Origin of the sequence: Bradyrhizobium sp. TM239 (assembly GCF_036247985.1) — a bacterium.
In the GTDB taxonomy this organism is placed as follows: domain Bacteria; phylum Pseudomonadota; class Alphaproteobacteria; order Rhizobiales; family Xanthobacteraceae; genus Bradyrhizobium; species Bradyrhizobium ottawaense.
Window position 1 is genome coordinate 1 of the sequence record NZ_BTIR01000011.1, and the last position, 115,343, is coordinate 115,343.

General features: G+C 65.2%; 103 protein-coding genes (1 of these 103 running past the window's edge). 51 read left to right on the plus strand and 52 right to left on the minus strand.

Annotated elements, in window-relative coordinates:
- Positions 1–216: 216 nt before the first annotated feature.
- From AABA84_RS18515 to AABA84_RS18525, 3 genes are all read right to left on the minus strand, one after another.
- Complete coding sequence (locus AABA84_RS18515) at positions 217–1,224, minus strand: Hsp33 family molecular chaperone (RefSeq protein WP_212244004.1); 1,008 nt, start codon at positions 1,222–1,224, stop codon at positions 217–219.
- 311 nt (positions 1,225–1,535) lie between these two features.
- Positions 1,536–2,471: an ornithine carbamoyltransferase gene (gene argF / locus AABA84_RS18520; RefSeq protein WP_212244003.1), complete on the minus strand. Its 936-nt coding sequence runs from the start codon at positions 2,469–2,471 to the stop codon at positions 1,536–1,538.
- Complete coding sequence (locus AABA84_RS18525; RefSeq protein ID WP_338312687.1) at positions 2,471–3,679, minus strand: aspartate aminotransferase family protein; 1,209 nt, start codon at positions 3,677–3,679, stop codon at positions 2,471–2,473. Before AABA84_RS18525 ends, argF begins: the two co-directional genes overlap by 1 nt.
- Before the next feature lie 456 nt (positions 3,680–4,135).
- Here AABA84_RS18525 and AABA84_RS18530 point away from each other — a divergent pair, with 456 nt between their 5' ends.
- Complete coding sequence (locus AABA84_RS18530) at positions 4,136–4,648, plus strand: GcrA family cell cycle regulator (RefSeq protein ID WP_028139786.1); 513 nt, start codon at positions 4,136–4,138, stop codon at positions 4,646–4,648.
- 239 nt (positions 4,649–4,887) lie between these two features.
- Here the strand turns inward: AABA84_RS18530 and phoB are convergent, their stop codons facing one another.
- The 10 genes from phoB to AABA84_RS18580 all read right to left on the minus strand — a co-directional run bounded on the left by phoB (position 4,888) and on the right by AABA84_RS18580 (position 14,913).
- Positions 4,888–5,595: a phosphate regulon transcriptional regulator PhoB gene (gene phoB, locus AABA84_RS18535; RefSeq protein ID WP_094976360.1), complete on the minus strand. Its 708-nt coding sequence runs from the start codon at positions 5,593–5,595 to the stop codon at positions 4,888–4,890.
- Between the two features lie 22 nt (positions 5,596–5,617).
- The gene (gene phoU / locus AABA84_RS18540; RefSeq protein WP_212244001.1) at positions 5,618–6,334 is read right to left on the minus strand and encodes a phosphate signaling complex protein PhoU; all 717 of its coding nucleotides are present in this window, start codon (positions 6,332–6,334) and stop codon (positions 5,618–5,620) included.
- 11 nt (positions 6,335–6,345) lie between these two features.
- Entirely contained in the window at positions 6,346–7,164 is an 819-nt protein-coding gene (pstB, locus tag AABA84_RS18545) for a phosphate ABC transporter ATP-binding protein PstB (protein WP_212243999.1), read from the minus strand.
- Positions 7,161–8,012: a phosphate ABC transporter permease PstA gene (gene pstA, locus AABA84_RS18550; protein WP_212243997.1), complete on the minus strand. Its 852-nt coding sequence runs from the start codon at positions 8,010–8,012 to the stop codon at positions 7,161–7,163. Before pstA ends, pstB begins: the two co-directional genes overlap by 4 nt.
- A gap of 4 nt (positions 8,013–8,016) precedes the next feature.
- Positions 8,017–9,006, minus strand: a complete 990-nt coding sequence (gene pstC, locus AABA84_RS18555) for a phosphate ABC transporter permease subunit PstC (protein WP_026201750.1) — start codon at positions 9,004–9,006, stop codon at positions 8,017–8,019.
- Between the two features lie 140 nt (positions 9,007–9,146).
- Positions 9,147–10,160: a phosphate ABC transporter substrate-binding protein PstS gene (pstS, locus tag AABA84_RS18560; RefSeq protein ID WP_028139782.1), complete on the minus strand. Its 1,014-nt coding sequence runs from the start codon at positions 10,158–10,160 to the stop codon at positions 9,147–9,149.
- 144 nt (positions 10,161–10,304) lie between these two features.
- The gene (locus AABA84_RS18565; protein ID WP_338312688.1) at positions 10,305–11,606 is read right to left on the minus strand and encodes an ATP-binding protein; all 1,302 of its coding nucleotides are present in this window, start codon (positions 11,604–11,606) and stop codon (positions 10,305–10,307) included.
- A gap of 71 nt (positions 11,607–11,677) precedes the next feature.
- Positions 11,678–12,736, minus strand: coding sequence for a YbhN family protein (locus AABA84_RS18570; RefSeq protein WP_212243993.1), 1,059 nt, complete (start codon positions 12,734–12,736; stop codon positions 11,678–11,680).
- Between the two features lie 477 nt (positions 12,737–13,213).
- Complete coding sequence (locus AABA84_RS18575) at positions 13,214–13,516, minus strand: hypothetical protein (RefSeq protein ID WP_212243991.1); 303 nt, start codon at positions 13,514–13,516, stop codon at positions 13,214–13,216.
- Positions 13,517–13,518: 2 nt separating this feature from the next.
- Positions 13,519–14,913: an OmpA family protein gene (locus AABA84_RS18580; RefSeq protein WP_212243989.1), complete on the minus strand. Its 1,395-nt coding sequence runs from the start codon at positions 14,911–14,913 to the stop codon at positions 13,519–13,521.
- 164 nt (positions 14,914–15,077) lie between these two features.
- On the opposite strand from AABA84_RS18580, the gene AABA84_RS18585 reads away from it, so the two are divergent.
- Positions 15,078–16,136, plus strand: a complete 1,059-nt coding sequence (locus AABA84_RS18585; protein WP_338305938.1) for a polysaccharide deacetylase family protein — start codon at positions 15,078–15,080, stop codon at positions 16,134–16,136.
- 242 nt (positions 16,137–16,378) lie between these two features.
- Positions 16,379–17,179, plus strand: coding sequence for an SDR family oxidoreductase (locus AABA84_RS18590; protein WP_212243979.1), 801 nt, complete (start codon positions 16,379–16,381; stop codon positions 17,177–17,179).
- A gap of 182 nt (positions 17,180–17,361) precedes the next feature.
- Here the strand turns inward: AABA84_RS18590 and boxB are convergent, their stop codons facing one another.
- The 5 genes from boxB to AABA84_RS18615 all read right to left on the minus strand — a co-directional run bounded on the left by boxB (position 17,362) and on the right by AABA84_RS18615 (position 23,924).
- Positions 17,362–18,813 carry a benzoyl-CoA 2,3-epoxidase subunit BoxB gene (gene boxB / locus AABA84_RS18595; protein WP_212243978.1) on the minus strand — a complete coding sequence of 484 codons (1,452 nt, stop codon included), beginning with the start codon at positions 18,811–18,813 and terminating at the stop codon, positions 17,362–17,364.
- A 148-nt stretch (positions 18,814–18,961) separates the two neighbouring features.
- Positions 18,962–20,650, minus strand: coding sequence for a 2,3-epoxybenzoyl-CoA dihydrolase (boxC, locus tag AABA84_RS18600; protein ID WP_338312689.1), 1,689 nt, complete (start codon positions 20,648–20,650; stop codon positions 18,962–18,964).
- 110 nt (positions 20,651–20,760) lie between these two features.
- Positions 20,761–21,285, minus strand: coding sequence for a DUF309 domain-containing protein (locus tag AABA84_RS18605; protein WP_338312690.1), 525 nt, complete (start codon positions 21,283–21,285; stop codon positions 20,761–20,763).
- Between the two features lie 18 nt (positions 21,286–21,303).
- Positions 21,304–22,122 (minus strand): alpha/beta fold hydrolase, encoded by an 819-nt coding sequence (locus AABA84_RS18610; protein ID WP_338312691.1) that lies wholly within the window; start codon positions 22,120–22,122, stop codon positions 21,304–21,306.
- Positions 22,123–22,382: 260 nt separating this feature from the next.
- On the minus strand, positions 22,383–23,924 hold the full coding sequence (locus tag AABA84_RS18615) for a benzoate-CoA ligase family protein (RefSeq protein ID WP_338312692.1): 1,542 nt from the start codon (positions 23,922–23,924) through the stop codon (positions 22,383–22,385).
- A 137-nt stretch (positions 23,925–24,061) separates the two neighbouring features.
- Between AABA84_RS18615 and AABA84_RS18620 the strand changes: the two genes are divergently transcribed.
- Positions 24,062–24,970, plus strand: coding sequence for a helix-turn-helix transcriptional regulator (locus AABA84_RS18620; RefSeq protein ID WP_194404890.1), 909 nt, complete (start codon positions 24,062–24,064; stop codon positions 24,968–24,970).
- Between the two features lie 247 nt (positions 24,971–25,217).
- Positions 25,218–25,610 (plus strand): group II truncated hemoglobin, encoded by a 393-nt coding sequence (locus AABA84_RS18625; protein WP_338312693.1) that lies wholly within the window; start codon positions 25,218–25,220, stop codon positions 25,608–25,610.
- 38 nt (positions 25,611–25,648) lie between these two features.
- Here the strand turns inward: AABA84_RS18625 and AABA84_RS18630 are convergent, their stop codons facing one another.
- Positions 25,649–25,981, minus strand: coding sequence for a PRC-barrel domain-containing protein (locus tag AABA84_RS18630; protein WP_338305947.1), 333 nt, complete (start codon positions 25,979–25,981; stop codon positions 25,649–25,651).
- Positions 25,982–26,148: 167 nt separating this feature from the next.
- Entirely contained in the window at positions 26,149–26,934 is a 786-nt protein-coding gene (locus tag AABA84_RS18635) for an IclR family transcriptional regulator domain-containing protein (RefSeq protein WP_338312694.1), read from the minus strand.
- 111 nt (positions 26,935–27,045) lie between these two features.
- Between AABA84_RS18635 and AABA84_RS18640 the strand changes: the two genes are divergently transcribed.
- The 3 genes from AABA84_RS18640 (at position 27,046) to AABA84_RS18650 (ending at position 30,719) form a co-directional block, all read left to right on the plus strand.
- Positions 27,046–28,404: an aromatic ring-hydroxylating dioxygenase subunit alpha gene (locus tag AABA84_RS18640; RefSeq protein ID WP_212243964.1), complete on the plus strand. Its 1,359-nt coding sequence runs from the start codon at positions 27,046–27,048 to the stop codon at positions 28,402–28,404.
- 193 nt (positions 28,405–28,597) lie between these two features.
- A complete protein-coding gene (locus tag AABA84_RS18645) occupies positions 28,598–30,034 on the plus strand; it encodes a glutamine synthetase family protein (RefSeq protein WP_338312695.1) in 1,437 nt (478 codons plus the stop codon).
- Positions 30,035–30,359: 325 nt separating this feature from the next.
- Complete coding sequence (locus AABA84_RS18650; protein WP_212243962.1) at positions 30,360–30,719, plus strand: hypothetical protein; 360 nt, start codon at positions 30,360–30,362, stop codon at positions 30,717–30,719.
- Between the two features lie 37 nt (positions 30,720–30,756).
- On the opposite strand, the gene AABA84_RS18655 is transcribed toward AABA84_RS18650, so the two are convergent.
- From AABA84_RS18655 to AABA84_RS18695, 9 genes are all read right to left on the minus strand, one after another.
- Positions 30,757–33,009, minus strand: coding sequence for a TonB-dependent siderophore receptor (locus tag AABA84_RS18655; protein WP_246549966.1), 2,253 nt, complete (start codon positions 33,007–33,009; stop codon positions 30,757–30,759).
- A 148-nt stretch (positions 33,010–33,157) separates the two neighbouring features.
- A complete protein-coding gene (locus AABA84_RS18660; protein ID WP_338312696.1) occupies positions 33,158–33,937 on the minus strand; it encodes a helix-turn-helix transcriptional regulator in 780 nt (259 codons plus the stop codon).
- Positions 33,938–34,176: 239 nt separating this feature from the next.
- A complete protein-coding gene (locus tag AABA84_RS18665) occupies positions 34,177–34,890 on the minus strand; it encodes an ABC transporter ATP-binding protein (protein ID WP_212243960.1) in 714 nt (237 codons plus the stop codon).
- Positions 34,883–35,650, minus strand: a complete 768-nt coding sequence (locus AABA84_RS18670; RefSeq protein ID WP_212243959.1) for an ABC transporter ATP-binding protein — start codon at positions 35,648–35,650, stop codon at positions 34,883–34,885. The genes AABA84_RS18665 and AABA84_RS18670 overlap by 8 nt, the downstream gene beginning before the upstream one ends.
- Complete coding sequence (locus AABA84_RS18675; RefSeq protein WP_212243957.1) at positions 35,643–36,587, minus strand: branched-chain amino acid ABC transporter permease; 945 nt, start codon at positions 36,585–36,587, stop codon at positions 35,643–35,645. The genes AABA84_RS18670 and AABA84_RS18675 overlap by 8 nt, the downstream gene beginning before the upstream one ends.
- On the minus strand, positions 36,584–37,501 hold the full coding sequence (locus tag AABA84_RS18680) for a branched-chain amino acid ABC transporter permease (protein WP_028139755.1): 918 nt from the start codon (positions 37,499–37,501) through the stop codon (positions 36,584–36,586). Before AABA84_RS18680 ends, AABA84_RS18675 begins: the two co-directional genes overlap by 4 nt.
- Positions 37,502–37,799: 298 nt before the next feature.
- Complete coding sequence (locus tag AABA84_RS18685) at positions 37,800–38,018, minus strand: hypothetical protein (RefSeq protein ID WP_212243955.1); 219 nt, start codon at positions 38,016–38,018, stop codon at positions 37,800–37,802.
- A 1-nt stretch (position 38,019) separates the two neighbouring features.
- Entirely contained in the window at positions 38,020–38,679 is a 660-nt protein-coding gene (locus AABA84_RS18690) for an acyl-homoserine-lactone synthase (RefSeq protein ID WP_212243953.1), read from the minus strand.
- An 88-nt stretch (positions 38,680–38,767) separates the two neighbouring features.
- A complete protein-coding gene (locus AABA84_RS18695) occupies positions 38,768–39,496 on the minus strand; it encodes a LuxR family transcriptional regulator (protein WP_091965875.1) in 729 nt (242 codons plus the stop codon).
- 167 nt (positions 39,497–39,663) lie between these two features.
- On the opposite strand from AABA84_RS18695, the gene AABA84_RS18700 reads away from it, so the two are divergent.
- The 10 genes from AABA84_RS18700 (at position 39,664) to AABA84_RS18745 (ending at position 49,926) form a co-directional block, all read left to right on the plus strand.
- The gene (locus AABA84_RS18700) at positions 39,664–39,840 is read left to right on the plus strand and encodes a hypothetical protein (protein ID WP_338312697.1); all 177 of its coding nucleotides are present in this window, start codon (positions 39,664–39,666) and stop codon (positions 39,838–39,840) included.
- A gap of 390 nt (positions 39,841–40,230) precedes the next feature.
- Complete coding sequence (locus AABA84_RS18705) at positions 40,231–41,169, plus strand: LysR family transcriptional regulator (protein WP_338312698.1); 939 nt, start codon at positions 40,231–40,233, stop codon at positions 41,167–41,169.
- Positions 41,170–41,314: 145 nt separating this feature from the next.
- A complete protein-coding gene (locus AABA84_RS18710) occupies positions 41,315–42,193 on the plus strand; it encodes a shikimate dehydrogenase (protein ID WP_338312699.1) in 879 nt (292 codons plus the stop codon).
- A gap of 57 nt (positions 42,194–42,250) precedes the next feature.
- Positions 42,251–43,381: an ABC transporter substrate-binding protein gene (locus tag AABA84_RS18715; protein WP_338312700.1), complete on the plus strand. Its 1,131-nt coding sequence runs from the start codon at positions 42,251–42,253 to the stop codon at positions 43,379–43,381.
- A gap of 263 nt (positions 43,382–43,644) precedes the next feature.
- On the plus strand, positions 43,645–44,520 hold the full coding sequence (locus tag AABA84_RS18720; protein WP_338312701.1) for a branched-chain amino acid ABC transporter permease: 876 nt from the start codon (positions 43,645–43,647) through the stop codon (positions 44,518–44,520).
- The gene (locus AABA84_RS18725; protein WP_338312702.1) at positions 44,517–45,515 is read left to right on the plus strand and encodes a branched-chain amino acid ABC transporter permease; all 999 of its coding nucleotides are present in this window, start codon (positions 44,517–44,519) and stop codon (positions 45,513–45,515) included. Before AABA84_RS18720 ends, AABA84_RS18725 begins: the two co-directional genes overlap by 4 nt.
- Positions 45,512–46,255, plus strand: a complete 744-nt coding sequence (locus AABA84_RS18730) for an ABC transporter ATP-binding protein (protein ID WP_338312703.1) — start codon at positions 45,512–45,514, stop codon at positions 46,253–46,255. The genes AABA84_RS18725 and AABA84_RS18730 overlap by 4 nt, the downstream gene beginning before the upstream one ends.
- Positions 46,256–46,265: 10 nt before the next feature.
- Positions 46,266–47,003, plus strand: a complete 738-nt coding sequence (locus AABA84_RS18735; protein WP_338312704.1) for an ABC transporter ATP-binding protein — start codon at positions 46,266–46,268, stop codon at positions 47,001–47,003.
- Positions 47,000–48,058 carry a Gfo/Idh/MocA family protein gene (locus AABA84_RS18740; protein ID WP_338312705.1) on the plus strand — a complete coding sequence of 353 codons (1,059 nt, stop codon included), beginning with the start codon at positions 47,000–47,002 and terminating at the stop codon, positions 48,056–48,058. The genes AABA84_RS18735 and AABA84_RS18740 overlap by 4 nt, the downstream gene beginning before the upstream one ends.
- Positions 48,055–49,926 (plus strand): bifunctional sugar phosphate isomerase/epimerase/4-hydroxyphenylpyruvate dioxygenase family protein, encoded by a 1,872-nt coding sequence (locus AABA84_RS18745; protein WP_212243938.1) that lies wholly within the window; start codon positions 48,055–48,057, stop codon positions 49,924–49,926. Before AABA84_RS18740 ends, AABA84_RS18745 begins: the two co-directional genes overlap by 4 nt.
- A gap of 72 nt (positions 49,927–49,998) precedes the next feature.
- On the opposite strand, the gene AABA84_RS18750 is transcribed toward AABA84_RS18745, so the two are convergent.
- On the minus strand, positions 49,999–51,171 hold the full coding sequence (locus AABA84_RS18750) for an ABC transporter substrate-binding protein (protein ID WP_212243937.1): 1,173 nt from the start codon (positions 51,169–51,171) through the stop codon (positions 49,999–50,001).
- A 299-nt stretch (positions 51,172–51,470) separates the two neighbouring features.
- On the opposite strand from AABA84_RS18750, the gene AABA84_RS18755 reads away from it, so the two are divergent.
- A complete protein-coding gene (locus AABA84_RS18755) occupies positions 51,471–52,733 on the plus strand; it encodes an NAD(P)/FAD-dependent oxidoreductase (RefSeq protein ID WP_212243936.1) in 1,263 nt (420 codons plus the stop codon).
- A 124-nt stretch (positions 52,734–52,857) separates the two neighbouring features.
- On the opposite strand, the gene AABA84_RS18760 is transcribed toward AABA84_RS18755, so the two are convergent.
- From AABA84_RS18760 to AABA84_RS18770, 3 genes are read right to left on the minus strand one after another with little or no spacing between them, the layout of a single operon-like run.
- A complete protein-coding gene (locus AABA84_RS18760) occupies positions 52,858–54,069 on the minus strand; it encodes an ABC transporter substrate-binding protein (protein ID WP_338312706.1) in 1,212 nt (403 codons plus the stop codon).
- Positions 54,070–54,124: 55 nt separating this feature from the next.
- The gene (locus AABA84_RS18765; protein ID WP_338312707.1) at positions 54,125–54,448 is read right to left on the minus strand and encodes a 2Fe-2S iron-sulfur cluster-binding protein; all 324 of its coding nucleotides are present in this window, start codon (positions 54,446–54,448) and stop codon (positions 54,125–54,127) included.
- Between the two features lie 11 nt (positions 54,449–54,459).
- Positions 54,460–55,680: a cytochrome P450 gene (locus AABA84_RS18770; protein WP_338312708.1), complete on the minus strand. Its 1,221-nt coding sequence runs from the start codon at positions 55,678–55,680 to the stop codon at positions 54,460–54,462.
- An 83-nt stretch (positions 55,681–55,763) separates the two neighbouring features.
- On the opposite strand from AABA84_RS18770, the gene AABA84_RS18775 reads away from it, so the two are divergent.
- Positions 55,764–56,270, plus strand: coding sequence for a MarR family winged helix-turn-helix transcriptional regulator (locus AABA84_RS18775; protein ID WP_212243932.1), 507 nt, complete (start codon positions 55,764–55,766; stop codon positions 56,268–56,270).
- Positions 56,271–56,614: 344 nt separating this feature from the next.
- Here the strand turns inward: AABA84_RS18775 and AABA84_RS18780 are convergent, their stop codons facing one another.
- Positions 56,615–58,465, minus strand: a complete 1,851-nt coding sequence (locus tag AABA84_RS18780; protein WP_338312709.1) for a feruloyl-CoA synthase — start codon at positions 58,463–58,465, stop codon at positions 56,615–56,617.
- Between the two features lie 152 nt (positions 58,466–58,617).
- Between AABA84_RS18780 and AABA84_RS18785 the strand changes: the two genes are divergently transcribed.
- Together AABA84_RS18785 and atzF are read left to right on the plus strand one after the other, a co-directional pair.
- Positions 58,618–59,112: a MarR family winged helix-turn-helix transcriptional regulator gene (locus tag AABA84_RS18785; RefSeq protein WP_338312710.1), complete on the plus strand. Its 495-nt coding sequence runs from the start codon at positions 58,618–58,620 to the stop codon at positions 59,110–59,112.
- 207 nt (positions 59,113–59,319) lie between these two features.
- Positions 59,320–61,125 carry an allophanate hydrolase gene (gene atzF / locus AABA84_RS18790; protein WP_445083415.1) on the plus strand — a complete coding sequence of 602 codons (1,806 nt, stop codon included), beginning with the start codon at positions 59,320–59,322 and terminating at the stop codon, positions 61,123–61,125.
- 142 nt (positions 61,126–61,267) lie between these two features.
- Here atzF and AABA84_RS18795 read toward each other — a convergent pair whose 3' ends face one another.
- The 10 genes from AABA84_RS18795 to ugpB form a co-directional block, all read right to left on the minus strand.
- Complete coding sequence (locus tag AABA84_RS18795) at positions 61,268–61,990, minus strand: GntR family transcriptional regulator (RefSeq protein WP_212243927.1); 723 nt, start codon at positions 61,988–61,990, stop codon at positions 61,268–61,270.
- A gap of 4 nt (positions 61,991–61,994) precedes the next feature.
- Positions 61,995–62,387 (minus strand): oxalurate catabolism protein HpxZ, encoded by a 393-nt coding sequence (gene hpxZ, locus AABA84_RS18800; protein ID WP_338312712.1) that lies wholly within the window; start codon positions 62,385–62,387, stop codon positions 61,995–61,997.
- A gap of 1 nt (position 62,388) precedes the next feature.
- Entirely contained in the window at positions 62,389–63,783 is a 1,395-nt protein-coding gene (locus AABA84_RS18805) for an AtzE family amidohydrolase (protein ID WP_338305973.1), read from the minus strand.
- A 7-nt stretch (positions 63,784–63,790) separates the two neighbouring features.
- Complete coding sequence (locus AABA84_RS18810) at positions 63,791–63,970, minus strand: DUF4089 domain-containing protein (protein ID WP_338312713.1); 180 nt, start codon at positions 63,968–63,970, stop codon at positions 63,791–63,793.
- A gap of 81 nt (positions 63,971–64,051) precedes the next feature.
- Positions 64,052–65,770: a dipeptide ABC transporter ATP-binding protein gene (locus AABA84_RS18815; protein ID WP_338312714.1), complete on the minus strand. Its 1,719-nt coding sequence runs from the start codon at positions 65,768–65,770 to the stop codon at positions 64,052–64,054.
- 277 nt (positions 65,771–66,047) lie between these two features.
- Positions 66,048–66,947 (minus strand): ABC transporter permease, encoded by a 900-nt coding sequence (locus tag AABA84_RS18820; protein ID WP_338312715.1) that lies wholly within the window; start codon positions 66,945–66,947, stop codon positions 66,048–66,050.
- A gap of 215 nt (positions 66,948–67,162) precedes the next feature.
- Positions 67,163–68,176, minus strand: a complete 1,014-nt coding sequence (locus tag AABA84_RS18825) for an ABC transporter permease (protein ID WP_338312716.1) — start codon at positions 68,174–68,176, stop codon at positions 67,163–67,165.
- 194 nt (positions 68,177–68,370) lie between these two features.
- Entirely contained in the window at positions 68,371–69,993 is a 1,623-nt protein-coding gene (locus AABA84_RS18830; RefSeq protein WP_338312717.1) for an ABC transporter substrate-binding protein, read from the minus strand.
- 240 nt (positions 69,994–70,233) lie between these two features.
- Positions 70,234–71,193, minus strand: a complete 960-nt coding sequence (locus tag AABA84_RS18835) for an aminoglycoside phosphotransferase family protein (RefSeq protein ID WP_338312718.1) — start codon at positions 71,191–71,193, stop codon at positions 70,234–70,236.
- A gap of 228 nt (positions 71,194–71,421) precedes the next feature.
- On the minus strand, positions 71,422–72,747 hold the full coding sequence (ugpB, locus tag AABA84_RS18840; RefSeq protein ID WP_212243910.1) for a sn-glycerol-3-phosphate ABC transporter substrate-binding protein UgpB: 1,326 nt from the start codon (positions 72,745–72,747) through the stop codon (positions 71,422–71,424).
- Positions 72,748–72,947: 200 nt separating this feature from the next.
- On the opposite strand from ugpB, the gene AABA84_RS18845 reads away from it, so the two are divergent.
- From AABA84_RS18845 to AABA84_RS18895, 11 genes are all read left to right on the plus strand, one after another.
- Positions 72,948–73,943 (plus strand): TRAP transporter substrate-binding protein, encoded by a 996-nt coding sequence (locus tag AABA84_RS18845; protein WP_338305983.1) that lies wholly within the window; start codon positions 72,948–72,950, stop codon positions 73,941–73,943.
- 6 nt (positions 73,944–73,949) lie between these two features.
- Complete coding sequence (locus AABA84_RS18850; protein ID WP_246549927.1) at positions 73,950–76,028, plus strand: sensor histidine kinase; 2,079 nt, start codon at positions 73,950–73,952, stop codon at positions 76,026–76,028.
- Positions 75,998–77,743, plus strand: coding sequence for an ATP-binding response regulator (locus AABA84_RS18855; protein WP_338312719.1), 1,746 nt, complete (start codon positions 75,998–76,000; stop codon positions 77,741–77,743). Before AABA84_RS18850 ends, AABA84_RS18855 begins: the two co-directional genes overlap by 31 nt.
- Before the next feature lie 10 nt (positions 77,744–77,753).
- Positions 77,754–78,491 (plus strand): response regulator, encoded by a 738-nt coding sequence (locus AABA84_RS18860; RefSeq protein WP_212243905.1) that lies wholly within the window; start codon positions 77,754–77,756, stop codon positions 78,489–78,491.
- Between the two features lie 334 nt (positions 78,492–78,825).
- Positions 78,826–79,437, plus strand: a complete 612-nt coding sequence (locus tag AABA84_RS18865) for a sigma-70 family RNA polymerase sigma factor (RefSeq protein ID WP_212243903.1) — start codon at positions 78,826–78,828, stop codon at positions 79,435–79,437.
- A gap of 509 nt (positions 79,438–79,946) precedes the next feature.
- The gene (locus AABA84_RS18870) at positions 79,947–80,645 is read left to right on the plus strand and encodes a cytochrome c biogenesis CcdA family protein (RefSeq protein WP_338312720.1); all 699 of its coding nucleotides are present in this window, start codon (positions 79,947–79,949) and stop codon (positions 80,643–80,645) included.
- Positions 80,646–80,676: 31 nt separating this feature from the next.
- Positions 80,677–81,240, plus strand: a complete 564-nt coding sequence (locus AABA84_RS18875) for a thioredoxin family protein (protein ID WP_338312721.1) — start codon at positions 80,677–80,679, stop codon at positions 81,238–81,240.
- Between the two features lie 83 nt (positions 81,241–81,323).
- Positions 81,324–82,283, plus strand: a complete 960-nt coding sequence (locus tag AABA84_RS18880) for a hypothetical protein (protein WP_338305987.1) — start codon at positions 81,324–81,326, stop codon at positions 82,281–82,283.
- Between the two features lie 92 nt (positions 82,284–82,375).
- On the plus strand, positions 82,376–83,350 hold the full coding sequence (locus tag AABA84_RS18885; protein ID WP_338312722.1) for a hypothetical protein: 975 nt from the start codon (positions 82,376–82,378) through the stop codon (positions 83,348–83,350).
- Between the two features lie 364 nt (positions 83,351–83,714).
- The gene (locus AABA84_RS18890) at positions 83,715–84,308 is read left to right on the plus strand and encodes a L,D-transpeptidase (RefSeq protein ID WP_212243891.1); all 594 of its coding nucleotides are present in this window, start codon (positions 83,715–83,717) and stop codon (positions 84,306–84,308) included.
- A gap of 88 nt (positions 84,309–84,396) precedes the next feature.
- Positions 84,397–85,434, plus strand: coding sequence for an amino acid ABC transporter substrate-binding protein (locus AABA84_RS18895; RefSeq protein WP_212244129.1), 1,038 nt, complete (start codon positions 84,397–84,399; stop codon positions 85,432–85,434).
- 240 nt (positions 85,435–85,674) lie between these two features.
- On the opposite strand, the gene AABA84_RS18900 is transcribed toward AABA84_RS18895, so the two are convergent.
- Both AABA84_RS18900 and AABA84_RS18905 read right to left on the minus strand, forming a co-directional pair.
- Positions 85,675–86,814, minus strand: a complete 1,140-nt coding sequence (locus tag AABA84_RS18900; protein WP_338305989.1) for an acyl-CoA dehydrogenase family protein — start codon at positions 86,812–86,814, stop codon at positions 85,675–85,677.
- 170 nt (positions 86,815–86,984) lie between these two features.
- Positions 86,985–88,184 (minus strand): acyl-CoA dehydrogenase family protein, encoded by a 1,200-nt coding sequence (locus AABA84_RS18905; protein WP_212243889.1) that lies wholly within the window; start codon positions 88,182–88,184, stop codon positions 86,985–86,987.
- Positions 88,185–88,321: 137 nt separating this feature from the next.
- Here AABA84_RS18905 and AABA84_RS18910 point away from each other — a divergent pair, with 137 nt between their 5' ends.
- Positions 88,322–88,867 (plus strand): carboxymuconolactone decarboxylase family protein, encoded by a 546-nt coding sequence (locus AABA84_RS18910; RefSeq protein ID WP_338312723.1) that lies wholly within the window; start codon positions 88,322–88,324, stop codon positions 88,865–88,867.
- Between the two features lie 109 nt (positions 88,868–88,976).
- On the plus strand, positions 88,977–89,471 hold the full coding sequence (locus AABA84_RS18915; RefSeq protein WP_338312724.1) for a VOC family protein: 495 nt from the start codon (positions 88,977–88,979) through the stop codon (positions 89,469–89,471).
- Between the two features lie 43 nt (positions 89,472–89,514).
- On the opposite strand, the gene AABA84_RS18920 is transcribed toward AABA84_RS18915, so the two are convergent.
- Positions 89,515–90,753, minus strand: a complete 1,239-nt coding sequence (locus tag AABA84_RS18920) for an MFS transporter (protein ID WP_338312725.1) — start codon at positions 90,751–90,753, stop codon at positions 89,515–89,517.
- Positions 90,754–90,893: 140 nt separating this feature from the next.
- Complete coding sequence (locus AABA84_RS18925; protein WP_338312726.1) at positions 90,894–92,141, minus strand: MFS transporter; 1,248 nt, start codon at positions 92,139–92,141, stop codon at positions 90,894–90,896.
- Positions 92,142–92,336: 195 nt separating this feature from the next.
- Here AABA84_RS18925 and AABA84_RS18930 point away from each other — a divergent pair, with 195 nt between their 5' ends.
- Positions 92,337–94,406, plus strand: a complete 2,070-nt coding sequence (locus AABA84_RS18930; RefSeq protein ID WP_338312727.1) for a prolyl oligopeptidase family serine peptidase — start codon at positions 92,337–92,339, stop codon at positions 94,404–94,406.
- Between the two features lie 256 nt (positions 94,407–94,662).
- Here AABA84_RS18930 and AABA84_RS18935 read toward each other — a convergent pair whose 3' ends face one another.
- Positions 94,663–95,334, minus strand: coding sequence for a DUF938 domain-containing protein (locus AABA84_RS18935; protein ID WP_212243876.1), 672 nt, complete (start codon positions 95,332–95,334; stop codon positions 94,663–94,665).
- Between the two features lie 235 nt (positions 95,335–95,569).
- On the opposite strand from AABA84_RS18935, the gene soxX reads away from it, so the two are divergent.
- The 11 genes from soxX to AABA84_RS18990 all read left to right on the plus strand — a co-directional run bounded on the left by soxX (position 95,570) and on the right by AABA84_RS18990 (position 105,022).
- The gene (gene soxX, locus AABA84_RS18940) at positions 95,570–95,926 is read left to right on the plus strand and encodes a sulfur oxidation c-type cytochrome SoxX (RefSeq protein WP_445083413.1); all 357 of its coding nucleotides are present in this window, start codon (positions 95,570–95,572) and stop codon (positions 95,924–95,926) included.
- A 25-nt stretch (positions 95,927–95,951) separates the two neighbouring features.
- A complete protein-coding gene (gene soxY / locus AABA84_RS18945; protein WP_212243874.1) occupies positions 95,952–96,443 on the plus strand; it encodes a thiosulfate oxidation carrier protein SoxY in 492 nt (163 codons plus the stop codon).
- A 13-nt stretch (positions 96,444–96,456) separates the two neighbouring features.
- A complete protein-coding gene (soxZ, locus tag AABA84_RS18950; protein ID WP_028139707.1) occupies positions 96,457–96,768 on the plus strand; it encodes a thiosulfate oxidation carrier complex protein SoxZ in 312 nt (103 codons plus the stop codon).
- Positions 96,768–97,631, plus strand: coding sequence for a sulfur oxidation c-type cytochrome SoxA (gene soxA, locus AABA84_RS18955; RefSeq protein WP_338312728.1), 864 nt, complete (start codon positions 96,768–96,770; stop codon positions 97,629–97,631). Before soxZ ends, soxA begins: the two co-directional genes overlap by 1 nt.
- On the plus strand, positions 97,628–97,933 hold the full coding sequence (locus tag AABA84_RS18960; RefSeq protein WP_212243870.1) for a hypothetical protein: 306 nt from the start codon (positions 97,628–97,630) through the stop codon (positions 97,931–97,933). The genes soxA and AABA84_RS18960 overlap by 4 nt, the downstream gene beginning before the upstream one ends.
- A 53-nt stretch (positions 97,934–97,986) precedes the next feature.
- On the plus strand, positions 97,987–99,738 hold the full coding sequence (soxB, locus tag AABA84_RS18965; RefSeq protein WP_338312730.1) for a thiosulfohydrolase SoxB: 1,752 nt from the start codon (positions 97,987–97,989) through the stop codon (positions 99,736–99,738).
- A complete protein-coding gene (locus AABA84_RS18970) occupies positions 99,735–100,193 on the plus strand; it encodes a DsrE family protein (RefSeq protein ID WP_338312732.1) in 459 nt (152 codons plus the stop codon). Before soxB ends, AABA84_RS18970 begins: the two co-directional genes overlap by 4 nt.
- Positions 100,194–100,375: 182 nt before the next feature.
- Positions 100,376–101,413: an MBL fold metallo-hydrolase gene (locus AABA84_RS18975; RefSeq protein WP_212243864.1), complete on the plus strand. Its 1,038-nt coding sequence runs from the start codon at positions 100,376–100,378 to the stop codon at positions 101,411–101,413.
- 100 nt (positions 101,414–101,513) lie between these two features.
- The gene (locus tag AABA84_RS18980; protein ID WP_212243863.1) at positions 101,514–101,678 is read left to right on the plus strand and encodes a hypothetical protein; all 165 of its coding nucleotides are present in this window, start codon (positions 101,514–101,516) and stop codon (positions 101,676–101,678) included.
- A 199-nt stretch (positions 101,679–101,877) separates the two neighbouring features.
- A complete protein-coding gene (locus AABA84_RS18985) occupies positions 101,878–103,086 on the plus strand; it encodes an MFS transporter (protein ID WP_338312733.1) in 1,209 nt (402 codons plus the stop codon).
- Between the two features lie 220 nt (positions 103,087–103,306).
- Positions 103,307–105,022, plus strand: a complete 1,716-nt coding sequence (locus AABA84_RS18990; protein WP_338312734.1) for an N-acyl-D-amino-acid deacylase family protein — start codon at positions 103,307–103,309, stop codon at positions 105,020–105,022.
- 232 nt (positions 105,023–105,254) lie between these two features.
- Here the strand turns inward: AABA84_RS18990 and AABA84_RS18995 are convergent, their stop codons facing one another.
- Positions 105,255–106,589 carry an MFS transporter gene (locus AABA84_RS18995; protein ID WP_338312735.1) on the minus strand — a complete coding sequence of 445 codons (1,335 nt, stop codon included), beginning with the start codon at positions 106,587–106,589 and terminating at the stop codon, positions 105,255–105,257.
- 151 nt (positions 106,590–106,740) lie between these two features.
- Between AABA84_RS18995 and AABA84_RS19000 the strand changes: the two genes are divergently transcribed.
- From AABA84_RS19000 to AABA84_RS19015, 4 genes are read left to right on the plus strand one after another with little or no spacing between them, the layout of a single operon-like run.
- Entirely contained in the window at positions 106,741–107,394 is a 654-nt protein-coding gene (locus AABA84_RS19000) for an ABC transporter ATP-binding protein (RefSeq protein ID WP_212243858.1), read from the plus strand.
- Positions 107,391–109,853, plus strand: coding sequence for an ABC transporter permease (locus tag AABA84_RS19005; RefSeq protein WP_338312737.1), 2,463 nt, complete (start codon positions 107,391–107,393; stop codon positions 109,851–109,853). Before AABA84_RS19000 ends, AABA84_RS19005 begins: the two co-directional genes overlap by 4 nt.
- Positions 109,843–110,925 carry a lipocalin-like domain-containing protein gene (locus AABA84_RS19010; protein WP_338312738.1) on the plus strand — a complete coding sequence of 361 codons (1,083 nt, stop codon included), beginning with the start codon at positions 109,843–109,845 and terminating at the stop codon, positions 110,923–110,925. Before AABA84_RS19005 ends, AABA84_RS19010 begins: the two co-directional genes overlap by 11 nt.
- A gap of 28 nt (positions 110,926–110,953) precedes the next feature.
- Positions 110,954–111,340 carry an MAPEG family protein gene (locus AABA84_RS19015; protein ID WP_212243853.1) on the plus strand — a complete coding sequence of 129 codons (387 nt, stop codon included), beginning with the start codon at positions 110,954–110,956 and terminating at the stop codon, positions 111,338–111,340.
- 158 nt (positions 111,341–111,498) lie between these two features.
- On the opposite strand, the gene AABA84_RS19020 is transcribed toward AABA84_RS19015, so the two are convergent.
- Positions 111,499–112,692 carry an ABC transporter substrate-binding protein gene (locus AABA84_RS19020; RefSeq protein WP_212243852.1) on the minus strand — a complete coding sequence of 398 codons (1,194 nt, stop codon included), beginning with the start codon at positions 112,690–112,692 and terminating at the stop codon, positions 111,499–111,501.
- A 300-nt stretch (positions 112,693–112,992) separates the two neighbouring features.
- A protein-coding gene (locus tag AABA84_RS19025) for an efflux RND transporter permease subunit (protein ID WP_212243850.1) crosses the window boundary here: on the minus strand, positions 112,993–115,343 show its 3' portion. Its footprint extends 820 nt past the window's final position; the window shows 2,351 of its 3,171 coding nt (coding positions 821–3,171); the start codon falls outside the window, past its right edge; its stop codon occupies positions 112,993–112,995.

Sequence of the window (115,343 nt, forward strand, 5' to 3'; positions counted from 1 at the left end):
CCTCTTGGTGAGCCGGGATGCACGACACATACGCCAAAACCGAATTTCGGCAAAGCGGAATATTTTTGTGCTGGTGGATTGACAGAGGGCGACACAGCGGCTCCCCGCCAAGCTGTCGTCGGGTGGGCAAAGCGAAGCGTGCCCACGTCTTTCGCCGCCGTCGAGCGCTCGTGGGCACGGCGCAAGTGCGCCTTTACCCACCCTACGAGAGCTCGCTCACGCGTCCTCCACGCCCGCCTCGTCCGGCGTGAAATCGTACACCGAGGAGCAGAACTCGCAGGTGACGACGACCTTGTCGTCCTTAACCATGGCGGCGCGGTCGTCGGGCGAGAAGCTCTTGAGCATGGAGGCGACCGCGTCGCGCGAGCAGGAGCACTGCGCCTTGAGCACCATCGGATTGAACACGCGCACGCCGCGCTCGTGGAACAGGCGGAACAACAGCCGCTCGCCGGAGAGCTCGGGATCGATCAGCTCGACGTCCTCGACGGTCTCGATCAGCGAACGCGCCTCGACCCACGCATCATCTTCGGCAACGCTGTGCACTTCGACGCCATCGGGGGCATCGCCGGGATGCAGATCAGCCTGCCGCGCACGCTCCGGCGCCTTCGGCAGAAATTGCATCAGCATGCCGCCGGCGCGCCAGCGATGCTTGCCGCCGTCGTTCGAACGCCACTCCTCGCCGACCGCGAGGCGCACGCGCGTCGGGATCTGCTCGGAGCGCAGGAAATATTCGTGAGCGGCGTCTTCCAGACTGCCGCCATCGAGCGCGACCAGGCCCTGGTAGCGGCTCATGTCGGGTCCCTGGTCGATGGTCATGGCAAGATGACCGCGGCCGAGCAGCGTGCCGGAATCCTTGGTATCGCCGAGACGCGCGGCATCAAAACGCGCATAGGCGCGCAGGCGATCCGGCGCCATGTAGTCGACGACCAGGAACGACACCGGGCCGTCGGTCTGGGCCTGCAGGATGAAGCGACCCTCGAATTTCAGCGCGGTGCCGAGCAGCGTCGTCAGCACGATGGCCTCGCCGAGCAGCTTGCCGACCGGCGCCGGATAATCGTGCTTGGTCAGGATCTCGTCGAGCGCCGGGCCAAGCCGCACCAGGCGCCCGCGCACGTCGAGCGCGTCGACCTCGTAGGGCAACACGGCGTCATCGATCGGAACCGCTGATGGCGCGCGAACCGGGCCTTCGGGGCCGGCTTTCATCTCAGGGGATTGGGAAACCATGGGGCGTTATCTGGGGTCGGAGGGCGGAAATGGAAGGGGGTGCGGGCGGTGTGTTCCGGATACAAGTCGAACTGAACGAAGCAACCTCAAACTCGGTGTCGTCCCGGGGCGCGCGAAGCGCGAGCCCGGGATCCATAACCACAGGATGACGTGATGGCGCGAGCTGACAACTCCGAGTCCTCGCCAAACTCAGTCCTGTGGCTATGGGTCCCGGATCGGCGCTCCGTTCTGGACAACGCTACGCGTTGCCAGAAGCTGCGCTTGTCCGGGACGACACCGTATGTGAGGTGATCGCCGAGCCTCCAGCGCAGCTACTTCACCGCGTCAAAACACCAGGCCAGAATGCCCTTCTGCGCATGCAGGCGGTTTTCGGCCTCGTCGAACACGACCGATTGCGGACCGTCGATCACTTCATCGGTGACCTCCTCGCCGCGATGGGCGGGCAGGCAGTGCATGAACAGCGCGTCGGGCTTGGCCAGCGACATCAGCTTGCCGTTGACCTGATAGGGCTTGAGCACGTTGTGGCGGTGCTCGCCTTCCTTGTCGCCCATCGACACCCAGGTGTCGGTGACGACGCAGTCGGCGCCGCGCACGGCGGCCTCCGGATCGGTGCCGAGCATGATCGGCGCGCCGGTCGCCTTGATGAAGTCGCGCATCGCTTTTTTCGGCGCGAGCTCCGGCGGGGTTGCGACATTGAGCTGGAACTTGAAGCGCTCGGCGGCGTGAGCCCAGGACGCCAGCACGTTGTTGTCGTCGCCGGTCCAGGCCACCGTCTTGCCCTCGATCGGGCCGCGATGCTCCTCATAGGTCATGAGGTCGGCCATCACCTGGCAGGGATGCGAGCGCCGCGTCAGGCCGTTGATGACCGGCACGGTGGCGTTGGCCGCGAGCTCCAGCAACGCGTCGTGGTTGAGGATGCGGATCATGATGGCGTCGACATAGCGCGACAGCACGCGCGCGGTGTCGGCGATGGTTTCGCCGCGGCCGAGCTGCATCTCGGCACCGGTGAGCATGATGGGCTCGCCGCCGAGCTGACGCATCGCGACGTCGAACGACACGCGTGTCCGGGTCGACGGGCGCTCGAAGATCATCGCCAGCGTCTTGCCTTCGAGCGGCCTGACCGGCTGCTGCGCCTTCTGCTTCGCCTTCATGGCGGAGGACGCCGCGAGCATGTTCTTGAGCTCGGACAGCGGCAGCTCGTTGATATCGAGGAAGTGCTTTGGAGTTTTATTGGGGGACTTGCTCATCAGCTTGCCGCCCGCTTGGTCTGGCTGGACGAGATCGCGGCGCAGGCGCGCTCGAGCCGCCCGACGCTGTCCTCGATCTCGGCTTCGGTCACGATCAGCGGCGGCAGGAAACGCACGACATTGTCGCCGGCCCCGACGGTGAGCAGCTTTTCGTGACGCAGTGCCGCGACGAGATCGCCGGAGGGCACCACGGCCTTGATGCCGATCAGAAGTCCTTCGCCGCGCACTTCGCTGACGACATCGGGATGACGGTCGATCACGGAGGCAAGCTTCTGCTTCAGCAGCAGCGACATTCTCTGCACGTGGTCGAAGAAGCCGGGCTTGAGCATGACGTCGAGCACGGCATTGGCCGCGGCGACCGCCAGCGGATTGCCGCCGAAGGTCGAGCCGTGCGAGCCGGGCCCCATGCCGGCCGCCGCATCCGCGGTTGCCAGCACCGCGCCGATCGGGAAGCCGCCCCCGAGCGCCTTCGCCAGCGACATCACGTCCGGCGTGACGCCGGTGCGCCGATAGGCGAACAGATCACCACTGCGGCCCATGCCGGTCTGCACCTCGTCGAAGGCGAGCAGCAGGCCCTTCTCCTCGCAGAGCTGGCGCAACGCCTTGAGGAAGGTCGGCGTTGCCGAGCGCACGCCGCCCTCGCCCTGGATCGGCTCGATCAGGATGCCGGCGGTGTGCGGACCGATCGCCTTCTTGACGGCCTCGATGTCGCCGTGCGGCAGCTGGTCGAAGCCATCCATGGGCGGGCCAAAGCCTTCGAGATATTTTGCAGATCCGGTCGCGGCGAGCGTTGCCAGCGTACGGCCGTGAAAGGCGCCTTCGAAGGTGATGATGCGATAACGTTCCGGATGACCCTTGGAGAAGTGATGATGGCGGACCAGCTTGATCACACCCTCCAGCGCTTCGGCGCCCGAATTGCAGAAGAACACGAAGTCGGCAAAGCTCTCGTTGCAAAGCCGGTTGGCGAGCTTCTCGCCATCCGGGCTCTGGAACAGGTTCGACATGTGCCAGAGCTTCGTCGCCTGCTCCTGCAACGCCTTGATCAGATGCGGGTGGCAATGGCCGAGCGCATTCACAGCCACGCCCGAGGTGAAATCGAGATAGCGATCGCCATTGGTCGCGATCAGCCAGCAGCCTTCGCCGCGCTCGAAGCCGAGGTCGGCTCTGGCGAAAACGGGGAGCAAATGCGGCGCTGCGCTGTTAGTCATGATGTCACTTGAATGTTGCGGACGGTGTGACGCGTGCATTGCGCAACGCACCATCGACCGGCCCGGAAAACGAAACGTGCCGCCTTTTAAGGGCGGCACGCGCGACTATCTTATGCCTGGCAAGACGGGTGTCAATGCCGCCCGGAAAGCCTCGCGAAACGCTGAATCCGTAGTCTTGCGGTGCCGATTTTGCGGGTTTTCACCACGGAACATGTGGAAGCGAGTCGGCGGACTCTTGCGCGGGAGTCACGCCATATTGTAGCGTTTGGATTGTCAGATACGACATCTCGTGCAGCGGTTCTGATCCCAAGAGTCCTCATGTACCGGCGTAAACGTTCGGGCGTCAGTCACGCGCCCGGCGAGCCTTAAGGGATTCTGACGGCACGGGTTTTTGAAGGCTTAGGCAATCGCTGCGAGGCCCCAGCATGGCTGGCGCGTAGCGAGGGAAAGGGTGCAATGACGGTTTTGACCTGGTCCGACGATCGCGTCGAGCAGCTGAAAAAGCTCTGGGAGGCCGGACTTTCGGCCAGCCAGATCGCAGCTGAGCTCGGCAATGTGACCCGCAATGCCGTGATCGGCAAAGTGCACAGGCTCGGTCTGTCCGGCCGTGCCAAGAGCCCTTCATCGGCAGCGCCCCGGCCGCGCAAGGCGCGTCCCGCGCAGCACATGATGCGGGTGACCCGCCCCATTGCGCGCGGCAACACCGCGCTGGCGCAGGCCTTCGAGGTCGAGGTGGAGGCTGAACCCGTCACCTACGACAACGTGGTGCCGATGAGCCAGCGGCTGTCGCTGCTCGAGCTGAACGAGGCGACCTGCCATTGGCCGGTCGGCGATCCCTCCAGCCCGGATTTCTTCTTCTGCGGCGGCAGGGCGCTGTCCGGCCTGCCCTACTGCGCCCAGCACTCGCGCGTGGCCTATCAGCCGGCGGCGGATCGCCGGCGCGCACCGGCGAAGCCGGGCCCGCGGTGAGCGGATTTAGCTGATCGCAAAGACGGCAGCCGTCACACGACGGCGCCTCAACCAACTCGGTGTCATCCCCGCGAACGCGGGGATCCATAACCACAGGGCGCAGTTGTCGCGCGAGATGGTCACTCCGAGTCTTCGCCAAATCACTGCCTGTGGTTATGGGTCCCGGATCTGCGCTGGCGCTTGTCCGGGACGACGCTGTGTGTGAGGCGACAGCCCACCAAATCCAGCGCTTGCAAACCCTACGCCTGCTCCGCCTTCGCGAAGCGGTCGTCCAGCGCGTAGCCGGCACCGCGGACGGTGCGGATCGGGTCCTGCTCGCGGCCGAGATTGAGCAGCTTGCGCAGGCGGCCGATATGGACGTCGACGGTGCGCTCGTCGATGTAGATGTCGCGGCCCCAGACGCTGTCGAGCAGCTGCTCGCGCGAGAACACGCGGCCGGGATGCTCCAGGAAGAACTCCAGCAGGCGATATTCGGTCGGACCGAGATCGATCGGCCGGCCCGAGCGCGCCACGCGGCGCTTGTCGCGATCGAGCTCGATGTCGCCATAGGCCAGCACTGTCGCGAGCCGCTCAGGACTGGCGCGGCGCAGCAGGCCCTTCACGCGGGCGAGCAGCTCCGGCACCGAGAACGGCTTGACGATGTAGTCGTCGGCGCCGGTCGCAAGTCCCCGCACCCGCTCGCTCTCCTCGCCGCGCGCGGTGAGCATGATGATCGGGAGCTGCTTGGTGTCGGGCCGGGTCCGCAGCCGGCGGCACAGCTCGATGCCCGACAGGCCCGGCAGCATCCAGTCGAGCACGATCAGGTCCGGGATGTGTTCCTTGAGGCGGGTGTCGGCGTCGTCGCCGCGCATCACCGTCTCGACGTCATAGCCGTCGCCTTCGAGGTTGTAGCGGAGAAGCTCGGTGAGAGCTTCCTCGTCCTCAACCACCATAATGCGTGCGCCCATGGTGTCGTCGCTCCTTAAGACTTCAGGTATTCGGGATCGTGGTGGCGAAGGTGGTCATGTCGCCCTTCGGCCGCTTGTCGGTCATCGCCTGGCCCTCGATCATGTAGAACACGGTCTCGGCGATGTTGGTGGCGTGGTCGCCGATCCGCTCGATGTTCTTGGCGCAGAACATCAGATGGATGCAGAACGAGATGTTGCGCGGATCCTCCATCATGTAGGTGAGGAGCTCGCGGAACAGCGAGGTGCAGATCGCGTCGACTTCCTCGTCGCCCTTCCACACCGCCATCGCCGCCGGCAGATCGTGTGCGGCATACGCGTCCAGCACCGACTTGACCTGCTGCTGCACGAGGTCGGTCATGTGTTCCAGGCCGCGGAACAGCTTCAGCGGATGGAAGTCGGTCTCCAGCGCGGCGACGCGCTTGCCCATGTTCTTGGCGAGGTCGCCGATGCGCTCGAGGTCGGTCGCGACACGCATCGCGCCGACGATCTCGCGCAGGTCCACCGCCATCGGCTGGCGGCGAGCGATGGTGAGCACGGCGCGTTCCTCGATGCGCTTCTGCAACGCGTCGAGCTCGGCGTCGATGGTGACGACGCGCTGGCCGAGCGCGACGTCGCGGCGGATCAGCGCGTCGACGGAATCGACGATCATGCGCTCGGCGATGCCGCCCATCTCGGCGACCAGGCGGGTGAGCTCCTGGAGGTCGGTGTCGAAAGCCTTTGCGGTATGTTCGGTACCCATATTGCGTCTCCTCAGCCGAACCGGCCGGTGATGTAATCCTGCGTGCGCCGGTCGGTCGGCGACGTGAAGATCTTGCTGGTGTCGTCGAACTCGATCAGTTCGCCGAGATACATGAAGGCGGTCTTGTCGGACACGCGCGCCGCCTGCTGCATGTTGTGCGTGACGATCGCGATCGTGTAGTTCTCGGACAGTTCCTGGATCAGCTCCTCGACCTTGGCGGTCGAGATCGGATCGAGCGCCGAGCAGGGCTCGTCGAACAGGATCACTTCAGGGCGCACCGCGACGGTGCGGGCGATGCACAGGCGCTGCTGCTGGCCGCCGGAGAGCGACAGGCCGGAGGCGTTGAGCTTGTCCTTGACCTCGTTCCACAGCGCACCGCCGCGCAGCGCCTTCTCGACCCGGTCATCCATCTCGGACTTCGAGATCTTCTCGTAGAGGCGGATGCCGAAAGCGATGTTCTCGTAGATCGTCATCGGGAACGGCGTCGGCTTCTGGAACACCATGCCGACCCGGGCGCGCAGCAGGTTGAGGTCGAGCCTGGGGTCGAGGATGTTGGTCTGGTCCAGCATGAGCTGGCCGGTGGCGCGCTGGCCCGGATAGAGGTCATACATCCGGTTGAAGATGCGCAGCAGGGTCGACTTGCCGCAGCCCGACGGGCCGATGAACGCCGTGACGCGGTTGGCGCCGAGCGTCAGGTTGATGTTCTTCAGCGCGTGGTGCTCGCCGTAATAGAAATTGAGATTGCGCACCGTCACCTTGGCCGGGGCTTCCGGCAGCGGCTGCGAGGCCAGATGGGCGCTGGAACTCATGGATACGGACAGGTCGGTCATTTTGCAGTCCTCTCGGCGCCGAGGATGCGCGCGCCAATGTTCAGGGCAAGCACGGTGAGCGTGATCAGCAGCGCGCCGCTCCAGGCGAGCTGCTTCCAATAGGCGTAGGGGCTCTGGACGAAGTTGTTGATGGTGACAGGCAGGTTGGCCATCGTCTTGTTCAGGCCGAGGCTGAAGAACTGGTTCGACAGCGCGGTGAACAGCAGCGGCGCGGTCTCGCCCGCGACGCGGGCGGTGGCGAGCAGCACGCCGGTGATGAGGCCCGAGCGCGCGGCGCGATAGGCGATCCGCTTGATCACCAGCGAGCGCGGCAGGCCCAGCGCCGAGGCCGCCTCGCGCAGGGGATTCGGCACCAGCAGCAGCATATCCTCGGTGGTGCGCAGCACGACCGGGATCACGATGACGGCGAGCGCGAGCGCGCCTGCGATCGCGGAGAAGCCACGCATCGGCACCACCACCGCGCCATAGATGAACAGGCCGATGATGATCGAGGGCGCCGAGAGCAGGATGTCGTTGATGAAGCGGATCACCGAGGTCAGCTTGTCGTTGCGGCCGTATTCGGCGAGATAGGTGCCGGCGAACAGGCCGAGCGGCGCGCCGATGCCGACGCCGATCACCGTCATGATGATCGAACCGACGATCGCGTTGCGCAGGCCGCCTTCGGTCGAGCCCGGAGGTGGCGTATCCGCGACGAAGAGCTCGAGATTGAGGCCGGCCAGGCCGTTGAAGAGCAGCGTGATCAGGATCAGCGCGAGCCAGGTGACGCCGAAGGCGGCCGCGGCGAAGCAGAGTCCGCGGATGACGATGTCCTTGCGGCGGCGACGCGAATAGATCGGATTGAGCGCCATGACGTTACTTCCCCGCCTTCTTGTCCAGCCGCATCAGCATCAGCCGCGCGGCGGCCAGCACAAAGAACGTCAGCACGAACAGCAAGAGGCCGAGCAGGATCAGGCCGGACTGGTGCAGGCCGTCGCTCTCGGCGAACTCGGATGCGATCGCCGCCGAGATCGTGGTGCCCGGCGCGAAGATCGATGAGGAGATGCGGAACGAGTTGCCGATGATGAAGGTCACCGCCATGGTCTCGCCGAGCGCGCGGCCCAGCGCCAGCATGACGCCGCCGATGATGCCGACGCGGGTGTAGGGGATCACCACGCTGCGGACGACTTCCCAGGTGGTGCAGCCGACGCCGTAGGCGGCCTCCTTCAGAACCGGCGGCACCGTCTTGAACACGTCGACCGAGATCGAGGTGATGAAGGGCAGCACCATGATGGCGAGGATCAGCGCGGCGTTGAACGTGCTGAGATAGGACGGCGGACCGGCGAAGATCGCGCCCAGCACCGGGACGCCGTCGAAGATCCTGATCATGAAGGGCTGGAAGGTGTTGGCCAGGAACGGGCCCAGCACGAAGAAGCCCCACATGCCGTAGATGATCGAGGGAATGCCGGCGAGCAGCTCGATCGCCATGCCGATCGGGCGGCGCAGCCATTGCGGGCAGAGCTCGGTGAGGAAGATCGCAATGCCGAGACCGACGGGAATGGCGATCAGCATCGCGATGAAGGAGGTGACGAGCGTGCCGTACATCGGCCCGAGCGCGCCGAGCACGGGCGGATCGGCCGACGGCGCCCAGCGCTGCGTCCACAGGAAGGAGAAGCCGTATTCCTTCATCGCCGGGAACGCGCCGACGATCAGCGAGACGATGATGCCGCCGAGGATGAGCAGCACCGAGATCGCGGACAGCCGCGTGATCCAGTAGAAGGTGACGTCGCCGAGCTTGAACGCGCTCAAGGCCTTGGCGCGGTCATACGGTCCGGCGTCGTCGATTACATCGCTCTGAACGGCCATCTCTGCCACGCCGATCCCCTGTGCCCGTTATATACGCTTGTTGTCAGTCTTTTTGTCGGTCTCGCGCTCCGGACGCGGCGCACGCCGATCCGGAGCGGAAGTCTTGCGGGTCCCGGCGCGGCGTCCGGGACAGGAGCACCTTAGCTCTTGATCTCGGCAGCCCAGGTCTTCTCGATCAGGGTCACGACGCCCTCGGGCATCGGGATGTAGTCGAGCTCTTCAGCCGCCTTGCCGCCGCTCTTGAAGGCCCAGCGGAAGAACTTGATGGCTTCCTGCGAGGCCGCCTTGTCGGTGGCGTCCTTGTGCATGAGGATGAAGGTCGCCGCCGTGATCGGCCAGGACTTCTCGCCGGGCTGGTCGGTCAGGATGACGTAGTAGCCGGGCGCCTTGGCCCAGTCGGCGTTGGAGGCGGCCGCCTGGAAGGCTTCGACGGTCGGCTGCACCGGCTTGCCGGCCTTGTTGACGAGACCGGTGTAGGTCAGCTTGTTCTGCTTGGCATAGGCGTACTCGACGTAACCGATCGAGTTCTTGGTCTGGCTGATGTTGCCCGACACGCCTTCGTTGCCCTTGGCGCCGACGCCGACCGGCCACTCGACCGCGGTGCCCTCACCGACCTTGCTCTTCCAGTCCGCGCTGGCCTTGGCGAGATAGTTGGTGAAGTTGAAGGTGGTGCCCGAACCGTCCGAGCGGCGGACCACGGTGATGGCTTCCGAAGGCAGCTTCACGTTCGGATTGAGCTTCTTGATCGCGGCGTCGTCCCACTTGGTGATCTTGCCGAGATAGATGCTGGCGAGCGTCTCGCCGTCGAACACCATCTCGCCGGGCTTCACGCCCTCGAGGTTAACGACGGGGACGATGGCACCCATCACCATCGGCCACTGCACGAGGCCGTCCTTCTCGAGCTGCTCGGCCTTGAGCGGCGCGTCGCTGGCGCCGAAGGTCACGGTCTTGGCCTGGATCTGCTTGATGCCGCCGCCGGAACCGATCGACTGGTAGTTCAGACCGTTGCCGGTCTCCTTCTTGTAGGCGTCAGCCCATTTGGAATAGATCGGGAACGGGAACGTGGCGCCGGCGCCGGTGATGTCGGCAGCAAAGGCCGCTGTCGCCGATGCGGCGACCAAGCCGGCAGCGACGATCGTCTTGAGGAAATTCATGCTGGTCTCCATACAGGGGAGCGAAGCGCCATCAGCGCCCGATCGCGCTCCCCGTGCCGCCCCTTTAGGAGCGGTCGGCTGTGCTTTTACGAAGGTTTCGTGACAGCTGGATGACTATCTTAAGCGACTGAAATCGTTATAAATTCAGCTCAGAGCCGCAGGCTTGCCCTGGGGAAAACAGGCGGTGAAAGTGGCGCCCTGCTTGGGCACGCTCTCGATCAAAAGCCGGCCGCGATGACGGTTAAGAATATGTTTCACCAGCGATAATCCGAGCCCGGTGCCGCCCTGCGAGCGACTGTCGCCGACGTCGACCCGGTAGAACCGCTCGGTCAGCCGCGGCAGGTGCTCGGGCGAGATGCCGGGGCCGAAATCGCGGACCATGATCCGGATTTCCTGAGTTCCATCAGTGGCCGCGCCAGATGTCAGCGTCACGATGACGCGTCCGCCGGAGGCGCCGTATTTGAGCGCGTTCTCGATCAAATTCTCGAACAGTCGGAGCAGCTCCTCGCGGTCGCCCGCGATCATCACCGGGCCATCGGGCAGATCGATCTCGACCTCGACCTGGCGCTCGCGCGCCAGCGGCTCGAGCCCGTCGGCGACCTGGCGGATGATCGGCAGCAGGTCGACCAGCGTGTCGGGCCGGACATGGGCCGACAGCTCGACCCGCGACAGCGACAAGAGATCGTCGATCAGGCGCGCCATGCGGGTGGCCTGGTTGTGCATGATGCCGAGGAAGCGCTCGCGCGCCTTGGGATCGTCCTTGGCCTGGCCCTGCAGCGTGTCGATGAAGCCCGACAGTGCGGCCAGCGGCGTGCGCAGCTCGTGGCTGGCATTGGCGACGAAGTCGGCGCGCATCTCCTCGACCCGGCGCAGCGGCGTCTGGTCGTGGAAGGTCATCAGCATGCATTTGTCGGCGCCGCCGAAGCTGGTCGGCACCGGCACCGGCGTGATCATGAGCTCCATCCAGCGGTCGACCGGGACGTGGTCGAGATAGGTCGCGCGCCGTGGCTCGGTGGTCGCGATCGCCTCGCGCAGCGCCGTGATGATCTCCGGCGAGCGCAGCGCGAACTGGGCGAGCTCGTTCCTGCGCAGCGCCGGCGCGAGCTGGGCGGCTGCGGCGTTGAGGTGGATGACGCGGCCGGCGCGGTCGAGCAGCACCGCCGGATCCGGCATGCCGGCGACGACCGCGGCCACCGCCGCGCTCTCGACCGGGGTGATCCGCCTGACGTCGTCGCGCGAGGCGGCGGGATCATGCAAGCGCCACGGGATCAGCGCCGCCGCCGCGATACAGAGGAACACGATCGCGGCGTGCAACGCCGACAATTCGCCGAGCGAGACCACGACGGACAGCGCCAGCGCCGCGGCGATCAGGATCACGGTCGAATGCCGCAGCCGGTCGGACCAGGGCTGGGCGGAGGGAGAAGAAGATGGGGCGTCGATCGCCATCGGGGCGGACTTCTCCTGGTGGTTTGTCCTTAAGACTTCACTCCTAAGGCCTGACTCCTAAGGCCTTACTCCTAAGGCTTGGCGCCGTCGCTGCGCTCTCTCACGTAAGCGGCTTCACGCGCCGGGCCGGGGTCGAGCTTGAGCGCCGCCTGCTGCAAGCGCTTCGATCGTGCGCCGATGATAACTTCGCGAAACGTCAGCAAGATTACAGATATGACGAAAGGGGACAGATAATAGAGGACGCGGAACAGCAGCATGCCGCCCAGAAGTTCCTCGCGATCCATCTGCCAGAGACCGACCAGCATGGCGGCGTCGAACACCCCGAGCCCGCCGGGCGAGTGGCTGGCGAAGCCGAGCAGGGTGGCCGAGACGAAGATCACCGCGACCACGACAAAGCCGAGATTGGGCTCGTCCGGGACCAGCACGTACATCGCGAGCGCGCAGAAGCCGAGATCGACGATGCCGATCGCGATCTGGAGCAGCGTCAGCGGGCCGCCGGGCAACACCACGGTCCAGGGCCCGCGGCCGACCACGCGCGGCTGGGTCCAGACCCAGACCACGTAGCCGACCAGCCCGACGATGATCATCAGCGCCATCACCCGGTTCAGCCAGGGCGGAAGCAGGTCGATCGAGGCGGCGGCCTCCGGATGATAGGAGATGCCGAGGCCGAGCACGGCGGCATTGCCGAGCCAGAAGGTCAGGCCGGCAAGGAAGCAGATCTTTGCGACGTCGATCGCGTTCAGCCCGTAGGCCGAATAGATGCGATAGCGCACCGCACCGCCGGTGAAGACGCTGGCGCCGACATTGTGGCCGATCGAATAGCTGGTGAAGGCCGCCAGCGCGTTGATGCGATAGGGCACATGGGCATGGCCGATCGCGCGCACGGCGAACAAATCGTAGAAGGTCAGGGTGAAATAGCCCGCGGTGACGAACAGCGCCGCCATCGCAATCTGGGTCGGCTCGGTGCTCTTGATCGCCTCGAGGACTTCGTTGAAATCGATGCCTCGCAGCATGTGGTAGAGCACATAGCAAGCGATGCCGATAACCGCGACGCTGATCACAACGCCAAGCTTATGCAGGATTTGCTTCTGGCGCAGAAACGACACCGCCCTGCGTATGGCTTCCAGCATCTAGACCTCGAACAACGCTTCAGCGGCCAGGGTGGCCGGCGAACAGGCGGACGACGCACAGGCACTCAACGAACGGCACTCGACGATCCCTTGCCGCCGGCTCCGGCATCGCGCATGCCCCCCGCCCCTCCACTAGCGCGTTTTGGGGCGGAGTGGAATTCGCCAATTCGAACAAAAACACGTGCATTCAATATTTTAGGCAGGGTTGCGGGCTCCTGATGCACGGTTTGGCGCCTTCGGCGGCAGGACTTGAGGCGAATCTCCATGGCGATCCTGCGCAGGCGCCATGAAGTTTTGATGATTTCGGCCGCATAATGTTCCTTCACGCCTTAAGCCGACGTCAATCTATGGACCGCGCCCGCCTGTTGAAAGAGGGCGGTCGACGCTGCCGTTCACGGATTTCCGGCGCGCCGTAAGGCCGCGGCGGCCCCGCTCCAGCGCCTCACTCCGACCGAAGGGGTCGGGTGCGTAGCAACGTCACAGAGCGGCGGGCGGTGCGGTGCGCGCAACCACCCGGTCGCGCAGCCAGGCGCCGATGGTGCAGCCGACGAGGTAGCAGGCGAACATGATCAGGCCGAGATCGAGCCAGTAGCCGAAGCGGCCGGGAACGACGTGTGCGAACGAGGCCGCGACCAGGGCGGCAGCAAGCGCGGCGAGCCAGCGCGCCGTCACCTTCGAGGTGCCGTTGCCGCGCTGGACCACCGAGATCCAGCCCATGCAAAAGCCCAGCAGCAGCGAGCCGATCAGCCAGCCCAGATGGAACGAGACGAGATAGGGCATCGTCACCTCACCAGAAATTCGATGCGGCGGTTCTGCGCCTTGCCTTCGTCGGTGTCGTTGCCGGCGAGCGGCTGCGTGCTGCCATGGCCGACCGCGGTGAAGCGGCTGGCGGGCAGGCCGGCCTTGACCAGATAGTCGATCACCGCCTGTGCGCGCTTCTCCGAGAGAGCCCGGTTGAAGCCGTCCTCGCCGTCGGCGTCGGTATGCCCGGCAACCTCGACATTGGTGGTAGGGCAGCGCAGCGCCGTCTCGATCAGATGATCGAGGATGGCGGCGGAATCCGGATCGATGTCGGCGCGCTTGGCCGCGAAGCGAATCTTGCCCTTGGCGAGAAGGTCCGTGAACAATTGCTGGCACACGGTGCCGTCGACCGGGCCCGCCGCGGGCTTCACGGTGATCTCCGGCTTGTACTGCCAATTCTTCGGGAAGTCCTTGCCGAGGCCGGCGCGGATGTCGTTGGCGGCCGCCTCGTAGAGCGCGTCGCCCGACAGCTTCACCTCGCGGTCGGAGACGACGAGCGTGCCGGTCGACAGCCGCGACAGCGCGCCGAGCGCTGCGACCACGGCGGTGTTGAAGGAGCCGGGCGCGCCGACGCTGGCCTTGAGATTGTCGACGACCTTCTCGGTGAAGAATTTTCGCGCGGCGCTGGTGGCGATCGCGGCGTGGATGGTGTTGTCGGGAACGTAGCCGGTCAGCGTCACGGTCGCGGCGACCGGATCCTTGTAGGCCTGGAAGATATAGGGCGGCGCCTTGACGTCGTTGGCGGCGACCGAGAAGCCCTCGGGCAGGTTCTTCAACGCAGCCACGATCGCCTCGCGGCCGCCGAGATCGCGCGCCATGCCCGACAGATTGACCTTGGTGTCCGTGATCGTGATCTTGCCGTCCTTCAGCTTGCCGATCTGGTCCAGCAGGAGCATCGCGGCGGCCTCGAACCGCGGCGGCGCACCGCGCGCCAGCCCCATCTGGTCGGCCACCTCGACGCCGCCGACCTCCTTGCGGGCCGCCTCGGTCAGCCGGCCCTTCATCGACGGCAAGGGCGCGGAGCCGGACAGCGTCACCCGCACCACGTCGCGCTCGGCGTTCCAGACGAAGGGTTTGGCCTCGGGAACAAGGCGGGTCCGGTCGTCGACCAGGCGCACGCCGGGGACGGTCTCGACCGCCACCACGGCATCGCGGCGCCCCTCCTCGGAGAAGGCGTCCGCGGCCAGGCTGACGTCGCGGCCGTCGACCGCGATCCGGGTCTTGTCCAGAACGGTGTCCTTCAGCGCCGCCGAGCTGCGGGCCGACAGGTCGGCTTCGACCGGTAAGGTGTTATTCCAGGCCGCAAATCCCCACATGACGGCCAAGGGGATCAGCCCCGGCCACCATTTGCTGGCCCACTTGAAAAGCTTCTGCATTCGACGACCCGAACTCTGGAACCGGAGACAAAACAAACCCTTGGCAGGCTGTCAAACCGGAAATGGTGCCCTTGCGAAGGCCCCGCCTGGACAATCGGAATAACTTTTTCTTCAAGGGTTCTTCCGTAAGTTGAAAGTGGAATGCCAGAGTCCGCCAGCGGGTCATGAAACAACTGCGTAACAACGTCATCCGCGCCGGGCTGGGAGCACTCTATTTCAGCGGGGCGCACCACCTGCTGCGCCCGCTTTTGTCGGGCGTCGGCGCCATTTTCATGCTGCACCACGTGCGGCCGGCCCGTGAGGCCGCGTTCCAGCCGAACCGGCATCTCGAAGTCACCCCCGAATTCCTGCGTGCGACGCTGTGCCATCTGCGCTCGCGCGACATCGACATCATCAGCATGGACGAGCTGCATGAGCGGCTGGTGCAGGGCCGGTTCGACCGCCGCTTCGCCGCCTTCACCTTCGACGACGGCTATCGCGACAATCTGGACTACGCGCTGCCCGTGCTGCGCGAATTTGACGCGCCTCTGGCGGTCTATGTCGCGAGCGATTTTGCCGAGGGCACTGGACGGCTGTGGTGGGCGGCGCTGGAGGCCGTGATAGCCAAGGTCGAGCAGATCGACGTCAGAGTAGGCCATTCCGTGCTGCGGCTCGATGCGACGACGCCAGCCGCCAAGCAGGCAACGTTCGACCGGCTGCACGATTGGCTGCGCGCACTGCCGGGCGAGCACGATCTCAAACGGGAGATCGAGGCGCTCTGCGCGACATACGATGTCGACATGGCAGCGCTGTGCCGCAGCCTCTGCCTGTCCTGGGCCGAGCTGAAGACCTTTGCCGCCGATCCGCTGGTCACGATCGGCGCGCACAGCGTCAGCCATTGCAACCTCGCCAAGCTGGCGGAAGACATCGCCGCGCAGGAGATCGCCACGAGCCGCGCGCGGATCGAGCAGGCGCTGGACCGCCCCGTGCTGCATCTCGCCTATCCCTATGGCGACCGCGAGGCCGCGGGGATGCGCGAATTCGGCCTTGCTGCAACGGCGGGCTTCAAGACCGCGGTGACGACGCGGCCCGGCATGCTGTTCGCCGACAATGCCGCCCACATGACGGCGCTGCCGCGCGTTTCGCTCAACGGCAACTACCAGGACGCGCGAATCCTGCCGGTGCTGACCTCGGGCGCCGCAACCGCGATGTGGAACGGTTTTCGCCGGATCGCGGCGGCGTAGGCGCTCCGATCACCGCCGTCGTCCCTGCGAACGCAGGGACCCATACCGCGTGATCTATCGGTTTGTGATCGGTGGGCGGACCGAACGACTAGCCTTCGCCAAACTTCTCCCTGTGGTTATGGGTCCCTGCGTTCGCAGGGACGACACTGAGCTGGTTGAACGGCTCATGCATTCCACGCGCGGCCTTCCTTGACTCCCCACCCCTCCCCGCTCAAAAGATCGCCAACCCAGGGAGGCACCATATGTTCAACGATCTGTTCTCGCTCAAAGGCCGCGTCGCGCTGGTGACCGGCGGCTCGCGCGGCATCGGCAAGATGATCGCGGCGGGATTTCTCAGCGCCGGCGCTGCGAAGGTCTACATCACCGCGCGCAAGGCGGGGCCGTGCGAGGCCACCGCCAAGGAGCTCACTGCGCAATATGACGGCGAGTGCATCGCGCTCCCGATCGACATCTCGACCGTCGAAGGCTGCGACAGGCTCGCCGGCGAAATCATCAAGCTGGAGCCGAAGCTCGACATCCTCGTCAACAATGCCGGAGCTGCCTGGGGCGCGGAGTTCGACGAGTTCCCCGAAAGCGGCTGGGACAAGGTGATGGATCTCAACGTCAAGTCGCTGTTCTTCCTGACCAAGGCGCTGGCCAAGCCGCTACGCGCGGCGGCGTCGCACGAGCGGCCGGCGAAGGTGATCAACATCGCCTCGGTCGACGGCATCTTCGTCAATCCGGGCGAGACCTATTCCTACGCCGCCAGCAAGGCTGCCGTGATCCACCTGACGCGGCGCATGGCGACGAAATTGATCAAGGACAACATCAACGTCACCGCGATCGCGCCGGGCGCGTTCAAATCCGACATGAACCGCGCCGCGCGCGACCATTCGGACGAAGTCGCAAAGCGCATTCCGGCGCGGCGGATCGGGACCGACGAGGACATGGCAGGGCTGGCGATCTATCTCGCCTCGCGTGCGGGTGATTACGTGGTCGGCAACACCATCGCCGTCGATGGCGGCGTGGTGTATGCGAATGCCGGGCTGGAGATCGCGGGGTAGGCGTCGCGAGCTAGCATAGAGCGCGCCTCATACTCGCTGCCATGCCCCGGCTTGACCGGGGCATCCAGTACGCCGCGGCTTCTCGGCTCTATCACAACCGTCTCTGGAACACTGGATCCGCCCGGTCAAGCCGGGCGATGACAATGAGTGCGTGGCGCGGTCGTCGCGTCTCGCAGGCGCCCCTACGACTCGATCTTCACATACTCGAAATCGCCGGGCTTGTTGTCGATGCCGACCTTCGGCGGCGAAATCCAGGAGGCGAACTTGCCGCTCTCCGTGACGGGCTGCATCAGGGAGGTGATGAAGTCGCCGTCGGCGGTCGAGGGCAGCCATTCGTCCTTGCGCTTGGCCCAGGTGGCATCGTCGATCAGGAGGCCGTCGGGCGTGGCGTGCACGTCCTTGAACTCGCCGATGTGGCGGTGGAAGGCGACGTTCGGCAGCTTGAGCTGGAAGTCATAGCCGGCGGTCGAGATCACCTTGTTCCAGCGCAGCATGCCCTTGACGCAATCCTGGCTGTAATCGTCGCGCAGGCGCATGTTGAGCGCGGTCAGCGCCGGCTCGTCGACCAGCTTGATCTCGCCGTTGATGAACTTCAGCACCGGATAGGTGGCGTTCTTGAGCTGGTGGTCGTCCTCGATCTGGGTCTCGTGATAGCGGCCCTTGATGCCGGCGTTGAAGGCGTTCGCCGCGTTGGTCGAGACTTCCGAGCCGAACAGATCGAGCGACAGCGTGTAGTGCAGGTTCAGCTTCTTCTGGATGGTCGGCAGGTCGATCACCCCGAGCGCGCGGACTTTCGCGATGTCGGTGGGATCGGTGATGCCGGCCTCGCGCATCGCATCGCAGGTGCGCTGCACGACGCGGGTGATGCCGGTCTCGCCGACGAACATGTGGTGCGCTTCCTCGGTCAGCATGAAGCGGCAGGTGCGCGACAGCGGATCGAAGCCGGACTGCGCGAGGCTGTGCAGCTGCATCTTGCCGTCGCGGTCGGTGAAATAGGTGAACATGAAGAACGACAGCCAGTCCGGCGTTGCCTCGTTGAAGGCGCCGAGCATGCGCGGCGCGTCGGCATCGCCGGAGCGGCGGCGCAGCAAATCATCGGCTTCTTCGCGGCCGTCGCGGCCGAAATATTTCTGCAGCAGGTAGACCATCGCCCAGAGATGGCGGCCTTCCTCGACATTGACCTGGAACAGGTTGCGCATGTCGTAGAGCGAGGGCGCGGTCTTGCCGAGATGGCGCTGCTGCTCGACCGAGGCAGGCTCGGTGTCGCCCTGAATCACGATCAGGCGGCGCAGCATGGCGCGATGCTCGCCCGGGACTTCCTGCCAGGCCGGCTCGCCATAATGCTCGCCGAACGGCACGACGCGGTTCTCTTCCTGCGGCGCAAGCAGGATGCCCCAGCGATAGTCGGGCATGCGGACATAGTCGAACTTCGCCCAGCCGCGCGGATCGACCGAATAGGCGGTGCGCAAATAGACCAGCGATTCCTGGAAGCCTTCAGGCCCCATGTCGCTCCACCAGTCCATGTAGCCGGGATGCCAGCCTTCCAGCGCTTTGAGCACCTGGCGGTCTTCGGCGAGATTGACGTTGTTGGGAATCTTGGTCGAGTAGTCGACGTTCATGATGTTCATGTTCATGGCCGTGCTCCTTGCTCCCTGTCGTGTCCCGGACGCAGTGCGGCGCGATGTGCTGCACTGCTGAGCCGTGACCTGTGTCTGGTCCGTCTGGGTCCCGGTTCTGCGTCGCACCGCTTCGCGTTGCGTCGCGCCCGGGACACGAAAGTCGCTAAACCCGCGTCATATCGAATTTCGGCTTCTGCCCGCTGCCATAGCGGCGCAGCGCGCCTTCCTCGCCGACCGCGTTGGGGCGCTGGAAGATCCAGTTCTGCCACGCGGTCAGGCGCGAGAAGATTTTCGATTCCATCGTCTCCGGGCCGACGAAGCGCAGGCTGGCTTCCATGCCGGTGAGGCTGTCGGGCGAGAAGCTGGCGCGTTCCTCCAGGAACACGCGGACCTCGTCGTCCCAGTCGATGTCGTCGAGCGCGAAGGTGACGAGGCCGAGCTCTTCGGCCTGTTCGGCATCGAGCGCGGTGCCCATCGTGGCCTCGGCGCGTTCCACATCGGAGGGATCGGCCTGGAAGCGCGACTCCAGCCGGGTCAGGCCGTGGCTCATCGGATAGGGGCCGAAATTCATCGCCGAGAGCTCGATCGAGGGCGGCGGACGGTTGTCGCCCTGGCGCGTGCCGATCAGCATGTAGGAGCGATCGGCGGCGAAGACGAGCTCGGCCAAGGTGCCGGCGAAGCAGGAGCCGGGCTCGACCAACGTCACCAGCGTGCGCGAGGTGACGTCGATGCGCTTGAGCACGCGCTTCCAATAGTGGCGGATTTCGTTGACCAGCCAGTGCGCCTTGTTGGCTTCGAGGAACGCGTCGTGCGCGAGCACATGGGCACGGTCGCCATGGCTCTTGAACACCAGCATGGCGATCTCGAGCTCGTTGATGCGCAGATGAAGGATGGCGTCATCGAGCTCGCGCGCGACCTGGAGCGGCCAGAACGAAGCGCCCTGCGCCATCATGCCGTCGATGTCGGCGGGCGGCGCGGCCTCCGGCGCCTTGATCGCAATCGTGGCGATGCGGGCGGCACGGTCGATGTCGACGGTGACGAAGCCGTAACGGATGCTGGTCGCGTCGATCGCGCGCTTGAGCTGTGTCAGCGCGATGCCCTTGCCGCTGCCCTTGCGCTTCGAGGCGGCCGCAAATTCCCTGGCACGCTCGGCGATCTTGCCTTCGAGCTTCGAGTTCGGCGCGATCTCGTCGACGAGGCGCCACTGCACGGCGCGCTTGCCCTTCACGCCCTCCTCGATGGTGCAGAAGAAATCGGCATGGTCGCGGCGCACCTTGCGCTTGTCGACGACGCGCGTCAGCCCGCCGGTGCCCGGCAGCACCGCGAGCAGCGGCACTTCGGGCAGCGCCACCGAGGAAGCGCCATCGTCGGCGAGGATGATGTAGTCGGTCGCGAGCGCCAGCTCATAGCCGCCGCCGGCGGCAGAGCCGTTCACCACGGTGATGAAGCGCTGGCCGGAATTCTCCGACGAATCCTCCATGCCGTTGCGGGTCTCGTTGGTGAACTTGCAGAAGTTGACCTTGTGGGCGTGGGTGGAGCCCGCGAGCATGCGAATGTTGGCACCGGCGCAGAACACGCGGTTCTTGGCCGAGCGCAACAGCACGACCTTGACCTCGGGATGCTCGAAGCGCAGGCGCTGGACCGCGTCCGCCAGCTCGATGTCGACGCCGAGATCGTAGGAATTGAGCTTGAGCAGATAGCCCTCGAACAGGCCGCCGTTCTCGTCGACGTCCATGGTCAGCGTCGCGACGTCACCCTCGACCGCGAGCTTCCAGTGCTTGTAGCGGGACGGTTCGGTCTGGAAATCGATGAATGTCGCGCCGCCTGCGAGGCGCCGATCTTCCCCGGCCATGGGCCACCCTTGAGCTCGTTTTGGTTTACCGTTAGATGCACAATAGTGCATCTTTTTGAATGCGTCTAGCCCTTAACTGCTCATGCATGCACTTTGTTTCATGCAGTCGGTCAGGACCGCACAATCGCGCCAAGCGCGATCCAGTCGGCCTTCGACAGCTGCGGGCGGCCGATCTTGGCCTGGAGCAGCGCCACCAGGGCCGCGACCGGAAAGCTCTCGACAAAACCGTCGCCGCCGCTGGCTCCCTTGCGCGCGCTCAACGCTCGCAGCTCCGCCAGCGCGTCGCCGAACAGGCGCGCGGCCGAATGCGCCTTCTGCATGCGCAGGCGCAGATTGGCGTTGGCGATATGGATGCAGGCGCGCAGCAGGATGCGTTCGCGGCCGCTCTGCGGGGCTGCGGCCCACACCGTCTCCAGCACCTCCTGCGCTTCCCAGAAATAGCCGCGGTCGTTGAGCGCGAGCCCGTAGCGCAGCGCCGGATGGCGCGCCGGCACGAAGCCGCGAAAGGCCGAGGGCACCAGCGCCTTGGCCAAGCCAAGCGTTTCGTCATCGGCCTCGATGCCGCCGGTCTCGCCCGGCACATAGGCCCATTGCGGCCATGGCAATGGGCCGGCCGCATGTGAAGGCACATTCATGGATGTGCCTCCGCATGGTCATGCGGCGCGTCCCCCGAGTCCCTGATCGTCGCGCAGGGCCGCTTTTGCAAATTGCTCAATCGCGTCAAGCGTCGCCCCCGGCGCTTCACGATGCGGGGAATGGCCCGCGTCTGAAATGACTTTAAAATCTATCGGACAGTAACACTCTTCCTGCGCAATTTCGACCTGACGCAGTGTCCCATATTGGTCGCCCGCACCTTGCAGGACCAGAATGGGAACGCGGATATAGGCCAGATATTCCGAGATGTCCCAGTCGCGGAATTTCGGATCGAGCCAGGCGCCGTTCCAGCCGTAGAAGGCGTTGTCGACGTCCTTGTGCCAGCGCGCGAGCTTGGCCTTCAGGTCCGTGGTCTCGAAGCTCGCCTTGATCGCGGCGATCGATTTCACCGAGATGTCCTCGACGATGAAATGCGGCGCGATCAGCACGAGGCCGCTGAGGCGATGATCCTGATGCGCGCCGGCATAGATCGTCGCGATCGAGGCGCCGTCGGAATGGCCGAGCAGCAGGCCGCGCTTGAAGCCGATCGCATCGAGCAGCTTCGGTAGCACGTCCAGCGCCTCGCGCTGCATGTAGTCCAGCGGACGCGGCAATGTCACCGGGCTCGACTGGCCGTAGCCGGCGCGCGAGTAGAGGAAGATGCCGGCGCCGGTGGCTTGTTGCAGCTTCTCGGGAAAATCGCCCCAGAGCCCGACCGAGCCGAGGCCTTCGTGCAGCATGACGATGGTGGGGGCGTCGGCGGATGGCGGCGCGAGCCATTTATATTCGAGGCTGGCGTCGCCGATGCTGAGGAAGCCGGTGGGGGTGAGGTTGGTCATGCTGTCACTCTTCGTCCGTCGCATTCAACGTGGGACGCCGTCACGCGCCACTTGCTCAGTCGTTCCCTCCCCCCTTGCGGGGGAGGGCTAGGGAGAGGGGTGCCACACGGGGACTCCCGATGCGACGAAGAACGTCTGGTGCGCGACGACGAACACCTTTTGCTGGGCTACCCCTCTCCCCCGCCCTCCCCCGCAAGGGGGGAGGGAGCGCAGTGGAGTTTGCCGCGACGGTGTCAGTCACCATCAACATGCGCGCTCGCTCAATTCGCCCCTTCCCGCAGCTTGAACCGCTGGATCTTGCCCGTCGCCGTCTTCGGCAGGGAGTCCACCACGTCGATCCAGCGCGGATATTTCCAGGGGCCGATCTTCTGCTTGACGTGCTCCTTGAGCATCTCCTGCAGCCCCGTCGTCGTTGCGCCCGGTCGCAGCACGACGAAGGCCTTTGGCTTCAACAGGCCTTCGGGATCGGCCTCGGGCACGACGGCGGCTTCCAGCACGGCGGGATGGGTGATCAGCGCGCTCTCGACCTCGAACGGCGAGACCCAGATGCCGGAGACCTTGAACATGTCGTCGGCGCGGCCGCAGAAGGTGTAGCGCCCTTCCGCGTCCCTGACATATTTGTCGCCGGTGCGGGTCCAGGGACCCTCAAAAGTGCGGCGGCTCTTGTGGCGTTGATTCCAATAGCCCTCGCCGGCTGAGGGCGCATCGACCAGGAGCTCACCGACCTCGCCGTCGGCGACGTCCTGGCCGGCCTCGTTGACCAGCCGCACCGCATAGCCCGGCACCGGCTTGCCGGATGAGCCGTATTTGATGTCGCCGGGCGCATTCGACAGGAAGATGTGCAGCAGCTCGGTCGAGCCGACGCCGTCAAGAATGTCGACGCCGAAACGCGATTTCCAGCTGGTGCCGACGGATTCCGGCAGCGCTTCGCCGGCCGAAGTGCAGATGCGCAAGGCACCGCCGCCACGTTCCGCCTTCATCGTCTCGTCGTTGAGCATCGCCGCGAACAAGGTCGGCACGCCGTAGAAGATCGACGGCTTGTAGCGGTTCATCAGGTCGAACATCCGCGCCGGCGTCGGCCGTTCGCTGTTGAGGATCACGCTGGCGCCGACCGACATCGGGAAGGTCAGCGCGTTGCCGAGCCCATAGGCGAAGAACAGCTTGGCGGCGGAGAGACACACGTCGCTCTCGCGGATGCCGAGCACCTGTTTGGCGTAGGTGTCGGCGGTTGCCTGCAGATTGGAATGGATATGGCGCACGCCCTTGGGCATGCCGGTCGAGCCGGACGAATAGAGCCAGAACGCCGGCTCGTCAGGATGCGTCGCGGCGGTGGCGAACTGATCGCTTTCGCCGTTGAGCTCCTCGGCAAGCTGCTTGTGCCCGTTCTGCTTGGCGCCGGAGACCACGACATGCTCGAGATCGGGCATGCGGCCGACCACGTCCTTGATGACGGGATAGAGTGCCTCGGAGACGAACAGCACGCGCGCGCGGCAGTCGGCGAGGATGTAGGCGTACTGGTCCGCGGTCAGCAGCGTGTTGAGCGGCACCGGCACGATGCCGGCGCGGATCGCGCCCAGGAACACGACCGGGAAGTCGATCGTATCCAGCATGATCATCGCCACGCGCTCCTCGCGGCGGACGCCGAGCCGGCGCAGCATGTTGGCGGCGCGCCGGCTCTCGCGCTGAAGCTCGCCATAGGTCAGCCGCGAGACGGTGTCGTCGAAGGCGAGCTTGTTGCCGCGGCCCTGCTCGACGTTACGGTCGAGCAGCCAGGTCACCGCGTTATAGGATCCCTCGCTCACGGACTTCTCCCCCGAATTTAGAATTATAATTCATAGAAAGACACCGCATTGGCTTGCTGTCAATGCTAGCAGGCATTATGTTTCATTAAAATGCGCCGCAGGACACCCTTCAAAGAGACATCCCTTAAAGAAGGCTCATGACCGACAGTCCCGACGCAGAATCCCGGTTTCTCGAACAGCTCGGCCAGCGCGTGCGCACCATGCGCGCGCTACGCGGCATGTCGCGCAAAGTGCTCGCCAAGGTATCAGGAATCTCGGAGCGCTACATCGCGCAGCTCGAAAGCGGCAAGGGCAACGTCTCCATCGTGCTCTTGCGTCGCGTCTCCGACGCCATGGGCGCGCATCTCGAAGATCTACTTCCCAGCGTCGATCCGACGCCGGATTGGCAGATGTTTCGCGACCTGCTGCGCAAGGCCACGCCTGCCCAGATCGCGCAGGCAAAAGATCTGCTCGCCGGCGGCAGTGCAACCGCACCGCGGCGCGCGCCGTTCTGCGGCATCGCGCTGATCGGCCTGCGCGGCGCCGGCAAGTCGACGCTCGGCCGGATGCTGGCGAAGAAGGTCGGCTGGAGTTTTGTGGAGCTCAACAAGGAGGTCGAGCAGCAGAACGGCCTCTCGGTCGCCGAGATCATCGCGCTGTACGGCCAGGAAGGCTTTCGCCGCATGGAGCAGGCGGCACTGCAACAGCTGCTCGCGCGCAACGAGCTGATGGTGCTGGCGACCGGCGGCGGCATCGTGTCCGAGCCTTTGACCTTCGACCAGATCCTAACCTCGTTCTACACGATCTGGCTGAAGGCCGAGCCCGAAGAGCACATGGCCCGCGTCCGCCGTCAGGGCGATTTGCGTCCAATGGCGGACGACCGCTCCGCGATGGCGGAGCTGCGCAACATCCTGCTCAGCCGCGAGCCCCTGTATTCGCGCGCGACGGCGGTGGTGGACACGGCAGGTCTCAGCGTCGACGCAGCGGCCGCGCGGCTGATCGATGCGGTGCGGCCCGTGCTGCAGAACGAAGCCCGCAGTTTTGGCTTGCGCAGCGTGGCGCTGTAGGTAATTGACCAGCCTCGGCCGTCATCCCGGACGAGCGAAGCGAAGATCCGGGACCCATACCGCGTGATCTATCAGTTGCGATCGGTAGAAGTACCGAACAGCGAGCCTTCGCCAAACTCCTCCCTGTGGTTATGGGTCCCGGATCTGCGCGCGCTTGAGGCGCGCTTGTCCGGGACGACAGCGGTGATTTTGCACGACCTCCGGCAACACTATATCAAAGCGTCACAGCGAGTTTTTTGGACAGATCATGACCTCCACCGACGTCACCACCATGTTCGAGCGGATCGGCGGCAGTGCCACGATCGACGCCCTTGTCGACCGCTTCTACGACCGCATGGACACGCTGCCGGAGGCGCAAGTGATCCGCGCCATGCATGCGGACGACCTCGGCCTGATCAGGGACGTGCTGAAGCGCTATCTCACCGAGTGGACCGGCGGCCCGCGGCTTTACTCCGTCGAGAAGGGCCATCCGCGGCTGCGCCAGCGGCACATCGGCTTTGCCATCGGCGATGCCGAGCGCAATGCGTGGATGCTGTGCATGCGCGGCGCGCTGGAAGAGACGATCGCCGACCTCGCTGCGCGTCAGGACCTCGACAAGGCGATATCAGGCCTCGCCGACTGGATGCGCAACCGGCCGTGACGCTGCTTACCGGGGCGTAGCCCATACTTCCGACGCGGCTAGATCGACCAGTAGTTCGGATGCTGGTAGGGCCGCGAGCGGTCGCCCCAATCGAACTCCTCGCCATCGACTTCGCAAGGACCGCTGCTCAATTGCTCCGGCGTCAGTTCGACCTGGAAGGCCTGACGTCCCGGATCATATTTGAGCGCGCTCCATTGCACGGGGTAATGGTGATGTGTCCCGAGCGGCCTGCCGGTCTTGATCACGGCGTAAGCGACCGTTCCACTGACCTTGTCGAGCATCAATCGCTCGATCGTGCCGAGCTTCGTGCCGTCGCCACCATAGACGGCGACGTGCTCGACGCGATCACTGGGAACCATGGTGTGTTGCATGGCGTGCTCCCTGGTGTTGTGTGGAGCGCATTATAGCACAGACGGCGGACTGTAGGGTGGGTTAGCGTCAGCGTAACCCACCTCTTTAGGTCTCGGGGCGCGAGAAGTGGTGGGTTACGCCAAGCGACTGCGCTTCGCGCAGCCGCCAAGGCTAACCCACCCTACGCTTACAGCAGCTGCGAACGCACCGACTCCGCGCCTTCCCGCAACAGCGGCAGGAAACGGTCGATCAGTTCCTGCGCCGGCACGCGATCGACGTGGGCGCCCATGTTGATGGCGGCGACGATGACGCCATCGTAGCGACACACGGGGACCGAGATCGAGCGGAAATGCGGCTCGGCCTCGCGGTCGACCAGCGAATAGCCCTGCGCGCGATCAGCCACAATACGCGCAAGCAGCGCCTTGGGATCGGTCACCGTCTGCGGCGTCAGCGCCTCGCGCTGCATCGCCTTCAGGCGGGCAACAAGATCGGCATCGTCGAACTGACCGAGCATGGCACGGCCGACCGAGGTGCAGAAGGAAGGCAGACGGTAACCGATCTCCAATCCGCCCGAGAACATGCGCGCCGGACTGCTGCGAGCGACGAACACGACGTTGTCACCATCAAGCACCGCGAGCGACGATATTTCGTTTGCCGCCGTCGCGACCCGATCGAGCACCGGCTGCAGCACCGTGACGAGCTGGTTGGATCGCAGATAGGACGCTGCGAGCGTCAGCACATGCGGCGTCAGCGAAAACAGTTTTCCATCGCCAGAGACAAAACCGCCGCGCTGGAGTGTGAACAGCATGCGCCGTGCGGTGGCGCGCGGCAAATCCGCGGCTCGCGCGAGATCGCTCAAGGTCATCGGGCCGGCCGTCGTGCCGAAGCACTGCAGCAGGCGCAGGCCACGATCGAGGCTCTCGACGAAATCCGTCGCACGCTCGTCGCTCTCGCTTCGCTTCAGCTTGGGCATGCTCGGGACAATCCTGCAAAATAGTGCTTGCTGCTGGTTCAAGGCATGTCATAATTCGCCCATTCGTTCAATAGGCGAACAAACGCCACTCCACAAAGGGATGTCCTCGCCATGATGAGCCAGGAGCAGAACGACCTGATCACCCGCACCGGTCCGAAGGACCCCTGCGGAAAGCTGATGCGGAGCTACTGGCAGCCGGCGGCGCTGGTGGATGAGCTCGCAGGCGATCGTCCCATCCGCCCCGTCAAACTGCTCGGCGAGAATCTGGTGCTGTTTCGCGACGAAGCTGGCCGCTACGGCCTGATCGACCGTCACTGCGCCCATCGCGGCGCCGACCTCGCCTTCGGGCGGCTCGAGCACGGCGGCCTGCGCTGCGCCTTCCATGGCTGGCTGTTCGACGCGACCGGCCAGTGCATCGAAACGCCGGCCGAACCGAAGGACTCGAAACTCTGCCAGAACATCAGGCAGCGCTCTTATCCTGTGGTCGAGAAGAGCGGCATCCTCTGGGCCTATCTCGGCGAGGGCGCCCCGCCCGCATTCCCGGAGATCGACTGCTTCGTCGCGCCCGGCACCCACACCTTTGCATTCAAGGGCCACATGGCCTGCAACTGGCTGCAGGCGCTGGAGGTCGGCATCGATCCCGCGCACGCCTCTTATCTGCACCGCTTCTTCGAGGATGAGGACACCTCGACCGCCTACGGCAAGCAGTTCCGCGGCGCCTCAGCCGGCTCCGACCTGCCGATGACGAAGATATTGCGCGAGTACGACCGCCCGATCATCAATGTCGAGCATACCGAATACGGCCTGCGGCTGATCGCGCTGCGCGAGATCGACGAGGAGCGCACCCATGTGCGCGTCACCAATCAGCTCTTCCCCCACGGCTTCGTCATCCCCATGAGCACGGAGATGACGATCACGCAGTGGCACGTCCCGGTCGACGACGAGAACTGCTACTGGTACGCGATCTTCACCAGCTATTCGAACCCGGTCGACAAGCAGAAGATGCGCGACCAGCGGCTCGAGCTCTATGAGCTGCCGGACTACAAATCGCGCAAGAACCGAGCTAACGATTACGGCTTCGATCCGCACGAGCAGCAGACCGCGACTTATACCGGCATGGGCAACGACATCAACGTCCACGACCAGTGGGCGGTGGAGTCGATGGGCGCGATCCAGGACCGCACCCAGGAGCATCTCGGATCGAGCGACAAGGCGATCGTGCAGTATCGCCGCCTGCTGCGGGAGGAGATCGAGAAGGTCGCAGGCGGCGAGAAGCCGATGCTGCACCTCGACGAGAGCAACGCACGTTCGATCCAGGGACCGGCGACTATGGACGGCATCGGGCCGACCCGGGGCTGGGAGACCTACTGGATGGAGGTCGACGTCAAGCGCCGCCGCGGCGCGCCGTGGACCGCACCTGTGCCGAAGGAGATCGCGGACAATGTGCACCGGTTGACGGCGGCGGAGTGAGGATGCCAATCGCCGCCGGCGGGTCGCGACGGCGGCCCCACGTTCTCCACTGTCATGCCCCGCGCAGGCGGGGCATCCAGTACGCCGCGGCCTCTCGTGGACACACGACCGTCTCTGGAATACTGGATCGTCCGCCTTCGCGGACGATGACAGTGTGCCCCATACTCTCATCGAGCGAGAAGGAGCAACCAAAGTGACTTTCGTCGCGCATCATGCGCTGTGGTCGGATGAGCAGAGGGACGCCGCGTCGCGCATGCGGCGCATCGTCGAGGAGAAGAACCTCGAGGTCATGCGCCTCGCCTTCCCCGACCAGCACGGCATCCTGCGCGGCAAGACCCTCATCGCCTCCGAGGCGATCGCCTCGCTGGAGAGCGGCTGCTCCATCACCACCACCATGCTGGCCAAGGACACCTCGCACCGCACGGTGTTTCCGGTGTTCACCGCGGGCGGCGGCTTCGGCATGAAGGAGATGGAGGGCGCGGCCGACGTGCTGATGGTGCCTGATACCACCACGTTTCGCGTCTTGCCGTGGGCGCCGGCCACGGGCTGGGTGCTGTGCGACCTCTATTTTGGCGACGGCCGCCCGGTGCCGTTCGCGACGCGCTCGCTGTATCGCAAGGTGCTCGACCAGCTCGCGAGCCGCGGCCACGATTTCGTCGCCGGGCTCGAGGTCGAATTCCACATCTTCAAGCTCGACGACCCGCATATGCGCCCCGAGGACGCCGGCCAGCCGGGCACGCCGCCGTCGGTGAGCCTGCTCAGCCACGGCTATCAATATCTCACCGAGCAACGCTTCGATCAGATGGAGCCGGTGCTGGAGATCTTGCGCCGCGACATCATCGCGCTCGGCTTGCCCTTGCGCTCGGTCGAGGTCGAGTTCGGGCCGAGTCAGTGCGAGTTCACCTTCGCGCCGAAGAAGGGCCTGGAGCCCGCCGACAACATGGTGCTGTTTCGGAGCGCCGTGAAGCAGATCGCGCGCCGCCACGGCTATCACGCCACCTTCATGTGCCGGCCGAAACTGCCGAATGTGTTCGCGAGCGGCTGGCACCTGCACCAGTCGATCGTCTCGCGCGCGAGCGGCGAAAACGTCTTCATGGCCAGGGACGGCAGTGAGCCGCTCAGTGCGTTTGGCCGGGCGTACCTTGGCGGCCTGCTCGACCACGCCCGCGCCTCGACCGTGTTCACCACGCCGACCATCAACGGCTACAAGCGCTACCGCTCCTATTCGCTGGCACCCGACCGCGCGATCTGGGGCCGCGACAATCGCGGCGTGATGATCCGCGTGCTCGGCAGCGCCAATGATGCCGCAACGCGCCTGGAGAACCGCATCGGCGAGCCCGCCGCCAATCCCTATCTCTACATGGCCTCGCAGATCCTCTCGGGCCTCGACGGCGTCGACCGCAAGCTCGATCCCGGCCCGTCCGCCGACACGCCCTATGAGACCAAGGCGCCGCTGCTGCCGAAGAGCTTGCGCGATGCGGTCAGCGCCTTGAAGGACGATCCTTTCTTCCGCGACAAGCTCGGGCCTGAGTTCGTCGACTACTACACCCACATCAAGAACGCCGAGATCGACCGCTTCCTGTCCGAAGTGACCGACTGGGAGCACCGCGAATATTTCGAGGTGTTTTGACGCCCTGCCCCGCGGATTCCTCAAGAGATTATTAACGGCTCACGCCCGCGTGAAGCGGCTTCGTCGCGCCGGTTCCGACGACATCGCACCGCTGCCGGACGAAGCCATTTTCCATCCCCGCGAAAACCCACGGAAAGACTCCTGCGCTAGGATTACTGCATGTGATCAACAGTGGAGTTCGATCATGTGGGACCAATTATTCAGCCTGATCTACCGCCTGTCGTGCCGGGCAACCTTGATCAACATCGGTCGGCACCATCTGGCGCGCTGAAACTCAATGGATGCGAGATAGGTAAGACGGATTGACCAGATTAGGAGCGTTTCCATGCGCAAGCTGATCCTGATCGCAACGGTGTCTCTGCTCACAAGCCAGGCCTATGCGGGTGGGTCGCGGAGCCTCAGTCTCGCAGCGAGCAATTCAAGGCAGCAGGCGAGCGAGCAGCCCGCCACGGCGGCAACGGTCTCGCCGCAAACCACCCAGGCGCCGTCGCAGCCGGCAAACGTCCAGACTGCGACCACCTCAGCGACGGCACCGGCGGCCACGACGGCACCAGCCACGAAGGCATCAGCCACGCCACCACCGCCACCGGCAAGCACGGCCGGAACGACCAAGCCGAAGCGGCGTCAGCTGTCCACCGACGCCCAAATCGTCCGCGCGCTGCATCGCCACGGGATCTATTGGTAAGATCGGCAGCCAGCTCCGGTCTTCGCCATCGCCATACTCACCAACGGTAGCCGAGCGTTGCGATGACGGTCAGCGGTGCGCCGCGGTAGCAATATCCGACCTGGCACGTCGTGTAGTGCAGATTGAACAGGTTCTTGGCGTTGACCTGGAATTGAAGGCCCTTCAGCTCCTTCGCCGCCTGGCCGAAATCATATTTCAGCGCAGCATCGACCAGGGTCACCGAGCTGTTCTTGAACGTGTTCAGATCGTCGCCATAGCTCCAGGACATGTAACGCGCGCCGCCGCCGATGCTCAGTCCCGCAAACGGGCCTGACAGCGGCGGGGCATAGTTGCCCCACAGCGTCGCGGTGTGCGGAGGATTGCCCGACGGAAACTTGCCGATCTGCGCGCTGTCGCCGGCCTGCCTGGTGACCATATCGAGATAGGTATAGGACGAGGTGATGTCGAAACCGCCGCCGAGGCTCGCGAGCGCCTGCAATTCGAAGCCGCGGCTTTGAATCTCGCCGCGCTGGACCGTCACGCCGGTCCCGGTCGTGACCAGGCCGCCGCTCTGGGTCAGATCGAACACCGCAGCAGTAATGAAGCTCCTCGTCCCCGGCGGCTGATACTTGACGCCGATCTCGGTCTGCTTGCCGGTGGTGGGCTTGAAGAAGGCGCCCGTGGGATCGACGCCGAGATTGGGAAAGAACGAGGTTGAATAGGCAACGTAAGGCGCAACCCCGGAATCGAATACATAGGTCAGCCCGGCTCGCCCGCTATAGGCCTGATCGGACTGCTGCTGCCGGGTCAGTGCGAACTGATCCTCGCCCGTGGTGCGAACCCAATCGCTGCGGCCGCTCAGCGTCAGGATCCAGTGGTCGAGCTTGGCCTGGTCCTGGATATACACGCCGGATTGAGTCTGCCGCTGCTGCGTCGAGGACGAGATCGCCGGATCGGGAATGGATTCCGGCGCGTAGACCGGCGCGGCCAGATTGAGAGGGGAAACCCCGAAGCCGAATCCCTGCTTGTCGTTGAATTTCGATGCCGTGTAGTCGGTGCCGACCAGGAGCGTGTGCTGCACCGGGCCGGTCGAGAGTTTCGCCTCGACCTGGTTGTCCATGATGGCCGATTGCAGCGTGTCGTGGACGTAGCCGGTATAGCGCGAGACGACATTGCCGACGGGAGCGCCGAGAAAGCCGACATAGCGCGTGACCGCATCGACGTCGACATAGCGGAATTTCTGGCGAACGGTCACGGCGTTGTTGAACGCGTGCTCGAACAGATAGCCGACGCGTCCCTGCTCCTGGTCGAGCGAATTGTAGGACGGGCTGCCGGTGGAGATGTCCGTGGTGGTGCCGGTCCCCGAGGAATAGGTGAACATGGACCCCGGCGTCTTCGATTTCTGGTAGGCGCCGAGAATGGTGAGGGTCGTCGATTGGTCCGGTTTCCAGGTGACGGCGGGAGCGACATAGACACGATTGTCCTTGCCGCCGGGCACGAACACGTCGGCGTCGCGCACGACGCCGGTCAGCCGATAGGAAAATTGACCGTTGGGATCGACCGGCCCCGAGAGATCGAAATTGCCCTGCACGCGCTCGCGGTCGCCGAACAGTGTCTGCACCTCGTGGAACGGCTGGCTGGTCGGCAGCTTGCTCTGCAGGTCGATCAATCCGCCGGGCGAACCGAGGCCGTAGAGGGCCGAGCTCGGCCCGCGCACCACGGTGATGCTGTCGGCGCCATAAGGCTCGGTCTTGAACACGCTGAGACCGGCCCCGACGAGGCGTAAGCCGTCGAGATAGACGCCGTTATAGGTGATGTCGAAGCCGCGGATCGAGATGGCGTCGAAGCGCGGATCGTAGCCGGAGGCATCGATGCGGACACCCGGTTCATAGCCGACCGCCTCCGTCAGCGTCTGCACGGCGCGATCGTTGAGCTCCTTGCGTGTCACGACCGAGATCGACTGCGGCGTCTCGAGCAATGGCGTGTTCGTCTTGGTGCCCGCCGAGCTGCTGCTTGCGACATAGCTGTTCTCGCTCGACGCGTTGGCGCGGCCGCTACCCGCCTCGCGCGTATCCGCGTTTCTGGCTTGTCCGGACCCGGCATTGCGCGGCGTCGCGATGCGGCCACGCTGCGATTGCGAGGCGCGCTGGGCAGATTGGGCACGCGGACGCGCCTGGCTCGGTGCCTCCACCGTGACCGGAGGCAATGTGCCCGCCGCTGAAGGCGAATTGGTTCCGGAGACCTGGGCGCCCGAGGGCGTCGCGTGCAGGACCATTCCCAAACCGGCGGCGCCCAGACCAGTTCTCACCATCCGTTCCCAGCCGGGCGTCTGCCCGTCGTTCCGCCGCATCGTCTTCCCCGAGTTCCGTGTTCAACAACCCGGGTGTAACCAGATCAAAGCGGCCGCCGCCTTTGCGCGCGCGCAAATCACCTTTGATCACACGTGGAGGCTTTCGAGTTTACTGATAGCTGTTCGGCGAATGGCCGAAGCGCCTGCGGAAAGCCGTCGCGAAATTTGCCGGATGGGCATAGCCGACCCGATAGGCCGCTTCGGTGACGGACAAGCGCTGATGAATCAAGAAGGCCCGTGCGGCATCGAGCCGCTGAGCCCTGAGATAGTCGATCGCGCTCTGGCCATATGCCATCCGGAATTTCTGGTTGAAGGACCTGCGGCTCAGCCCAGCGTTCCGCGCCAGTTCGTCGATGCTCCAGGGATAGGCGAGATCGGCATCCATCCGCTGCTTCACCGATTGCAACCGGGTCCATTGGAGATCGGTGGCGGAATCGGCCGCAATCCGGCCGCGTTCGCCGAACAAGGCGTGGACCACGATCTCGGCGGCATGCGCCGACAGCAACAATTGCGCCGCGTTGCCGGCGACCGGCGGCGAGAACATCTCTGCCGCGACGGCCTGTATGCGCGCAGACGCCCTCAGAGAGACGAGCGCGGCGTCCGCGACGTCGTTCGCAAACAGCGCCCGAAACTCGTCGCCGAGTCCGAGGCCATCGATCGAGGTTTGCGGAAACGCCAGGCCGATCGCGGGACCCTCGCCGGAGTGAACCGCGCGTTCCGCCGCGCCGCTCTCGCGCACGGCAATTGCCGTCATTTGCCCTTCGCCGCCAGTTGCGCGCGTCAGAATGCCGCGGCCTGCGCCACCATCGAGGGCCACCGAGATGAACAGGCCCGGCGCTGCGATCGCGGTGCCGTCGGCGCCGGCCCGAAACTCGCCTCTGACAAACACGCACCCCGGAAAATCCAGCCATTGCGCTGTCGAAGCGCCGGGCTGTGCGGAACCGATATCGTCTTGAGGCCGTCCGACAATTTGATCGTAGAAGTCCCGCATCGAATCCGCTTACGCCGCGGCTTGTTTGACCGCTGGCGGCGGCGCGCTCAAGAGCGCTGCGCGCGGTTTGGAGGGATTCGAAACTGGATTCGCTCGAAGAGAGTCCGCGCATTGCGCGCGGTCGGCAGGAACGCGCTTCAGATGCCCAGATATTTGTGCTGGAGATCCGGTTCCGCCAACAGCTGATCGGAAGTGCCGCTCCACATCGTCTTGCCGCGCTCGATGATGAAGTGGCGGTCGCAGATACGGGCGAGGTGGTCGACGTTCTTGTCGACGACCAGGATCGACTGCCCGCGGCTCTTGAGCAGCGACAGGCAGTTCCAGATTTCTTCGCGGATCAGCGGCGCGAGGCCTTCGGTCGCTTCGTCCAGGATCAGGAGCTTTGGATTGGTCATCAGCGCACGGCCGATCGCGAGCATCTGCTGCTCGCCGCCGGAGAGCTGGTTGCCCATGTTGGCGGCACGCTCGGCAAGGCGCGGAAACATCACGTAGATCGCGGCCAGCGTCCAGGGATTGGGGCTGCTGAAGCGGTCGGCGGCGGCCGCGACCAGGTTTTCGCGCACGGTGAGGTTCGGGAAGATCTGGCGCCCCTCGGGGACCAGGCCGACACCGAGCTTTGCGATCCTGTAGGAGGGAAGCTGCCTGACCTCGGCGCCCGCGAAACGAATGCTGCCTGATCGCGCCGGCGTCAGGCCCATGATCGAGCGGATGGTCGTGGTCTTGCCCATGCCGTTGCGGCCCATCAGCGAGACCATCTCGCCCGGCTTGATCGACAGCGACAGGCCGAACAGCACCTGGGAGAGGCCGTAGCAGGTCTCGATGCCGTCGACCTCGAGCAGCGTGTCAGCCATGATGCGTCACCACGTGCTGGTCGCCGAGATAGGCGCGCTTGACGTCCTCGTTGGCACGGATCGCGGCCGGATCGCCCGAGGCGATGACGCGGCCATAGACCAGCACCGTGATGCGGTCGGCAAGCGCGAACACCGCCGGCATGTCGTGCTCGACCAGCACGATCGAGACTTCCTTCCGCAGTTCCTGGAGCAGCTTCACCATGCCCTGGGATTCGGTGACGCCGAGACCGGCCATGGGCTCGTCGAGCAGCAGCAGCTTCGGCTTGCTGGCGAGCGCGACCGCGAGCTCGATCTGGCGCCGCTCGCCATGGCTGAGTTTCGACACCAGGACATCTGCGCGATGCAACAGGCCGACGCGATCGAGCGCGGCGTGGGCGGTATCGCGCAGACCCTTCTCCTTGCGGGCATCGGCGAAGAAGCGGAACGAGGTGCCGGCATGGGCCTGCGCCGCCAGCGCGACATTGTCGGCGGCGGTGAAGTCGAGCAGCAGCGAGGTGATCTGGAACGAACGCGCGAGGCCCAGCGCGCAGCGGCGATAGGCGGGCAGATAGGTGATGTCGCGGCCGCCCAACGAGACGCTGCCGGAATGCGGTTCGAGATGCCCGGTGAGCTGGCTGATCAGCGTGGTCTTGCCGGCGCCGTTCGGGCCGATGATGGCGTGCAGTTCGCCGCTAGCGACGTCGAGCGAGACGTTATCCGTCGCAACGATGCCGCCGAAGCGGCGCACCAGCTTTTCGACACGAAGCAGGGGTTCAGCCACGGCCGGCCCTCCCCAGCATGCCCATGATGCCGCCGCGCCCGAACAGCACGATCAGCAGCAGCAGCGGTCCCATGATCAGCGCCCAATATTCGGTGATCTGCGACAGAAATTCCTCCAGCAGCAGGAACACCACCGCGCCCATGATCGGGCCGAACAGCGTGCCCATGCCGCCGAGAATCACCATCACCATGAGGTCGCCTGAGCGGGTCCAGTACATCACGGCCGGGCTGACGAAATCGGTGTTGTTGGCGAGCAGCGCGCCGGCGAGGCCGCACATGGTCCCTGAAATGACGAAGCAGACGAGCTTGTAGCGCTTTGCCGGGAAGCCGATCGCCTGCATGCGCTGCTCGTTGGAGCGCAGGCCCTGCAGGACGAGGCCGAAGCGCGAATTGACGATGCGCCAGATCAGGAAGATGACGCCGAGGAGGCAGGCGAGGCAGAGATAATAGAACTGCGTGCGGTTCGACAGGTTGACCAGCCCGGAGAAGTCGCTGCGCTTGTAGACGGTGAGGCCGTCATCGCCGCCGTAGCGCGCCAGCCCCGAGGCGACGTAATAGGCCATCTGCGCGAAGGCGAGCGTGATCATGATGAAATAGACGCCGCGGGTGCGCAAGGAGAGCGCGCCGATCACGAGCGCATAGAGCGCGGACGCCGCGAGCGCGACCGGAAACTGGATGAAGCCGCTGCCGACGCCTTCCTGCGCCAGCATGCCGACGGCATAGCCGCCGATGCCGAGATAGGCGGCGTGGCCAAAACTCATCATGCCGCCAAAACCCATGATGAGGTTGAGGCTGGCGGCCGCCAGCGCCAGGATGATGATGCGGGTGAACAGCGTCAGGATGAAGATGTTGCCGGAAAGCTGCGAATAGAGCGGCAGCAGCACGAGGCCCGCCAGCATCAGGGCCGTGACGGCCTTGCTCACAGTGAAAGACTTCATCGACGGTTGGCCGGAAACAGCCCCTCCGGCCGAACCACCAGCACGATCGCCATGAGGAGATAGATCAGCATGGAGGACAGCGCGGGCGCGGCGGTGGAGGCAGCGGCGCCGCTCAGCACCTGCCGCAGCAGATTGGGCAGGAAGGCGCGGCCGAGCGTGTCGATCATGCCGACGAAGATCGCGGCGAGGAACGCGCCGCGGATCGAGCCGATGCCGCCGATCACGATGATGACGAAAGCGAGGATCAGGATGTTCTCGCCCATGCCGATCTGCACGGTGAGGATCGGCGCCTGCATCAGGCCGGCCAGGCCCGCGAGCGCGGCACCCAGGCCGAACACCAGCGTGTAGAGCAGCTTGATGTTGATGCCGAGCGCCCCGATCATCTCGCGGTTGGAGGCGCCGGCGCGGATCAGCATGCCGATACGGGTACGCATCACGCCGAGATAGAGCAGCAGCGCCACCAGCAGCGCCACCACGATGATGGCGAGCCGATAGGCGGGATAGTGAATGCCGGGCAGGATCGGCACCGGCACGGTGAGCCAGGCCGGCAGCGGCAGCGCAAGGCCGGCCGGGCCCCAGATCAGCCGCACGGCTTCGTTGAAGAACAGGATCAGGCCGAAGGTCGCCAGCACATGGTCGAGATGGTCGCGGCCATAGAGATGCCGCAGCGCGCTCATCTCCAGCACGATGCCGAGCACCAGCGTGGCCCCCAGCGCCATCAGCGCCCCGAGCAGGAAGCTGCCGGTCCACGCCGCGAAGGTCGCGGCGAAATAGGCGCCCATCATGTAGAGCGAGCCGTGCGCCAGGTTGACGAGATCCATGATCCCGAACACCAGCGTCAGGCCGGCGGCGAGCAGGAACAGCAGCAGGCCGAACTGCAATCCGTTCAGGAACTGTTCGACGACGAGCAGCATCAAGACTCTTTCAGGCGCACGCGGTGTCGCGCCGATGTTCGAACACGGTCGCCATCAGTGAAAGAGCTCCCCCTGCCTGTTCAAGGCGGAAAAATGGGTAATGGCAGTATCGTTCCGAGGCAAGAGCGATTCGACACCAAACATGCACTTTGTTGCATGCCGATGCATGCGGTCAAAATGATCCTGCAAGAAGGCTGCCGCGCCGGCTGGGGCAACCTGCCGCACCCAAACGATGACCCTCTCGCCGGTGGGCCGGCGAGAGGGCGCGACTTCGTCGGAATGCAAGGAAGGATTGCGTCTAGTGCGACGTCATCTGCTGGGGAAGTTCATCCGGTTCGGCGAGCACGCTGTTGGCCGTCGAGGCCTCCAGCGCCGCCATCCGGAACAGATAGGCGAGCGTCGCCAATCCGGTGTCTTCCGCCATCTGCGCCAGCTCGAGCGCCATGTCCGACATGTAGCCGAGATTCTCGTCCCTGGTCTGCGCCATGATCTGGCTGTCCCGCATCATGTCCGACATCTCAGGCACTCTTTCGTTGTGCGGCAGCAGCGCCGCAGAGGTTGGCACGGGCGACGGCGTCCAGACGCGGGCCGTCCTGGCACACGACATCCTTCATCCCGATACGTTCGCGCACGACATCGAGCGATTCCTGGCGGACCTCGATGGACGCCGCCATGGTCCAGGAGTTCTCGATCAATGCCGGCAATCCCAGCGGGGTCACGACGAAGCCGATGTCATGGAAGCGGGGCAACCACCAAGTCTCCATGACGAGACAGAGACGCTCGATCCCCTGATCCAGACAGAACTCCTGCGCCGCCGCCATCAATTGCAGATTGAACGCGCCGTCGCGGCGCTCGCGCGAAACAAAGAAGCGCGACCACTCCCAGACCAGCGGGTCCGAGGGGCAACCGCGCACCGCGGCGAGATGCGGGAAGATCTCACTCATCATCGTCGGCTTGGTGGTCGGATACAGGCGGGAGCCGCCGAGCACCCGGCGGTTTTCGAGAGCCAGCAGGTAGATCGCGTCCTCATTGTCGTAAGTGTCGATCTCGCGGCCATCGGGCTTGCGCAGCGCCTCCCATTTGCGCTCCTCGACGAAAATCTCGTGGCGCACCCTGAAATGTTGCTCAAGAACATCCTCGTAGAGGTGCCGGTTAACGGCAGAAATCACATGAATCATTTACTCCCCCATTGTTCGAAATAATGGGGGAATCCTCACGGAAAACGGCGAAACCGACTATTGGGAAATTTCCCAGTAGGCGCGGATTTCAGGGAATGATGATTCTGTGGCGGATCGCGATCGCGACCGCATGCGTCCGGTTGACGGCACCAAGCTTGCGCGCAGCGGTTGCAAGATGCTCTTCGGCCGTGCGCTGCGTGATGTGCAGGATCTCGCCGATTTCCCAGGCCGACTTGCCCTGCGAGGCCCAGGCGAGCACCTCGCGCTCGCGCGGGGTAAGGCGCATCGATGGATGCGGCGCCGGATCGAGCAGACGGCGAATGTGGTCAAACCCGTACATCCCGATCAGGTGCAGCGCCGGCTTACTGCGCGCATTGAGATCGAGATGAACGCCACCGAGCGAGACGCCGGCCTCGTAGCCCGTCAAGCCGTGGATCGGCACGACGAAGCCGCGCGACATGCGGAAATCGGCAGCGCGCCGCATCACCTCCACCGCGCCCGGCTCCAGCTCCGGATCATACGGCGCCTCGGACCACTCGAAAGGATTCACCGTCTGCCGGCATTTGCGGATCACGGGATCGACACGGTCGTAGCTCTTTTGGGTGTAGAGGCTGAACCACTCGGCCGGCCACTTCTTGGCGAGCACCATCTGGGAAAAGCGCTGATCGGGATTCGGCAATCCTGTTACGATGATATGCTCGAAGCCGTACCGGCCGAACGCGGTTGCAAGCGCGTCCATGGCGTCCGGAACCTTGGTATAGGCTCCAAGCCCCTCAATGAAGTCGAGCGCTTCGCGGCCATAATCGACGGCGGACATCGGTGCGTTTCCTGACCCACACGGCCCTCGTATAGCACGTATTCGGGGACTGCCTCAATTCGCTGCGGCCGTAGTTTCCCGGTGCTCATCCGCCCTGAAGATTTAAACTACTTGTGGCAGAATTGACGTCACGATACACCTGAGGCGACCGAAGCGGGAAAACCACGATGGAAGACGAGGACATCGCCCTCAACAGCGTGCTCGGCCTGGAATTGAACCGCGTGTTTTTCGCCGTCCGCGAAACGGCAAACAAGCAGAAGATCATCGAGTTCGCGCGCGAGGTGCTGCAAGGCGAGCGCGAGGACCTGGCTGAGAGCGCATTGCCGGAAGGGCCGGCGAGCTAGAACGCTGCTGCGCTGGACGACGCCGGCGAGACAGGTCGCGCAACGATGCAGCCCTTTCATCCGAACGCGCGGATTCTAGTCGAAACCGTCTGACAGCGAAGTTCAGCTCCCTTCTCGTGAAGAAGGTTGATGAAGCCGGCTCTCGCGCCCCGGACGCAGCGCAGCCTCTCTTCGACGATGCGCCGCAGAGCCAGGGCCCATCCATCCGCAACAAATCCTCCGGCTTCCTGGGTCCCGGCTCTGCGCCGAAGCGCTAGACGCGTTGCAGCGCGTCCGGGACACGAGAGCGGCTTGCCGCTTCCGTCCACATCGTCACCCACTTGCCGCTGGATGCCATCACGGCTCTCGTGAGATGATCGCCGCCACGATCCTCTTTCGGGTGCCAAGAGCATGATGACGCTGCGCCAGGTTGAAGTGATCCGTGCCGTGATGGTGACGGGGACCATCGGCGGCGCGGCGAAGCTGCTCAACGTCTCGGCGCCGGGCATCAGCCGCCTCGTCAAGTACACCGAGCGCTCGCTCGGCATCCGCTTCTTCCAGCGCCAGAACGGACGTTACTTCCCGACGCCGGAAGCCGAGAGCATCTTCGAGCAGATCAACGGCGTCTACAAGAAGGTCGACGATCTCTCCGAGATCATCTCCAAGATCGGCCGCGGCGGCCTGTCGGAGCTGCGGATCGGCTCGGTGCCGAGCATCTCGCAGGTGATGGTGCCGCGCGCGATCGAGCGCGTCCGGCGCCGCTATCCCGATCTCGGCATCGATATCAACATCCTCAAGCTCGAGGAGGCCATCGACTATCTCCTGCTCGGCCGCGGCGAGTGCGTGGCGATGAGCTACCGGCTGGAGCATTCCGGGCTCGACTTCATGCCGCTGGCCTCGGGCGAGCTGTACTGCATCGTGCCGCCGGGGCACGAGCTCGCCGGCCGCAAGCAGGTCTCGGCCGCCGAGATCACCCGCTATCCGCTGATCGGCATCGATCCCAACGATCCCTACGGGCGGATCATGGCCGAGATCTTTGCGCGCAACCGTCTCGCCTACGACATCACCATCCGCGCGCGGTTCGGCACCACGGTCTGCGCGCTGGTGAAGGCGGGCCTCGGCATCGCCATCATCGACCAGTTCACGGTGGCCCATGGCGGCTATCCCGGGATCGAGCTTCTGAAGATCACCGAGCCGACGCGGTTCGATACCTACATCGCGGTCAAGCGCGGCGCGCCGCTGTCGCTCCATGCCGAGTATTTCATCGAGCAGCTGCGTACCGAGATGCGCGCGGTCGAGCCGTCCCGCGGCAACGGCAAGGCTGGCGGCACGCGCGGACGGAAGAAATAACATCATGTTAGGTTTGCCCGATAAAAGGGTAATTGTGTTAGGCGGGGGAAAGGCTATCGTCGCGCCAGGAACTGCCCTTGGACTTGCGGGGATTTCCCCGCTAATTGGCCGGGACCGAACGTTCCCTTTGAGACGATAGCGAACCATGTCCAAGCGCGGATACGCCGCCAGCAAGAAGCTCCTCACCGGCCTGATCGGCGCGCCGATCGCGCATTCCGCGTCCCCCGCCATGCATGAGCGCGCGGCCGAAGCGCTCGGACTGCGCGGCCACTACCAGCTGATCGAGGTCGCCGGCGCCGATGCGGCGGGGCTTCGCATGATGCTCGAGGGCGTGCGGCGGCTCGGCTTTGCCGGCGTCAATGTCACCTACCCCTACAAGGAAGCTGTGGTTCCGCTGCTCGACGAGCTGGCGCCGGGTGCAGCCAGCATGGGCGCGGTCAACACCGTCGTCGTCAAAGACGGCCGCCTGACCGGCCACAACACCGACACCACGGGCTTTGCGCGCGCGGTGGCGCCGCTGCTGGCGGCCGCAGGGAACGCCGTTGCAGTGATCGGCGCCGGCGGCGTCGGCAAGGCGATCGCGTTTGCGCTGGCGAGCCTGAAAGTTTCCGACATCCGCATTTTCGACAGCGAGCCGGCGCGCGCGGCGGCGCTCGTCTCCCTGCTTGCACCGCGGGGTGGCGCGAGGATCGCCGCGAGCGTCGAGGATGCGCTGCGCGGCGCAACCGGTCTCGTCAACGGCACGCCGGTCGGCATGCTGCCGGACCGCGGCATGCCGGTTGCGGCCGCGCTGCTGCATGAGAAATTGTGGGTGGCGGATGCCGTCTACTCGCCGTTGATCACGCCGCTGCTGGCGGCGGCACAAGCCAAGGGCGCGCGGATCATGACCGGGCGGGAGCTCGCGATCTATCAGGCGGCCGACGCTTTCGAACTGTTCACGGGCCTTGCCCCATCGACCGAGGTCATGGGAGAGGCATTCGACGAGGTGATGGCGGCACGAAGCTCGGCCTATCACGCAGCGTAAACCGAAGCGGCCGACACAAGGCCGCGAATAACATCAGAGGAAATGGGAGGAGAAACCATGAAATCGACCATCCTGGCAGGCGCTCTGCTTGCCTTCGCGACTGCAACCAGCGTCCACGCCCAGGCGATCAAGCTCGCCGACGTCGCCGAGCTCTCGGGCGGCGGCGCCACCGTCGGCACCAACTGGAAGAACGGCATCGACCTCGCCATCGAGGAGATCAACGCCAAGGGCGGCGTGCTCGGCCGCAAGCTGGAAGTGACCCATGCCGACTCGCAATCCAACCCCGGCGTCGCCCGCGCCCAGGTGCAGAAGGCGCTCGACGCCGAGCCCTACGTGCTGCTCGGGCCCGGCTATTCCGGCTCGGTCAAGGTGACCGCGCCGCTCGCGGCCGAAGCCGGCATCGCGCAGATCATGGGTGGCGAAGCCGCCGAGCTGACGCAGGCTGGCAACAAATTCCTGTTCCGCACCTCGTTCGGCCAGCAATCCTCGATGCCGAAGGTCGCAAAATACATCCACGACGACATGAAGGCGAAGACGGTCGCGGTGGTGTGGGTCAACAATGACTTCGGCCGCGGCGGCCGCGACGTCGTCGTCAAGGAGCTCGACCGGCTCGGCTCCAAGGTGGTCGCCGATCTCTCGACCGAGGCGGGCCAGGCCGATTTCGCCGCCGACGTCGGCAAGATCAAGGCCGCCAATCCGGATGCCGTGTTCGTCTACCTGAATGAGGAAGAGAGCGCACGCATCCTGAAGGAGCTGAAGCGCCAGGGCGTCACCGCGCCGCTGATGGGCGAGACCACGCTGATCGGCCAGAAGGTGATCGAGCTCGCCGGCGACGCCGCCAACGGCGCGCGCGGCCACGTCGGCCTCACCACCGACGCGCCGGTCGATTTGATCAAGGCATTCCGCGAGAAGTTTTCCAAGAAGTACAATTACGTCCCTGATCATAACGGCCTGAAAGGCTATCTCGCCGTCTACATGGTGAAGGCCACCACCGAGAAGATGGGCAAGGTCGACCCGAAGAAGTTTGCCGAGACGCTGCACGGCCTCACCATCAAGGCCGCGGACGAGCCGGGCATCCTGATGGACGTCACCTTCAGCGACACCGGCGACATCGACCGCCAGAGTTTTCTGGTCGAAGTGGTCGAAGGCAAGCAGGTCGTGAAGCAGGTGCTGCCCAAGGTGAAGTGAAGGTTTCTTCGCCTCTCCCCGCACTTGTCCCGCCGAAGCTTTAGCGAAGGCGGATGCGGGGAGAGATCTCTCGCTCCCTCACCCCGCTCTTCGCGGGGAAAGGGTGGGGTGCGGGGTGGTTCTGCGAAGACGGTGAGAGATGAGCTTGCGGAAAGAGCCCCTCACCATAGCCGATGCCCTGTATCGGCTTTCTTTAGAACGGCGGCCACAGGCCGCCTATGCCTCTCCCCGTAAGAACGGGGCGAGGGACACGAGGGGAGAAAATGTCCAACCTATTCGATCTACTGGTCGCAGGGCTCGCCACCGGCGCGATCTACGCGCTGGTCGCGGTCGGCTTCACGCTGCTGTGGCAGACCTCGCAGACCATCAATTTCGCGCAAGGCGAGTTCGTGATGCTGCCGGCATTTTTGATGCTGGCGGCGATGCATGCCGGCGCGCCGTTCTGGCTCGCGATCATCCTCGGCATCCTGCTCTCGATGATCCTGCTCGGACTCGGCTTCAAGCTGCTGCTGGTCGACCCCATGATGCGGCACGGCGTGCTGCCGCTGGCGATTGCGACCATGGCGCTGGCGATCGGCCTCAAGGAAGCGGTCAAGCAGTTCTTCAGCGCCGAGGCTTCGCCCTTCCCCTCGATCGTGCCGACCGGCGACGTCTCTATCCTCGGCCACGCGGTCTCGCTGCAGAGCATCGGCGTGCTCGTCGTCGCCATCGTTGCCGTGTTCGGCTTGACCGCGCTTCTCAACCGCACCTCGCTCGGTCACCAGATGCAGGCGGCGGCGCAGAATCCGACGGTGGCCCGCATCATCGGCGTGCCCGTGGAACGGATGATCCTGCTGACCTTCCTGATCAACGCCTTCCTGGTCGCGCTGGCCTCGCTTTTGATCACGCCGATTTATCTCGCAAAGTTCTCGTCCGGCGAGGTGCTGGGGCAGGCCGCCTTCATCGCGGCGATCGTCGGCGGCTTCAACCAGGTGCGCGGCGCGATCGCCGGCGGCCTGCTGATCGGCGTGCTCGACAATCTCGCGGCCAGCTACGTCTCGACGCAATACCGCGCTGCAGTGCCGCTGATCTTCCTGATCGTCGTCATCCTGTTCCGGCCGCAAGGACTGCTCGGCCGCGCCGAGGAGCGCACGGTATGAGCAGCTTTGCCAAGCCCCTGAAGATCGCGCTCGGCCTGATCGTCATCGCCGGCCTGATCATCGTCCCCATGAACTTCAACCGCTACGGCCTGTTCATCCTGAGCCAATGGGCGGTGATGACCATCGCTGCGATGGGCCTCAACCTCACGCTCGGCTATGCCGGCCAGGTCTCGCTGGCGCAGGGCGCCTTCGTCGGCATTGGCGCCTATGCCGCCGCGATCATGACCACGCATGGCTGGCCGCTGCCGGCGGCGATCGTCGTCGCCATCGTGCTGAGCTTCGCGGTCGGCTGGGTGCTCGGCTACCCCGCGCTGCGCGTGCAGCACCACTACCTCGCCTTCGTCACGCTCGCCTTCTCCACCCTCGCCTTCCTGGTGTTCCGCAACGAGAGCTGGCTCACCGGCGGCATCTACGGCATCTCCAACATCCCGCGTCCGCATATCTTCGGTCTCGCGACCAACAAGCCGCTGCCTTTCTATTATGTCTGCCTCGGCGCGCTCGCGATCGTGTCGCTGGCGGTGTGGTGGCTGATCCGATCCCCCTGGGGCCGCGCCTTCATGGCGCTGCGCGAAAACCCGCTGCGCGCGCAGTCGCTCGGCATCGACACAAGGCGCTACACGCTGATGGCGTTCGCGATCGGCTCGGCGCTCGGCGGCGTCGCCGGCGCGCTGTATGCGCCGCTGACGCAATATATCGACCCTGTTCCCTTCAACCTGTCGCTCTCGCTCGACCTTCTGATGATGGTGATCGTCGGCGGCGCGGGCTTCTATCTCGGACCGTTCCTTGGCGCGATGATCGCGGTGCTGCTGCCGGAATGGCTGCGCTTCACCGAAGGCTATTACCTGATGCTCTACGCGGTGGCGGTGATGCTGCTGCTGATCTGGTCGCCGACCGGCATTTTGGGAATCCTCGACCGCTATCTCGCCGAGCGCCGCACCAAGGCGGCCTCCGCGCTGCGCGCCGTCGCAAAATCCCGCCTGGAGACGGCGCAATGAGTGCGGTCCTCGAAGTCACCGACATCAAGAAGAATTTTGGCGGTATCAGCGCCGTCGACGGCGTCTCCTTCGACGTCCGCGAGGGCGAGATCCTCGGCCTGATCGGTCCGAACGGCTGCGGCAAGTCCACGCTGTTCAACTGCATCCTCGGCCAGCTCACCCCGTCAGGCGGCGAGGTCAAGCTCGACGGCAAGGTCGTCACGGGCCTGCGCCCCGCCGAGCTCAACAAGCTCGGGGTCAGCCGCACCTTCCAGCTGCTGCAGGTGTTTCCAAAGCTCTCGGTGCGCGAGAACCTGATCCTCGCGGGCCAGGAGCACCAGGGCAACATGGCCTCGCGCCTGGTCGGCCGCTCCGATGCCGGATTGACGGAGACCGCCAACCAGATGATCGGCTTCTTCAAGCTCGACCATCTCGCCGACGAGCCGGCCGGCGGGCTCTCCTATGGCCAGCAAAAACTGCTCGACGCCGCCATGGCCTTCATGGGCGGCCCGCGCCTGGTGCTGCTCGACGAGCCCGCCGGCGGCGTCAACCCGTCGATGCTGGCCGATCTGAAGGACCGCCTGGTCGCGATCAACCGCGAGAAGAACGCCACCTTCGTCGTGATCGAGCACAACATGGAGTTCGTGATGTCGCTGTGCTCGCGCGTGATGGTGATGGCGGAGGGCAAGATACTGGCGATGGGGCGGCCCGACGAGGTCCGCAAGAACCCTGCTGTCATCGAAGCCTATCTCGGACATTGAGGAGCCGACCATGAGCGAGCCAATCCTCTCGGTTCACAATCTCGTCGGCGGCTACGGCAAGATGACGATCTTGAACGGCACGACGTTTGCCGTGCCGGAGGCCACGATCACGACGATCATCGGCCCGAACGGCGCCGGCAAGTCGACCGTGTTCAAGGCGATCTTCGGCCTGTTGAAGCTGCGCGATGGCAAGATCGGCTTTGCCGGCCGCGACGTCACCAATTTGAGCCAGCGCGCGCTGCTCAATGCCGGCATCTGCTACGTGCCGCAGGGCCGCAACATCTTTCCCGAGCTGTCTGTGCGCCACAATATCGAGCTCGGCGGCGTTGCCGCCGGCAAGGGCCTCGACCTGCCGACGCGAATCGAGGCCGCGCTTGACCTGTTCCCGGCGCTGCGGCGCAAATCGACGCAGCAGGCGTCCACGCTGTCCGGCGGCGAGCAGAAGCAGCTCGAGATCGCCCGCTCGCTGCTGCTGGAGCCGAAACTCGTGCTGATCGACGAGCCCTCGATCGGCCTGTCGCCGCTGATGGTGCAGCAGACCTTCGACATTCTCAAATCCTTGCGCGACCGCGGCGTCACCATCCTGATGATCGAGCAAAACGCGCGCTCGGCGCTGGAGATCTCCGACATCGGCATCGTGCTCGAGCTCGGCCAGACCCGCATGGTCGACGACGCCAGGCGCATCCTGAACGATCCCCGCATCGGCCAGCTCTTTCTCGGGGGAGCCATGGAGGAGAGCGCGGCATGAGTGCGCGAATGCGCATCGCCGTCGCCGGCGCCGGCCTGATCGGCCGCCGCCATATCGAGTTGATCGAGGCCTCACCGGATTGCGAGCTCGCCGGCATCGCGGACCCCTCGCCTGCGGCGCGGGACTATGCGCAAGCCCACAACGTAGCCTGCTATGCCGACCATCGGGCGCTGCTGGCGCAGGAAAAGCCCGACGGCTTGATCATCGCCTCGCCCAACACACTGCACCTGCCGATGGCGCTCGATTGCGCCGAAGCGGGCGTGCCGGCGCTGATCGAGAAGCCGGTGACGGAGACGGTTGCCACCGCACAACGTCTGTGCGACGCCGTCAAACGAACCGGCGTGCCGATGCTGGTCGGGCATCACCGCCGGCACAATCCGGCCATCAAGGCTGCGCGTCAGACGGTGACGAGTGGCAAACTCGGCCAGCTCACCGCCGTGGTCGGGCTCTGGCTGCTGAAGAAGCCCGACGATTATTTCGAAGTGGCTTGGCGCCGCGAGCAAGGCGGCGGGCCGCTGCTGATCAACCTCATTCACGACATCGACAATCTCCGCTTCATCTGTGGCGAGATCAATGAGGTGCAGGCGCTGACCTCGAACAAGGCGCGCGCCTTCGCCGTCGAGGACACCGCGGCGCTGCTGCTGCGCTTTGCGAATGGCGCGCTGGGGACGGTGACCGTGTCGGATGCGACACCGGCGCCGTGGAGCTGGGAGCTCGCCTCCGGCGAGAGCACCGCTTATCCCAAGCAGGATCAGCCCTGCTACATCCTCTCCGGCACGGAGGGATCGCTCTCCGTGCCGAATATGGAGCTGTGGTCCTATGCGCGAGAGCCCGGCTGGTACGCGCCGCTGTCGCGCGAGACCGTTGCGCCGCCCGCTTTCGATCCGCTGGTCGAGCAGCTCCGTCATTTTTGCGCGGTCATCAGCGGCCGCGAGCCGCCGCTGATCCCGGCCGAGGACGCGATGGGAACGCTCGCCGTCGTCGAAGCCGTTAGCGAGGCCGCGCGCACGGGCCAAAAAGTCTCACCGGGGCGGATCATGGAGCAGGCAGCATGAACAAGCGCTCGATCGCAACGGTCTCCCTCTCAGGCGCGCTGGACGAGAAGCTCCGCGCCATCGCCGCCGCCGGCTTCGATGAGGTCGAGATTTTCGAGAACGATCTGCTGTCGTTCGGCGCCGGCCCGCGCGATATCGCAAAGCTCTGCGGCGATCTCAACCTGAAGATCTCAGCGTTCCAGCCGTTCCGCGATTTCGAGGGCATGCCCGAGCCGCAGCGTGCGCGCAATTTTGCCCGTGCGGAACGCAAGTTCGACTTGATGCAGGAACTTGGCACCGACCTGCTGCTGATCTGCTCCAACGTCTCACCCGCCTCGCTCGGCGGCATCGACCGCGCTGCGGACGATTTTCGCGAGCTTGGCGAGCGTGCCGCCAAGCGGGGCTTGCGCGTCGGCTACGAGGCGCTGGCCTGGGGCCGCCATGTCCACGACTATCGCGATGCCTGGGAGATCGTGCGCCGCGCCGATCATCCCGCGATCGGAATCATCCTCGACAGCTTTCACGCGCTGGCACCTGGCTTTCCGACCCGCGCGATGGCCTCGATTCCCGGCGACAAGATATTTCTGGTGCAGCTTGCCGATGCGCCGAAGCTCGAGCTCGACATCCTCTCCTGGAGCCGGCACTTCCGCTCCTTCCCCGGACAGGGCGATCTGCCGGTCGGTGAGTTCATGGCGGCGGTCGCGGCGACCGGCTATGCCGGACCACTGTCGCTGGAGATCTTCAACGACCAGTTCCGCGCCGGCTCTGCCGCGCAGACCGCGCTCGACGGCCTGCGCTCGCTGATCCTGCTGGAGGACCAGCTTGCGCCGGATTGGCCGAAATTCGCCGCCGAGCCGCTGGCACCGAAGGCGAAGAGCCGCGGCACCGGGTTCATCGAGTTTGCCGTCAACGAGACCAAGGCCGGCGAGCTCGGCCACCTGTTTGCGCAACTCGGCTTCCGCAAGACCGGCGCGCATCGCAGCAAGGCTGTGGAGCGCTGGTCGCAGGGCAAGGTCGAGCTCGTCATCAACAGCGAGACCGACGGCTTTGCCCATTCGCACTACGTCACGCACGGCCCCGGCGTTTGCGCGATTGCGCTCGATGTCGACAATGCCGGCCTTGCCATGCAGCGCGCGGAGATGCTGAAGGCGCGCACCTTCTACCAGCCGGTCGGGCCGGGAGAATTGGAGATCCCCGCGATCCACGGCGTCGGCGGCAGCCTGCTGTATTTCCTCGACCAGGCCGGCAAGAACTGGGACACGGATTTCGAGCCTGTTGCGAGCGAGGCAAACGGCGACGCGCTGCTCGCCGTCGACCACATCGCACAGTCGATGCCCTATGACGAGATGCTGTCCTGGCTGCTGTTCTACACCGGCATCCTCGACCTGAAGCGGCTGCCGCAGATGGAGATCGCCGATCCCAGGGGGCTCGTGCAAAGCCAGGCCGTCGTCAATGCCGACCAGAGCCTGCGCTTCGTGCTCAACGGCTCCTCCGCCAACCGCACGCTGCCGGCGCGCTTTATCTCGGAGTTCTTCGGCTCAGGGGTGCAGCACGTCGCGTTTTCCTGCAAAGACATCTTCGCGACGGTCGCGGACATGCGCAAGCGAGGTGCGGATTTCCTGGATATCCCCGACAACTACTACGACGACATCGAAGCCAAATACGACCTTGCGCCCGAGCTGATGGCGCAGCTGCGTGCCAATCACATCCTCTACGACCGCGAGGGCGACGGCGAGTTCTTCCAGGTCTACACCCACATTTTCGACGAGCGGTTCTTCTTCGAAATCGTCGAGCGGAGGGATTATCAGGGGTTCGGTGCTGCCAATGCCGGCATCCGGCTGGCAGCACAGGCTCGCGAGGTGCGGCCGGCGAGCATGCCGCGGGTGTAGGCTCGCCTTGCCGTCATTGCGAGGAGCGACCTGACCCTCTCCCCGCAAGCGAGGAGAGGGAGAAGAGAGAGCTCACTTCATCTTGCACTTGTCGTGGAAACGATCCTGGTCGTTCTCGACGATGGTCGCGACCGTCTTCAGCGAGAGCTGGCCTTCTGCGTCCTTCACGACGTCCTGGAGATAGAAGCTCTGCACCGGGATGTGGTTCTTGCCGTATTTGAACGCGCCGCGCAGCGACTTGAAGTTGGCCTTCTCCATCTCGGCCTTCATCGCATCCTTCTTGCTGGTGTCGCCCTTCACCGCGACCACCGCGCTGTTGATGAGCTGGGCCGCGTCATAGGCTTGCGCGCCGTAATAGGTCGGACGCAGCCCGGTGTACTTCTTGCGGTAGTCGGCGACGAAGCGCTTGTTCTGCTCGTTGGGGAGGTCGTTGACCCATTCCTGCGCGCCGGGCACTCCGAGCGCGTTCTCCTTCTGCAGCGGCAGCGACAGCTCGTCGACGGTGAACGCCGTATAGAGCGGCATCGTGCTCTTCAGGCCCGCCTGCGCATATTGATTGAGGAACTGCACGCCGGCCGCACCCGGATAGAACACGAAGATCGACTCCGCGCCCGAGGCGCGGGCCTTGGAGAGCTCGGCGGAGAAATCGAGCTGGCTCGGCCAGACCGTGTATTCCTCGCCCTTGATCTCGCCCTTGAAGGTGTTCTTGAGGCCCGCGAGCATGTCCTTGCCGGCCGCGTAGTTCGGCCCGATCAGGAACACGCTCTTGACGCCCTTCTGGTTCATGTAGAGGCCCATGGCCTGCGGCGTCTGGTCGTTCTGCCAGGAGGTCGAGAACACGTAAGGGCTGCACAGCTCGCCGGCGAGCTGCGACGGGCCGGCATTGGCCGAGATCAGGAAGGTCTGCGAATCCACCGCGGTCTTCAGCGAGGCCAAAAGCACGTTCGACCAGATGTAGCCGACGATGAAATCGACCTTGTCGGACTGCACCAGCTTCTCGGTCTTCTGCTTGCCGACATCGGGCTTCTGCCCGTCATCCTCGTAGATGACCTCGACCGGCTTGCCGTCCATCTTGCGGCCGATGTGATCCAGCGCGAGCTCGAAGGAGTTGCGCATGTCGTTGCCGATCACGGCGGTCGGGCCGCTGAAGGTCGAGACGAAACCGATCTTGATGGTGTCGCCGGCGAATGCCGGGCTCGCCAGCACCAGCGCCGCTGCGCCCGCCAGCCAGAATGCCGTTCTCATAACCACTCCCCTCCCTATTATTGAGCCCGGAGACGGGGTGATCGCCGCCCCGGGTCTGTCTCTATTGAACGCAAAATCCATCGAGCCGCCAATGGCTCAGCGCCTGCCCCTGCACCATATTTCGCCCCAATCGGGGATGGCAAGAAATATAATTCTACTTACTTAGACCAACCCTGCGGCGCTTTTTCACGTCTGATCGATACATCCAGCCTATGCGGCGATTGATGACCTCTATTGGACCGCAGCGTCCGATCCGCACTTAAATGGGAGTGTGGAGCAGCGAGATTCGAGGGTACACCATGACCACGGCACCGCATCGCGTCGTCATCGTCGGGGCCGGCTTCGGCGGGCTGGAGGCGACCTATCGGCTTGCGGGTGCGCCGGTCGAGATCACGCTGATCGACCGCCGCAACCATCATCTGTTCCAGCCGCTGCTGTACCAGGTCGCGACCGCCTCGCTCGCGACCAGCGAGATCGCCTGGCCGATCCGTCATCTCATGCGCGACCGGCCCGAGGTGACGACGCTGTTCGCGACGGTCAGCGGCGTCGATGCGGCAAGACGCCGCGTGCTGATCGACGACGGCAGCGAGGTGCCTTACGACACGCTGGTGCTCGCGACCGGCGCGCGTCACGCCTATTTCGGCCATGACGAATGGGAGGCATGGGCGCCGGGCCTGAAGACGCTGGAGGACGGCACCACGCTGCGCCGTCACATCCTGGTGGCGTTCGAGCGCGCCGAGCGCGAGACCGATCCGGACAAGCGCGCAGCGCGGCTGACCTTCGTCATCGTCGGCGCCGGCCCGACCGGCGTCGAGCTCGCCGGCACCATCGCCGAGATGGCGCGTCACACCTTGCCCGGCGATTTCCGCAACATCGACACGACCAAGGCGCGCGTGGTGCTGATCGAGGCAGGGCCGCGCGTGCTCGCGGGCTTTGCCGACGACCTCTCGGCCTATGCGCAGGCCTCGCTGGAGAAGATCGGCGTCGAGGTCGTGCTGGGACAGGCCGTCACCGAGATCAATCGCGAGGGCGTGGTGTTCGGCGGCAAGCTGCTCGAGGCCAAGACGCGAATCTGGGCCGCCGGCGTCCGCGCCTCGCCCGCCGCCGAGTGGCTGGGTGCACCGGCCGATCGTGCTGGCCGCGTCCAGGTCGAAGACGATCTGAGCATCCCTGATCATCCCGAGATCTTTGCGATCGGCGACACCGTCTTGATCAACGCCTGGGAGGGCAAGCCGGTGCCCGGCATCGCACCGGCCGCCAAGCAACAGGGCCGTCACGTCGCCGAGACCATCAAGGCGCGGCTGCGCGGAGAGCCGACAGGCCCGTTCCGTTACAAGCACTCCGGCAGCCTCGCCCAGATCGGCAAGCGGCTCGCGGTGATCGACTTCGGCCGCATCAAGCTGCGCGGCACCATCGCTTGGTGGATCTGGGGCATCGCCCACATCTACTTCCTGATCGGCCTGCGCCACCGCCTCAGCGTCGCGCTCAGCTGGCTATGGATCTACGCGCGTGATCAGCGCGCAGCGCGGCTGATCACGCAGGGGAGTAGCAAGGTGGTGTAGGGAGGCTCCTCTGGTGTCCCGGACGCGGCGCGGCATGAAATGACGCGACGCAGAGCCGGGACCCAGCAGTCAGGGGCCCCGGCTCTGCAGTGCACCGCTGCGCGCTGCGTCCGGGGCACGAGACTCACTTCACCAGCTCGCACCCGCCTTCCGCCAGCGGGCGGAATGCCTGGTCGGCTGGAATCGTCGAGACCAGCTTGTAATAGTCGTAGGGAAATTTCGACTCCTCCGGCTTCTTCACCTCGAACAGGTACATCGGATGCACGACGCGGCCGTCCTGGCGGATCGCGGTGTCGCCGAACAGTTTGTCCTTGCCCTTGAACTTCTTCATCTCGGGCACGGCGTCCTTGGCATTGTCGCTCCCGGTGGCGGCGACGGCGTTGAGATAAGCGAGCGTCGAGGCATAGACGCCGGCCTGGTTGCCGCTCGGCATCTTGCCGTTCATGCCCGGCCGCGCGGCGAAACGCTTGGCGAAGGCGCGGGTGTCGTCATTCATGTCCCAGTAGAAAGCTTCCATGAGCTGGAGGCCCTGCGCGACCTTGATGCCCATGCCGTGGACGTCGTTGATGAAGAGCAGGAAGGCGACGAGCCGCTGCCCGTTCTGCTGAATGCCGAACTCGGCGGCCTGCTTCACCGCGTTGATGGTGTCACCGCCGGCATTGGCAAGGCCGATCACCTGGGCCTTCGAGCTCTGCGCCTGCAACAGGAAAGAGGCGAAGTCGGAGGTGCCGAGCGGGTGCTTGGAGGAGCCAAGCACCTTGCCGCCATGCGCCTCGATGTATTTCTGCGCCTCCGATTCGATGCCCTTGCCGAGCGCGAAATCGACTGTGAGGAAATACCAGTCCTTGCCGCCACGCGAGACCATCGCCGCTGCCGTGGTGTTGCCGGTCGCCCAGGTGTCGTTGACCCATTGGATGGTGTTGGGCGAGCAGGCCTTGCCGGTGAGATCGGAGCTTGCGGTCGAAGACGCCAGGAACGTCATGCGGCTGTCGCGCAGCAGCGTGTTGATGGAGAGGCCGACGGCCGAGTTCGGCACGTCGACGATGGCATCGACGCCCTCGACATCGAGCCATTTGCGCGCGATGGCGTTGCCGACATCGGCCTTGTTCTGGTGGTCGGCATAGACGATCTCGACCTTGATGCCTTTGCCGCCGCCGTTGAAATCCTCCGCCGCCATGCGCGCGGCCTCGACCGAGCCCATGCCGTTGGTGTCCTGGAAGATGCCGGAGATGTCGTTGAGCACGCCGACGCGCACGACATTGTCCGAGATCTCCGCGCTCGCCGCGCCGGTCACCAGGCTCGCGGCCAGCGCGAGCGTCCACTTCAGATGTTTCATCGTTCCCTCCCCTGTTGATGATTTGCCACGCCGGTCGTTGCCGGCGTGTCGAGACTCAGACCTGCCGCTCCGGCAGCTTCAGCACGAGCCCGTCGAGCTCGGACGTGACCGCGATCTGGCAGGACAGCCGACTTGTCGGCCGCCGCTCGGCGGCGGCGCCGTCGAGCAGCGCATCCTCGTCGTCGGCTACCGCGGGGAGCCGCGCGAGCCAGCTCTCGTCGACATAGACATGGCAGGTCGCACACATCGCGTTGCCGCCGCATTCGGCCAGAATGCCGTCGAGGCCGTGGCGGGTCGCGGCCTGCATGGCGCTCTCCCCGTCCGCGGTCTCGACACGCTCCGACTTGCCGTCGGGATGAACGAAGGTGATTGCGGGCATGAAACTCCTCGTCAGGCCGGGGTGATGGTCACCGGCAGGCTATCGAGCCCGCGCAGCGTGTTGTTGAAGCGGCGCTTCGGCTCGCCCGTGATCTCGATCTTCGCGATGCGCCGGGCCAGCGCGGTCAGCATTACCTCGCCTTCGAGGCGGGCGACGAGCTGGCCGACGCACATGTGGATGCCCGAGCCGAAGCCGACATGGCCGGAGGTGCGGCGTGTGATGTCATAGCTATCAGGCTGGTCCCAGCGCCTGGGATCGCGGTTGGCGGCGGCGAGGAACATCAGCACCTTCTCGCCCTCGCCGATCCTCGCGCCTGATAGCTCGACATCCCGCGTGGTGGTGCGGAAGAAGGTCTGCACCGGACTTTCGAACCGCACGGCCTCCTCGAAGGCATTGCGCGCGAGCGTCAGATCATCACGCAGGCGCTGCCACTGGTCCGGGAAGCGCGCGAGGCAGTCGACGGCCGCACCGATGCCGTTGACGGTGGTGTCGAGGCCGGCTGACAGCAGCGAGCGCACCAGCAGCGGCGCCTCGGTCGCGGTGATCGCGCCGTCGTCGACCTGCGCATGGATGCAGGCCCCGAAGCCGCCGGGCGAAAGGTTGTCGCGCTGGCATTGCTCGGCGACATAGGCCTGGTGCGGCGCCGAGCGCGCGATCGCCTGCTGGCGCAGCTCATTGGGCGGACCGAACGCGTTGAACACGACGCTGGCATAGGGAATGAGATGCTCGCGTCCCTCCGCCTTCAGGCCCAGCGCATCCGGAAAGATCGAGAGCGGATAGGCTTCCGCGAGATCGGCGATCGCGTCGAAGCTGCGCCTCTCGACCAGCGCGTCCACCCGCTGTTCCGCCGCCGCCGCAAAGCGGTCGCGGACCTGCTTCATCACGGTGGGCGACAGCACCTTCGACAGCACGGCGCGGGTGCGGGTGTGCGCGGGCGGATCGGCCTCCAGGATCAGGCTTGGCGGCCGCCACGGCGTCTCCTTCTTGAAGTCGGACAGGCCGACACCGCGGCTGGAGCAGAACGTCGCGGGATCGTTCAGGACCGCATGGACCTCGGCATAGCGCGCCACGCCGTAGACGTTCCACTTGTCGAGATAGACGACCGGACCGGCCTCCCGCAGCAGCTCATGCGTGGGATAAGGGTCGGCAAAGAAATTCATCGCAAAGGGATCGATGTCGAGATGCGGGACGGACGCAAGGCCCGTCGACGCAGGGGTGCCGCATGCGGTCATGGGAGACCTCCCTCATTTTGATCTTGTGAAAGGGCGGCGCATGCCCTTAGGTCGGTGGCTCCACCGCGAGTCAGATTCCCGACATGCCTGCGCCTTCGACCAGATCCCGCCAAAAGCCCGCGCCCAGCGATGCCGGACCAACGCTCGATCTCGACCGTTACGTCCCGGCGTTCGTCACCTTCATCGCCAACAAGCTCTCGAACAGCGCGACCGCGTTCTATCAGCGGGAGTTCGGCGTCAACGTCACGGAATGGCGGATCATGTCGCTGCTGGCGATCGAGCCCGGCATTCCGGCCTCGCGCATCTGTCACGTCATCGGCTTCGACAAGGGGCCGGTGAGCCGGACGCTGGCTGGGCTGGAAAAGCGCGGCCTCATCTCGATCCGCACCGACCCGAACGACGGCCGCACCCATTCGATTTCGCTGACGACGAAGGGCCGCGCCACCCATGACAAGGTGATCGTCGCGGCGCTCGAGCGCGAGCGGCGGCTGCTGTCGTGCCTGAACAAGGACGAGCGCGAGGTGCTGATCGATCTGCTGCGCCGGCTGCACGAAAATCTCGGCGCGGTCACGGACAGCAGCTACACCTGACGCACCGCACCGCGGCCGCGCCCTGTCGCCACCTCCAGGCATGCGCCCGCGCTTGCCCGCGGCACCCTTCCTGCCGAGCATCGTTTCCTCCGAGATCGGACGCGGCGGTTTCCCCGCCGTCGTCCTGGTCTGGAACGGTTCGCACAGATTAGTTGCTTAGGCAACAAAAGAATCAGCAATATATTGCGGCAGTGGGATTGGCCTATCCGCTCGTCATTCCGGGGCGCGCGTAGCGCGAACCCGGAATCCATCGTGCAACACCCCTGCGGTGAAATGGATTCCGGGCTCGCGCCAAGAGGCGCGCCCCGGAATGACAGCGGAATGTGGCTTCGCTAACTCGGCCTTTACAGCCCAATCCACTCCGCCGACGCATCATCGTTCAGCCGAGCCACGGCATCCGCTCGCCGCGTCAGCACGGCGCGCTGGTTGATGTAGCCTTTGTCGGTGATCTCGCCGCCATCGACCGATGGCGGCTCGGCGAGCAGCAGCGCGCGCGTGGCGTGGCCGGAGGAGTTGGGGCCTTGCTGCTTCAGTTTCGCCAGGCCCTGTGCGATCGCGGTCCTGACCTTGTCATGCGCAAGCACCTCGTTGACATCAGCCGTCTCGCCCAAGCCGGCATGGGCGCGGCAAGCCGCGATGTTCGGGATCACCAGGAAGCGCGCCTCGTCGCCACCGTGGCCTGACACGACGATGTCCTGCGCCAGCGGCGCCAGCGCGGCGATGCCGGCAACGCGCAGCGTGCCGACGCTGACCCAAGTGCCGGAATTGAGCTTGAAATCTTCAGCGACGCGGCCGTCGAAGAACAGGCCGCGCTCCGGCCGCGCGTGATCGGCAAGCTTCACGGCATCGCCGATCAGATAAAAGCCCTCTTCATCAAAAGCCTTCTTCGTCAGCTCCGGCGCCTTCCAATAGCCCGGCGTGACGTTGGGACCACGTACCCGCACCTCGAGCTTGTCGCCTGACGTGACGAGCTTCAGCTCGGTGCCGGGAATGGGCACGCCGATATTGCCAGAGCGTTCGGCGAGGAAATGGCAGTCGGTCGCCAGCGGCGACGTCTCGGTCGAACCCCAGGCCGAAACCATCGGCAGCGCGCGGCCGACGGTCTTGATCGAGAGCTCTTCGAGCGCATCCCAGAGATTCTGCGGCAGCGCCGCGCCGGCATAGAAGGCGAATTTCACCTCGTTGAAGAAGCGGCGGCACAGCTCCTCGTCGCCGCGCAGCGCCGCGATCAGCATGTCGAAGCCGCGCGGCACGTTGAAATAGACCGTCGGCATCACGCTTTTGAGATTGGCCAGTGACGTCGCGAACAGGCCGGGCGCCGGCTTGCCGCCGTCGATATAGAGCGAACCGCCGTTGCGCAGCACGAGGTTGAAATTGTGGTTGGCGCCGAAGGTGTGGCTCCAGGGCAGCCAGTCGAGAATGACGAGGTCGCGACCGCCCTGCTCCAGAAATGTCCAGGTCTGCGCCTTGGCCTCTTGGCTCGAGGTCAGCATGCGCTGGGTGTTGATGACGGCCTTGGGCGTGCCTGTTGACCCCGAAGTGAACAGGAATTTGGCGATCGTGTCGGGCGTCACCGCAGCGAATGCTTTTGCGACGTCGGGACTCTCCGGCGTTGCCACGACGGTGCGGAAGGCGAGCGCATCGCCATCGTCGGCGTTCCCGCTGATGATCTGCGCCTTGTGCAGCGGTTTGATCGCGGCCAGTGCTGCCGCGAATGACTTGGTCGCGGAGACATAGATCGCGCCCGGCTCGAGCAGCGCGATCATGCTCTTGAGCTTGTCGAAATCTTTCGACATCAACGAATAGGCCGGCGAGATCGCCGCCGAGGGCACGCCGACATGCTGGGCGGCAAGCGCGAGCAGAGCATGGTCGATGCTGTTGTCGGAGAGGATCGCGAGCGGGCGTTCGGCGCTCAGACCCTGCGCCAGGATCCAGGACGCCGCCGCACGCACCTGGCGCAGCGCCTGCGCATAGCTGACGGTGGTCCATGCCGCCTCGGCGTTGGCGCGCTCGGCAAGGAAGATCGCATCCGGCGTTTGCCGCGCCCATTGCTCCAGCCAGTCGCCGACGCAGCGCGCGCCATCGCGCAACGGTTCGGGCGAGCGCAGCACGATGCTGCCGTCGGCGCGATGCTCGGCGACGGTCCGTGGCGTTGCAAACAGGCTTGCGGCATCGCCGCGTGCGGCGGTTGTCATGATTTCCTCCTCCGCCCGGATCCCGGATCGGCCGCAGCCTCGTTCCGGGCTGCTTTGACCATAATGTTGGGCATGACAATTGTTGTCGTCAACAACAATCTTCCGCCCGCGCAATAATGACGTTACAAGAATAGTCCGGCAGGAGACGCGATTTGACAGCCACCTCAGCCCAGACTTCCGCACGCAGGCGCGCCGGCAACGGCGCGGCGCCTCGGGACATGGCCGACGAGATCGGCCTCGACGCACTGGTCGGGCACGCCGGCTATGCGGTGCGGCGCTTCCAGATCTGGATCTTTCAGGACTTCATCAGAACGCTCGGCGATGTCGACATCCGGCCGACGCAATATTCGGTGCTGACCGTGATCGGCGCCAATCCGGGCCTGTCGCAGATGGCGGTGGCAAAGCGCCTCGGCATCGAGCGCGCCCGGCTGGTGCACCTGCTCGACAGCCTCGAACAGCGCAAGCTCGTGAAGCGGGTCAAATCGAAGGCGGACCGTCGCTCGCATGCGCTGCATCTCACGACACAGGGCGAGACGGCGCTGGCGAAATTCAAGCGGCTCGCGGCCGAACACGAGCGGCACGTCGAAGAGAAGATCGGCAAGGAAAACCGGGCGCAGCTGCTGCGGATCCTTGCTGGCTTCACCTGATCTCGACTGCCCATGATTTGGGCAGATGCCCGTCACAGGGCGCTGACGTTACGACCCGCCCGCCTGCCAAAATATCCCGCAAGCCACTGATCCCACGGATAATATCCGCAGCTTCCGTCCTGCCCGGATAATGTACACAATGGCACATCGCTTGCTTCACTCCGGGGGTGAAGCAGTTGCCGGAGTTTTGTCGCCATGGGGGCTGAGATGGGGGCTGAGCAGCCTGAAACGATCGCCGCGATTGTGGCCGCACATCGCGCGGGCACGTTGACGCCGGTGCAGACGGTCGCGCGGACCTATCAGCGCATCCGCGACCACAATGATCCCGCCATCTTCATCAGCCTGCGCGACGAAAGGGACGCGATCGCCGAGGCCGAGAAGCTTGCTGCGAAGGACGCCGCCGGCCTCCCGCTCTACGGCGTGCCGGTTGCGGTGAAGGACAATATCGACGCGCTGGGCTTTCCGACCACCGCGGCCTGCCCGGCCTTCTCCACTACGCCGATGCATGACTCGACAGCGGTGGCGCGGCTGCGCGCCGCCGGCGCCATCATCATCGGCAAGACCAATCTCGACCAATTCGCGACCGGCCTCGTCGGCGTGCGCTCGCCGTACGGCGTTCCCAAGAATTCGATCCGCGAGGATCTCGTTCCCGGCGGCTCCAGCTCGGGCTCCGCTGTCGCGGTCGGCGCGGGGCTCGTGCCGCTGTCGCTGGGCACGGATACCGCCGGCAGCGGGCGCGTACCGGCGATGCTCAACAACATCGTCGGGCTGAAGCCGAGCCTCGGCATGATCTCGAACGCGGGGCTCGTGCCGGCCTGCCGCACGCTCGATTGCATCTCGGTGTTTGCGCTGACCGTGGACGACGCCGCGCTCGCGCTGTCAGTGATGGCGGGGCCGGACCCGGCCGATCCGTTCTCGCGCGACCGGCCGCTGGGCGCGATCACGCCGCTCCCCTCAGACCTGCGCCTCGGCGTGCCGCGCAACGGACAGTTGATCTTCTTCGGCGACAAGAAGGCGGAAGCCGCCTACGCCGATGCGCTGAAGCGCTGGACTGCGCTTGGCGCAACGCTGGTCGAGTTCGATCTTGAGCCGTTCTACGAGACGGCGCGGCTGCTCTATGAGGGCCCCTGGGTCGCCGAGCGTTATCTCGTGATCAAGGACCTGCTGGCGTCCGCGCCGGATTCGATTCATCCGGTGACGCGCGAGATCACCGCGGCCGGCGCGCGGCTCACCGCTGCGGACACGTTCTCCGCGCTCTATCGCCTGCAGGGCCTGCGCAAGATCGCCGAGCGCACGTTTGCCAATATCGACGCGCTGGTGCTGCCGACGGCGCCGACCGCCTATACGACCACGCAGGTGCTCGCCAATCCGATCGAGCTCAACAGCCGCCTCGGCACCTACACCAATTTCGTCAATCTGCTCGACCTCTGCGGCCTCGCGCTGCCGGCTTCGATGCGCAGCGACGGCATTCCGTTCGGCATCACGCTGCTCGCGCCCGCCGGGCATGATGCGCTGCTGGCGAGCATCGGCCGCGTCTTTCATGCGGATACCAGGCTGAGTCTCGGCGCGACGGGCGCGGCGCAAGCTCCGCTGGCGGCGCTGCCGGCAAGCAGCGGCGACGAGATCCCCATCGCCGTGGTTGGCGCGCATCTGTCCGGCATGGTGCTCAACGGCGAATTGAAGGCACTGAACGGGCGCCTGATCGAGGCAACCAGAACTGCGCCCGACTACAAGCTCTACGCGCTCAAGACCACGCCGCCGAAGCCCGGCATGTTGCGCGTGGAAGCCGGCAAGGGCGCCGCCATCGAGCTGGAGCTCTGGTCGCTGTCGTCTTCCGCCTTCGGCAAATTCGTCAACGCGATTCCTTCGCCAATGGCGATCGGTACCGTGCGCCTTGCCGATGGCCGCAGCGTGAAGGGATTTCTCGTCGAGCCCGAGGTGCTGGGCGACGCGCGGGATATTACGGCGTTTGGGGGATGGCGGAAATTCATGGCGGAAGCTGCCAAGACGTAGGTCTCGTGTCCCGGGCGCAGCGCATCACGCAGTGGTGCGCTGCTGAACCGGGACCCATGCAGCAGCTCGCAAGACGGAAGTTGGATCCCGGCTCTGCGGAGCAGCGCTACGCGCTGCACCGCGTCCGGGACACGGACGTGCCTTACACCGACACCGCGTAGATCTCATACTCCCCGCGCACCAGCTCGATATGCGCGCGCATCGCGGCGGCGGCGCCCTGCTTGTCGCCGCGCATGATGGCGACGACGACGCGGTCGTGCTCGGCTTGCGACTTGGCGAGACGGCCGAGGTTGCGGAACTGGGCGCGGCGGAACGGCTGCACGCGCACCCGCGTCGCCAGCGTGATCTCGGCGATGTAGCCGTTCTGCGAACCGGCATAGATCGCGTTGTGGAAGCGTTCGTTGACCTCGTGGAAGCGATCGGGATTGCCGGTGTAGCTCAGCACCCGCAGCTCTTCGTGGATGGCCTCCAGGCCGTGACGCTCGGCGGCGGACATGCGCTCGGCGGCAAGGCCTGCGCAGAGCGCCTCGAGCTCCGCCATCGCCTCGAACATGCTCTTGAGACGCTCGATCGAGGGCTGCGCCACCACCGCGCCGCGATGGGCGCGCGCCTCGACGAGGCCGCTGGCCACGAGCTGACGCAGCGCCTCACGCACCGGCGTCCGCGACACGCTGAAGCGCCGCGCGATGTCGGTCTCGTCCAAGGGCGAGCCGGGGGCCAGGGCGCCGCGCACGATCTCGTCGGCGAGCTGCAGGCGCAGCTCCTCGGCGCGTGTGACCTTCTGCACCGATGGCGAGGCACGGTCGACGCGGGGCACCACCGGCTCAGTCGGCAGTGCTCCCTGGGGAAGATCGTCGAGCGTCATGCGGTCAGGTCTCTTTCGGCTCGTCGATGATGCTGACATGGGCGGCGACGACGCGCCAGCCCTCGGGGAAGCGAATCCAGGTCTGCATCTGCCGGCCGACCTTGCCGGGCGCCGTATCGCGATAGAACAGGGTGGAGGCCACCGCCGTGTCGCGGCCATAGCTGGAGATGACAGTCCTGGCGGTGCGGCGGTTGAGGCCGACCGGCGAGCGGCCGGCGCGGAAGCCGCTGATCGCCTCATAGCCATAGAGGTTCTCGCCGATGCCGTAGCGCAGCGTGCGGGGATCGTTGCGGAACAGCTCGCCGAGCACGGCGACGTCGTTACTGATGAGGGCCTGCTCATACCGATCGAACGCGGCTTTGACGTCCGCGATCACGTCGGGGAGATCGATCTCCATTTTAGATTCCTCTCGGCGCGGGTGCGGCGACGACGCCCATCTTTTCCAGGGCGTGCGCGACGCGGAGCGCGATGTCCTCGCGCCAGGGCGCAGCAATGATCTGCACGCCGATCGGCATCGGCTCGAGCGGCACCGGAACGGCCACCACGGGCAGGCCGATGAAGGAGATCGGCTGGGTGTGGATGCCGATATTGGCGCGCACCGGCAGCTCGACGCCGTCGAGGTTGAAATTCACCTGGCCGAGCTTTGGCGCGGTGCAGGGCGTTGCCGGCGCGAGCAGCACGTCGACGGTCTTGAAGATCTCGGCGAGCTGCGCGCGGTACCAGCGGCGGAATTTTTGCGCGCGGTCGACCATCGGCGCAGGCACCATCGCGCCCGCGATCAGCCGGTCGCGCACGGCCGGATCGAAATCGTTCGGCCGCTTGCGCAGGCGATCGAGATGCAGCGAAGCGCCTTCGGTGGTGGTGATGACGTAAGCCGCCGCGCGGGCGCGCGCGGCCTCGGGGATCTCGATCAGCTTCGTTGCGCCGAGCGCCTTGGCAACGCGGCTGACGGCCTCGACCGCTTCCGGAAACACGTTGTTCTGGAAATACCCGCCGGCGATGGCGATACGCAGATCCGACACCGGATTGGCGATCAGCGGCAGCGTCGGCTCCAGCCCGCGCGTCGTGCAGGCGCTGTCCTCCGCGTCAGGGCCCTGCATCACGTCATAGACGCGTGCGAGATCGGCGACGGAGCGCGCGAACGGGCCGAGATGATCGAGGCTCGCGACGAACGGGAACGAGCGCGCGCGAGAGAGCCGGCCATAGGTCGGCTTCAAACCGAAAATGCCGCAGAACGAGGACGGCACGCGGATCGAGCCGTTGGTGTCCGAGCCGAGCGCGATCGGCACCAGCGCGCCGCCGACCGCGCTGCCCGAGCCGCCGGAGGAGCCGCCGGTCATCCGCGTGGTGTCATGCGGATTGCGCGAGGGACCGTCATGGACGTTCTCGCCCGTAAAATCATAGGCGTATTCGCCCATGTTGAGCGCGCCGACCAGCACGGCGCCGGCGGCCTCCATGCGCTCGATCAGCGTGGCATCGCGCGCTGCGGGCGCGCGATCGCGATTGATCTTCGAGCCGGCGCGCGTCGGAAGCCCTGCGACGTCGAACAGATTCTTCACCGCGAAGGGAACGCCGGCGAGCGGGCCGACTTCCTTGCCGGCGGCGATGTCGGCATCGACTGCGCGTGCTTTCGCACGGGCGCGATCGGCGGTGACATCAGTGAAGGAATTGAGGACGCCGTCGTGCTGCTTGATGCGCGACAGCGCCGCCTCGGTGGCATCGAGCGCGGACATCTTGCGGGCCGCAACCGCACCTGCGATTTCGGAGGCCGTCATCTCTGGCTTGCTGGTCATGGCAACATCAAGCGGTGAAAATCGGCGCCGGCTCGGTCTCGTCCGGCAGCGCGAATTCGTCGACGAGGCGAGCGAGCCGCAGCGAGACTTCGAGGTTGGCGCGCACCGCAGGCCTCCAGGCCTCCTCGATCGGCAATGCCAGCACTTTCGATACGGCGTCGATATAATCGTCCAGCGGCTCGGCCATCACGCTCCCAAACTATCTCTCTAGGTTGTCATTTGAGCATGATCTTTTCGGAAAACCGCGTCACACTTTTCCGGATCATGCTCAGTGGACCGGCAACGGCGGATGCGGGATCGCCGTCAGCAGCTCCTTGGTGTAGTCGTCCTGCGGATCGCTGAGGACCTGCTCGGAAGAGCCCTCTTCGACGATTCGACCCGTCCGCATCACAATGACACGATCGCACAGCAAGCGCACTACGTTCAAATCATGCGAGACGAACAGATAGCTCATACCTAGCCGCGCCTTGAGGTGCTGCAGCAGGTTGAGCACGACGGCCTGCACCGAGACGTCGAGCGCCGCGGTCGGCTCATCCAGGATGACCAGCTTCGGATGCAGCGCGATGGCACGGGCGATGCCGACACGGGCCTTCTGGCCGCCGGAGAGCTGGTGCGGAAAACGATCGAGCAGATTGTGCGGCAGGCCGACCATGGTGGCCAGTTCCTCGCAGCGGGCGCGGAGCGCGTCGCGCCCCCTGATATCGCCGAGCTGCATAATGGGATCGGCGATCGCGCGCGCGGCGGTGAAGCGCGGGTTGAGGCTGTCGGTCGGATCCTGGAACACCATCTGGATGCGGCTGCGCTGCGGCAGCCGGGCGAACGAGGCCGGTGCGATGCCGCCGATGTCCTCGCCGTCAAACTGGATCAGGCCGGAGGTCTGGTCCAAGAGGCGCATCACCATCATCGACGTGGTCGATTTGCCGCAGCCGGACTCGCCGACAAGGCCGACGCTCTCGCCATGGCCGATCGAAAAGCTGATGCCGTCGACGGCGCGGAACACGTCCGGCTCCAGCGGCGGCTTGCGGCCGAACAGCTTTCCGAGCGTGGCGGTGGCGCCCTGGCGCGGGTATTCCTTGACGAGCTTTTCGATGAGGAGGAGCGGCTTCGCGCTCTCTGCGCTTGCCGTGGCAGGCACAGCGGGCTCGGCGGGCGCGGTGCCCTCCTCCTCCGGCAGCAGATCCCGCAGGCTCACGCCGAGCCTTGGCGTCGCGCGCATCAGCTTCTTGGTGTAGGGGTGCTGCGGGTTGGCGAAAATGTCGGCGGCCTTGGCGGTCTCGACCACGCGGCCCTTCTCCATCACCACGACGCGGTCGCAGTAGGCGGCGGCGAGGCCGAGGTCGTGGGTGATCAGGATGGTGGACATCGCGCGGCGCTTGGTCAGCTCGACGATCAGGTCCATCACCGCCTTCTGCGTGGTGACGTCGAGACCGGTGGTCGGCTCGTCCGCGATCAGCAGCTGCGGATTGCAGGCGAGCGCGAGCGCGATGACGACGCGCTGGCACATGCCCCCCGAAAGCTCGAACGGATAGGCGTGATAGCGCTCGCGCGGGCGGGCGATCTTGACCTGCTCCAGCGCCTCGATCGCCTTCTCGCCGTGATCCGAAACCATCGCCTGCTGCACATGGGTGCGCAGCACGTCCTCGATCTGGTCGCCGACTTTCCGGATCGGATTCAGTGCGGCACGCGGGTTCTGGAAGATCATCGACACTTCGCGGCCGCGCAGGTCGCGCATCTGGTCTTCGGTGGCGGCCTTCACGTCGATGCCGGAGAACATCACCGAGCCTTCGGCGATCCGCCCGGCGCGGTCGAGGATGCGCATCACCGCGTACGACGTCACCGACTTGCCCGAGCCGGACTCGCCGACGATGGCCAGCGTCTCGCCCTTGGCGACGGAGATGTTGACGTGCTGCACGGCTTTGACGATGCCGCGACGGGTGGTGAATTCGACGGTGAGGTCCTGGACGTCGAGCAGCGGCTGGGCGGTCATGCGGGCCTCCCAATCAAAAAATGCGAAAACAACCCCATGCACAGTAGAATGGCATTGGAATCGTTGGGGAATTTCGACGGGATTTGTGCGCGTGAGGGAGGCACCGGCCTCTCACTCCCTCCCCCCTTGTGGGGGAGGGTTGGGGAGAGGGGTAGCCCCAAGCGAGGTCGGAGTTCGTGGCTACCCCCCTCCCTGCCCCTCCCCCACAAGGGGGGAGGGAATGAGAGAATGGTGCCCTCCTTACAGCTTCGCTGCACGCCCCCGAACCCGACCACCATCACGTCCTCCTCTGGGGGTCGACGATGTCGCGCAGGCCGTCCCCGAGGAGGTTGAAGCAGAACACGGCGATCATCAGGGCAAGGCCGGGGAAGAGCGCGATCCACCATTCGCCTGAGACCATGAAGCCCGCGCCTTCGGCGACCATGATGCCCCACTCCGCGGTGGGCGGACGGACGCCGAGACCGATGAAGGAGAGGCCGGCGGCGTTGAGGATGGCGTAGCCCATGGTCAGCGACATCTGCACGATCATGATCGGCATGATGTTCGGGAGGATGTGCACCAAGAGGATGCGGAATTCGCCGTTGCCGGAGAGGCGCGCCGCCTGCACGAAGCCGGCGTTGCGGCGGACGTTGGCCTCGGCGCGCGCGACGCGGGCGTAGAGCGGGAAGTTCACGATGGCGGTCGCCAGGATGATGTTCTGCACGGTGTTGCCGAGCGCGGCGACGATGCCCATCGCCAGCACGAACAGCGGGAAGGCCATGATGGTGTCGGCGATGCGGCCGACGACGCGGTCGGTCCAACCGCCGAAATAGCCCGCGGCGATGCCGGCGAGGCCGCCTATCAGGAACACCAGCACGACGGAGGCGATTGCGATGAACGTGTCGAGCCTGGTTGCCACGACGACACGGCTGAAGATGTCGCGGCCGAGCTGGTCGGTGCCGAACCAGTGCGCGGCCGAGGGCGGCTTCAGCGACGCGGCGGTGTCGGAGGCGAGCGGATCGTACGGCACGACATAGGGGCCGAAGATCGCGGCGGCGAGGATCAGGATCAGCAAGGCGAAGGCAAAGCCCGTGACCTTGTTTTCGCCGAGCACGTAACGGGTCTGTTCGAGGATCGCGGCCAACCCGGAGGTGCGGGCAGGACCGACGGGTTCAACAGCAGGCGCAACGGAGCTCATGAGATCACCCGGACGTTGTTTGACCGAACAAGCAAGCCGCGACGGCGGTTTACCTCCCCCGCTTGCGGGGGAGGTCGGCGCAACGCGCCGGGTGGGGGCTCTCTCCACATTGGGGCTCTCGCCCGCGGAGATACCCCCTCCCCAACCCTCCCCCGCAAGCGGGAGAGGGGGCGCACCTTCGTCGGAGCTTGCAGAGCACAAGACCCCATCATGGTTCAGCCCTCCAGCCGTACGCGCGGATCGATCACGCCGTACAAGATGTCGATCACGAGATTGAGCAGCACGTACATGACCGCCATGGTCAGCACAAAACCTTGCACCGGCGCGAAGTCCGACGAGATCAGCGCTTCCACCGCGTATGAACCGATGCCGGGCCAGGCGAACACTTTCTCCACCAGCACGTTGGCGCCCAGCAGGAACGAGAACACCATGCTGAGCGTGGTGATGACCGGCAGCATCGCGTTGCGGAAGGCGTAGGTGACGATCACGGTCGCCGGCGACAGGCCGCTGGCGCGGGCGGTGCGGACGAATTCGGACGCGAGCACCGCCAGCATCGAGGCGCGTGTCATGCGCGCGATCGGCGCCAGCGAGAAGATCGCCAGCGTCGTCGCCGGCAGGATCAGCTGGCTCAGCGCCGAGCGGAACGCTTCGAGATCACGCGCGATCAGGGTGTCGATCAGATAGAAGCCGGTCACGGTCGGCGGCGCGCTGTAGAACACATCGAGACGGCCGAGCGGCGCGGGCGACCAGCCGAGGCGGAAGTAGAAGACGTAGACCAGCACGAGGCCGGTGAAGAACACCGGCAGCGAGACGCCGGCTGTCGTCGTCACCCGACATAAGTGATCGACCCATGACCCTGGCCGCGTCGCAGCGAGCACGCCGAGTGGGATGGCGATGACGACCGAGACGATGAGGCCGAGCAAGGTCAGCTCGGCAGAGGCCGGCAGGCGGTTGCGGATCTCGGCCGCCACCGGCTGGCCCGTCGTCAGCGAGTTGCCGAAATCGCCATGGGCGAGATCGCCCGTGTAGCGGAAGAACTGCTCGATCAGCGGCTTGTCGAGGCCGAGTTTTTTCCGGATCTGCTCGACGGCTTCCTTGGTCGCGGCGGGACCGGCGAAGTAGGCGGCGGGATCACCCGGCAGCGCGCGCGTCAGCAGGAAGGTGACGATGACGACGCCGATCAGCGATGGAATCGCGAACACCAGGCGCTTGCCGATCATGGTCAGCATGGGGCGCTCCTGCGCTGCGTATGGGAACGAGATCGTGCGGCACGTTCGGCTGCGTTCCCTCCCCCCTTGTGGGGGAGGGCTAGGGAGGGGGGTGGCTCCGGGAGAGGTCTGAGTTTGTGGCTACCCCTCTCCCCAACCCTCCCCCGCAAGGGGGGAGGGAGCCTGAAGAGCGTGCTCACCTCACCCATGACACCTCACCCCTTCGCCATCGCGCGATAATCCAGCCTCCGGTGGAACCAGTACTGATAGCCGCTGATGTTCTTCTGCATCGCGACGTTGACGAAGGGCTGGTACAGCGGGATGCGCGGGATGTCGGTGAAGGCGAGATCGACAAAACCCTTCACGTCCTTGTCGTAGGTTGCGGTGTCGCCGCTCGCGGCGGCGGTACGTGCGCCGTCGATGAGCTTGTCCATCTCTGCCGACTTGTAGCTCATGGTGTTGAAGACGGAATTGTTGCCGTGATAGCACCAGTAGAAGAAGTATTCGGGGTAATCGAGCCAGCCCGAGAACACGTTGGTGAAGAGCGGCATCTCTTTCTTGTTCAACTCGGTGCGCCAGTTGGCGCCGGGCACCTTGTTGATGGTGGTCTTGATGCCGATCTGCGCAAGACTCTCCTGCACCAGCACGCAGAGCGGCTCGTTGACGCCGGCGAAATTCAGGTCGAACGAGATCGTGGTCTCGAAGCCGCCTGCGTAGCCGGCTTCCGCCAGAAGCGCCTTCGCCTTCTCCATATCGGTGTTGAATTTGTGCGGCTGCGGCCAGGCGACCTCGGTCGGCTTGTCCTTTGCCGCGCCGAACATCGGGTTGGCGAGGCCGAACATCACGGCGTCCATGATCTTCTGATAGGGCAGCGCATAGGCGACCGCCTGACGGACTTTTGGATTGTCGAACGGCGGCTTGGTGACGTTCATGCCGATATACTGGATGCCGTTGGAGAACGGCAGCGACACCACGTTGAGCTTGCCGTTGGCCTTCATCTCCTGGAAGTCCTTGTTCGGCAGCTCGTAGGAGATGTCGGCATCGCCGCGCTCCAAGAGCGCGCGGCGGTTGCCGGCCTGCGGCACCATGCGCCAGATCACGCGCTTGATCTTCGGCAAGGGGCCGCCGACCCAATCCTCGTTGCGCTCCATGATGACTTCGGTGCCCGCGGTCCACTTCGTCACCTTGTAGGCGCCGGAGCCCGCGGTCTGCTGCTTGGTGAATTCGAGGCCCCAGGGGTCCTTCTCGCTGGCGTTCTTCTTCACCAGCTCGGAGTTGACGATGCAGGGCACGATCACGGCGAGATCGGGAATCGTGAGCTTGTCTTTCTTCAGGAAGTCGACGCGCACGGTATAGTCGTCGACGACGACGAACTGCTCCGGCTTGGTCAGTGACCCCGCGCTCATTTGAAAGGTCGGAAAACCGCCGACGCTGACGGCGCGGTCGAGCGACCATTTCACGTCCTTGGCGGTGACAGGCGCGCCATCGTGGAATTTGGCGTTCTTCTTCAGCTTGAAGGTGACCGACATGTCGTCGATCTTGAAATCTTCGGCGAGCTCGCCCTTGAACTTGTCGCGGTCGTAATAGGGCACGCCGCCGGGGCCAGCCTTCATCTCGTGGCTGATCAGCCGGTCGTAGCAATTCCAGGACACTTCATAGCCGGGCACGTTGGTGCCGACGCCGTGAATGTCGAGATTGTTGGGGCCGCCTTCCGAGACGATCAGCAACGTCTCCGAACGGGCGTCGGCATAGGCGGTGGAGATCACGGACGGCATCGCCGGAAGCGCCGCTCCGGCGGCCAATCCGGAAACGGATTTGAGGAAATCGCGGCGCTTCATCGGGAATGCTCCAACTCAAAGTTTTTGGTTGGAACCGGATTCGCAAGGTTCGTGCCAAGGCTTAATGGAGCGTTATGATTCCCGTAACCGACTGACTTAAAAGGATATTAGTTGATTTTGGCCGAGTGATCGCTTCCTGAGCAGCCCCGCTTATTGCATACAAAGCGGAGATATTGCTTTAAAATTAGGCTGATGAAATGAAGCGCCGCGGAGTTGAGCAAAGCCGGAGCTGGGGACCGCTCATCCCGCCCAGATCAGCTCCTGCAGCTCGATCAGGTCATCCGCCTGCTCCTGCCAGCCCTCGATGCAGATGTGGCTGTTGAGGTCGCTGGCCCGGTGCAGCAGCATCAGGGCCATCAGCCGGCGCTTGAGCGTGTCATCGAGCTTCGCATAGCCAAAACCTTCGAGCAGGCTCTTCACCCTCCCCGGCCGGCCCGCCGCCATGAACGCGCCGGGACCGAGCAGGTCGTAATCGCACCATCCCGCGAGCACGTCGCCGAAGTCGAACAGGCCTTTGAGCGACCACTGGCCGTCATCGCAGGCAAGCAGGAAGTTCTCCGGAATGTATTCGCCGACCAGAAAGACCGGCGGCGCATCCATCGGAATGAGCTCTTCCGCATCGCGCAGGAGATCGTCGAGGCCTTTGAGGAATTTCGGCGCAAGGCCAAGGCGGGTGTGCCGCGCCTTGCAGCCCTGCATCTGCGCACGCATGAAGTCGTTCCAGCGCGGCTCGATTTGCGCGAGCGGTCCGAGCGGGGCGCGCTGGACGCTCGCGATGGTCTCGCCGATCTGGCGCAGCAGGCGTTCCTTCTGCGCTTCCGCCAGGTGCGGCCAGACCTCCGAGCCGAGCGTGCCGGCAAGGCGGGTGATGACGAGATAGGGCCAGCCGTCTCGCGTTCCTTCGGCGACGATCTCGGGGATCGGCAGATCGAGATGGCCGGCGAGCTGCATCAGCGACCCGCGCTCGGACACGAATTGTTCACGCAGCATCGGCGGGAAGATTTTGAGGATCAGATTTTCGCCAAGGCCGACCACGAGATTGGTGCCGGTCGCAAACACATGCGGCGCGCTGGTATCGAGGCGGTGGCTGCGTGCGATGTCGAGCGCGATGGGGAGCCAATGCGCGGAATTGGCGCGAAAGGCGCGAAAGCTTTCCGCGTCGATGAAGCCGGGGAGTTGTTGCGGCGGCATGGTCGTCATCTGCACTCGCGTATCGAAGGCAGGATTAGCTTTGCTTGGCTCGATGCAAGCCAAGGAGACGGTGCACCTCTCCCGCTTGCGGGAGAGGTCGCGCCGAAGGCGCGGGTGAGGGCTTTCTCCTCTGGGGGATTGTCCCGTTGCGGTGACACCCTCTCCCCAACCCTCCCCCGCAAGCGGGGGAGGGAGCGCACCTCCGTTGCGGGCACAGCTAGGCTCATTCGCAATACGCTACCGCTCCGGACTTGCGCGCTCGAACTGGCGGAGCAGCTTGTTGCCGCGCTCGACTGCGGAATCCAGCGCGGCTTGCGCGCTCTTCTGCCCGGCGAACGCCTGCTCCAGCTCGTCTTCGATCGCGCCGCGGATCAGGACGAAGGAGCCGAGCCGGATGCCCTTCGAGTTCTCCGTCGGTGGATTGAGCGTGATCTCCTCGAACGAGATCGCCGAGCCCGGATTGCGCTCGTAAAAACCCTGCGCGCGCGTCAGCTCGGACGCGGCGCGGGTGATCGGCAGGTAGCCGGTGTTCTGGTGCCAGGCGGCCTGCACGCCGGGCTGCGACAGATAGGCGAAGAACCGCGCCACGCCCTTGTATTCCTCGCGCGGTCGGTCGCGCAGCACCCACAGCGTGGCGCCGCCGATGATCGAGTTCTGCGGCGCGCCCTTCACGTCGGGCCAATACGGCATCATGCCGTAGCCGATCTCGAATTTCGAATTCGCTCTGATGTCCGCGCGCGTCGCCGAGGAGCCGATGAAGATGCCGCATTCGCCGCTCTGGAAGCGCGGCTCGGCCGCTTGTCCGCGGCCGCCATAGTCGAACAGTTTTGTCTTTTGCCATTCGGCGAGCTGGGCGATGTGCTTGACCACGACCGGATTGTTGATGGTCAGCTCGGCATCGAGCCCGGCAAAGCCGTTGCCGCGCGTCGCCAGCGGCAAATTATGGAAGGCGGAGAAATTCTCGACATGGATCCAGGACGGCCAGGACGTGGTGAAGCCGCACGCCGCACCGCGGTCGCGCAGGCGCTTTGCGGCCGCGCCCAATTCCGGCCAGGTCTTCGGCGGCGCCTCCGGATCGAGGCCGGCGTCACGGAACATGGTCTTGTTGTAGTAGAGGATCGGCGTCGAGGAGTTGAACGGGAACGACAACAGATTGCCGGCCGCGTCGGTGTAATAGCCGGAGACCGCGGGCAGGTAATCGGTCAGCGAGAACGGCTCGTGCATGTCCCGCATCAGGCTGAACACCGGATAGATCGCGCCCCTGGCGGCGGTCATGGTGGCGGTGGCGACCTCGTTGACCTGAACGATGGCGGGCTGGCTGCGCGAGCGGAAGGCGAAGATGGCGGCGGTCACCGTCTCGGTGTAGTTGCCTTTGTACGCGGGCACGATGCGGTAATCGGACTGCGAGGCGTTGAAGTCCGAGGCCAGCTTCTCGAGCTGCCGCCCGAGCTCGCCGGACATCGCGTGCCACCAGGCGATGTCGGTTGCCGCCTGCGCCTTCGAGATGAATGTGAGGGCCGCGAGGGCGGCAACGACCGGCAAAAGGCGCAATGCTGAAATCACGACGGCTCTTCCATCTGGCGCGGCAAGCGGCGACCGCCCCTGCTTAAGGGGCGGCCCTTGCGGTTTCAACCGGGAATGCGCGCCGGCCGCGCCGCACAATCGGTCCTGGCCCCGCGGCGGGATGGCCTTCCCCCGACCATCTGCTAGATTGCATTGAACCTTTTGCTCCCGCCATAGACTCCACCACTGAGGGGTTGAGTGTGCCAGTGTTGAGCCGTGCCGAACTCTCGCGGACCGGAGTGATCGTCGTCGCGCTTCTGCTTGCCGTCTGTTCGACGGGCGCCGTTGCACGCGAATTTCGCGCCGCCGATACCCAGACCGAGGATTACCCGACCGTCCAGGCGCTGCGCTACATGGGCGCGCTGATCGCCGAGCGCAGCGGCGGCCGCCACGAGATCAAGGTGTTCCACTCCCGCCAGCTCGGCGAGGAAAAGGAGACCATCGAGCAGACCCGGGCCGGTGCGATCGACCTCAACCGGACCAACGTGGCGCTGATCGGCAACTTCGTTCCGGCGATGAACGTGCTCGCCATGCCGTTCCTGTTCCGGTCCATCGAGCACATGCAGAAGGTGCTGGACGGACCGATCGGCAGCGAGATCCTCGATAGCTTCGAGCCCTATGGCTTCGTCGGGCTCGCCTTCTACGATTCCGGGGCGCGGTCGATCTACAACGGCGTCCGGCCGGTGAAGACCATCGCGGATCTCAAGGAATTGCGGATCCGGGTGCAGCAGTCGGAGTTGATGAGCCAGATGATCCGCTCGCTCGGCGCCGAGCCGGTCGAGATGCCCTACGGGCAGGTGCTCACCGGGCTCGCCAACCATCTGATCGACGGCGCCGAGAACAACTGGCCATCTTTCGTGACGACGGACCATTACAGGCACGCCGGCCATTATACGCTCACCGAGCATACGATGAGCCCCGAAGTGCTGGTGATCTCGCTGAAGGCCTGGCAGAGCCTGTCGCCGGACGACCAGAAGATATTCCGGGAGGCCGCGCAGCGCTCCAGCCGGTTCATGCGCGAGAAATGGCGCGACCTCGAAGAGCAGTCGCAGCGCAAGGCGCTGGAAGCCGGCGTCACCATCATCAGGGATATCGACCGCAAGCCGTTCGAGGACGCGATGGCCCCGATCTACGCCAAGGCCGGGCGCGAACCCGTCGCGGCAGCACTGATCGAACGCATTCGCAAGGTGGAGTGAGCCGCGTTGGCTGCACTTGGACATACCGAGCACGCAGACAGGCCGTCCGGCCCGATCGGGCGGCTGCGCGCACGGCTGGTCGGCGTGCTGCGCGCGGTGCCGATCCGCTGGCGCATCCTGTCGATCGCCGCGCTGAACTCCGCCGTGGTGGTGGTGCTGGTCGCCATGATCTGGAACGGCGCGCAGGTGCTGGGCTCGGCCTGGGACGACGTGCGCCAGGTGCGCGAATCCGACCGGATCCTGGCGCTGCTCGAAAGCGAGACCGGGCGCCTGCACAATCTGATCCACCGCTATATCAACCAGCCGAGCCCGGACCTGTTCGCCGAGATCCTGCTGCTGCGCGAGGCGGTGCTGGGCACGCTGACCAACCGCGCCGCCAAGGACCCGATGCTGTCGGGCTCGGTCGAGGAGCTGGAGCGCACCACCGACCGCTTCCTCAACGGCTTCGGCGAGCTGCGCAGCGTGCAGGCCACCATCGCCAAGACCTATGAGGACCAGGTGCAGGGCCCGGCCAGGGACATGGCGGGCCTCTATTCCATCATCGAAGGCGCCACCGGCCATCGCGACGCGCTGATCTGGCCATCGCTCGGCAAATCCCGCGAGGCCTTCACCGCGATGCTGGTGGCGGCCAATTCCTATTATCTGTCGCAGTCGTCGGGCGCGGCCGACGACGCGCGCCGCAACACCGAGACGATCGAGAAGACCATCCCCGTGATGATCGATCTCGCCGACAACGACCTGCAGAAGATGGCATTGCGAAGGCTCGGAGCCCGCACCGCCGCGCTGCGCGAGGGCTTTGCAAAGCTCTCCGAGCAGCTTGCAAGCCGCACCGAGCTGCTCCGCAACACCATCGACGCCAGCCAGGCCGAGGCGATCGGCGCCATCGACGACCTCTCGACCAAGATGCGCCAGCGCGAGCAGAAGGCGCAGGAGACATTTGACCGCACGCTGGCGGATATTTCTCGCCGTGTCCTTTCGATCGCGGTGATCTTCCTCGGCATCATCCTCACCGCCGGCGTGATGATCGCGCTGTCGATCCGCCTGCCGCTGCAGCAGATCATGGCGGCGATGCGCGCCATCACGCTCGGCGATCTCGACCGCGAGGTGCAGGGCACCAAGGCCCGCGACGAGGTCGGCGCCATGGCGCGCGCGGTGGAGGTATTCCGCGAGAACGCGATCGCGAAGCGGCAGACCGAGGACGAGCTGCGCGCGTCGAAGGAGAAGGCCGAGAGCGCGCTGCTTGAGCTCAATACCGCACAGCAGAATTTGATCGATGCCGAGAGGCTGGCGGCGCTCGGCGGCTTGGTTGCCGGCGTCGCGCATGAGGTCAACAATCCGATCGGCATCAGCCTGACGGTGGCTTCAAGCTTTGCCCGTCGCAGCGAGATCTTCGAGGCCCAGCTCAAGGGCGACGGCGGACTGCGCCGCTCGCAGCTGGAGGAGTTCGTGCAGTCCTCGCGCGACGCCTCGCAGCAGCTGGTCGCCAATCTGCAGCGCGCCGGCGAGCTGATCCAGTCGTTCAAGCAGGTCGCGGTCGACCGCTCCCATGCCGAGCGGCGGCAATTCTCGCTCAGCGAGGCCACCGACCAGATCATCGCCAGCCTGCGGCCGGTGCTGAAGCGCTCGCCGATCACGCTCCAGGTCGACGTGCCCGAGGGGCTGCTGCTCGACGGCTATCCGGGCTCCTATGGCCAGATCCTAACCAACCTCTTCCTCAACGCCGCCAACCACGCCTTCGCCGACGGGCGCGCCGGCACGATCATCATCTCGGCGCGGCCGCGCGGGGCCGACGACGTCGAGCTCATCTTCACCGACGACGGGGCCGGCATGACCTCCGACGTGCAGCGCCAGGCCTTTGACCCTTTCTTTACCACCCGGCGCAATGAAGGCGGCACGGGACTTGGGCTTCATATCGTCTATAACCTCGTCACCCAGCAGCTCGGCGGGCGCATGATGCTGGAATCCAAGCTGGGACAAGGCACCACTTTTCGCATTATCATGCCCCGGGTCGCCAAGGGCGGCGCGCAAAGCACAGAAAGTGACGGGACTTCTCAATGGCCGAACAGGACGATGTCCTCCACCTGATCGACGATACCGGTACCGCGTCGGAGGATGCCAACGCCCGGAAATGGAAGATCGCCGTCATCGACGACGATCCGGCCGTGCATGACGGCACCCGTTTTGCTCTCTCGGATTACAGCCTGAACGGCCAGGGCCTGGAGATCCTGTCGGCCTATTCCGCCGCCGAAGGCCGCAAGCTGATGGCCGCGCACAGCGACATCGCCGCCGTGCTGCTCGACGTCATCATGGAGACCGACGTCGCCGGCCTCGAGCTGGTCGAGTTCATCCGCAACGAGATCCGGAACGAGACGGTGCGCATCATCCTGCGCACGGGACAGCCCGGCCAGGCGCCCGAGCGCCGCGTGATCGTGCAGTACGACATCAACGACTACAAGGCCAAGACCGAGCTCACCGCCGACAAGCTGTTTACCTCGCTGACCGCGGCGCTGCGCTCCTATCAGCAGCTCGAGCGCATGGTGCAGACACGGCGCGGGCTCGAGATCATCATCGACGCCGCCTCGACGCTGTACGACTTCAAGTCGATGCAGCGGCTCGCCGAGGGCGTGCTGACCCAGCTCGCCTCGCTTCTCAATGTCGATTGCGCCGGTATACTGGTCTTGCGCGACAATGGCGGCATCGACCCCGAGCTCTCGGTGCTCGCCGGCAGCGGCTGCTACAGCCGCTTCATCGGCACCACGACGTCGAAGGCGCTCGACCCCGAACTGCGCGAGATGGTGGAAGCCGCGTTCCAGCGCCGCAAGAACGAATTCGCCGACCACCGCAGCGTGATCTATTTGCGTACCGGATCCGGCCGCGAGGTCGTGGTGCTGCTGCAGGCCGAACGCGAATTGTCCGAGACCGACCGCTCGCTGGTCGAGATCTTCTCGAGCCGGCTCTCGATCGCCTTCGACAACGTCATCCTCTACCAGCAGCTTCAGGCCGCCAACACCCAGCTGGAGGATCGCGTCGCCCAGCGCACCCGCGCGCTGATGCAGGCCAACCGCCGCCTCTCGGCGCAATGGCTGCGGCTGCAGCGCGCCAACGGCTTCAAGAACGAGATTTTGGGCACCGTCGCGCACGATCTGAAGAATCCGCTCGGCGTCATCCTCGGCCGCACCGAGATGCTGAAGGAGCTGATCTCGACGGGCGCCTCGGAAAGCGGCGTGGTCGCCCAGGTCGACCACATCCGCGACGCCACCAAGCGCCTGACCACGATGGTCGACCATCTGATCTCGGATGCGATGGCCGATGCCTTCGACATCACCATCCGCCGCGAGCCGGTCGACGTCGCCGCCCTGGTCAAGGAGGTCGCCGAGGCCAACCAGCCGCTCGCCGTCAACAAGCAGCAGGCCATCAGCGTCGCCGCGCCGACCAACATCGTCACCATGTGCGACACCGACCGCATCCGCGAAGCGATCGACAATCTCATCAGCAACGCCATCAAATACTCGCCGATCGGCGGCAGGATCGGCGTGATCGTCAGCCACGAGGGCAGCGACACCATCGTCCGCGTCAGCGACGAGGGCGCCGGCCTGTCCCCGGAAGATCTCGGTCGCCTGTTCGGCCGGTTCCAGCGGCTGTCGGCAAAGCCGACCGCGGGCGAGAGCTCGACGGGGCTCGGGCTCTCCATCGTCAAGCGTATCGTCGACATGCATGGCGGCGAGGTGACCGCCGACAGCGAAGGGCCCGGCAAGGGCTCGACTTTCACCATCACCCTTCCCGCGACCGAAATGCCGTGACGTAGAGACCATGACCCAAAGCCAGCACATCATGATCGTCGACGATGAAGCCCCGGCCCGGGAGATGGTCGGCGATTATCTCAAGATGCACGGCTTCACCGTGACGCTGTGCGACGGCGGCAAGTCGTTGCGGGCCGCGATCCAGGGCGGCATGCCCGATCTCGTCGTGCTCGATCTCAACATGCCCGAGGAAGACGGCCTCTCGATCATCCGCGACCTCAAGAGCCGCATCAACGTGCCGGTCATCATGCTGACGGCGACCGCGAGCCCGATCGATCGCGTCGTCGGGCTCGAGCTCGGCGCCGACGATTACGTCGCAAAGCCCTGCGAGCTGCGCGAGCTGATGGCGCGCATCCGCTCGGTGCTGCGGCGGAGCATGCCGGCCAAGGCGGCCGCGCCCGAAGCCGCAGCGGCGAAATCGGACAAGGAGCAATTGGTACGGTTCGGGACAAAGTGGCTCGATCTCGAAGCCCAGGCCTTGCGCGACGACGAGGGCAACGAGCATCCGCTGACCGCCTCCGAGTTCGGATTGCTGAAGGTGTTCGCGGCCAATCCGAAGCGCGTGCTGTCGCGCGAGCGTCTGCTCGAGCTCGCCAATGCACGCGACGCCGAAGCCTTCGACCGCGCGGTTGATCTCCGCATCATGCGCATCCGCCGCAAGATCGAGCCCGATCCGGCCAAGCCCGCCGTGATCCGCACCATCCGCGGCGGCGGCTATCTGTTCTCGCCGGCGGGCGAGAAGGCGTAAGCCTCACACTCCGCCGCCGTCCCGGACAAGCGCGCCCTCAGGCGCGCGCAGATCCGGGACGACGGGAGTGTGCGTCGCGCGCCCGAACGCAACAGCCGGAAATACGTTCCCGACGCCGCCGTCCGCGTCAAAATCCCCACCCCCGTATTTTCCGTACATTGAAATTCCACGGTTTTTTGCCCCGAATGTTTCGTCGCCGCCCCTCCGACGAAACAATTTGGCAGCGCACGAAACCATTTTCCGCTTTTCGTGCAGACGTCCCGAAACGTTGGCTCATTAACACTTTGGTCCAAGGAAACGCCGCTCGGTTGCGGCGCTACGGGGAGCCAAGTCAATGCGGAACGTCATCGCCATCAACGCCCAGGCCAGCCAGAGCATCATCGCCGCTCAGGCGACTTCGGACGACATGCTTCTCGAGAGCATTGCCGACGGCAACCGGACGTCGATGCATATCCTTTATTGCCGCCACAATGTGCGGGTGTACCGCTTCATCCTGCGCATCGTGCGTGACGCAACCGCAGCGGAAGACCTCGTCAGTCAGGTGTTCCTGGACGTGTGGCGGACCGCCGGCCAATTCCAGGGCCGCTCCCAGGTTTCGACCTGGCTGCTGTCGATCGCCCGCTTCAAGGCACTGACCGCGATGCGCCAACGCCGCTTCGAGGACATCGACCAGGAAGACGTGCGCCAGATTCCCGACGATTCCGATACGCCGGAGACCTCGCTCGACCGCAGCGACACCAGCGCCATCCTGCGCGCCTGCGTGCAGAAGCTGTCGCCCGCGCATCGCGAGATCATCACCCTCGTCTACTACCACGAGAAGTCGGTGGAGGAGGTCGGGCAGATCATCGGCATCCCCCAGAGCACGGTGAAGACGCGGATGTTCTACGCCCGCAAGCAGCTTGCCGAACTGCTTAAGGGCTGCGGCGTCGAGCGCTTCGCTGCCTAAGCTCAATCAATTCAAAGGGATAGGGCCGCCGATCTGGCCCTCTCCCGGGACACGGAAGTGTTACCGCCGACGAAACAATTGAAACAAAGCACAACATCAGGCGGAAAAACTTCCCCCCTATAAAGCTCACATACGGTTTCGTTAAACCTCCCAAGGACTTCCACGACCCGGACGGGATGCCCCCCTCCGGGTCGTTTTGTGTTTGGGGGTGCCCCGAGCTTTGGCCGCACGCTGAGTGATGCGGGCACCGCTCTCTCATTCCCTCCCCCCCTTGCGGGGGAGGGGCAGGGAGAGGGGTCCGCACGGGGACTCTCTCGATATCGTGCCCGCCGCACAACGTGGATAGACCATTTGCTGGGTACCCCTCTCCCCCGCCCTCCCCCGCAAGGGGGAGGGAGCGCGCTTCCCGTGTTGCCTCGCAGGGTCGCATCGTCACGACCGCGTGACGGGGCGTAACGTCCGGCACATCCATCCCGAACCACCCTCGTGACCTCCTTCACGAGTGCCCCATGCTCGAACTCACCTTCGCCGTCCTTGCCGGCATCCTCACCATCGCCGCGCCCTGCACGCTGCCGATGCTGCCGATCCTGCTCGGCGCCTCGATCGGGCGCGCGGGACATCTGCGCCCGGCGATGATCGCGCTCGGCTTTGTCGTCTCCTTCTCCGCGGTCGCGCTGCTGCTCGGTGCGCTGACGCGGCTGTTCGACTTCGATCCGAACGTGCTGCGCGAAGCCGCCGCGATCCTGCTGCTCGGCTTCGGCCTCTTGATGCTGTGGCCGGCGCCGTTCGAATGGCTGTCGAGCCGGCTCAATGGCTGGCTCGATCTCGGCGCGGCCGGCGGCACGCAACGCGAAGGCGCGCTCGGCGGGCTCATCCTCGGCACTACGCTCGGCCTGGTCTGGACGCCCTGCGCCGGCCCGGTGCTCGGCTCGATCCTGACGCTGGTCGCGACCTCGAAGAATCTTGCGTGGGCCGGCACGCTGCTGATCGCCTACGCCATTGGTGCTGCGATCCCGATGCTGGCGATCGCCTATGGCGGGCAGGCCGCGACCACGCGCGTGCGCAGCCTCGCGCGGATCTCGCCGCGGCTGCAGCAGGGCTTTGGCATCGTCGTGATCGCCTTCGCGGTCGCCGCCTATTTCCAATACGACACGCTGATCGTGGCGTGGCTCACCGGCTTCTATCCCACCGGCCAGATCGGCCTGTGATCATCCCTCATCTTCACCGGAGGACGCTTCCATGACTTTCAAGCTGCTCGCCGTCTCGGCCGCCCTGATCGGCTTCACCGTCACCGGCGCCGTCATTCCCGGCATCTGCGAGGAGGCCGCGCGCGCCGCGCCTGTCCTCACCGCCGCCGCAAGCCAGCAGACCGCGCCGGACTTCGCCGGCGTCACCAACTGGTTCAACTCGAAACCGCTGAACATGGCCGACCTTCGCGGCAAGGTCGTGCTGGTCGACTTCTGGACCTATGGCTGCGTCAACTGCGTCAACACGCTGCCGCACGTCACCGATCTCTACGCCAAGTACAAGGACAAGGGCCTCGTCGTGGTCGGCGTGCACACGCCGGAATTCCCGTTCGAGCGCTCGGCCTCCAACGTCCAGGCCGCGCTGAAGCGCCACGGCATCACGTATCCGGTGGCGCAGGACAATGAGTCCAAGACCTGGAACGCCTACAGCAACCAGTATTGGCCGGCGCAATACATCATCGACCAGACCGGCAAGATCGTGTTCCAGCACGCCGGCGAAGGCCGCTACGACGAGATCGACCGCACCGTGGCGAAGCTGCTGAACGCCAGCAGCTAGGCTCGCCTCACCTTAAGTTGTCGGCAAGCCCTTTTTGCCACGATCGCTTGACTTCCCGCGGCGCTCCGTGAAGTTTCACGCCAATGGAAGTGCAGGCGATGGGCGAGGCAATACGAGAGAACAAGATTCATCTTCGCGGCGGCCCCTCGCTCCAGGAGCGCCTGCTCGGCGCGGGCTTCGGGATTGCGGCGCTGCTTTTCGCTGTCGCGGAGTCAGGCATCTCGGCATTCGTGTCGATGGCGATTGGCGCGACGATCCTCGGCTACGCGGCACTCGCGACCGAATTGCTCTGGAGCATCTCTGCCAATGGCATCGTGATCGGGAGGATGCGCCCGTTCAGCCGGCCTCAAACGCAGGTCATCAGGCGCGACGACATCGCAACCATTGAGGTTCAGAACGACAAGACGGACGCCACGGACTTCCGCATCTCGCTCAAGCTCACGTCCGGGGATTACCTGCTGTCGCCACCGATTGCAGAGATCACGCGCGTCAGCGAGACGAGCAATCTGATCGCCGACCTGCTCAGGCAGCCCCGCGGCAATCCTCCAGCCAATCCCCTGGACGCCACGAACGCGGAGATGCGGATCGGCGCACCGGTCCGAAAGGCCGTCGGCGCCCGGGCGCGAATTCTCACGCTGGTCATCGCTGGTCTTTGCGCCGTCCCTTGCGCATCCAAAGTCTGGAATGGCCTGCCTCCTTCCATTGGCGAAATGATCCTCCTGCCGGTCGGTCTTGTCGTCGCTTTCGTGGTTTTCCGATATGCGCACGTCTTTGCCGGGACCTCGTGGGTCGTCCGTCAAGGCGAGCTTCGCATCGAACGGATGTCCCGAGGCTCCGTACCCACTGCCGACACCATTTCGGGTCCCGATGTCGAAGCCATCGCGATCGAGTGCCCTCCCGAAGGAAACTATCTGGTCAGGATCGAGCTTCACGGCGGGAAGAAACTCTACAGCCCCGAGATAGGCACGCAGGCGCAGGCACGGGCTGTCGGCGATGAAATCGGCCGAAGGCTGGCGATCGCCCCGGAGAAGGTGCGCCAATGAACTCCCTTCATCCCGATCAGGGTCTCGCCCTTGTTGCTTGACTCCACGGACCCGTCCGTGGAGTTTCGCGACAACGCAATCAGCCGCCCGCAATGGACGACACGCCTCCCAACAACGACATCCGCCTTCGTGAAGGCGCCTCGATCGCACAGCGGCTGGTGATGTCCGCTTTTGCGGCCGCCGTCGCGCTGTGCTTCACGCCGGGCCTGTTCACGCACGACACGCTGGAGATCATCATATCGGTGGCGGCGCTGCTGGTGGGCGCCGGGTTCGTCGTCGGCATCATGATGGCGCCGGCGGTGGTTTGGATCATCACGGAGAACGAGATCCTGATCGGGCGGCAAAGCCCGTTTGGAAAGCTGCGCACGCGCATCGTCGCGAAAGACGACATCGCAGCGTTGCAGGTTCCCGGCAGCAAGCGGGTGAAGGCCCGCTTTCAACTCGTTTTCACGCTGACCTCGGGGGAACGGCTGACGTCGCCGCCGATCTCCGACGTCACGCATGTTCATGACACCGTGGCCCGGATCGCCACGCAATTCGACGTTCCCAATGTCGAGGCCCCCAGCAATCCGCTCGATGCCAGCAATCCCGAGATGCATCTTGGCGAGCCTCTCGAGGCGTTTCCCGCACGGGACATCCGCATCGTCGCGTTGATCGCCGTCGCGTTGTCCGCTGTGCCCTACGCCTACAAGCTGTGGCGCGGATGGCCGCCCACCCATGTCGACATCCTGCTGCTGCCGCTCGGCGTGCTCGCGGCGTTTGCCGTGCATCGCTATGCCAATCTCGTGACCGGCGCGTTCTGGATCGTCCGCGAGGGCGATATCCGTATCGAACGCCTGTGGGGCGACGGCACGGCGCGGGCCGACCATATCGAGGGGCACGAGGTGAAGACGATCACCGTCGACCGCCGCGGGCGGTCCGAGGACGAGCACTGCATCGTCACGATCCGCCTGCGCTCGGGGCGACGGTTTCGTAGCCCCCGGATCGGATCGAGGCTGGAGGCGCGGGCGGTCGGGACAGAGATTGTGAGGCGGCTGGGGATCGCTGCGGAGAGCAACAAGATCTAGCTGGCATCGAGTGCCAATTGGCGCAGTTCGATTTCTCCGCGAGTTCGGTCTGAGCCTCTCCCGCTTGCGGGAGAGGTCGCGCCGAAGGCGCGGGTGAGGGCTCTCTCCTCTGAGGGAGTCTCCCTGGAGGCGAAACCCTCTCCCCAGCCCTCTCCCGCAAGCGGGAGAGGGAGCTCACCTCCCGAGCGGTGACAGACTAAGCTTTTCGCGCCATCCCCTGTTTGTGGCATTGCTCCGGCCCCGTCAAAAAACCAAAGCATTCTCGTGACATATCAGGGCGGCGCGCCATCAACTTGCCATGAACATGCCCCTCAGGTTTGATGGTTCCAAATGATTTGCGCCGTGGCAGTGAGGAGAGCTTGAAATGACGGATTTTCGTCGCCTGACCGGGATGTTCGTGGCCGCGATCGGCCTGATCCTGTCCGCACCACAGGCCATCGCGCAGCAGCCCGACCGCGGCGACGAGCCGGGTCTGGTCGCCGACGACGGCTACCAGCTCGAGCCGGAATGGCAGAAGCAGGTGGTCTACTTCCGCACCACCGAGACGCCGGGCACCATCATCATCTCCACCGCCGAGCGCCACCTTTACCTGGTGCAGCCGGGTGGGCGCGCGATCCGCTACGGCATCGGCGTCGGTCGCGACGGTTTCCAGTGGCAGGGGCTGGTGAACATCACCAACAAGAAGGAATGGCCGGACTGGACGCCGCCGCCGGAGATGATCCAGCGCCAGCCCTATCTGCCGCGCTTCATGGCCGGCGGCCCCGGCAACCCGCTCGGCGCCCGCGCCATGTATCTCGGCACCACGGTCTACCGCATCCACGGCACCAACCGTCCTGACACGATCGGCACCAAGGTGTCCTCGGGCTGCTTCCGCCTCGTCAACAACGACGTCGCCGATCTCTACGACCGCGTTCCTGTCGGCACCAAGGTCGTGATCCGGCAGAAGCCCGAACTGTAAGGCTATCGTCGGAGCATGATCCCCGGGGGGATCATGCTCCGCGCCCTCCTCCCAATTCCTTTTCCCGATTTTTCGAGAGAGCAACATGATGCGCACTTTTCGTGGCGGCCTGCTGATCGGGCTCGCGGTCGCCGTGCTGGTTGCCGTTCTGGCCATCATCTATGAATTCTACGACACCCGCACGCTGAAGCGCACCGTGCGCCGCGGCGAGGTGCTGTGCGGCGTCAACAAGGGGCTGCCGGGCTTCTCGTACTCGGAAGACAACAAGAACTGGGCCGGCTTCGACGTCGATTTCTGCCGTGCGGTGTCCGCGGCGATCTTCAACGACCCGGGCAAGGCGAAGTTCATCCCGCTCGATGCCAGCGAGCGCTTCAAGGAATTGCAGAGCCGCAAGGTGGACATCCTCTCGCGCAACTCGACCTGGAGCATGGCGCGCGAGCTCGACTACGACCTCTATTTCCCCGCGGTCGCCTATTACGACGGCGCCGGCTTCATGCTGCCGCGTTCGCGCAACAAGGAGACCTCGCTGGACCTGACCGGCAGCAAGGTCTGCGTCCAGGCCGGCACCACGACAGCGCTAAACGTCGCCGACTACTTCCGTGCCAACAACATGAAGTATGACGAGGTGAAGTTCGACAAGCTCGACGACGTCGTGAAGGCTTACGACACCGGCAAGTGCGACACGTTCTCCGCCGACGTCTCCCAGCTCTACGCGCTCAGGCTGAACCTGGCGAAGCCGGCCGATCACATGATCCTGCCGGACATGATCTCCAAGGAGCCGCTCGCCCCCGTGGTGCGCCAGCGCGACGACGACTGGATGATGATCGTGAAGTGGACGCTCTACGCGATGATCAACGCCGAGGAGCTCGGCGTCACCTCGGAGAACATCGACGAGGCCCTGAAGTCCAAGAAGCCCGAAGTGATGCGCCTCGTCGGCACCGAAGGCAATTACGGCGAGCAGCTCGGCCTCACCAAGGACTGGGCCGTCCGCATCATCCGCCACGTCGGCAATTACGGCGAGATGTACGAGCGCAATATCGGCGAGAAGTCGAAGCTGAAGATCCCGCGCGGCATGAACCAGCTGTGGAACGCGGGTGGTGTGCAGTACGCGCCGCCGATGCGGTAAGGGCGGTCTACGGCCGTAATTGCGCTGACAGCGTTGCCAAATCGTACGCTGCGTTCCCTCCCCCCTTGCGGGGGAGGGCTAGGGAGAGGGGTGCCACACGGCACACTCTATCGTTCGCGCTCCACGTGAGGCGAGCTGTCCTCTCGCAACGGATATACCTTTTCCTGGACTACCCCTCTCCCCCGCCCGCCCCCGCAAGGGGGGAGGGAGCGCAGGGTGCCGTGTCGCACGAGTGGCGCCTCAATACCCCCTCGCCCGCGCCAGCTGCTCGGTGTGGTAGTTGGCGTCGCCGAACAATTCCTCGCACACCCGCGCGCGCTTCATGAAGAAGCCGATGTCGAACTGGTCGGTCATGCCCATGCCGCCATGCATCTGCACGCCTTCCTGGACCGCGCGCGTGGCGGTGGTGCCGGCGCGCGCCTTGGCGACTGCGACGGCTGACGCCGCCTTCGTAACATCGCCGTCCAGCGCCTGAAGCGCCTTCATGGTGGCGGCGCGGGTGATCTCGATGTCGACATAGAGCTCGGCGGCGCGATGCTGCAGCGCCTGGAATTCGCCAATCAGCTTGCCGAACTGCTTTCGGTTCTTGAGATACTCGACGGTGCGGTTGAAAACCTCTTCGCTGAGGCCGACCATTTCGGCAGCGACCGCGCCACGGCCGATGTCGAGCACGCCGTCGAGCAGGGAAGAGCCCTGATCGACCTCGCCGAGCACGCTGTCGGCATTGACCTCGACATTCGCAAGCTCGATCCGCGCCGCGTTGTGCGAATCGACCATGATGGTGCGCTCGATCGCAACGCCCTTGGCCGCAGGGTTCACCAGGAACAGCGTCAAGCCTTCGCGCTCGCCGGCGGAGCCGGCCGTGCGCGCGGCGACGATGAGCAAATCGGCAACGTGGCCATCGACGACCAGCGCCTTGGCGCCGGAGAGCTTGAACCCGTTGCCGGCGCGCACGGCCTGCAAGTTGGTCTGCAGCGGACGATGCTTTGCGCCTTCGTCGATCGCGAGCGTCGCGAGCAGCGAGCCGCTCGCGATCTTCGGCAGATACTCCGATTTCTGCGCGGCATTGCCGCCGCGGTTCAGCGCCGAGGCCGCGATCACGCTGGTGGCAAGGAACGGCGACGGCATCAAGGTGCGGCCGATCTCCTCCATCACGACGCCGGCCTCGACATAGCCGAGCCCGCTGCCGCCGAACTCCTCCGGCACCAGGAGGCCGGCAAAGCCCATCTCGGCGAAGGAATGCCAAAATTCCTTGGAGAAGCCGGTGGGGTCTTTGCTGTCGCGCAGATGCCGCAGGTGCGACACCGGCGCCTTGTCGCTGATCAGCCCGCGTGCGCTATCGCGGAGCATCGATTGTTCTTCGGTGAGGACGAGGGCCATGTGCGTGTTTCCGATTCGAAATCTATTGTTAGTTCGTCATTCCGGGATGGCCCGAAGGGCCAGGCCCGGAATCCATAACCACGATCGGGAGTATGGATTCTCAGATGCGCAATTGCGCATCATAGCTCGCGCGATGCGCGCCCCGGAATGACGGGTGGTGAGAGTGCGCCTCACGCCCCCGGCAAATCCAGGATGCGCTTGGCGACGATGCCGAGCATCACCTCGCTCGTGCCGCCCTCGATCGAGTTGGCCTTGGTGCGCAGCCAGGCGCGCGGGCGGGCGCCCTGCTTGGAGCGCTCGCTCTCCCATTCCAGCGCATCGACGCCGCCGGCCGACATCAGGATCTCGTAGCGGCGCTTGTTGAGCTCGGTGCCGTAATATTTCATCGCCGAGGAGAACGCCGGATGCGCCTGTCCCGCCTTGGCGAGATCGACGGCGCGCTCGGCGCAGGCCGCAAGCGCGGCTTCATCGACGTCGAAGCTGGCGATCTTGCCGCGCAGCATGGAATCGTCGAGCCGCCCCTGCGTATCGGTGCCGACGGAGTCGGCCGCGATCTGGCCGAGTGGACGGCCGACGCCGCGCTCGCCCATGCCCGAGATCATCGCGCGCTCATGCTGCAGCAGGTATTTCGCGACGTCCCAGCCGCGGTTGACGGTGCCGACCACATGCGATTTCGGCACGCGGACGCCGTCGAAGAAGGTCTCGCAGAACGGCGAATAGCCGGAGATCAAGAGGATCGGCTTGGTCGTCACGCCCTTCGAGGTCATGTCGAACAGGATGAAGCTGATGCCGTCATGCTTCTTCGCGGCAGGATCGGTGCGGACGAGGCAGAAGATCCAGTCGGCGTAATTGGCGTAGGAGGTCCAGATCTTCGAACCCGTGATGACGAAATCGTCGCCGTCGCTTTCGGCGCGGGTCTGCAACGAAGCAAGATCGGAGCCGGCGTTCGGCTCGGAATAGCCCTGGCACCAGCGGATCTCGCCCGCGGCGATCTTCGGCAGGTGCTCCTGCTTCTGCGCGTCGTTGCCGTATTTCAGCAGCGCCGGTCCGAGCATCCAGATGCCGAAGCTCGACAGCGGCGGCCGCGCGCCGATTCTTCCCATCTCCGCGCGCAGCACCTTGTGCTCGGCCGCGCTGAGACCGCCGCCGCCATATTCCTTCGGCCAGTCAGGCACGGTCCAGCCCTTGTCGCGCATGCGCTCGAACCAGATGCGCTGCGGCTCGGAGGAGAATTTTGCGTTGCGCCCGCCCCAGAACACGTCGGCATCCGACGTCGCGGGCTTGCGCATCTCCGGCGGGCAATTGGCTTCCAGCCAGGCGCGCGTCTCAGCGCGGAATGTTTCGAGATCGGCGGTCTCAGAATCGCTCATGGTCGTTTCCATCAATCAAAATCGACTTGTTGGGCACGACTCTGGGCCAAGCTCCCGCGGAATTCAACCACTTCCGCGACCCGCATTCCGCTATAGTCGCGACCAAGACGGTGCTTGAAAACAAAGAGGAAACGACGATGCGCCTGAAACTTCTTTCGCCTGGCGAAATGAACGAGAGCCAGCGGCAGACCTATGACGAGTCGATCGCCGGCAAGCGCGGCAGGCCGCCGGCGCCGATGATGGCCTGGCTGAGCAGCCCGGAGATGGCGCGCCACGCCACGCGGCTCGGCGAGGTGCTGCGCTTCGACACGATATTCCCCGCAAAGCTTTCGGAGATCGCGATCCTGGTCACGGCGCGACACTGGACCGCGCATTACGAATGGTACGCGCATAAGCGGCTGGCGCTGGCGGGGGGCATGGATCCCAAAATCATCGACGCCATCCGCGACCGCCGCACGCCCGAGTTCGACGATCCCAAGGGCAGGATGATCTACGACGTGGCGAAATCGCTGCACGAGGGCCGCGGCGTCGAGAAGGGTCTCTACGACGAGGCCGTGAAGCTGCTCGGCGCGCGCGGCGTGGTCGAGGTGATCGGGCTGTGCGGTTACTACACGATGGTGTCGATGACGCTGAACACGTTCGAGTTCGGCCTGCCGGAGGGCGAGGTGCCGGAACTGGCTTAGTTCCCGGTCCTGATGCGCAATTGCCCATCAGGAAACGCTGGGTTTCGGGATCGGCCGTAGCACAGCCCCGCAGCCCGCCTTATGTGCATGCTTTCAACGGAGCAGTCCCATGTCGCAAAGCCCAGCCGTCGATGCCGGAACCAGGATCGGCCACGTCCATCTCAAGGTCGCCGATCTCGATCGCGCGCTCGGCTTCTATTGCGGCGTGCTCGGCTTCGAGCTGATGCAGCGGATGGGCTCGGGCGCGGCCTTCATCTCGGCTGGCGGCTATCATCATCACATCGGGCTCAACACCTGGGAAAGCAAGGGCGGCTCGCCGCCGCCGCCGGGCACCACTGGGCTCTATCACACCGCGATCCTCTATCCGACGCGCGCGGCGCTGGCGGACGCGCTGCATCGTGTGCTCTCGGCCGGCATTGCGCTGGATGGCGCCAGCGATCACGGCGTCAGCGAGGCGCTGTATTTGCGCGATCCCGACCAGAATGGCGTCGAGCTCTATCGCGACAGGCCAAAAGAGCAATGGCCGTTCGGGCCGGATGGCAAGCTTGCGATGGTGACGAAGCGGCTGGATCTGGAGGCGCTGCTCAGGGATCGCGAGGGGTGAACTCCGCTCCCTCCGCTCGTCGCGCGTCGCGCCTTTGCCCACCCTACGAGAGCTTTGCTTTTGGCTTGCCCCGCACCATGATCAGCGCTGCGGCCGCCACCTCCAGCGCGATGCAGAGATAGAACGGCAGCGCATAGCCGCCGGACCAATCGCGCAGAAAGCCGACGACACCGGGCCCGAACGCATAGGTGACCTGGTTGATCGCGGTGTTGAGGCTGATCAGCACGCCGAATGACGCCGAATCGAACTCCCGCTGCACGATCAGCGACGGCAGCGTGATGAGGTTGCCGACGGAGAAGCCGAACAATGCGCAGGCCGCGATCAGCCCGTAGTCATTGTGCAAATTGATGACGACGAGAAGCGCCGCGGCCTGGCTGAGGAAGGACAGCGCGGAAGCCAGCCGCTGGTTGAGACGATCGATCACCAGCGAGAACAGCACGCGGCCGACCACCGCCATCGCGGTCAGCACCGCGACGGCGACCGCGGCGCGCTCGCGGCCGATCACGGGATCGAGGAACGAGATCAGGTGCACGATGAAGCCGACCTGCGCGAATAGCACCAGCGCAAACGCAATCGTCACCGTGAGGAAGCCGACGTCGCGCAGCGCCCAGGCGCGAATTTGCGTCGATGATTGCGGCTTCGCCCTGGTCGCGGCGTGCCAGCCATGGTGATCGGGCGGCCGGCCGACGACAAGAAGGATCACCGGCAGCAGCAGCACCAGCATGGCGCCGGCAGCGGCATACATCGCGCCGGCGAAGCCGACATGGCCGATCAGGGTCACCAGCAGCGGCACACCGACGATGCCGCCGAAGCTGGCGCCGTTGAGCGCCAGACTGATCGCCATGCCGCGCTTGTGGTCGAACCACAGGCTGATCGTGTTGGTGATCATGGCGAGGCTGGTGCCGGCCCAGCCGAAGGCGAGCACGGCATTGGCGAGATAAAGCTGCCAGGGCTCGCGCACCGCACCGATCGCAACGCTAGCTGCCGCCATCGCCAGCGTGCCGGCGATCAGGCAGAGGCGCGCGCCGTATCTTCTGACGGCTTCGCCGACGAACACGACGAGCAGCGCGCCGAACAGATAGAAGAACGTGGTGCCGGATGAGATCAGCGAGGCCGGCCAGCCCCGCGCGCGCTGCAGCTCGGCGACATAGACGCTCTGGCCGTAAAAGCCGAGCCCCCAGCCGAAGGTGGCGAGCAGGAAGCAGACCGCGACGATACGCCAGCCTTCGTAACGCAGGGAGGATTCGTCGATCGGAGACATCTGATGGGGGTTGTCGAGCATTCGCGCTTGTCCTTCGCATCCCCCGCGAGCGCCTTGCTTCACGCTCGTCTGTTCATGACGAGCATCATGTAACAACGCCGGTCCCGGAAATCACTTCGACCTGGATCGAAGTATCAACGCTGCTGACAATCTCTTGCCAGTCAGATCGCGTCCGGGAACTCGCCCATCGCCGCTTCCAACCGCGCCTTGCGGCGGCGGGCCCAGGAGACCAGCGAGAGCACGACGAGACCGAGAACCACCGGCGGGAACACCACCAGGTTCACCGCCGACCAGCCGTAATTGGCGAGCAATTGCCCGGAGGAGAACGAGCCGATCGCCATCATGCCGAACACCAGGAAATCGTTGAAGGCCTGCACCTTGTTGCGCTCCTGCGGCCGGTGCGTCTCCAGCACCAGCGCGGAGGCGCCGATGAAGGAGAAATTCCAGCCGACGCCGAGCACGATCAGCGTGGCCCAGAAATGCATCGCGGTGAGACCGGAGAGACCGATGCCGGCGGCGCCGGCCTCCAGCAGCAGGCCGGCGGCCACGATCTTCGGCGCACCGAAGCGGGCGATCAGCGCGCCCGTGAAGAAGCTCGGCCCGTACATCGCGACGATGTGCCATTGAATGCCGAAATTGGAATCGGACACGGACAGGCCGCACATCTTCATGGCGAGCGGCGCCGAGGTCATCACCAGATTCATCATGGGATAGGAGATGATGCCGCACAGCGCCGCCGCGACGAAGCGCGGCTGCGTCACGATCGTGAGCAGCGGCCGGCCGCCATGCAGATCGGCCGGCGCGGGCTTTGGCATATCGACGCCGGCGACGATGCCCATCGCGATCAGGGCCACGGCGGCCTGCACCAGGAAGCTGAAGGCAAACAGATAGGGCTGCCAGACGTCCATGGTCCATTGCACGAGCTGCGGACCGAGCACGCCGGCGAACACGCCGCCCGCCATCACCCAGGACACCGCCTTGGGCCGGTAGGCCGCGCTGGCGCCGTCGGCGGCGGCGAAGCGATAGGATTGCGCGACGGAGCCGTAGAGGCCGCCGAGGAAGGTCGCGATGCAGAACAGCGCGAACGAGCCGTGCAGGATCGCGAACGAGCCGAGCAGGCCCGTGAGCGTGCCGAGGCCGGTGCCGATGACGAAGGCCACGCGGCGGCCGAAACGGCGCGAGATCGCGCCGGTCGGCAGCGTGCCGGCAGCAAGTCCGACCACATACATCGAGATCGGCACGGTCGCGAACGACATGTCGGGCGCGAGCGTGGCGCCGACGATGGCGCCGGTGGCGAAGATCACGGCCGAGTTGGCACCGGTCAGCGCCTGGGCTGCGGCCAGGCGCACCACATTGGCACGCACGCGGGCGTCGTCGGCGATCTCATGGGCAGAAGTCACGTCAAGCATCGGCATTTCCGCCCCAACGGGCTCAAGGGCGTTGTTGATTCCCGGCACTATGGAGGGACGCAGGGAGACGGGCAACCGGCGCAAACGGGCGCAGGCCATGCCTCTGACGCAATCGCTGCGATGATAGCGGGCCGCGCGCTTGACGGCTTGCGCTCGATCAAATCCTATCCGCCGCACCTTTTCGGAGTCTCGTTCATGTCCGTCGACGACAGGCCCACGCTCAGCGCTCCCGACGACGATCCCTGGCTCTGGCTGGAGGAGATCGAGGGCACGCAAGCGCTCGATTTCGTCGGGCGGCAGAACCAGCTGACGCTCCAGGCGTTCGGTGGCAAGGCCTTCGAGCACGACCGCGACATCCTCGCGGCGATCTACGATCGCCCGGACAACATCCCCTATGTCAGCCGGCGCGGCACCGATCTGCACAATCTCTGGAAGGACGCCGCCAACCCGCGCGGCCTGTGGCGGCGGACCACGCTGACGGAGTTTCGCAAAGCTGCTCCCGCGTGGGAGACCATGCTGGATATCGACAAGCTCGCAGCGCGCGAAGGCGAGGATTGGCTGCTGAGCGGGATCGCCACGACGCCGGGAAGCTCGCGCGCCATTTTGAGCCTGTCGCGCGGTGGCAGCGACGCCGTGACGTTGCGGGAATTCGACCTCGTTACGAAGAGCTTCGTCGCGGACGGCTTTACTCTGCCGGAAGCCAAGGGCGGCGCGGACTGGCTCGATGCCGATACGCTGCTGCTGTCGAGCGCCCATGGCGAGGGCATGGTGACGGACTCCGGATACTCGCGGACAGTTCGCCTGTGGCGGCGCGGCCAGCCGGTCGATCAGGCCGAAGTGATCACCGAGACCACCGCCGAGCACATGGTCATCTATGGCTTGGCCGACGACACCGGACCTCGGCCGCGGGTCTGGATCGTCGACCAGATCGACTTCTTCAATCACGCGGTCTGGCTGCGCGACACGGCAGGCACGCTGACGAAGCTCGATCTGCCGACCGGGATCTGGCTGCAGGCCCATGGCGACTGGTTCGCGATGAAGCTGCGCAAGGACTGGGCCGTGCAGGGGCGGACCTACGCTACCGACACCGTGCTCGGCATCTCGCTGTCGGCGTTCCTGAACGGCAGCCGCGATTTTGCGGTGCTGTTCGGGCCGGCGCCGCGGCGCGCTTTGCAGGGCCTGTTCTGGGCCGCGGGCAAGCTCGTGCTGTCGATCCTCGACGAGCTGCGTCCGCGCTTTGAGATCTGCACGCCGTCGGCTGCGGGCTGGAGCCGCGAGACGCTTGGCGGCCTGCCTGAGATCGGCGTGGTCGACGTCTGGCCGCTTGATCGTCATCCCAGCGAGAGCAATGGCGATCTGCTCGCCAATGTGCAGGATCCGCTCACCCCGCCGTCGCTGCTGTTGATCGCGCGCGGCGTCGCAAGCCCGGTGGTGCTGAAGCAGGCACCGAAGACGTTCACCGCGGACGGGCTCGTGGTGACGCAGCACGAGGCGGTCTCTGTTGACGGCGAGCGCATTCCCTATGTCCAAACCGGCCCGGGAGGCGAGACCGGCGATGCGCCGGTCTATATGAGCGCCTATGGCGGCTTCGGACATTCGGTGAAGCCGTATTACAACTCCTCGCTCGGCAAGCTCTGGCTGGAGCGTGGCGGCACCATCGTGCAGGCCAATCTGCGCGGCGGCGGCGAGTTCGGCACGCGCTGGCACGATGCCGGCCGGCTCGCCGGCAAGAAACTCTCGCACGACGATTTCGCCGCGGTCGCGGCCGATCTCGTCCGCCGCGGGGTAACGCAGCCGAAGCGCATCGCGGCCCAGGGCGGGTCGAACGGCGGTATCCTCATCACCAACATGCTGGTGCGCTACCCCGAGCGCTTCGGCGCGCTGTTCTGCACCATCCCGCTGATTGACATGCGCCGCTACACCAAACTGCTCGCGGGCGCGAGCTGGATCGCGGAATATGGCGACCCCGACAAGGCCGAGGAGTGGGAGTGGCTGAAGACCTACTCGGCCTATCACAACGTGAAAGCCGGCCAATCCTATCCGCCGATCCTGATCGCCACCACAAGGCGCGACGACCGCGTCCATCCCGGCCACGCCCGCAAGATGGCGGCCAAGCTGCAGGCCATGGGCTACGAGGCCTGGTTCTACGAGCCGGAAGCCGGCGGTCACGGCTACGGCAAGGACAACAGGGAGCGCGCCGGCTTCGAGGTGCTCGGTTTCCGGTTCTTGAAGGAGAAGATCGGGTGGGGGGATGGCGAGGCGTAGCCGTGACGTCGCGTCGAGGCTTGGATCGTAGCACGATGTGAGGGAGGCGCGGCTCTCTCATTCCCTCCCCCCTTGCGGGGGAGGGGCAGGGAGGGGGGTACCACACGGGGACTCTCTCGACTTGCACGCGCGTCACGAGCACAGATGGATAGACCGTTTGCCGGGCTACCCCTCTCCCCCGCCCTCCCCCGCAAGGGGGGAGGGAGCGCATCGCCGTTGTGGCGCGCCGCCCGGACTTAAGTCGGCAACGCCTCAGCTACCGCTCGAACACCAGCGTCAGATTGTTCGCGGGCATGTCGAGCGTATCGACGAGGCGAAGACCCGCACCGCGCGCGAGCATCTCGACATCGCTGATGTCACGCACGCCCCATTCGGGATTGCCTTCACGCAGGGAGGTGTCGAACACCGCATTGCTGAGCGCGGTGTGCTTGCCGTCGCGCTTGAACGGGCCGTAGAGGAACAGCTTGCCGTCGGGGCGTAAGTAGCGGCCGGCGCCGGCGAACAGGCCCTCGGCCACGACCCAGGGCGCGATGTGGATGACATTGGCGCAGAACACAGCCGCAAGGCTCGTCGGCGCCTGCCCGCTTTTCATCTCCGGACACCAGTCGGGATCGGTGAGATCGATCCGCAAGGGGCTTCGTATGTTCGCGAGGCCCGCGTGAACGCGCCAGGCTTCGATGCTCTTGAGGTGGCGCTGGTTGAGGTCGCTCGGCCACCAGATCAGGCCGGGCGTGTGACGGGCGAAATGGACCACATGCTGGCCGGTTCCGCTGCCGAGCTCGACCACGTTGCCGGTCAGCCCTGTGAGGTGCTTTTCCAGCGCTGACCAGATCGGCACATGGTTGCGATGGAACGCCGGTGCATCGAGCCGCCCATCCGGCTCGACCCGTCCGCCATCTCTGCCAAATTCGACGACATATTCAGCCAAATGAGTCCCCAATGAATGTGAAACAGCAAAGACGACGGTAAGGGCCAAACGCCCTAGAATAATTTGCTAGTGCCGACCTGTTAGATGAACAAACTATCTCATCGGTTGCAATGCGGAGGATATTAACTCCATTTTGCCGCGTGCATAGTCTTGATTGTCAGGCGATGCCCTTTGTGCTTTGGAACGCTTATATTTCCGCAAACGAGATCATCGACATAACGCTTGGGACGATGCCTTGACCGCCTTTCCTTGCAAGCTTGCCGTCGTGGTGGCGCTGGTCCTCGCCGCCGGCGCGGCTGCGGCTCCGGCACGGGCACAATCCGCTGTCGCCGACGGCCAGAAGCTCGCTTTCGATCGCGGCAAGGGCAATTGCCTGACCTGCCACGTCATCAAAGGCGGCGACCTGCCGGGAACAATCGGGCCGGAACTGAAGGACCTCAGGGCCAGGTACCCCGATCGCAACGAACTCACCGCGATCATCTTCGACGAGACCAAGCGCAATCCGCAGACCATGATGCCGCCGTTCGGCCGGAACCGGATTTTGACCGAACAGGAGATCAGCGCGATCGTTGATTTCCTGCAGACCCTGTAACGGCCGGCTGCCCAGGAGACCCCCGATGACCACGACCACCGGCCCGCTTGCGACAAGGCGCCTGATCCTTCAGGGCGCGGCCTCGGTCGCCCTGCTCGGCCTCGGCAATCTGCCGTTCGCGGCGACGCCCGCGCGTGCTGCGGCCAACGACAAATATCCGGAAGAGGCCTTCAAGCAGAAGAACGAGGCCGACGCGATCAAGGCGCTCTATGGCAAGACCGCCGAGCCCTCCGACAAGGTCAAGCTGGATGCGCCCGAGATCGCCGAGAACGGTGGCGTCGTGCCGGTGTCGGTGACGACCACGCTCGAGAAAGTGACCTCGATCTCGTTCTTCGTGACCGAGAACCCTTACGCGCTCGCCGCGTCCTACAAGATCGCCGACGGCACGATTCCGGGCGTCGCCAACCGGCTGAAAATGGCCAAGACCACCAAATTGGTCGCCATCGTCGAGGCTGACGGCAAGCTCTACAGCGCGACCAAGGAAGTGAAGGTCACCGTCGGCGGCTGCGGCGGCTAGGAGGATCGGTCCGATGGCATCAAGCATTCGCGTGCGCGCAACATCCAATGGCGACATCACCGAGGTGCAGGCGCTGATCCAGCACCCCATGGATACCGGCCTGGTCAAGGATCCCAAGGGTGAGCTGATCCCTGCGCACTTCATCCAGCAGCTGAAATTCGAATGTAACGGCAAGGACGTCTTCGTCGCCGATTGGGGCACTGCGGTCTCCAAGGATCCCTACGTCAAGTTCAGCTTCAAGGGGGCCAAGAAGGGCGACGACCTCAAGATCTCCTGGACCGACAACAAGGGTGCGTCGGATACGACCACCGCGAAGATTTCGTGATGAAGACCCGATCCGCCCTGCTGCTTGGCTCGCTCGGCGCCGCGCTCGTTGCGTTCGCCCTCACCTCTCCGCGCGTCATCGCGGCGGACAAGGTCGATCCGGTCGCCGATGCCAAGGCGTTCCAGCACTTCTTCTTCCAGAAATTTCCCGATGTGAAGCACGAGGACTTCGTCAACGGTCCGTATTCCATGAACGCGGACATGAAGCGGCAGTGGCAGGAGAAGGAGGAATTCCCTCCTTACGAGTTCGCGCTCGACGCCGGCAAGGAGATGTTCGCCACCCCGTTCAAGAACGGCAAGACCTACGCCGATTGCTTCCCCAACGGCGGCATCGGCATCCGCCAGAACTATCCTTACTTCGACGAGAAGGAGGGCAAGGTCGTCACGCTGGAGCTCGCGCTCAACCGCTGCCGCGAGGCGAATGGAGAGGCGCCCTATTCCTACGTCAAGGACGAGATGGCCTCGCTCACCGCCTACATGGCCTTCACCTCGCGCGGCAAGCCGATGGACATCAAGATTCCCGATGATCCCCGGGCGCTCGCGGCATTCGAGAACGGCAAGCGCTATTTCTACACGCGGCGCGGCCAGATGAACTTCTCCTGCGCCAGCTGCCATGTGCAGAGCCCGGGCGAGCGCATCCGCGCCGAGATCCTGGCGCCGGCGCTCGGCATCCTCAACGCGATGCCGATCTACCGCTCCGAATGGAGCGGCATGGGCACGACCAGCCGCCGCTTCGTCACCTGCAACAGCCAGACCCGCGCGGTTCCGCTGGAGCCGCAGTCCGACGAATATCGCGACGTCGAGTATTTCCTGTCCTACGTTGCCAACGGCCTGCCGATATCGGGACCGGGAGCGCGGCCATGAAGCGGTCACTTCCCCTCGCCATGCTGCTGGCGCTGAGCCTCGCGCCAGCGGCGCGCGCGGCAAATGAAGCGGATTACAAGGCGGCCTACGCCACCGCCGAAGCCGCATCGAAGGAGGCTGCCGGCTTGCGCAATCAGTGGACCGTGACCGTCTCGGCGCTGGCCGCGGCCAGGAAAGCGGCGGATGGCGGCGATTTCGACCGCGCCACGGCCGCAGCCAGGGAGGCCGAGGCGCTGGCAAAGGCGTCGATCTTCCAGGCGACCTCTGAAAAAGAAGCCTGGAAGGCGATGGAAATCCGCTAGACTGGCATCAACTGAAACAGTCTTGCGACATTGAGGGCGCGGAGAATTTTGATATGGCGATCCGCCGCCGCGATTTCCTGAAGAGCGCAGGCCTTGCCGCTGCATCGCTCAGTCTGCCGCGGCTTGCGCGGGGCACTGAGTCCGCGGGCATTTACGACCTCGAGCGCTTCGGCAACGCGCGGATCCTGCACATCACCGATACGCATGCGCAGCTCAACCCGGTTTATTTTCGCGAGCCCAGCATCAATATCGGCATCGGTGAGATGGCCGGGCGGCCGCCGCATCTGGTCGGCCGCGCCTTTCTCGACCGGTTCGGCATCCGTCCCGACAGCGCCGATGCTTATGCCTTCACCTGCGTCGAGTTCGAGAAGTCGGCAGGCCGCTTCGGCAAGCTCGGCGGCTTTGCCCATCTGAAGACGCTGGTCGACCGCTTGCGTGGCGAGGTCGGCGAAAAGCGCTCGCTGCTCGTCGACGGCGGCGATCTCTGGCAAGGCACCGGGCTCGCCAACGTCATGCAGGGCCGCGACATGGTCGAGGTCGCCAATCTGCTCGGCATCGAAGCGATGACCGGGCATTGGGAATTCACCTATGGCGAGCAGGTGCTGCGCGACAATCTCGAGCGCTTCAAGGGCGAGTTCCTGGCGCAGAACGTGTTCCTGACCGAGGAAGCCGCGTTCAACGACGCGCCCGCCTTCGACAAGGCCACCGGGCGCGTGTTCAAGCCTTCGATGATCAAGGAGATCGGCGGTCATCGGATCGCGATCGTCGGCCAGGCCTTCCCTTACGTGCCGATCGCGCATCCCAAGCGGTTCACGCCGGACTGGACCTTCGGCATTCGCGAGGAGGAGTTGCAGAAGCATGTCGATGCCTTGCGCGGCACCGACAAGGTCGATGCGGTCGTCCTGCTGTCGCACAACGGCATGGACGTCGACCTCAAGCTCGCGAGCCGCGTCACCGGCATCGACGTCATTCTCGGCGGCCATACCCATGACGCCGTGCCGCAGCCTATGCCAGTGAAGAACGCGGGCGGCACCACGCTCGTCACCAATGCCGGCTCCAACGGGAAATTCCTCGCCGTGCTCGATCTCGCGATCGACAAGGGCAAGGTCGGCGACATTCATTATCATCTGCTGCCGGTTTATTCCGAGCTGCTGAAGCCAGATCCCGCCATGGCCGAGCTGATCGGCCGGCTGCGCGCGCCGCACGTGACCGACTGGTCGGCGAAGATCGCAACGCCCGACCGCCTGCTTTATCGGCGCGGCAATTTCTCCGGGCCCGTCGACGAGCTGATCTGCACCGCGTTGCGCACCGAGCTCGATGCCGAGATCGCGCTGTCGCCGGGCTTCCGCTGGGGCGTCACCGCGCTGTCGGGCCAGGCGTTGACCATGGAGGATCTGCTCGCGGAGACTGCGATCACCTATCCCGAGACCTATGTGCAGGAGATGACGGGAGCCCAGATCAAGGACGTGCTGGAAGACGTCTGCGACAACCTCTTCAACGCCGATCCCTATTACCAGCAGGGCGGCGACATGGTGCGCGCCGGCGGGCTCAGCTACACCTGCACGCCGACCGCCGCGATCGGCGGCCGCATCTCGGAAGTGAAGCTCATTGGCGGTAAGGCGCTCAGCGCCAGCCACCGCTACAAGGTCGCAGGCTGGGCTTCGGTCAACGGCCAGCAAGGCGCGCCGGTGTGGGATGTCGTCGGCAGATATCTGCGCGCGGGCCGGATGTTTCAGGAGCGGCTCGGCTCCGGCGTGACGCTGAGGGGCGTCGAGGACAATCCGGGCATTGCGGGACAGGGATGATGCGAGCGCAGACCTTATTTGCGCTGATGCTGGCGCTGGTCGTCCGGGCTGCGATCCTGCCGGCTTCGGCGCAGCAGGTGCCACTTCAGGACAAGCCGTTCGCCGAGCACAAGATCGTGCTGCAGCTCTCCGATGGCGATGCGAAGAAGCAGGCGCTGGTGCTGAGCGTCGCCAACAATCTTCTGAAAGCCTACGCCCCCGACAAGATCGCGATCGAGGTAGTCACGTTCGGCGCCGGCATCGATCTTTTGCTGTCAGGCAGCGAGCGTCGCAAGCAGGTCGAAAGCCTGATCGCGCAGGGCGTGCGCTTCGACATCTGCCTCAACACGGTGGATACGCTCGAGCGCGAGACCGGCAAGCGGCCGGAGTTCATTGCCGCGGCGACGCCGGTGCAGGTCGGCGTCGGGCAGATCCTGTTCCTGGCCGAGAATGGTTATACGGTGGTGAGGCCCTGAGGGGGCTTAAGCGCGCTCTCGCGTCATCGAGCCTGTGGGATCGGCCATCGGGTCCAGCCCGCCGCTCTTCCCGCGGAGGACAATCTTCCAAATATTGTTACCTATCCAGCAAAATACTTCTCCTACTGACCTCCGGCGTAGTAGAATCTTCAAAAGTCAGTTCCATTGCCGGACGACCTGCCATGATCTTTCGCCAGCTCTTCGACAGCGTTTCGGGCACCTACAGCTACGTCCTGGCCAGCCGCCCCGGCGGCGAGGCTCTGATCCTCGATCCCGTGCTGGAGAAAGTCGACCGCTACTGCCAATTGCTGCGCGAGCTCGACCTCAAGCTCGTCAAGGCGGTCGACACCCATCTGCATGCCGACCACGTCACCGGCCTCGGCGAGCTGCGCGACCGCACCCATTGCATGACCGTGATGGGCGACCAGACCAAGGCGGACGTGGTGGCGATGCGCGTCGCCGACGGCGACAAGGTGACGATCGAGGGCCTGTCGCTCGACGTGATGTATACGCCCGGCCACACCGACGATTCCTATTCCTATCTGATGGGCGATCGCGTCTTCACCGGCGACACGCTGCTGATCCGCGGCACCGGCCGCACCGATTTCCAGAACGGTTCTTCGCGCGCACAGTACGATTCGATCTTCAACCGGCTGCTGAAGCTGCCGGACGAGACGATGGTGTTTCCGGCGCACGACTACAAGGGCGACACCGTCTCCACCATCGGTGAGGAGAAGCGCTACAATCCCAGGCTCCAGGTGCGTTCGGTCGACGAATATATCGAGCTGATGGCGAACCTGAAGCTGCCCAATCCGAAGATGATGGACGTCGCGGTGCCCGCCAACATGCATGTCGGCCTGCATCAGGAGGAACTGGAGAAGGAAGGCCGCGCGCTCAGCGCGGTCGAGGCGATCCGCATCCTCGGCCGGCCCGACATGCTGCTGGTCGATCTGCGTGAGACCAACGAGCGGATGAAGCACGGCATGCTCGAAGGCGCGCTGCACACGCCCTATCCCTCCATCGAGGAGAGCCTCAAGCCCGGCGGCATGCTGCGCGAGGTCGCGGCCGCCACCGGCCGCCGTATCGTGTTCTTCTGCGCCTTCGGCGAGCGCTCGGCGATGGCGGTGGCCGCCGCCAAGGCGGCCGGCCTTTCCAACACCGCCCATATCGCCGGCGGCGTGGATGCCTGGAAGAAGGCAGGCGGGCCGCTCGTGCACTGACGGCCGCAGGCCATCCCCAAGTGCGATTGTTGCGCTAAGTCAGGGACGGCTCATATTTCCGGGGTAGGATCGGGTGCAGCATCACCATCCGGGACCAGCCATGACCAAGATCAAACCAGCCGAGCCGCCCAAGATCGCCAACAAGAAGCCGGCGGAAGGCAAGGCGAAGACACCCCCGCCTCCTCTCGATGACGATGACTACGAGGACGGCGACATCGCAACGCCCAAACGCGACCGCTACGGTGTGGACGACGAGCCGTTGTGAGAGTGCGATCGTGCTCCGCGCACGCTGCGTTCCCCCCCTTGCGGGAGAGGGAACACAGTGCGCCTCGCTGCACCCCCGGGCGCTTATCGAGGACGGCGCGTCCCCACCCGCACTACCTGCCATGCGCCTGCGTTCATGGACAAATAACCGCTCTCCCCGATAGTTTGCGCGCCTCCCAGGGAGTGAAACCGAAACTGCAATGGTCGACGTTCTCGCCGCACCGCAGCAAAGCAAGGCGGACAGCGCGCTACGGACGCTGACCGGAATCTCGATCGCGCATTGGGTCAGCCATTTCCATCTGCTGGTCCTGCCGATGCTGTTCCCATTCCTCAAGGCACAACTCGGCGTCGGCTATATCGAGCTCGGCTTCGCGCTCACCGTGTTCGCGGTGGTGTCCGGACTGACGCAGGCGCCGACCGGTTATCTCGTCGACCATTTTGGCGCGCGCAGAATCCTGCTGATCGGCCTCACGCTCGGCGGCTTCGCGCTGATTCTGCTTGGCCTGCACCTCAGCTACGCCTCGCTGATCGCCTGCGCCGTGCTGCTGGGTCTCGCCAATAGCGTCTATCACCCCGCCGACTACGCGATCCTGGCCGAGCACATGGACGAGGCACGGATGGGCCGCGCCTTCTCGATTCACACCTTTGCCGGATTTCTCGGCGGCGCGGTGGCACCGGCGATCGTGGCGGCACTCGTCACCCTGTCCGGCGGCACCGGCGCGCTGATCGCATCGGGTGCGATCGGCATCGCGGTGGCGTTGCTGCTGCTCGTCATGAACATTCCCGACGCCGGCGCCAGCAGGAAGAAGCCGGGCGCGGAGAACGCGCCGAAGCAGGCTGTCATCACACCCGCGCTGATCGTGCTGACGGCGCTGTTCATGCTGCTCAGCCTGTCGGTCGCCGGTATCAACAATTTCGGCGTCGTCGCGCTGATGAGCGGCTATGGCACGTCCTACTCGGCAGCCAACGTCATGCTGACGGCCTTCCTTGGCGCCAGCGCCGCCGGCGTGCTTGCCGGCGGTTTCCTCGCCGATCACACCGAACGCCACGGCTATGTCGCAGCGGCCTGCTTTGCCGTGAACGCGGCCATCGTGCTGCTGATCGCGCTGGTGACGCTGCCCGGCTGGGCCCTGACCGCGGCGATGACGCTCGCAGGCTTTCTGTCCGGCGTGATCGCCCCCTCGCGCGACATGCTGGTGCGCAATGCGGCACCTCCCGGCGCTGCGGGGCGCGCCTTCGGCATCGTCTCGACCGGCTTCAATCTCGGCGGCATCGTCTCACCGCTGCTGTTCGGCTGGATCATGGACCAGAGCGCGCCACACTGGGTGTTCGGCGCGTCCGTGATCTTCATGGTCGCGACGGTGGTGCTGTCGCCGTTCACGGAGCGGAAGCGACAAGCCGGTTCTTGAGGAGCGAGAGCGGCTGCCACAAATTCAATCGTCGTCCCCGCCTAGTGCGCAATTGCGCACGGGGGGCGGGGACCCATAACCCCAGGGAGCGGTTGTGGAGCGAAGCTGCCAACTACGAGTCTTCGCCAAACTCCTCCCTGTGGCTATGGGTCCCAAATCTGCGCTGCGCTTGTCCGGGACGACGAAAGAAGACTTAGAAAAACAAAACGGGAAGAAACACATGAGCACCCCTGATCTCGTCATCCGCGGCGGCACCGTTGCGGATGGAAGCGGCGGCGCGCTGTTCGAGGCCGACGTCGCCATTACCGGCGGCAGGATCAGCGAGGTCGGCAAGGTTTCGGCCAAGGGCGAAGAAGAAATCGACGCGCGCGGCAAGCTCGTGACGCCGGGTTTCGTCGACGTTCACACGCATTACGACGGCCAGGTCACCTGGAGCCAGGACATCACGCCGTCGTCGCAGAACGGCGTCACCACCGCGATCATGGGCAATTGCGGCGTCGGCTTTGCGCCGTGCAAGCCCGCCGACCACACCCGCCTGATCCAGCTCATGGAAGGCGTCGAGGATATTCCCGAGCCGGTCCTGAGCGCCGGCATTCCCTGGGCCTGGGAGAGCTTTCCGGACTACATGAACTGGCTCTCCAAGCGCGATTTCGACATCGACGTCGGCGCGCAGCTGCCGCACGCGGCGCTGCGGGTCTATGTCATGGGCGAGCGCGGCGCCCGCCGCGATCCCTCGACCACGGAGGACAATGCCGCGATGGCGAAGCTCGCGGGCGAAGCGGTGCGCTCCGGCGCACTCGGCTTCTCGACCTCGCGCACGCTCAACCACCGCACCTCGACCGGCGACTTCACGCCGACGCTGAAGGCCGGCGAGGACGAACTCACCGCGATCGCCGGGGCGATGCACAGCCAGGGCCGCAGCGTGCTGCAATTCGTGCTCGATCTCTCTACCATCCACGAAGATCTGCCGATGATGCTACGGGTCGCCGACACGACGAAGTGTCCGATCTCGTTCTCGATCACGCAGAACGACAAGTCGCCAAACCGCTGGCGCCAGACGCTGGACGAGATCAACGCGGCGGCCAAACGCGGACTCTCCATCACCGCACAGATCGCGGCGCGCCCGGTCGGCCTGCTGCTCGGGCTCGAGCTGTCGCGCAATCCGTTCCAGACCCATCCGAGCTACAAGGCGATCGCGCATCTTCCGTTGAAGGAGCGGCTGGCACGGCTGCATCAGAGCGATGTGCGCAAGGCCATTCTGAGCGAGACGGCGACCGCCACCGACGATCCGCTGTTCTTCCGGCCCAATTACGACAAGATGTTCCTGCTCGGCGATCCCCCCGATTACGAGCAGCCGCCGGAAAACGCATTGGGGCCGCAAGCGCGCAAGCAGGGCCGGCAGCCGGAAGAGTTCGCTTACGATGCGATGCTGTCGGACCAGGGCCGCGGCATGCTCTACGTGCCGTTCCTCAACTATTCCGACGGCAATCTCGATGCGACGCGCGAGATGCTGATCGATCCGCAATCGGTGCCGGGCCTGTCCGACGGCGGCGCGCATTGCGGCATCATCTGCGATGCCAGCTTCCCGACCTATCTGCTGACGCACTGGACGCGCGACCGCACGCGCGGTGAGAAACTGTCGATCCCGTTCGTGATCGCGGCGCAGTCGCGCAAGACCGCGCTGTCGGTCGGCCTCACCGATCGCGGGCTGATTGCGCCCGGCTACAAGGCCGACCTCAATGTGATCGACTATGACCGGCTGCACCTGCATCCGCCCAAGGTGCATTACGATCTGCCGGTCGGCGGGCGGCGGCTGTTGCAGGACGTCGACGGCTATGAGGCCACGATCGTCTCGGGCGTGGTAACGCGGCGGCAGGGTGCCGCCACGGGCCGCCGGCCGGGGAAATTGATTCGGGGCGCGCAGGGGATCAATTAAGCGCGGCTCCATGTGAGACACGAAGGCGTCTCACCAATCTCGCTGTCGTCCCCGCCTAGTGCGCAATTGCGCACGTGGGGCGGGGACCCATAACCACAGGGAGTGGTTGTGGAGCTAAGCTGCCAACTCCGTGTCTTCGCCAAACCACGCCCTGCGGTTATGGGTCCCGGATCTGCGCTTCGCTTGTCCGGGACGACAGTGTGCTTGGAGCAATCGCTCGGTCGCCCACTCCTTACGTCGGCGACACCGCGCCCTTCAGCGCAGCAGCCTGCGTCGCCGCACCACGCGTCAGCCTGGCCTTTTCCGTGTTCGGCCACAGCAGCAGCAGGCCGAGCAGGCCGGAGCCGACCATGATCACGGCGTTGATGGTGAAGCCGATCAGGTAGCCGTCGAGAGTGCTGCCGGCACGCTGGATCATCGCCCCCATCACGGCCGGCGCGGCGATGCCGGCGAGCGTGTAGAGCGCGCCGTAGATGGCGAGGATCGCGCCGCGCTGCGACGTCGGCGTGAACTCGCCGAGCATCGGCGGGCAGACGACGTAGATCGCTCCGCACAGGCCCGAGCCGACCACGAGCAGCGCGATCTGCAGGCCCGCACCCTGAACATGCGGCATCATCGCCAGGATCAGCCCGCCGATCACCAGCGGCACCGAGCCGAGCACGCCGCGCGCCACGCGGGTGTTGTAACCGCGCGCCATCATCACCTGCGAGATCCACCCGGTGAGAATGACCGTGGTAGCACCGAACACCCAGGGCAGGATCGAGATGAAGCCGGCCTGGCTCTGCGAGAAGCCGAGCCCCTTGACGATGAACGGCGTGAACCAGGTCAGGCCGAGCGACAGCGCCCAATAGGCACCGAACGTCGCCGCGACGCAGCCGATGAAAGTGCGCGAGGTGAGAAGCTGCAAGTAGGGGATCTTCTGCTCGGTCGCGGCCAGGACCTGCGTGTCCTCCAGCGGGCCTTCCTTGCCGAGCGCGAGCCAGGCACAAACCCAGATCAGACCGACGATTCCGAGTGCGCCGAAGGCATAGTGCCAGGAATGATTGACGATGACCCAGTTCAGCGCCGGTACCGCCAGGATCACGCCGAAGGCCGAGCCCTGCGACAGGATCGCGGTCGGCAGCGTGCGCTTCTCGTCGGGAAACCATTTGTAGATCGCGTGCGCGGCGACCGAGAAAGCCGGGCCTTCGCCGGCGCCCAGCACGATGCGGCAGATCAGGAGCGTGGTGAAGGAGACGGTGCCGACCATCGGAAACTGCGCCAGCGCCCAGATCACTGCGAGCACGAGCAGCACCCAGCGCGTCGGCACCTTGTTGACGATGAAGCCGACCACGATGGCGGCGATCGAGAACAGGAAGAAGAACGAGGAGCCGAGCAGGCCGAACTGCTCCGGGGTGAGCTTCAGATCGGTCATGATCGGCACGCCGGCGAGACCGACGACGATCTTGTCGGCGAAGTTCACGACCATGAAGAGAAAGAGAAGAAACGTCACGGTCCAGGCGCCCTTCGGCGTTCCCTTGGCCCCGATCGTCTTGCCGGCCACCTCCGTCGTTCCCTCAACGCTCATGATTTTATTCTCCCCCGCCGATGTCTTTTGGCACTTTTTTGATTTGGCTGTCTTGGGAGCTAACAACGGCTTCGAGACCAACGCAACCCGGCATTTCCGCAGCAGGTGTGCTACGCAGCAATTCCGCTAATTCCGTCCGGCGCCATTCATCGTGTTGAGCATCAAGAATCTGTCCAAGACCTTCTCCTCGGCCGGCGAGCCGGTCCAGGTGCTGCGTGGCGTCGATCTCGACCTCAAGGAGGGCGAACGCGTCGCGCTGACCGGCGAGTCCGGCAGCGGCAAGAGCACGTTGCTGCACCTGATCGCGGGGTTAGACGCCGCCGATGGCGGCACGATCCGGCTGGAGGACATCGAGGTCACCGCGCTGTCCGACGCAGGGCGCGCCCGTTTGCGGCGCGACCGGATCGGGCTGGTGTTTCAGCAATTCAACCTGATCCCGAGCCTGTCGGTCGCGGACAATCTGGCCTTTCAGGCGCGGATCGCCGACCGTCACGATGCGGCCTGGACCAAGGAGCTGGTCGAACGGCTCGGTCTCGGCGCGCTTCTGAAGCGCTATCCCGAGCAATTGTCCGGCGGCCAGCAGCAGCGGGTCGCGATCGGCCGGGCGCTGGCAACAAAGCCGTCGCTGCTGTTGGCGGACGAGCCCACCGGCAATCTCGACGAGGCCACCGCCGAGAACGTCCTGGCGCTGACGCGCGACCTCGTCGCGCGCACCGGCTGCGGCTTCCTGATGGTGACGCATAGCCTGCATCTGGCCGGTACGCTCGACCGCCATCTCACTTTGCATGCGGGTCGGATCGCATGAGACGCGCGCTCTGGGTCCTCGCGGTGCTGCTCAGCCATTGGCGGCGTCACAAGATGCAGTTCGCGACGCTTCTGGTCGGACTGATCGCGGCGACCGCGTTGTGGAGCGGCGTGCAGGCCATCAACCAGCAGGCCCGCAACGCCTATGACCGCGCCGCCGCGACGTTCGGGGGCGCGCGCACGGCCATGCTGGTCGCGCCCCATGCGGCGACTTTTCCGCAAGAGCTGTTCGTCAAGCTGCGCCGCGCCGGCTGGCCGGTGTCGCCGGCGCTGGAGGGCCGGGTCCAGATCAACGGCCGCTCGGTGCGGCTGCTCGGGATCGAGCCGGTCACGCTGCCGGTCGAAATCGGCAACGCACCGCGCCTCGGTGCTGCGGATCTAAGCAGCTTTGTGGCGCCGCCGGGCCAGACATTGGTGGCGCGGGAGACGCTGAGCGACCTGCAGGAAACAGAGGGCGCGGCGCCCCCGATCAGTGACGGCACAACATTGCCGCCGCTGCGCGTGCTGCCGCAGCTGGTGCCCGGCGTGCTGGTGGTCGATATCGGCGTGGCGCAGCGTCTGCTCAACAAGCCGGATCAGGTCTCGCGGCTTCTGATCGGCAAGCCGAAGAGCAGGCCTGCGCCGCTGGCGAGCGTGGTCGGCGATCAGTTGCAGCTGGTCGAGCCGACCGCGGAGACCGAGCTGGAGCGCCTGACCGACAGCTTTCACCTCAACCTCACGGCGTTCGGCCTGTTGTCGTTCTTCGTCGGCCTGTTCATCGTCAACTCGGCTGTCGGCCTTGCCTTCGAGCAGCGGCTGCCGATGCTGCGGACGCTACGCGCCTGCGGCGCCTCGGCACGGCTGGTCAACACCGTGATGGTGGTCGAGCTCGTGGCGCTGGCGCTGATCGCCGGGCTGATCGGGCTCGTCTGCGGCTATTTCATCGCGGCCGTGCTGCTGCCCGACGTCGCGGCGTCATTGCGCGGGCTCTATGGCGCACAGATCCCGGGGCAGCTGACCTTACAGCCTGAATGGTGGCTCGCCGGCATCGGCATCAGCATTGCGGGCGCGCTCGTTGCGGCGGCGACCAGCCTGATCAAGGCGATCAGGATGCCGGTGCTGGCGACGGCGCAGCCGCACGCCTGGCAGCATAGGCAGCGCCGCTGGCTGATCCTGCAAAGTCTGGCCGCCTGCGCCGTGTTCGCGGTCGCGCTGCTGTTGCTTCGTTATGGCGAATCGCTGATCGCGGGCTTTGGCGTGCTGGCGGCGCTGATGCTCGGTGCGGCATTGATCCTGCCGGCGTTGCTCGAGATCATCCTGCTCGCGGGCCAGCGCGCCGCGAGGAAGCCGCTTGCGCTGTGGTTCTGGGCGGACAGCCGGCAGCAGCTTTCCGGATTGTCGCTGGCGCTGATGGCGCTGCTGCTCGCCCTCGCCGTCAATGTCGGCGTGTCCACCATGGTAGAAACGTTCAGCCGCACCTTCCTCGGCTGGCTCAACGGACGGCTGGCGGCCGACGTCTACATCAGCGCCTCCGACAATGCGCAAGGTGTTGCCATCCGCGACTGGCTGCGCGAGCGTAGCGACGTGCAGGCAATCCTGTCGGGCGGCCGCGCCGAGACGCAGCTTCAGGGCCAGCCGGTGGAATTGTTCGGCCTGCCCGATCACGCGCTGTATCGCGAGCGCTGGCCGTTGCTGGAAACCGCGCCGCGTGCCTGGAGCCGGCTCATGCCGGGCAATGCCGCCTTCATCAGCGAACAACTGAGCCGCCGCCTCAACGTCCGCATCGGCGACGTCGTCGAGGTGCCGGCGCCGGGCGGGACCTGGGAGCTCGACATCGTCGGCGTCTATGCCGATTACGGCAACCCTAAGGGGCAGCTGACCGTCAACGTCGCCGCGCTGATCCGGCAATTTCCGCAGACGCCGCAAACCCGGATCGGCCTGATCGTCGCGAAGGAGAACATCCCCGGCCTGATCGCGGCGTTGCAGAAGCAATTTGCGCTCGACGACCGCAGTGTCGCCGACCAGGCGACGGTGAAGGCGGAATCGATCCGCATCTTCAACCGCACCTTTGCGGTGACCTCGGCGCTGAACGCCTTCACGCTCGGCGTCGCAGGGATCGCGCTGTTCACGAGCCTGTTGACGCTGGCGAATTCCCGCCTGCCGCACCTCGCACCGCTGTGGGCGATCGGCATCACGCGGCCGCGCCTTGCCGCGATCGAATTGACCAAGACGCTGTCGGTCGCGCTGTTCACGGCGCTGCTCGCCGTGCCGCTCGGCCTCCTGGTGGCGTGGTGCCTGATCGCGATCGTGAACGTGAAGGCGTTCGGCTGGCGGCTGCCGTTCCACGTGTTTCCGCTGCAACTGGTCGAGCTGGTCGCGGTCGCGCTGTTGGCATCGCTGCTGGCGGCGCTGTTGCCGGTGATACGGCTGGCGCGGATGCAGCCGGCCAGCCTCGTCAAGGTGTTTGCCAATGAGCGCTGATCGGATCTCCCGCCGCGCCTTCGCCAGCGGCATCGCTGCGCTGGCGCTGGCACGCAGTGCCAGTGCGCAAGGCTATGCCGGGCTTGGTGAGACCGCGGACGGCTTTGCGAAGGTGACGCCGGGAAAGACGTTCGCCTTCCCCGCCGATCACGGGCCGCATCCGGAGTTTCGGATCGAATGGTGGTATCTCACGGCAAACCTCGTCGACGGCAACGGTGCGGCCTGCGGCCTGCAATGGACGCTGTTCCGTCAGGCGGCGCAGCCGGGCCCGCAACGCGAAGGTTGGGCCAATCAGCAGGTGTGGATGGCGCACGCCGCGGTGACGCGCGCCGACACCCACCGCTTCAACGAAGTCTTTTCACGCGGCGGCGTCGGGCAGGCCGGCGTCACGGCCAAGCCGTTCGATACCTGGATCGACGATTGGGAGATGAAGGCTCTCGAGCGCACCGACGATCGCACTTTGGCGCCGCTGGCACTGAAGGCGTCCAGCACCGATTTCAGCTACGCCGTGACGCTGGAGGCCGATCGCCCGGTCGTGTTGCAGGGCGATCGGGGCTACAGCCGCAAATCGGAGCGCGGCCAGGCGTCCTATTATTACAGCCAGCCGTTCTACCGCGCTCGCGGCACGCTCACCATCGACGACAGACCGGTGGACGTCACGGGCCAGGCCTGGATGGACCGCGAATGGAGCAGCCAGCCGCTTGACGCCGACCAGACCGGCTGGGACTGGCTGTCCCTGCATCTGTCGTCCGGCGACAAGCTGATGCTGTATCGGCTGCGGCAGAAGGACGGCCGGGACTATCCGTTCGGCAACTGGATCAGCGCTGCCGGCGAAACGCAGATGATCACAGGTGGCGACATCCAGATGATTCCGAAGGCGACGGCGGAGGTTGCGGGACGCAAGCTGCCGGTGGAATGGCAGATCGCGATCCCGTCGCGATCGTTCTCGATCCTCTGCAAGCCGCTCAATCCCAGGGCCTGGATGGGGACCGGCTTCTCCTATTGGGAGGGGCCGATCAGCTTTGCCGGGACGCATGACGGCGTTGGCTATCTCGAGCTGACCGGGTATTGAAGCGCGGTCTGTTTGAAGGGATCCCGCGATGTATCATTTCACCGCCCTCGTTACGCTGCTGGCGATTGCGTTCTATTTCTTCGTCACCATGAACGTCTCGCGGGCGCGCACCAAGACCGGCATCAAGGTGCCGGCGATATCGGGCCATCCGGATTTCGAGCGCGCCTTCCGCATCCAGGCGAACACGCTGGAATGGATGCCGATTTTCCTGCCTGCGCTATGGCTGTTCGCGATCTACATCAGCGACGGCATCGCGGCGGGGATCGGTGCGGTCTGGATCATCGGCCGCGTCGTCTATTTCATTGGTTATTCGCAAGCGGCCGCCAAGCGCGGTCCGGGCTTTGCGATCCAGGGCATCGCGGCGATAGCGCTGTGGGCGGGGGCGCTGGGAGCGGTGGTGTTGCGGCTGGTGTAGTGAATCACATCACGCGTGCTCGTGTCCCGGGCGCGGTGCAGCGTGTAACGCTGCGCCGCTGAACCGGGACCCAGTCAGGCCTCCACGCCCGGAGAAGCGTGGGCCCCGGCTCTGCGCAGCAGCGTTTCACGCTGCAGCGCGTCCGGGACACGAGAGCCTCACTTCGTCAACGGACACCCGCTGTCCTTGGCGGCGAAGAAGGCCTTGTCGCCGGGGACCGTGGCGAGCAGCTTGTAATAGTCCCAGGGCTTCTTCGATTCCGACGGCTTCTTGACCTCGAACAGATACATGTCGTGGACCATGCGGCCGTTCTCGAGCACCTTGCCGCCTTGCGCGAAATCGTCGTCGACCGGCAGCTCCTTCAGCTTCTTGGCAACCGCATCCGGATCCTTGGTGCCGGCGGCCTTGACCGCCTTCAGGTAGCTCAGCGTCGCCGAATAGGTGCCGGCCTGAATCATGTTCGGCATCCGGCCGGTGCGCTTGAGGAAGCGTTCGCCGAGATTGCGGCTCTTGTCGTTGACATCCCAGTAATAGCCTTCGGTCAGCACCAGGCCCTGCGCGGCCTGCAGGCCGAGGCCGTTGACTTCGGCAAGCGTCATCAGCAGGCCGGCAAGCTTCTGGCCGCCGGAGACGATGCCGAACTCGGACGCCTGCTTGATCGAGTTGGTGGTGTCGAGGCCGGCATTGGCAAGGCCGACGATCTTCGCCTTGGAGCTCTGCGCCTGCAGCAGGAAGGAGGAGAAGTCTGAGGAATTGAGCGGCACGCGCACCGAGCCGACCACCTTGCCGCCATTGGCGGTGACGATCTCGCTGGTGTCCTTTTCCAGCGCGTAGCCGAAGGCGTAGTCCGCGGTGAGGAAGAACCAGGTGTCGCCGCCGGCCTTGGTCAGCGCACCGCCGGTGCCGACGCCGAGCGCGCGGGTGTCGTAGGCCCAGTGGAAGCCATAGGGCTGGCAGGCATCGCCGGTCAGCCGCGAGGTCGCGGCGCCCACAACGATGTCGATCTTCTTCTTTTCCTTGGACAGCTCGTGGATCGCGAGCGCAACCGAGGAGGTCGTCAACTCCGTGATCATGTCGACGTTCTCGACGTCGTACCAGCGCCGCGCGATCGAGGTCGCGAGGTCGGCCTTGTTCTGGTGGTCGGCGGTGACGAGCTCGACCTTCTGCCCCAGCACCTCGCCACCAAAATCCTCGATCGCCATCCTGGCCGCCTCGACCGACCATTTGCCGCCGTAATCGGCATAGACGCCAGACTGGTCGTTGAGGATGCCGATCTTGACGCCTTGCGCGGAGGCCGGCGCCGCCAGCACCAGAGCAGAGGTTGCGACGGCGGCCAAAAGTGCTGATTTCATCTGTTATCTCCCAGCAGTTTTCTGTTTTGAAATCGCGCGGATATTAGGGAAGAACCCCGGCCCTGCCCATCCATTTCACGTTGGTCGTTAGTATGGGATTCTGCGCGCCAAACAATCGGTGTCGTCCCGGACAAGCGTGCCTCAAGCGCGCGTAGATCCGGGACCCATAGCCACAGGGAGGAGTTTGGCGAAGACCCGGAGTTACCACCTTCGCTCCACACTCCTCCCTGAGGTTATGGGTCCCCGCGTTCGCGGGGACGACGGCGGAGCGTGTAGCACGATCGTGGCCACCACTTGCACTTAAGGAGCCACCACCTCCGGCTTCTTCCCCTCATTCCGCCCTTCCGCCAGGTTCCGCACCACCACGTAGAAGATCGGCGTGAACAGCAAGCCGAACAGGGTGACGCCGATCATGCCGAAGAAGACGGCGACGCCGACCGCCTGCCGCATCTCCGAGCCGGAGCCGCTCGATATCACCAATGGCAAGACGCCGAGGATGAAGGCGAAGGACGTCATCAGGATCGGCCGCAGGCGCAGCCGGCAGGCCTCGATGACGGCTTCCAGCCGCGGCTTGCCCTCGTTCTCGATGTCGCGCGCGAACTCGACGATCAGGATCGCGTTCTTGGCCGCCAGTCCCACCAGCACGACGAAGCCGATCTGGGTGAGGATGTTGACGTCCTGGCCCATGATGCGCACGCCGATGGTGGCCGCGAGCAGGCACATCGGCACGATCAGGATCACCGCGAACGGCAGGGTCCAGCTGCCATATTGCGCCGCGAGCACGAGGTAGACGAACAGCACGCAGATCGGAAACACGTAGAGGCCGGCATTGCCGCCGGTGACCTGCTGATAGGACAGATCGGTCCATTCGAAGGTGAAGCCGCTCGGCAAGGTGTCGTCCGCCAGCTTCTTGATGGTGTTGAGCGCCGTGGTCGAGCTGGTGCCCGGCGCCGGCTCGCCCTGGAGCTCGGACGCGGCATAGAGATTGTAGCGCGCGACGCGGTCGGGACCCGAGACATCCCTGAACTCGACCACGCTGCCGAGCATCACCATGTCGCCTGTGGCGTTGCGCGTGCGCAGGCGTGCGAGGTCGCTGGGCTCTTTCCGGAACGGGAAGTCGGCCTGCGCGGTGACGTGATAGGTGCGGCCGAACAGGTTGAAGTCGTTGACATAGGTCGATCCGAAATAGCTCTGGATCGTGTCGTTGATATTGGAGATGGGAACGCCGAGCTTCTGCGCCTTGGTGCGGTCGATGTCGACGAAGAGCTGCGGCGTGTTGGCTGAGAACGGCGAGAACACCGAGGGGGCCAGCAGCAAGGACGATTTGCGCGCTGCGGCGACGAGCTCGTCGGTGGCCGCGGCGAGCATTTCGGGCCCGCGGCCCTGGCGGTCCTGGATGCGGATGGTGAAGCCGCCGCCGGTGCCGATGCCGGGCACGGCCGGCGGCGGAATCACGATGATGAAGGCGCCCTGGATCGCGGCCAGACGCTTGCGCAGCTCGACCGTGATGGCGTTCGCAGACAATCCCTTCTTCATCCGCGCCTCGGGCTCGTCGAACACCGGAAACAGCGCGGCCGCGTTGCCGGCCTGCGTGCGGGTGGCGCCGGAGAAGCCGGCAAACGCGGCGACGCGGATGATGCCCGGCGTATCCAGCGAGATGCGTTCGATCTCGCGCACGACCTCCGTGGTGCGCGCCAGCGAGGCCGCGCCCGGCAATTGCACGGATATGATGACGTAGCCGCGATCCTGCGCGGGGATGAAACCCTGCGGCGTGGTCACGATCAGCCAGCCGGCGCTGCCGATCAGCACGACATAGATCAGGATCATCACCACCGAGTGCCGAATCACGAAATTGGCGAGGCCGGCATAGCCGTGCGCGAGACGGTCGAACACGCGATTGAATACGCCGGTGAAGGCATTCCAGCCGCGCGCGATGACATTCCAGCTCGCGGGCGGACGCTTCTCCTCGTGCGGCACCAGGATCTGCGAGGCCAGCGCCGGGGACAGCGTCAGCGAGCAGAAGCAGGAAATCGCGGTCGCAACCGCAATGGTGACGGCGAATTGCTGGAAGAACTGCCCGGAGATGCCGCCGAGGAAGGCGGTCGGGACGAACACCGCGCAGAGCACCAGCGCAATCGAGACCAGCGCGCCGCCGACCTCCTCCATGGTCTTCAGCGCCGCGTCGCGCCGGCTCATGCCGTGCTCGAGATGTCGCTCGACATTCTCGACCACAACGATGGCGTCGTCGACCACGATGCCGACCGCGAGGACGAGGCCGAACAAAGTGAGGTTGTTGATGGAGAAGCCGAGCGCCGCCATCACCGCGAAGGTGCCGACCAGCGACACCGGGATCGCGATGATCGGAATGATCGCGGGCCGCCAGCCCTGCAGGAACACCAGCACGACGATGACCACGAGCAGCATGGCTTCGTAGATGGTCTTGATCAGCTCGTGGACGGACTGCGCGATGAACTCGGTGGGGTTGTAGCCGATGTTGTAATCGAGCCCCTTCGGGAAGCTCTGTTTGAGCCTCGTCATCGTATCGGAGATGTTCTTGGCGGTCGCCAGCGCGTTCGAGCCGGGCCGCTGCGTCACCAGCATGGCGACCGCGGATTTGCGCAGCAGGAAGCTGTTGGTGGAATAAGCCAGCG

Coding starts and splice junctions, on each gene's coding strand:
- soxZ (WP_028139707.1), top strand. CDS start 96,457: ATGGCATCAAGCATTCGCGTGCGCGCAACATCCAATGGCGACATCACC.
- AABA84_RS18720 (WP_338312701.1), top strand. CDS start 43,645: ATGTCCAACCTATTCGATCTACTGGTCGCAGGGCTCGCCACCGGCGCG.
- AABA84_RS18925 (WP_338312726.1), bottom strand. CDS start 92,141: ATGCTTGACGTGACTTCTGCCCATGAGATCGCCGACGACGCCCGCGTG.
- AABA84_RS18610 (WP_338312691.1), bottom strand. CDS start 22,122: ATGACCAACCTCACCCCCACCGGCTTCCTCAGCATCGGCGACGCCAGC.
- AABA84_RS18820 (WP_338312715.1), bottom strand. CDS start 66,947: ATGAGCTCCGTTGCGCCTGCTGTTGAACCCGTCGGTCCTGCCCGCACC.
- AABA84_RS18970 (WP_338312732.1), top strand. CDS start 99,735: ATGATGCGAGCGCAGACCTTATTTGCGCTGATGCTGGCGCTGGTCGTC.
- AABA84_RS18975 (WP_212243864.1), top strand. CDS start 100,376: ATGATCTTTCGCCAGCTCTTCGACAGCGTTTCGGGCACCTACAGCTAC.
- atzF (WP_445083415.1), top strand. CDS start 59,320: ATGGGGGCTGAGCAGCCTGAAACGATCGCCGCGATTGTGGCCGCACAT.
- AABA84_RS18915 (WP_338312724.1), top strand. CDS start 88,977: ATGTCGCAAAGCCCAGCCGTCGATGCCGGAACCAGGATCGGCCACGTC.
- soxA (WP_338312728.1), top strand. CDS start 96,768: ATGAAGACCCGATCCGCCCTGCTGCTTGGCTCGCTCGGCGCCGCGCTC.
- AABA84_RS18685 (WP_212243955.1), bottom strand. CDS start 38,018: ATGTCGGACATGATGCGGGACAGCCAGATCATGGCGCAGACCAGGGAC.
- AABA84_RS18765 (WP_338312707.1), bottom strand. CDS start 54,448: ATGCCCGCAATCACCTTCGTTCATCCCGACGGCAAGTCGGAGCGTGTC.
- AABA84_RS18875 (WP_338312721.1), top strand. CDS start 80,677: ATGACTTTCAAGCTGCTCGCCGTCTCGGCCGCCCTGATCGGCTTCACC.
- AABA84_RS18780 (WP_338312709.1), bottom strand. CDS start 58,465: ATGACAACCGCCGCACGCGGCGATGCCGCAAGCCTGTTTGCAACGCCA.
- AABA84_RS18770 (WP_338312708.1), bottom strand. CDS start 55,680: ATGACCGCATGCGGCACCCCTGCGTCGACGGGCCTTGCGTCCGTCCCG.
- AABA84_RS18705 (WP_338312698.1), top strand. CDS start 40,231: ATGATGACGCTGCGCCAGGTTGAAGTGATCCGTGCCGTGATGGTGACG.
- AABA84_RS18905 (WP_212243889.1), bottom strand. CDS start 88,184: ATGAGCGATTCTGAGACCGCCGATCTCGAAACATTCCGCGCTGAGACG.
- AABA84_RS19020 (WP_212243852.1), bottom strand. CDS start 112,692: ATGAAATCAGCACTTTTGGCCGCCGTCGCAACCTCTGCTCTGGTGCTG.
- pstA (WP_212243997.1), bottom strand. CDS start 8,012: ATGGCGCTCAATCCGATCTATTCGCGTCGCCGCCGCAAGGACATCGTC.
- AABA84_RS18985 (WP_338312733.1), top strand. CDS start 101,878: ATGGTCGACGTTCTCGCCGCACCGCAGCAAAGCAAGGCGGACAGCGCG.
- AABA84_RS18700 (WP_338312697.1), top strand. CDS start 39,664: ATGGAAGACGAGGACATCGCCCTCAACAGCGTGCTCGGCCTGGAATTG.
- AABA84_RS18580 (WP_212243989.1), bottom strand. CDS start 14,913: ATGCAGAAGCTTTTCAAGTGGGCCAGCAAATGGTGGCCGGGGCTGATC.
- soxY (WP_212243874.1), top strand. CDS start 95,952: ATGACCACGACCACCGGCCCGCTTGCGACAAGGCGCCTGATCCTTCAG.
- AABA84_RS18525 (WP_338312687.1), bottom strand. CDS start 3,679: ATGACTAACAGCGCAGCGCCGCATTTGCTCCCCGTTTTCGCCAGAGCC.
- AABA84_RS18755 (WP_212243936.1), top strand. CDS start 51,471: ATGACCACGGCACCGCATCGCGTCGTCATCGTCGGGGCCGGCTTCGGC.
- AABA84_RS18740 (WP_338312705.1), top strand. CDS start 47,000: ATGAGTGCGCGAATGCGCATCGCCGTCGCCGGCGCCGGCCTGATCGGC.
- AABA84_RS18795 (WP_212243927.1), bottom strand. CDS start 61,990: ATGACGCTCGACGATCTTCCCCAGGGAGCACTGCCGACTGAGCCGGTG.
- AABA84_RS18805 (WP_338305973.1), bottom strand. CDS start 63,783: ATGACCAGCAAGCCAGAGATGACGGCCTCCGAAATCGCAGGTGCGGTT.
- AABA84_RS18640 (WP_212243964.1), top strand. CDS start 27,046: ATGATGAGCCAGGAGCAGAACGACCTGATCACCCGCACCGGTCCGAAG.
- AABA84_RS18880 (WP_338305987.1), top strand. CDS start 81,324: ATGGAAGTGCAGGCGATGGGCGAGGCAATACGAGAGAACAAGATTCAT.
- AABA84_RS18960 (WP_212243870.1), top strand. CDS start 97,628: ATGAAGCGGTCACTTCCCCTCGCCATGCTGCTGGCGCTGAGCCTCGCG.
- AABA84_RS18570 (WP_212243993.1), bottom strand. CDS start 12,736: ATGCTGGAAGCCATACGCAGGGCGGTGTCGTTTCTGCGCCAGAAGCAA.
- pstS (WP_028139782.1), bottom strand. CDS start 10,160: ATGAATTTCCTCAAGACGATCGTCGCTGCCGGCTTGGTCGCCGCATCG.
- AABA84_RS18895 (WP_212244129.1), top strand. CDS start 84,397: ATGCGCACTTTTCGTGGCGGCCTGCTGATCGGGCTCGCGGTCGCCGTG.
- AABA84_RS18630 (WP_338305947.1), bottom strand. CDS start 25,981: ATGCAACACACCATGGTTCCCAGTGATCGCGTCGAGCACGTCGCCGTC.
- AABA84_RS18930 (WP_338312727.1), top strand. CDS start 92,337: ATGTCCGTCGACGACAGGCCCACGCTCAGCGCTCCCGACGACGATCCC.
- AABA84_RS18515 (WP_212244004.1), bottom strand. CDS start 1,224: ATGGTTTCCCAATCCCCTGAGATGAAAGCCGGCCCCGAAGGCCCGGTT.
- AABA84_RS18830 (WP_338312717.1), bottom strand. CDS start 69,993: ATGAAGCGCCGCGATTTCCTCAAATCCGTTTCCGGATTGGCCGCCGGA.
- AABA84_RS18725 (WP_338312702.1), top strand. CDS start 44,517: ATGAGCAGCTTTGCCAAGCCCCTGAAGATCGCGCTCGGCCTGATCGTC.
- AABA84_RS18870 (WP_338312720.1), top strand. CDS start 79,947: ATGCTCGAACTCACCTTCGCCGTCCTTGCCGGCATCCTCACCATCGCC.
- AABA84_RS18690 (WP_212243953.1), bottom strand. CDS start 38,679: ATGATTCATGTGATTTCTGCCGTTAACCGGCACCTCTACGAGGATGTT.
- soxB (WP_338312730.1), top strand. CDS start 97,987: ATGGCGATCCGCCGCCGCGATTTCCTGAAGAGCGCAGGCCTTGCCGCT.
- AABA84_RS18665 (WP_212243960.1), bottom strand. CDS start 34,890: ATGGCTGACACGCTGCTCGAGGTCGACGGCATCGAGACCTGCTACGGC.
- AABA84_RS18835 (WP_338312718.1), bottom strand. CDS start 71,193: ATGACGACCATGCCGCCGCAACAACTCCCCGGCTTCATCGACGCGGAA.
- AABA84_RS18530 (WP_028139786.1), top strand. CDS start 4,136: ATGACGGTTTTGACCTGGTCCGACGATCGCGTCGAGCAGCTGAAAAAG.
- AABA84_RS18730 (WP_338312703.1), top strand. CDS start 45,512: ATGAGTGCGGTCCTCGAAGTCACCGACATCAAGAAGAATTTTGGCGGT.
- boxB (WP_212243978.1), bottom strand. CDS start 18,813: ATGAACATGAACATCATGAACGTCGACTACTCGACCAAGATTCCCAAC.
- argF (WP_212244003.1), bottom strand. CDS start 2,471: ATGAGCAAGTCCCCCAATAAAACTCCAAAGCACTTCCTCGATATCAAC.
- AABA84_RS19005 (WP_338312737.1), top strand. CDS start 107,391: ATGAGACGCGCGCTCTGGGTCCTCGCGGTGCTGCTCAGCCATTGGCGG.
- AABA84_RS18910 (WP_338312723.1), top strand. CDS start 88,322: ATGCGCCTGAAACTTCTTTCGCCTGGCGAAATGAACGAGAGCCAGCGG.
- AABA84_RS18625 (WP_338312693.1), top strand. CDS start 25,218: ATGACCTCCACCGACGTCACCACCATGTTCGAGCGGATCGGCGGCAGT.
- AABA84_RS18890 (WP_212243891.1), top strand. CDS start 83,715: ATGACGGATTTTCGTCGCCTGACCGGGATGTTCGTGGCCGCGATCGGC.
- AABA84_RS18605 (WP_338312690.1), bottom strand. CDS start 21,285: ATGAATGTGCCTTCACATGCGGCCGGCCCATTGCCATGGCCGCAATGG.
- AABA84_RS18775 (WP_212243932.1), top strand. CDS start 55,764: ATGCCTGCGCCTTCGACCAGATCCCGCCAAAAGCCCGCGCCCAGCGAT.
- AABA84_RS18980 (WP_212243863.1), top strand. CDS start 101,514: ATGACCAAGATCAAACCAGCCGAGCCGCCCAAGATCGCCAACAAGAAG.
- AABA84_RS18650 (WP_212243962.1), top strand. CDS start 30,360: ATGCGCAAGCTGATCCTGATCGCAACGGTGTCTCTGCTCACAAGCCAG.
- AABA84_RS18745 (WP_212243938.1), top strand. CDS start 48,055: ATGAACAAGCGCTCGATCGCAACGGTCTCCCTCTCAGGCGCGCTGGAC.
- AABA84_RS18675 (WP_212243957.1), bottom strand. CDS start 36,587: ATGAAGTCTTTCACTGTGAGCAAGGCCGTCACGGCCCTGATGCTGGCG.
- AABA84_RS18710 (WP_338312699.1), top strand. CDS start 41,315: ATGTCCAAGCGCGGATACGCCGCCAGCAAGAAGCTCCTCACCGGCCTG.
- AABA84_RS18760 (WP_338312706.1), bottom strand. CDS start 54,069: ATGAAACATCTGAAGTGGACGCTCGCGCTGGCCGCGAGCCTGGTGACC.
- boxC (WP_338312689.1), bottom strand. CDS start 20,650: ATGGCCGGGGAAGATCGGCGCCTCGCAGGCGGCGCGACATTCATCGAT.
- AABA84_RS18815 (WP_338312714.1), bottom strand. CDS start 65,770: ATGACCGCCCAGCCGCTGCTCGACGTCCAGGACCTCACCGTCGAATTC.
- AABA84_RS18855 (WP_338312719.1), top strand. CDS start 75,998: ATGGCCGAACAGGACGATGTCCTCCACCTGATCGACGATACCGGTACC.
- AABA84_RS18655 (WP_246549966.1), bottom strand. CDS start 33,009: ATGGTGAGAACTGGTCTGGGCGCCGCCGGTTTGGGAATGGTCCTGCAC.
- AABA84_RS18680 (WP_028139755.1), bottom strand. CDS start 37,501: ATGCTGCTCGTCGTCGAACAGTTCCTGAACGGATTGCAGTTCGGCCTG.
- AABA84_RS19015 (WP_212243853.1), top strand. CDS start 110,954: ATGTATCATTTCACCGCCCTCGTTACGCTGCTGGCGATTGCGTTCTAT.
- AABA84_RS18750 (WP_212243937.1), bottom strand. CDS start 51,171: ATGAGAACGGCATTCTGGCTGGCGGGCGCAGCGGCGCTGGTGCTGGCG.
- AABA84_RS19010 (WP_338312738.1), top strand. CDS start 109,843: ATGAGCGCTGATCGGATCTCCCGCCGCGCCTTCGCCAGCGGCATCGCT.
- AABA84_RS18620 (WP_194404890.1), top strand. CDS start 24,062: ATGACCGACAGTCCCGACGCAGAATCCCGGTTTCTCGAACAGCTCGGC.
- AABA84_RS18565 (WP_338312688.1), bottom strand. CDS start 11,606: ATGGCGATCGACGCCCCATCTTCTTCTCCCTCCGCCCAGCCCTGGTCC.
- AABA84_RS18990 (WP_338312734.1), top strand. CDS start 103,307: ATGAGCACCCCTGATCTCGTCATCCGCGGCGGCACCGTTGCGGATGGA.
- pstC (WP_026201750.1), bottom strand. CDS start 9,006: ATGGCCGTTCAGAGCGATGTAATCGACGACGCCGGACCGTATGACCGC.
- AABA84_RS18810 (WP_338312713.1), bottom strand. CDS start 63,970: ATGGCCGAGCCGCTGGACGATTATATCGACGCCGTATCGAAAGTGCTG.
- AABA84_RS18735 (WP_338312704.1), top strand. CDS start 46,266: ATGAGCGAGCCAATCCTCTCGGTTCACAATCTCGTCGGCGGCTACGGC.
- AABA84_RS18585 (WP_338305938.1), top strand. CDS start 15,078: ATGAAACAACTGCGTAACAACGTCATCCGCGCCGGGCTGGGAGCACTC.
- AABA84_RS18920 (WP_338312725.1), bottom strand. CDS start 90,753: ATGCTCGACAACCCCCATCAGATGTCTCCGATCGACGAATCCTCCCTG.
- pstB (WP_212243999.1), bottom strand. CDS start 7,164: ATGACCGACCTGTCCGTATCCATGAGTTCCAGCGCCCATCTGGCCTCG.
- AABA84_RS18590 (WP_212243979.1), top strand. CDS start 16,379: ATGTTCAACGATCTGTTCTCGCTCAAAGGCCGCGTCGCGCTGGTGACC.
- AABA84_RS18635 (WP_338312694.1), bottom strand. CDS start 26,934: ATGCCCAAGCTGAAGCGAAGCGAGAGCGACGAGCGTGCGACGGATTTC.
- AABA84_RS18900 (WP_338305989.1), bottom strand. CDS start 86,814: ATGGCCCTCGTCCTCACCGAAGAACAATCGATGCTCCGCGATAGCGCA.
- hpxZ (WP_338312712.1), bottom strand. CDS start 62,387: ATGGAGATCGATCTCCCCGACGTGATCGCGGACGTCAAAGCCGCGTTC.
- AABA84_RS18860 (WP_212243905.1), top strand. CDS start 77,754: ATGACCCAAAGCCAGCACATCATGATCGTCGACGATGAAGCCCCGGCC.
- AABA84_RS18715 (WP_338312700.1), top strand. CDS start 42,251: ATGAAATCGACCATCCTGGCAGGCGCTCTGCTTGCCTTCGCGACTGCA.
- phoB (WP_094976360.1), bottom strand. CDS start 5,595: ATGGGCGCACGCATTATGGTGGTTGAGGACGAGGAAGCTCTCACCGAG.
- phoU (WP_212244001.1), bottom strand. CDS start 6,334: ATGGGTACCGAACATACCGCAAAGGCTTTCGACACCGACCTCCAGGAG.
- AABA84_RS18885 (WP_338312722.1), top strand. CDS start 82,376: ATGGACGACACGCCTCCCAACAACGACATCCGCCTTCGTGAAGGCGCC.
- AABA84_RS18995 (WP_338312735.1), bottom strand. CDS start 106,589: ATGAGCGTTGAGGGAACGACGGAGGTGGCCGGCAAGACGATCGGGGCC.
- AABA84_RS18695 (WP_091965875.1), bottom strand. CDS start 39,496: ATGTCCGCCGTCGATTATGGCCGCGAAGCGCTCGACTTCATTGAGGGG.
- AABA84_RS18575 (WP_212243991.1), bottom strand. CDS start 13,516: ATGCCCTATCTCGTCTCGTTCCATCTGGGCTGGCTGATCGGCTCGCTG.
- AABA84_RS18865 (WP_212243903.1), top strand. CDS start 78,826: ATGCGGAACGTCATCGCCATCAACGCCCAGGCCAGCCAGAGCATCATC.
- AABA84_RS18825 (WP_338312716.1), bottom strand. CDS start 68,176: ATGCTGACCATGATCGGCAAGCGCCTGGTGTTCGCGATTCCATCGCTG.